The 108,934-nt window shown below is 72.3% G+C and carries 115 protein-coding genes, 1 tRNA gene and 1 pseudogene (2 of these 117 cut by a window edge); 54 read left to right on the top strand and 63 right to left on the bottom strand.

Going from position 1 to position 108,934, the window contains the following annotated elements; genetic code table 11:
- Both ACS5RC_RS13705 and ACS5RC_RS13710 read right to left on the bottom strand, forming a co-directional pair.
- Window positions 1-716: the 5' portion of an alpha/beta hydrolase gene (locus tag ACS5RC_RS13705; RefSeq protein WP_478344427.1), read on the bottom strand. It extends 109 nt beyond the left edge of the window; only the first 716 of its 825 coding nucleotides appear in the window; it begins with the start codon at window positions 714-716; its stop codon lies beyond the left edge, outside the window.
- Complete coding sequence (locus tag ACS5RC_RS13710) at window positions 716-961, bottom strand: hypothetical protein (protein ID WP_478344428.1); 246 nt, start codon at window positions 959-961, stop codon at window positions 716-718. The genes ACS5RC_RS13705 and ACS5RC_RS13710 overlap by 1 nt, the downstream gene beginning before the upstream one ends.
- A gap of 71 nt (window positions 962-1,032) precedes the next feature.
- Here ACS5RC_RS13710 and ACS5RC_RS13715 point away from each other — a divergent pair, with 71 nt between their 5' ends.
- Window positions 1,033-1,215 (top strand): hypothetical protein, encoded by a 183-nt coding sequence (locus ACS5RC_RS13715; RefSeq protein ID WP_478344429.1) that lies wholly within the window; start codon window positions 1,033-1,035, stop codon window positions 1,213-1,215.
- Window positions 1,216-1,219: 4 nt separating this feature from the next.
- Here ACS5RC_RS13715 and ACS5RC_RS13720 read toward each other — a convergent pair whose 3' ends face one another.
- The 3 genes from ACS5RC_RS13720 to ACS5RC_RS13730 all read right to left on the bottom strand — a co-directional run bounded on the left by ACS5RC_RS13720 (window position 1,220) and on the right by ACS5RC_RS13730 (window position 3,591).
- Window positions 1,220-2,650: a protein adenylyltransferase SelO family protein gene (locus tag ACS5RC_RS13720; RefSeq protein WP_478344430.1), complete on the bottom strand. Its 1,431-nt coding sequence runs from the start codon at window positions 2,648-2,650 to the stop codon at window positions 1,220-1,222.
- 95 nt (window positions 2,651-2,745) lie between these two features.
- The gene (locus ACS5RC_RS13725) at window positions 2,746-2,985 is read right to left on the bottom strand and encodes a hypothetical protein (protein ID WP_478344431.1); all 240 of its coding nucleotides are present in this window, start codon (window positions 2,983-2,985) and stop codon (window positions 2,746-2,748) included.
- A gap of 144 nt (window positions 2,986-3,129) precedes the next feature.
- The gene (locus ACS5RC_RS13730; protein ID WP_478344432.1) at window positions 3,130-3,591 is read right to left on the bottom strand and encodes a tRNA (cytidine(34)-2'-O)-methyltransferase; all 462 of its coding nucleotides are present in this window, start codon (window positions 3,589-3,591) and stop codon (window positions 3,130-3,132) included.
- A gap of 104 nt (window positions 3,592-3,695) precedes the next feature.
- Here ACS5RC_RS13730 and ACS5RC_RS13735 point away from each other — a divergent pair, with 104 nt between their 5' ends.
- The 12 genes from ACS5RC_RS13735 (at window position 3,696) to hisF (ending at window position 15,179) form a co-directional block, all read left to right on the top strand.
- Complete coding sequence (locus tag ACS5RC_RS13735) at window positions 3,696-5,594, top strand: ABC transporter ATP-binding protein (RefSeq protein WP_478344433.1); 1,899 nt, start codon at window positions 3,696-3,698, stop codon at window positions 5,592-5,594.
- 75 nt (window positions 5,595-5,669) lie between these two features.
- Complete coding sequence (locus ACS5RC_RS13740) at window positions 5,670-7,115, top strand: MATE family efflux transporter (protein ID WP_478344434.1); 1,446 nt, start codon at window positions 5,670-5,672, stop codon at window positions 7,113-7,115.
- Between the two features lie 176 nt (window positions 7,116-7,291).
- On the top strand, window positions 7,292-7,867 hold the full coding sequence (gene petA / locus ACS5RC_RS13745) for a ubiquinol-cytochrome c reductase iron-sulfur subunit (protein WP_478344435.1): 576 nt from the start codon (window positions 7,292-7,294) through the stop codon (window positions 7,865-7,867).
- Between the two features lie 22 nt (window positions 7,868-7,889).
- Window positions 7,890-9,176: a cytochrome b gene (locus tag ACS5RC_RS13750; RefSeq protein ID WP_478344436.1), complete on the top strand. Its 1,287-nt coding sequence runs from the start codon at window positions 7,890-7,892 to the stop codon at window positions 9,174-9,176.
- A gap of 14 nt (window positions 9,177-9,190) precedes the next feature.
- The gene (locus tag ACS5RC_RS13755) at window positions 9,191-10,090 is read left to right on the top strand and encodes a cytochrome c1 (protein WP_478344437.1); all 900 of its coding nucleotides are present in this window, start codon (window positions 9,191-9,193) and stop codon (window positions 10,088-10,090) included.
- Window positions 10,091-10,227: 137 nt separating this feature from the next.
- A complete protein-coding gene (locus ACS5RC_RS13760) occupies window positions 10,228-11,103 on the top strand; it encodes an S-methyl-5'-thioadenosine phosphorylase (protein WP_478344438.1) in 876 nt (291 codons plus the stop codon).
- 203 nt (window positions 11,104-11,306) lie between these two features.
- On the top strand, window positions 11,307-11,894 hold the full coding sequence (gene hisB, locus ACS5RC_RS13765; RefSeq protein WP_478344439.1) for an imidazoleglycerol-phosphate dehydratase HisB: 588 nt from the start codon (window positions 11,307-11,309) through the stop codon (window positions 11,892-11,894).
- A gap of 57 nt (window positions 11,895-11,951) precedes the next feature.
- Window positions 11,952-12,434, top strand: coding sequence for a DUF2628 domain-containing protein (locus ACS5RC_RS13770; RefSeq protein ID WP_478344440.1), 483 nt, complete (start codon window positions 11,952-11,954; stop codon window positions 12,432-12,434).
- On the top strand, window positions 12,431-13,090 hold the full coding sequence (gene hisH, locus ACS5RC_RS13775) for an imidazole glycerol phosphate synthase subunit HisH (protein WP_478344441.1): 660 nt from the start codon (window positions 12,431-12,433) through the stop codon (window positions 13,088-13,090). Before ACS5RC_RS13770 ends, hisH begins: the two co-directional genes overlap by 4 nt.
- A gap of 37 nt (window positions 13,091-13,127) precedes the next feature.
- Window positions 13,128-13,871, top strand: coding sequence for a 1-(5-phosphoribosyl)-5-[(5-phosphoribosylamino)methylideneamino]imidazole-4-carboxamide isomerase (gene hisA, locus ACS5RC_RS13780; protein WP_478344442.1), 744 nt, complete (start codon window positions 13,128-13,130; stop codon window positions 13,869-13,871).
- Between the two features lie 37 nt (window positions 13,872-13,908).
- Window positions 13,909-14,394: a DUF29 domain-containing protein gene (locus tag ACS5RC_RS13785; RefSeq protein ID WP_478344443.1), complete on the top strand. Its 486-nt coding sequence runs from the start codon at window positions 13,909-13,911 to the stop codon at window positions 14,392-14,394.
- An 8-nt stretch (window positions 14,395-14,402) separates the two neighbouring features.
- Window positions 14,403-15,179, top strand: a complete 777-nt coding sequence (hisF, locus tag ACS5RC_RS13790; protein WP_478344444.1) for an imidazole glycerol phosphate synthase subunit HisF — start codon at window positions 14,403-14,405, stop codon at window positions 15,177-15,179.
- A 15-nt stretch (window positions 15,180-15,194) separates the two neighbouring features.
- Here the strand turns inward: hisF and ACS5RC_RS13795 are convergent, their stop codons facing one another.
- On the bottom strand, window positions 15,195-15,725 hold the full coding sequence (locus tag ACS5RC_RS13795) for a hypothetical protein (protein ID WP_478344445.1): 531 nt from the start codon (window positions 15,723-15,725) through the stop codon (window positions 15,195-15,197).
- A 38-nt stretch (window positions 15,726-15,763) separates the two neighbouring features.
- Window positions 15,764-16,177: a hypothetical protein gene (locus ACS5RC_RS13800; protein WP_478344446.1), complete on the bottom strand. Its 414-nt coding sequence runs from the start codon at window positions 16,175-16,177 to the stop codon at window positions 15,764-15,766.
- Between the two features lie 295 nt (window positions 16,178-16,472).
- Between ACS5RC_RS13800 and ACS5RC_RS13805 the strand changes: the two genes are divergently transcribed.
- Together ACS5RC_RS13805 and coaA are read left to right on the top strand one after the other, a co-directional pair.
- Complete coding sequence (locus ACS5RC_RS13805; RefSeq protein WP_478344447.1) at window positions 16,473-16,796, top strand: phosphoribosyl-ATP diphosphatase; 324 nt, start codon at window positions 16,473-16,475, stop codon at window positions 16,794-16,796.
- Complete coding sequence (gene coaA, locus ACS5RC_RS13810; protein ID WP_478344448.1) at window positions 16,793-17,788, top strand: type I pantothenate kinase; 996 nt, start codon at window positions 16,793-16,795, stop codon at window positions 17,786-17,788. The genes ACS5RC_RS13805 and coaA overlap by 4 nt, the downstream gene beginning before the upstream one ends.
- Before the next feature lie 44 nt (window positions 17,789-17,832).
- Here the strand turns inward: coaA and thpR are convergent, their stop codons facing one another.
- Window positions 17,833-18,372 (bottom strand): RNA 2',3'-cyclic phosphodiesterase, encoded by a 540-nt coding sequence (gene thpR, locus ACS5RC_RS13815; protein ID WP_478344449.1) that lies wholly within the window; start codon window positions 18,370-18,372, stop codon window positions 17,833-17,835.
- A 5-nt stretch (window positions 18,373-18,377) separates the two neighbouring features.
- Complete coding sequence (locus tag ACS5RC_RS13820; RefSeq protein WP_478344740.1) at window positions 18,378-18,983, bottom strand: arylesterase; 606 nt, start codon at window positions 18,981-18,983, stop codon at window positions 18,378-18,380.
- Window positions 18,984-19,223: 240 nt separating this feature from the next.
- On the opposite strand from ACS5RC_RS13820, the gene ACS5RC_RS13825 reads away from it, so the two are divergent.
- From ACS5RC_RS13825 to ACS5RC_RS13840, 4 genes are all read left to right on the top strand, one after another.
- On the top strand, window positions 19,224-19,937 hold the full coding sequence (locus ACS5RC_RS13825) for an ABC transporter ATP-binding protein (RefSeq protein WP_478344450.1): 714 nt from the start codon (window positions 19,224-19,226) through the stop codon (window positions 19,935-19,937).
- Window positions 19,937-22,522 (top strand): ABC transporter permease, encoded by a 2,586-nt coding sequence (locus ACS5RC_RS13830; RefSeq protein WP_478344451.1) that lies wholly within the window; start codon window positions 19,937-19,939, stop codon window positions 22,520-22,522. The genes ACS5RC_RS13825 and ACS5RC_RS13830 overlap by 1 nt, the downstream gene beginning before the upstream one ends.
- Before the next feature lie 235 nt (window positions 22,523-22,757).
- The gene (locus ACS5RC_RS13835) at window positions 22,758-23,543 is read left to right on the top strand and encodes a Bax inhibitor-1/YccA family protein (protein WP_478344452.1); all 786 of its coding nucleotides are present in this window, start codon (window positions 22,758-22,760) and stop codon (window positions 23,541-23,543) included.
- Window positions 23,544-23,689: 146 nt separating this feature from the next.
- Window positions 23,690-24,133 (top strand): DMT family transporter, encoded by a 444-nt coding sequence (locus ACS5RC_RS13840; protein WP_478344453.1) that lies wholly within the window; start codon window positions 23,690-23,692, stop codon window positions 24,131-24,133.
- A 4-nt stretch (window positions 24,134-24,137) separates the two neighbouring features.
- On the opposite strand, the gene ACS5RC_RS13845 is transcribed toward ACS5RC_RS13840, so the two are convergent.
- The 3 genes from ACS5RC_RS13845 to ACS5RC_RS13855 all read right to left on the bottom strand — a co-directional run bounded on the left by ACS5RC_RS13845 (window position 24,138) and on the right by ACS5RC_RS13855 (window position 28,366).
- The gene (locus tag ACS5RC_RS13845) at window positions 24,138-24,497 is read right to left on the bottom strand and encodes a DUF2794 domain-containing protein (protein ID WP_478344454.1); all 360 of its coding nucleotides are present in this window, start codon (window positions 24,495-24,497) and stop codon (window positions 24,138-24,140) included.
- A gap of 376 nt (window positions 24,498-24,873) precedes the next feature.
- Window positions 24,874-26,694: an adenine deaminase C-terminal domain-containing protein gene (locus tag ACS5RC_RS13850; protein ID WP_478344455.1), complete on the bottom strand. Its 1,821-nt coding sequence runs from the start codon at window positions 26,692-26,694 to the stop codon at window positions 24,874-24,876.
- Between the two features lie 181 nt (window positions 26,695-26,875).
- Window positions 26,876-28,366 (bottom strand): P-loop ATPase, Sll1717 family, encoded by a 1,491-nt coding sequence (locus tag ACS5RC_RS13855; RefSeq protein WP_478344456.1) that lies wholly within the window; start codon window positions 28,364-28,366, stop codon window positions 26,876-26,878.
- Window positions 28,367-28,807: 441 nt separating this feature from the next.
- On the opposite strand from ACS5RC_RS13855, the gene ACS5RC_RS13860 reads away from it, so the two are divergent.
- On the top strand, window positions 28,808-29,473 hold the full coding sequence (locus tag ACS5RC_RS13860) for a L,D-transpeptidase (protein WP_478344457.1): 666 nt from the start codon (window positions 28,808-28,810) through the stop codon (window positions 29,471-29,473).
- 78 nt (window positions 29,474-29,551) lie between these two features.
- On the opposite strand, the gene ACS5RC_RS13865 is transcribed toward ACS5RC_RS13860, so the two are convergent.
- The 3 genes from ACS5RC_RS13865 to ACS5RC_RS13875 form a co-directional block, all read right to left on the bottom strand.
- Entirely contained in the window at window positions 29,552-29,776 is a 225-nt protein-coding gene (locus ACS5RC_RS13865; RefSeq protein ID WP_478344458.1) for a hypothetical protein, read from the bottom strand.
- 44 nt (window positions 29,777-29,820) lie between these two features.
- A complete protein-coding gene (locus tag ACS5RC_RS13870; protein ID WP_478344459.1) occupies window positions 29,821-30,831 on the bottom strand; it encodes an EthD domain-containing protein in 1,011 nt (336 codons plus the stop codon).
- A 167-nt stretch (window positions 30,832-30,998) separates the two neighbouring features.
- Window positions 30,999-32,072, bottom strand: coding sequence for an SDR family oxidoreductase (locus ACS5RC_RS13875; protein ID WP_478344460.1), 1,074 nt, complete (start codon window positions 32,070-32,072; stop codon window positions 30,999-31,001).
- Window positions 32,073-32,175: 103 nt separating this feature from the next.
- Between ACS5RC_RS13875 and ACS5RC_RS13880 the strand changes: the two genes are divergently transcribed.
- Complete coding sequence (locus tag ACS5RC_RS13880) at window positions 32,176-32,640, top strand: winged helix-turn-helix transcriptional regulator (protein WP_478344461.1); 465 nt, start codon at window positions 32,176-32,178, stop codon at window positions 32,638-32,640.
- 21 nt (window positions 32,641-32,661) lie between these two features.
- Here ACS5RC_RS13880 and ACS5RC_RS13885 read toward each other — a convergent pair whose 3' ends face one another.
- The 5 genes from ACS5RC_RS13885 to ACS5RC_RS13905 form a co-directional block, all read right to left on the bottom strand.
- The gene (locus ACS5RC_RS13885) at window positions 32,662-33,177 is read right to left on the bottom strand and encodes a L,D-transpeptidase (protein WP_478344462.1); all 516 of its coding nucleotides are present in this window, start codon (window positions 33,175-33,177) and stop codon (window positions 32,662-32,664) included.
- A 188-nt stretch (window positions 33,178-33,365) separates the two neighbouring features.
- The gene (bluB, locus tag ACS5RC_RS13890; RefSeq protein ID WP_478344463.1) at window positions 33,366-34,010 is read right to left on the bottom strand and encodes a 5,6-dimethylbenzimidazole synthase; all 645 of its coding nucleotides are present in this window, start codon (window positions 34,008-34,010) and stop codon (window positions 33,366-33,368) included.
- 126 nt (window positions 34,011-34,136) lie between these two features.
- Entirely contained in the window at window positions 34,137-36,101 is a 1,965-nt protein-coding gene (locus ACS5RC_RS13895) for a peptidoglycan DD-metalloendopeptidase family protein (protein WP_478344464.1), read from the bottom strand.
- A gap of 84 nt (window positions 36,102-36,185) precedes the next feature.
- Entirely contained in the window at window positions 36,186-36,593 is a 408-nt protein-coding gene (locus ACS5RC_RS13900) for a globin family protein (protein ID WP_478344465.1), read from the bottom strand.
- Between the two features lie 66 nt (window positions 36,594-36,659).
- The gene (locus ACS5RC_RS13905; protein WP_478344466.1) at window positions 36,660-37,772 is read right to left on the bottom strand and encodes a helix-turn-helix transcriptional regulator; all 1,113 of its coding nucleotides are present in this window, start codon (window positions 37,770-37,772) and stop codon (window positions 36,660-36,662) included.
- Between the two features lie 293 nt (window positions 37,773-38,065).
- On the opposite strand from ACS5RC_RS13905, the gene ACS5RC_RS13910 reads away from it, so the two are divergent.
- Window positions 38,066-38,233, top strand: a complete 168-nt coding sequence (locus ACS5RC_RS13910; RefSeq protein WP_478344467.1) for a hypothetical protein — start codon at window positions 38,066-38,068, stop codon at window positions 38,231-38,233.
- A 177-nt stretch (window positions 38,234-38,410) separates the two neighbouring features.
- The gene (locus tag ACS5RC_RS13915) at window positions 38,411-38,635 is read left to right on the top strand and encodes a hypothetical protein (RefSeq protein WP_478344468.1); all 225 of its coding nucleotides are present in this window, start codon (window positions 38,411-38,413) and stop codon (window positions 38,633-38,635) included.
- Between the two features lie 184 nt (window positions 38,636-38,819).
- On the opposite strand, the gene ACS5RC_RS13920 is transcribed toward ACS5RC_RS13915, so the two are convergent.
- The 6 genes and pseudogenes from ACS5RC_RS13920 to ACS5RC_RS13945 all read right to left on the bottom strand — a co-directional run bounded on the left by ACS5RC_RS13920 (window position 38,820) and on the right by ACS5RC_RS13945 (window position 44,303).
- Window positions 38,820-39,998 (bottom strand): MSMEG_0565 family glycosyltransferase, encoded by a 1,179-nt coding sequence (locus ACS5RC_RS13920; RefSeq protein WP_478344469.1) that lies wholly within the window; start codon window positions 39,996-39,998, stop codon window positions 38,820-38,822.
- Between the two features lies 1 nt (window position 39,999).
- Entirely contained in the window at window positions 40,000-40,995 is a 996-nt protein-coding gene (locus tag ACS5RC_RS13925) for a sll0787 family AIR synthase-like protein (RefSeq protein ID WP_478344470.1), read from the bottom strand.
- Window positions 40,995-41,534 carry an MSMEG_0567/Sll0786 family nitrogen starvation N-acetyltransferase gene (locus ACS5RC_RS13930; RefSeq protein WP_478344471.1) on the bottom strand — a complete coding sequence of 180 codons (540 nt, stop codon included), beginning with the start codon at window positions 41,532-41,534 and terminating at the stop codon, window positions 40,995-40,997. Before ACS5RC_RS13930 ends, ACS5RC_RS13925 begins: the two co-directional genes overlap by 1 nt.
- 59 nt (window positions 41,535-41,593) lie before the next feature.
- A pseudogene (locus ACS5RC_RS13935) lies at window positions 41,594-42,676 on the bottom strand (MSMEG_0568 family radical SAM protein); the annotation flags it as partial.
- Window positions 42,677-42,729: 53 nt separating this feature from the next.
- Window positions 42,730-43,752 (bottom strand): Nit6803 family nitrilase, encoded by a 1,023-nt coding sequence (locus tag ACS5RC_RS13940; RefSeq protein WP_478344472.1) that lies wholly within the window; start codon window positions 43,750-43,752, stop codon window positions 42,730-42,732.
- 68 nt (window positions 43,753-43,820) lie between these two features.
- The gene (locus tag ACS5RC_RS13945) at window positions 43,821-44,303 is read right to left on the bottom strand and encodes an MSMEG_0572/Sll0783 family nitrogen starvation response protein (RefSeq protein ID WP_478344473.1); all 483 of its coding nucleotides are present in this window, start codon (window positions 44,301-44,303) and stop codon (window positions 43,821-43,823) included.
- 448 nt (window positions 44,304-44,751) lie between these two features.
- On the opposite strand from ACS5RC_RS13945, the gene ACS5RC_RS13950 reads away from it, so the two are divergent.
- The 4 genes from ACS5RC_RS13950 (at window position 44,752) to ACS5RC_RS13965 (ending at window position 47,248) form a co-directional block, all read left to right on the top strand.
- Window positions 44,752-45,525: an endonuclease/exonuclease/phosphatase family protein gene (locus ACS5RC_RS13950; RefSeq protein ID WP_478344474.1), complete on the top strand. Its 774-nt coding sequence runs from the start codon at window positions 44,752-44,754 to the stop codon at window positions 45,523-45,525.
- A 107-nt stretch (window positions 45,526-45,632) separates the two neighbouring features.
- Complete coding sequence (locus tag ACS5RC_RS13955) at window positions 45,633-45,869, top strand: hypothetical protein (protein ID WP_478344475.1); 237 nt, start codon at window positions 45,633-45,635, stop codon at window positions 45,867-45,869.
- Between the two features lie 6 nt (window positions 45,870-45,875).
- Entirely contained in the window at window positions 45,876-46,223 is a 348-nt protein-coding gene (locus tag ACS5RC_RS13960; protein ID WP_478344476.1) for an MmcQ/YjbR family DNA-binding protein, read from the top strand.
- A gap of 119 nt (window positions 46,224-46,342) precedes the next feature.
- Complete coding sequence (locus tag ACS5RC_RS13965) at window positions 46,343-47,248, top strand: inositol monophosphatase family protein (protein WP_478344477.1); 906 nt, start codon at window positions 46,343-46,345, stop codon at window positions 47,246-47,248.
- Window positions 47,249-47,368: 120 nt separating this feature from the next.
- Here ACS5RC_RS13965 and ACS5RC_RS13970 read toward each other — a convergent pair whose 3' ends face one another.
- Window positions 47,369-48,931 carry a phospholipase D-like domain-containing protein gene (locus ACS5RC_RS13970; RefSeq protein WP_478344478.1) on the bottom strand — a complete coding sequence of 521 codons (1,563 nt, stop codon included), beginning with the start codon at window positions 48,929-48,931 and terminating at the stop codon, window positions 47,369-47,371.
- Window positions 48,928-49,596 (bottom strand): TVP38/TMEM64 family protein, encoded by a 669-nt coding sequence (locus tag ACS5RC_RS13975; RefSeq protein WP_478344479.1) that lies wholly within the window; start codon window positions 49,594-49,596, stop codon window positions 48,928-48,930. The genes ACS5RC_RS13970 and ACS5RC_RS13975 overlap by 4 nt, the downstream gene beginning before the upstream one ends.
- Before the next feature lie 422 nt (window positions 49,597-50,018).
- On the opposite strand from ACS5RC_RS13975, the gene ACS5RC_RS13980 reads away from it, so the two are divergent.
- Window positions 50,019-52,118, top strand: coding sequence for a carbohydrate porin (locus ACS5RC_RS13980; protein ID WP_478344741.1), 2,100 nt, complete (start codon window positions 50,019-50,021; stop codon window positions 52,116-52,118).
- Window positions 52,119-52,199: 81 nt separating this feature from the next.
- Here ACS5RC_RS13980 and ACS5RC_RS13985 read toward each other — a convergent pair whose 3' ends face one another.
- Together ACS5RC_RS13985 and lipB are read right to left on the bottom strand one after the other, a co-directional pair.
- Window positions 52,200-53,453 (bottom strand): GGDEF domain-containing protein, encoded by a 1,254-nt coding sequence (locus ACS5RC_RS13985; RefSeq protein ID WP_478344480.1) that lies wholly within the window; start codon window positions 53,451-53,453, stop codon window positions 52,200-52,202.
- Between the two features lie 270 nt (window positions 53,454-53,723).
- Window positions 53,724-54,449: a lipoyl(octanoyl) transferase LipB gene (gene lipB, locus ACS5RC_RS13990; RefSeq protein WP_478344481.1), complete on the bottom strand. Its 726-nt coding sequence runs from the start codon at window positions 54,447-54,449 to the stop codon at window positions 53,724-53,726.
- Between the two features lie 92 nt (window positions 54,450-54,541).
- On the opposite strand from lipB, the gene ACS5RC_RS13995 reads away from it, so the two are divergent.
- From ACS5RC_RS13995 to fcl, 3 genes are all read left to right on the top strand, one after another.
- A complete protein-coding gene (locus ACS5RC_RS13995; RefSeq protein WP_478344482.1) occupies window positions 54,542-54,847 on the top strand; it encodes a FliM/FliN family flagellar motor switch protein in 306 nt (101 codons plus the stop codon).
- A gap of 153 nt (window positions 54,848-55,000) precedes the next feature.
- Window positions 55,001-55,085 (top strand) — tRNA-Leu (locus tag ACS5RC_RS14000).
- A 1,224-nt stretch (window positions 55,086-56,309) separates the two neighbouring features.
- On the top strand, window positions 56,310-57,254 hold the full coding sequence (gene fcl, locus ACS5RC_RS14005; RefSeq protein ID WP_478344483.1) for a GDP-L-fucose synthase: 945 nt from the start codon (window positions 56,310-56,312) through the stop codon (window positions 57,252-57,254).
- 30 nt (window positions 57,255-57,284) lie between these two features.
- Here the strand turns inward: fcl and arsH are convergent, their stop codons facing one another.
- The gene (arsH, locus tag ACS5RC_RS14010) at window positions 57,285-58,031 is read right to left on the bottom strand and encodes an arsenical resistance protein ArsH (protein ID WP_478344742.1); all 747 of its coding nucleotides are present in this window, start codon (window positions 58,029-58,031) and stop codon (window positions 57,285-57,287) included.
- A 68-nt stretch (window positions 58,032-58,099) separates the two neighbouring features.
- Here arsH and ACS5RC_RS14015 point away from each other — a divergent pair, with 68 nt between their 5' ends.
- The 7 genes from ACS5RC_RS14015 (at window position 58,100) to ACS5RC_RS14045 (ending at window position 63,950) form a co-directional block, all read left to right on the top strand.
- Window positions 58,100-58,495: an ArsR/SmtB family transcription factor gene (locus ACS5RC_RS14015; RefSeq protein ID WP_478344484.1), complete on the top strand. Its 396-nt coding sequence runs from the start codon at window positions 58,100-58,102 to the stop codon at window positions 58,493-58,495.
- Window positions 58,496-58,534: 39 nt separating this feature from the next.
- Window positions 58,535-58,960, top strand: coding sequence for an arsenate reductase (glutaredoxin) (gene arsC / locus ACS5RC_RS14020; protein WP_478344485.1), 426 nt, complete (start codon window positions 58,535-58,537; stop codon window positions 58,958-58,960).
- Between the two features lie 67 nt (window positions 58,961-59,027).
- Window positions 59,028-60,323, top strand: a complete 1,296-nt coding sequence (locus ACS5RC_RS14025; protein WP_478344486.1) for an arsenic transporter — start codon at window positions 59,028-59,030, stop codon at window positions 60,321-60,323.
- Window positions 60,324-60,372: 49 nt separating this feature from the next.
- Entirely contained in the window at window positions 60,373-61,524 is a 1,152-nt protein-coding gene (locus ACS5RC_RS14030) for an MFS transporter (protein ID WP_478344487.1), read from the top strand.
- Between the two features lie 235 nt (window positions 61,525-61,759).
- The gene (locus ACS5RC_RS14035; RefSeq protein WP_478344488.1) at window positions 61,760-62,761 is read left to right on the top strand and encodes an asparaginase; all 1,002 of its coding nucleotides are present in this window, start codon (window positions 61,760-61,762) and stop codon (window positions 62,759-62,761) included.
- A 308-nt stretch (window positions 62,762-63,069) separates the two neighbouring features.
- Window positions 63,070-63,618, top strand: coding sequence for a PAS domain-containing protein (locus tag ACS5RC_RS14040; protein ID WP_478344489.1), 549 nt, complete (start codon window positions 63,070-63,072; stop codon window positions 63,616-63,618).
- A gap of 83 nt (window positions 63,619-63,701) precedes the next feature.
- The gene (locus ACS5RC_RS14045; protein WP_478344490.1) at window positions 63,702-63,950 is read left to right on the top strand and encodes a hypothetical protein; all 249 of its coding nucleotides are present in this window, start codon (window positions 63,702-63,704) and stop codon (window positions 63,948-63,950) included.
- A gap of 12 nt (window positions 63,951-63,962) precedes the next feature.
- On the opposite strand, the gene ACS5RC_RS14050 is transcribed toward ACS5RC_RS14045, so the two are convergent.
- Window positions 63,963-64,202 (bottom strand): hypothetical protein, encoded by a 240-nt coding sequence (locus ACS5RC_RS14050; RefSeq protein ID WP_478344491.1) that lies wholly within the window; start codon window positions 64,200-64,202, stop codon window positions 63,963-63,965.
- A gap of 679 nt (window positions 64,203-64,881) precedes the next feature.
- Here ACS5RC_RS14050 and ACS5RC_RS14055 point away from each other — a divergent pair.
- Complete coding sequence (locus ACS5RC_RS14055; protein ID WP_478344492.1) at window positions 64,882-65,100, top strand: hypothetical protein; 219 nt, start codon at window positions 64,882-64,884, stop codon at window positions 65,098-65,100.
- Between the two features lie 82 nt (window positions 65,101-65,182).
- On the top strand, window positions 65,183-66,091 hold the full coding sequence (locus tag ACS5RC_RS14060; RefSeq protein WP_478344743.1) for a DUF6925 family protein: 909 nt from the start codon (window positions 65,183-65,185) through the stop codon (window positions 66,089-66,091).
- A gap of 565 nt (window positions 66,092-66,656) precedes the next feature.
- Here the strand turns inward: ACS5RC_RS14060 and ACS5RC_RS14065 are convergent.
- The 4 genes from ACS5RC_RS14065 to ACS5RC_RS14080 form a co-directional block, all read right to left on the bottom strand.
- On the bottom strand, window positions 66,657-66,869 hold the full coding sequence (locus ACS5RC_RS14065; RefSeq protein ID WP_478344493.1) for a hypothetical protein: 213 nt from the start codon (window positions 66,867-66,869) through the stop codon (window positions 66,657-66,659).
- 63 nt (window positions 66,870-66,932) lie between these two features.
- On the bottom strand, window positions 66,933-67,301 hold the full coding sequence (locus ACS5RC_RS14070) for a DUF6481 family protein (protein WP_478344494.1): 369 nt from the start codon (window positions 67,299-67,301) through the stop codon (window positions 66,933-66,935).
- 95 nt (window positions 67,302-67,396) lie between these two features.
- Complete coding sequence (locus ACS5RC_RS14075) at window positions 67,397-67,606, bottom strand: cold-shock protein (protein WP_478344495.1); 210 nt, start codon at window positions 67,604-67,606, stop codon at window positions 67,397-67,399.
- 339 nt (window positions 67,607-67,945) lie between these two features.
- Window positions 67,946-68,233 (bottom strand): hypothetical protein, encoded by a 288-nt coding sequence (locus tag ACS5RC_RS14080; RefSeq protein ID WP_478344496.1) that lies wholly within the window; start codon window positions 68,231-68,233, stop codon window positions 67,946-67,948.
- A gap of 294 nt (window positions 68,234-68,527) precedes the next feature.
- Here ACS5RC_RS14080 and ACS5RC_RS14085 point away from each other — a divergent pair, with 294 nt between their 5' ends.
- On the top strand, window positions 68,528-68,770 hold the full coding sequence (locus ACS5RC_RS14085) for a hypothetical protein (protein WP_478344497.1): 243 nt from the start codon (window positions 68,528-68,530) through the stop codon (window positions 68,768-68,770).
- 122 nt (window positions 68,771-68,892) lie between these two features.
- Here ACS5RC_RS14085 and ACS5RC_RS14090 read toward each other — a convergent pair whose 3' ends face one another.
- The 5 genes from ACS5RC_RS14090 to ACS5RC_RS14110 all read right to left on the bottom strand — a co-directional run bounded on the left by ACS5RC_RS14090 (window position 68,893) and on the right by ACS5RC_RS14110 (window position 76,494).
- Window positions 68,893-70,626, bottom strand: coding sequence for an MFS transporter (locus ACS5RC_RS14090; protein ID WP_478344498.1), 1,734 nt, complete (start codon window positions 70,624-70,626; stop codon window positions 68,893-68,895).
- Window positions 70,627-70,911: 285 nt separating this feature from the next.
- Window positions 70,912-72,591, bottom strand: a complete 1,680-nt coding sequence (locus ACS5RC_RS14095) for a cation acetate symporter (protein WP_478344499.1) — start codon at window positions 72,589-72,591, stop codon at window positions 70,912-70,914.
- Window positions 72,588-72,959 carry a DUF485 domain-containing protein gene (locus ACS5RC_RS14100; protein ID WP_478344500.1) on the bottom strand — a complete coding sequence of 124 codons (372 nt, stop codon included), beginning with the start codon at window positions 72,957-72,959 and terminating at the stop codon, window positions 72,588-72,590. Before ACS5RC_RS14100 ends, ACS5RC_RS14095 begins: the two co-directional genes overlap by 4 nt.
- A 231-nt stretch (window positions 72,960-73,190) precedes the next feature.
- A complete protein-coding gene (acs, locus tag ACS5RC_RS14105; protein ID WP_478344501.1) occupies window positions 73,191-75,140 on the bottom strand; it encodes an acetate--CoA ligase in 1,950 nt (649 codons plus the stop codon).
- A 319-nt stretch (window positions 75,141-75,459) separates the two neighbouring features.
- Complete coding sequence (locus ACS5RC_RS14110; RefSeq protein WP_478344502.1) at window positions 75,460-76,494, bottom strand: P1 family peptidase; 1,035 nt, start codon at window positions 76,492-76,494, stop codon at window positions 75,460-75,462.
- Window positions 76,495-76,665: 171 nt separating this feature from the next.
- Here ACS5RC_RS14110 and ACS5RC_RS14115 point away from each other — a divergent pair, with 171 nt between their 5' ends.
- Window positions 76,666-78,195 (top strand): helicase HerA domain-containing protein, encoded by a 1,530-nt coding sequence (locus ACS5RC_RS14115; RefSeq protein ID WP_478344744.1) that lies wholly within the window; start codon window positions 76,666-76,668, stop codon window positions 78,193-78,195.
- Between the two features lie 55 nt (window positions 78,196-78,250).
- On the opposite strand, the gene cysC is transcribed toward ACS5RC_RS14115, so the two are convergent.
- From cysC to miaB, 7 genes are all read right to left on the bottom strand, one after another.
- Window positions 78,251-78,886, bottom strand: coding sequence for an adenylyl-sulfate kinase (gene cysC / locus ACS5RC_RS14120; protein ID WP_478344503.1), 636 nt, complete (start codon window positions 78,884-78,886; stop codon window positions 78,251-78,253).
- A 175-nt stretch (window positions 78,887-79,061) separates the two neighbouring features.
- Entirely contained in the window at window positions 79,062-80,330 is a 1,269-nt protein-coding gene (locus ACS5RC_RS14125) for an MFS transporter (protein WP_478344504.1), read from the bottom strand.
- Window positions 80,327-82,000 carry an apolipoprotein N-acyltransferase gene (gene lnt, locus ACS5RC_RS14130; protein WP_478344505.1) on the bottom strand — a complete coding sequence of 558 codons (1,674 nt, stop codon included), beginning with the start codon at window positions 81,998-82,000 and terminating at the stop codon, window positions 80,327-80,329. Before lnt ends, ACS5RC_RS14125 begins: the two co-directional genes overlap by 4 nt.
- Window positions 81,997-83,133 (bottom strand): CBS domain-containing protein, encoded by a 1,137-nt coding sequence (locus ACS5RC_RS14135; RefSeq protein WP_478344506.1) that lies wholly within the window; start codon window positions 83,131-83,133, stop codon window positions 81,997-81,999. Before ACS5RC_RS14135 ends, lnt begins: the two co-directional genes overlap by 4 nt.
- 33 nt (window positions 83,134-83,166) lie before the next feature.
- Window positions 83,167-83,676 carry an rRNA maturation RNase YbeY gene (gene ybeY / locus ACS5RC_RS14140; protein WP_478344507.1) on the bottom strand — a complete coding sequence of 170 codons (510 nt, stop codon included), beginning with the start codon at window positions 83,674-83,676 and terminating at the stop codon, window positions 83,167-83,169.
- Window position 83,677: 1 nt separating this feature from the next.
- Complete coding sequence (locus tag ACS5RC_RS14145) at window positions 83,678-84,802, bottom strand: PhoH family protein (protein WP_478344508.1); 1,125 nt, start codon at window positions 84,800-84,802, stop codon at window positions 83,678-83,680.
- A gap of 49 nt (window positions 84,803-84,851) precedes the next feature.
- Window positions 84,852-86,189, bottom strand: coding sequence for a tRNA (N6-isopentenyl adenosine(37)-C2)-methylthiotransferase MiaB (miaB, locus tag ACS5RC_RS14150; RefSeq protein ID WP_478344509.1), 1,338 nt, complete (start codon window positions 86,187-86,189; stop codon window positions 84,852-84,854).
- Window positions 86,190-87,057: 868 nt separating this feature from the next.
- Between miaB and ACS5RC_RS14155 the strand changes: the two genes are divergently transcribed.
- Window positions 87,058-87,771: an SIMPL domain-containing protein gene (locus ACS5RC_RS14155; RefSeq protein ID WP_478344510.1), complete on the top strand. Its 714-nt coding sequence runs from the start codon at window positions 87,058-87,060 to the stop codon at window positions 87,769-87,771.
- Between the two features lie 29 nt (window positions 87,772-87,800).
- On the opposite strand, the gene ACS5RC_RS14160 is transcribed toward ACS5RC_RS14155, so the two are convergent.
- The 4 genes from ACS5RC_RS14160 to ACS5RC_RS14175 all read right to left on the bottom strand — a co-directional run bounded on the left by ACS5RC_RS14160 (window position 87,801) and on the right by ACS5RC_RS14175 (window position 91,195).
- Complete coding sequence (locus ACS5RC_RS14160; protein WP_478344511.1) at window positions 87,801-88,661, bottom strand: lysophospholipid acyltransferase family protein; 861 nt, start codon at window positions 88,659-88,661, stop codon at window positions 87,801-87,803.
- A gap of 70 nt (window positions 88,662-88,731) precedes the next feature.
- Window positions 88,732-89,253: a GNAT family N-acetyltransferase gene (locus ACS5RC_RS14165; protein WP_478344512.1), complete on the bottom strand. Its 522-nt coding sequence runs from the start codon at window positions 89,251-89,253 to the stop codon at window positions 88,732-88,734.
- Window positions 89,250-89,933: a tRNA (adenosine(37)-N6)-threonylcarbamoyltransferase complex dimerization subunit type 1 TsaB gene (gene tsaB, locus ACS5RC_RS14170; protein WP_478344513.1), complete on the bottom strand. Its 684-nt coding sequence runs from the start codon at window positions 89,931-89,933 to the stop codon at window positions 89,250-89,252. The genes ACS5RC_RS14165 and tsaB overlap by 4 nt, the downstream gene beginning before the upstream one ends.
- A 695-nt stretch (window positions 89,934-90,628) precedes the next feature.
- The gene (locus ACS5RC_RS14175; protein ID WP_478344514.1) at window positions 90,629-91,195 is read right to left on the bottom strand and encodes a NifU family protein; all 567 of its coding nucleotides are present in this window, start codon (window positions 91,193-91,195) and stop codon (window positions 90,629-90,631) included.
- A 262-nt stretch (window positions 91,196-91,457) separates the two neighbouring features.
- On the opposite strand from ACS5RC_RS14175, the gene rplS reads away from it, so the two are divergent.
- Window positions 91,458-91,856: a 50S ribosomal protein L19 gene (rplS, locus tag ACS5RC_RS14180; RefSeq protein WP_478344515.1), complete on the top strand. Its 399-nt coding sequence runs from the start codon at window positions 91,458-91,460 to the stop codon at window positions 91,854-91,856.
- 634 nt (window positions 91,857-92,490) lie between these two features.
- Window positions 92,491-92,760 carry a hypothetical protein gene (locus tag ACS5RC_RS14185; protein ID WP_478344516.1) on the top strand — a complete coding sequence of 90 codons (270 nt, stop codon included), beginning with the start codon at window positions 92,491-92,493 and terminating at the stop codon, window positions 92,758-92,760.
- A 31-nt stretch (window positions 92,761-92,791) separates the two neighbouring features.
- Here ACS5RC_RS14185 and ACS5RC_RS14190 read toward each other — a convergent pair whose 3' ends face one another.
- Window positions 92,792-93,175, bottom strand: a complete 384-nt coding sequence (locus tag ACS5RC_RS14190; RefSeq protein ID WP_478344517.1) for a RidA family protein — start codon at window positions 93,173-93,175, stop codon at window positions 92,792-92,794.
- Window positions 93,176-93,182: 7 nt separating this feature from the next.
- Window positions 93,183-94,364: a lytic murein transglycosylase gene (locus ACS5RC_RS14195; RefSeq protein WP_478344518.1), complete on the bottom strand. Its 1,182-nt coding sequence runs from the start codon at window positions 94,362-94,364 to the stop codon at window positions 93,183-93,185.
- A 213-nt stretch (window positions 94,365-94,577) separates the two neighbouring features.
- Between ACS5RC_RS14195 and ACS5RC_RS14200 the strand changes: the two genes are divergently transcribed.
- Window positions 94,578-95,624, top strand: a complete 1,047-nt coding sequence (locus ACS5RC_RS14200; protein ID WP_478344519.1) for a hypothetical protein — start codon at window positions 94,578-94,580, stop codon at window positions 95,622-95,624.
- A gap of 49 nt (window positions 95,625-95,673) precedes the next feature.
- Here the strand turns inward: ACS5RC_RS14200 and leuD are convergent, their stop codons facing one another.
- Both leuD and ACS5RC_RS14210 read right to left on the bottom strand, forming a co-directional pair.
- The gene (gene leuD / locus ACS5RC_RS14205) at window positions 95,674-96,276 is read right to left on the bottom strand and encodes a 3-isopropylmalate dehydratase small subunit (RefSeq protein ID WP_478344520.1); all 603 of its coding nucleotides are present in this window, start codon (window positions 96,274-96,276) and stop codon (window positions 95,674-95,676) included.
- 96 nt (window positions 96,277-96,372) lie between these two features.
- The gene (locus ACS5RC_RS14210; protein WP_478344521.1) at window positions 96,373-97,080 is read right to left on the bottom strand and encodes a HisA/HisF-related TIM barrel protein; all 708 of its coding nucleotides are present in this window, start codon (window positions 97,078-97,080) and stop codon (window positions 96,373-96,375) included.
- 20 nt (window positions 97,081-97,100) lie between these two features.
- Here ACS5RC_RS14210 and ACS5RC_RS14215 point away from each other — a divergent pair, with 20 nt between their 5' ends.
- Both ACS5RC_RS14215 and ACS5RC_RS14220 read left to right on the top strand, forming a co-directional pair.
- Entirely contained in the window at window positions 97,101-98,177 is a 1,077-nt protein-coding gene (locus tag ACS5RC_RS14215; RefSeq protein ID WP_478344522.1) for a hydantoinase/oxoprolinase family protein, read from the top strand.
- Window positions 98,178-98,187: 10 nt separating this feature from the next.
- On the top strand, window positions 98,188-98,388 hold the full coding sequence (locus ACS5RC_RS14220) for a hypothetical protein (RefSeq protein WP_478344523.1): 201 nt from the start codon (window positions 98,188-98,190) through the stop codon (window positions 98,386-98,388).
- Between the two features lie 326 nt (window positions 98,389-98,714).
- On the opposite strand, the gene ACS5RC_RS14225 is transcribed toward ACS5RC_RS14220, so the two are convergent.
- From ACS5RC_RS14225 to ACS5RC_RS14255, 7 genes are all read right to left on the bottom strand, one after another.
- Window positions 98,715-99,707, bottom strand: a complete 993-nt coding sequence (locus tag ACS5RC_RS14225; RefSeq protein ID WP_478344745.1) for a YncE family protein — start codon at window positions 99,705-99,707, stop codon at window positions 98,715-98,717.
- A gap of 5 nt (window positions 99,708-99,712) precedes the next feature.
- Complete coding sequence (locus ACS5RC_RS14230) at window positions 99,713-100,243, bottom strand: SRPBCC family protein (protein ID WP_478344524.1); 531 nt, start codon at window positions 100,241-100,243, stop codon at window positions 99,713-99,715.
- Window positions 100,244-100,255: 12 nt separating this feature from the next.
- Window positions 100,256-100,864 carry a DUF447 domain-containing protein gene (locus ACS5RC_RS14235; protein WP_478344525.1) on the bottom strand — a complete coding sequence of 203 codons (609 nt, stop codon included), beginning with the start codon at window positions 100,862-100,864 and terminating at the stop codon, window positions 100,256-100,258.
- A complete protein-coding gene (locus ACS5RC_RS14240; protein WP_478344526.1) occupies window positions 100,865-102,421 on the bottom strand; it encodes a DUF6513 domain-containing protein in 1,557 nt (518 codons plus the stop codon).
- Window positions 102,418-102,987, bottom strand: coding sequence for an amino acid kinase family protein (locus ACS5RC_RS14245; protein WP_478344527.1), 570 nt, complete (start codon window positions 102,985-102,987; stop codon window positions 102,418-102,420). Before ACS5RC_RS14245 ends, ACS5RC_RS14240 begins: the two co-directional genes overlap by 4 nt.
- Entirely contained in the window at window positions 102,984-103,727 is a 744-nt protein-coding gene (locus ACS5RC_RS14250) for a (5-formylfuran-3-yl)methyl phosphate synthase (RefSeq protein WP_478344528.1), read from the bottom strand. Before ACS5RC_RS14250 ends, ACS5RC_RS14245 begins: the two co-directional genes overlap by 4 nt.
- Window positions 103,728-103,797: 70 nt before the next feature.
- Complete coding sequence (locus ACS5RC_RS14255; RefSeq protein ID WP_478344529.1) at window positions 103,798-104,340, bottom strand: DUF3280 domain-containing protein; 543 nt, start codon at window positions 104,338-104,340, stop codon at window positions 103,798-103,800.
- A 263-nt stretch (window positions 104,341-104,603) separates the two neighbouring features.
- On the opposite strand from ACS5RC_RS14255, the gene ACS5RC_RS14260 reads away from it, so the two are divergent.
- From ACS5RC_RS14260 to ACS5RC_RS14285, 6 genes are all read left to right on the top strand, one after another.
- Window positions 104,604-105,038, top strand: a complete 435-nt coding sequence (locus ACS5RC_RS14260; protein WP_478344530.1) for a DUF3291 domain-containing protein — start codon at window positions 104,604-104,606, stop codon at window positions 105,036-105,038.
- A gap of 126 nt (window positions 105,039-105,164) precedes the next feature.
- On the top strand, window positions 105,165-106,424 hold the full coding sequence (locus ACS5RC_RS14265; RefSeq protein ID WP_478344531.1) for an ABC transporter substrate-binding protein: 1,260 nt from the start codon (window positions 105,165-105,167) through the stop codon (window positions 106,422-106,424).
- A gap of 107 nt (window positions 106,425-106,531) precedes the next feature.
- Window positions 106,532-107,515 carry a YVTN family beta-propeller repeat protein gene (locus tag ACS5RC_RS14270; RefSeq protein ID WP_478344532.1) on the top strand — a complete coding sequence of 328 codons (984 nt, stop codon included), beginning with the start codon at window positions 106,532-106,534 and terminating at the stop codon, window positions 107,513-107,515.
- A gap of 29 nt (window positions 107,516-107,544) precedes the next feature.
- The gene (locus tag ACS5RC_RS14275; protein ID WP_478344533.1) at window positions 107,545-107,994 is read left to right on the top strand and encodes a cupredoxin domain-containing protein; all 450 of its coding nucleotides are present in this window, start codon (window positions 107,545-107,547) and stop codon (window positions 107,992-107,994) included.
- Entirely contained in the window at window positions 107,994-108,284 is a 291-nt protein-coding gene (locus tag ACS5RC_RS14280) for a hypothetical protein (RefSeq protein ID WP_478344534.1), read from the top strand. Before ACS5RC_RS14275 ends, ACS5RC_RS14280 begins: the two co-directional genes overlap by 1 nt.
- On the top strand, window positions 108,281-108,934 hold the 5' portion of the coding sequence (locus tag ACS5RC_RS14285) for an ABC transporter ATP-binding protein (RefSeq protein ID WP_478344535.1). Its footprint extends 90 nt past the window's final position; only the first 654 of its 744 coding nucleotides appear in the window; the start codon lies at window positions 108,281-108,283; its stop codon lies off the right edge, out of view. Before ACS5RC_RS14280 ends, ACS5RC_RS14285 begins: the two co-directional genes overlap by 4 nt.

A 108,934-nucleotide genomic window follows, 5' to 3' on the forward strand; every position in this document is an offset into this window, starting at 1 on the left:
CAGCCGTAATAGGCGCCCGTGCGCCAGACCTCGTCGGCGGGCACGAAGCGGTCGTCGGCCCCGCCGAGGACGAAGCGCGGCGGGGCCTGCCAGGGGAAGGGCGCGAAGGGCGGCCAGCCCTGAAGCTGGGGGCCGATCCGGGGCGATTCCGCGCCGACGCGGGCCAGGAAGCGGGCGAAGGCCGCCTCGGAGACGTCGGGCGAGAACAGGCCGCGGCGCATCACCGCCGGGTCGGCGTAGCGGGCGCCGCGGGTGCTCATGGTCAGGACCTCGCGGAACAGGTCCGGCTCGGTCAGGCCCATGCGCAGGGCCGAGGGCGCGAGGCCCCAGGGCGGCACCGAGGCCAGCAGAGCCATGCCGGCGGCCCGGCCGCCCGCGCGGATCCAGCTCTGGACGACGGCGCCGCCCAGCGAATGGCCGATCACCACGACCGGGCCGCCGATGCGGGCGACGGCCCCCGCCACGTCCTCGGCATAGTCCGACAGGCCCCAGCGGCCGAGATCCGCGTGGCCGCCGCTGCCGCCGTGGCCGCGCAGGCTCAGCGCATGGGCCGCGAAGCCCGCCTCGGCGAAGTAGGGCAGGAACGTTTCCTCCCAGATCCAGGCGCCGACCGAGATGCCGTGGACGAAGAGCAGCCGCGGGAGGCCGTTGGGCCGGCGCGGACGCCGCTCGACGATCTCGATCCTGGGGCCCGAAGCGGGTCGGCCGGGCGCCATCAGGCGCCCGCGTCGAAGCGGCTGCGGAAGAACACCACCCGGCCGGCCCCGTCGATCACCCGCACGGCCTCGGCGGGCTCGCCCTTGCGCTGGGGCACCCGGGCGCGGGCGAACAGGCGCAGGGCCCGCTCCTCGGCCGCGTCGAGATCGGGCACGCGCACGGAGACGCGACTGAGGACAGGGTCCGGATCCGGTCCGGGCTCGGGTCCCAGGATCTCGATGTGGAAGGTCTCGCGTGCGCTCAACGGGGCTGCCGGTTCGTCACAAGGGCGCCGGAAGGGTTTCCGGAGCGGGCCGCATCAGATAGGCGCGAGGCATGAACCTGCTCAAGGCCGGCCTCGTCGTTCTCGTCTGCCTGATCCTGTTCTGGCTCGGCCTGCGCATGGTCCGCCGCATGATCGATCTCACCATCGCGGCCGGCTACGAATCCGAGCGGCGTCGGCAGGAGGAGGAGGCGCGGGCGGCCCGCCGCGACGCGACGGACGAGGCGCCCCGCTGACGCCTCACGCGGGGGCCGGGGCGGTGCCGTAGGCGTCGGCCATTCGGGCGATCGCCGCGAGCTTGCCCGCGAAGGCCGACCAGTCGTCCCGCTCCGCGATCGGCGCCCAGAGCGCCTCGACCTCGTCGACCAGCAGGGTGCAGGGCTCCCCCGCGAAGTACGGGTGGTCGAGGGCGGCGCCCGGGGCGGGCGCGAGGGCGTCGAGGGCCGCGCGCACCGGCGCGAAGGCCGCGCCCGCGTAGGCGTCGGCGATCGGGCTCGCGGCGGCGCGGGCGGCCGAGGCCGGGCCGCCGTACCAGTCGAAGAACACCCGCTCGAACGGCGCGCGGCTGTCGCCGAGGAAGCGCCAGAAGGCCGCAACAAAGCGGTTGGTCTCGGCCTCGGCGGCCGGCGCGAGGCCGAGCCGGGCGAACAGCGCCGCCGCGAAGGCGTCCTGCAGGGCCGGCCCGAAGGCCTGGAGCGCCGGCTCCAGCCGCTCCTTCGGGGCGAGCGGCAGCAGGCAGTCGGCGAGCCGGCAGAGGTTCCAGAACAGGGCCTCGGGCTGGCGGCCGAAGCTGTAGAGGCCGCTCGTGTCGAAATAGGCCGCGGTGAAATCCGGGTCGAAGGCGGGCAGGAAGCGCCAGGGTCCGTAATCGAAGCTCTCGCCCGTGATGTTGATGTTGTCGGTGTTGAGCACCCCGTGCACGAAGCCGGCCGCCGCCCATTGCGCGCCCATGCGGGCGACCCGGGCGGTCACCGCCGCCAGGAAGGCCGCGGCCCGCTCGGCCGGGTCGTCCCGCCAGAGATCCGGCATGTGGGTGCGGATGCTGTGGTCGAGCAGGCGCGCGATGTTGTGCGGCTCGTCATGGGCGAGGAAGCGCTGGAAGCTGCCGATGCGGATATGGCTGTGGGAGAGCCGCACCAGCACCGAGGAGCGGGTGGGGGAGGGCTCGTCGCCGCGCTCCAGCGCCTCGCCGGTCTCGATCAGGCTGAAGCTCTTCGAGGTGTAGACGCCCTGGGCCTCGAGCAGCGCGGTGGCGAGCACCTCGCGCACGCCCCCCTTCAGGGTCAGACGCCCGTCGGCGGTGCGCGACCACGGCGTGGTGCCGCTGCCCTTGGTGCCGAGATCGAGCAGGCGCCCGTCCGCGCGGTCGTGCATCTGCGCGAACAGGAAGCCGCGCCCGTCGCCGAGATCGGGGTTGTACGAGCGGAACTGGTGGCCGTGGTAGCGCAGGGCGAGCGGCTCGGGAAAGCTGCCGGGCAGGGGCTCGAACCGGCCGAAATGCGCGATCCACGCCGCGTCCGAGAGCCCGCCGAGGCCGACGCGCTCCGCCCAGGCCTGGTTGCGGTAGCGCAGGATCGTCTGGGGGAAGCGGGCCGCCGCGACGGGGTCGAAGAAGTCCGGGCCGAGATCGGCGTGGCAGGTCGAGGGACGGAAGGCGGAGAGGTCGGTCACGCGGGATCCCGGACAGGCGCCCGTCTGCGGGCTCGACCCCTCATATAAGCCCGCCTGCGGCCGAGACGTTTCCGCGGCCCCGGCCGAACGCCCCGTCAGGGCTGGCCGGCGGTCCGCACCGGCCGCTCGGCGGCCTCCATCACGGCGCGGCAGCCGGGGCTCAGCCGCGGGCGCTCGCGGCGGAGGCAGCCCTTGATCGCCCCGACATTCGGGATCTGGGCGGCGCAGAGGCGCATCACGTCGGGGGTGCAGGCGGCGCGCTGGTCGCCGGTCGCCTGCGCCAGGGCCGGCCCGGCGAGCAGCGCGGACGAGAGCACGGCGGCGAGCATCTTCATGACCGGGACCTTGGGCTGGGAGAACGCGACGGACGGCCTTTCTCGCCGGCCAATCGTTAAGCGGCGGTGGCCCGGAGACCGGCCGGCCGGTCCCGCGATGGGCGGGGCGGTCCCGCGATGGGCGGGCCGGCGCCGCGACCAATCTCAGCCCGGGAACCCGCCGGTCTGCCGCAGGGCCTCGCCCATCACCATCGCGGCGCAGACCGCGACGTTGAGGGAGCGCAGCCCCGGACGGATCGGCACCACGATCCGCGCGTCGGCGGCGGCGTGCACGCCCTCGGGGACGCCGGCCGATTCCCGGCCCATCAGCACGCAGTCGCCGTCCCGGAAGGCGAAATCCGCGTAGGGCAGGGCGCCCGCGGTGGTGGCGAGCACGAGGCGGATGCTGGCCGCGCGGCGCCAGGCCTCGAACGCGGCCCAGGAGCGGTGCCGGGTGATCGCGACGTGGTCGAGATAGTCGAGGCCCGAGCGGCGCAGGTGCCGGTCCGAGACGTCGAAGCCCGCAGGCTCGACGATCTCGACGGCGAGCCCGAGGCAGGCCGCCATGCGCAGCAGCGTGCCGGCGTTCTGGGGGATGTCCGGCTGGTAGAGGGCGAGGCGGAGCATGGGGATGCAGGGCAGGGTTGAGCCGCTGCGGCATCGCCCCCCGCTTGGCCGGGCGTCAAGGGCGCTTATCTCAGAGAGCCCTCTCCCGAACCCTTCCGGCCATCATGTTCCTCGACTGGCTCGAGCGCCGCATCGACCCGTTCGCGCCCTTCGACGAAGCGCGCATGCCGCCCAGGACCGTGCTGGGCTTCGCGGGCTTCTACCTGCGGCCGATCCGCTGGGCGCTGGCCTGCCTGTTCGTGATCGCGATCGTCGCGGGCACGGTCGAGGCCTCGCTCTACCTCGTGATGCGCTGGTTCGTGGACCTGCTGTCCGGCGCCGACCGCGCCACGGTGCTGCAGGACCACGCGCTGGGCATCGGGCTGGCACTGGGCCTGGTCGCCGTGGTGCGGCCGGTCTCGATCTGGCTGCACGAGGTGCTGTCGAACCAGCTCGTGGTGCCGCAATCGACCAACCAGATCCGCTGGCGCGCCCATCTCTACACGCTGGGCCACTCGCTCTCCTACTTCCAGGGGGATTTCGCCGGCCGCCTCGCCAACCGGGTCGTGCAGGTCGGGCCGGCGGTGCGCGAGCTCGCCGTCGTGTTCATCGACACGCTGCTCTACGTGGCGATCTACGCCGTGACGGCGATCGGCCTGTTCGGCTCGATCTCGCTGTGGCTCGCCCTGCCGGTGGTGGTCTGGGTTGTGGCCTACGGCTTCCTGACGGCGTGGTTCGTGCCCCGCGCCCGCGCCCGCTCGCACCGCACCGCCGACACCCGCTCGGCCCTGATCGGCCGGGTGGTCGACAGCTACACCAACATCCTCACCGTGAAGCTCTTCGCCCGCGACCGCGAGGAGCGCGCCGCGGTGCGCGACGCGGTGGACGTCCACACCACGGCCTACCTGCACCAGTTCCGGCTGGTGACGCTGACGACGACGGGTCTCGGCGTGCTCAACAGCGCCCTGCTGATCGCCACGGCCGGCGCCTCCCTGCTGCTCTGGCAGCGCGGCGGCATGAGCACCGGCGAGGCCTCGGCCGGCCTCGCCCTGGTGCTGCGCCTCATCGCCATGTCGGGCTGGGTGATGCAGACGGTGCGCGGCGTGTTCGAGAACGTGGGGGTGATCCAGGAGAGCATGCAGACGATCAGCCGGCCGCACGGGCTGGTCGACGCGCCGGGCGCCGCCACCCTCCGGGTCGCGGGCGGCGGCATCCGCTTCGAGGGGGTCGGCTTCCATTACGGGCGCGGCGACGCCAACGTGATCGAGGATCTCTCGCTGACGATCCGGCCGGGCGAGAAGGTCGGCCTCGTCGGCGTCTCGGGGGCGGGCAAGAGCACCATCGCCTCGCTGCTGCTGCGCCTGCACGACGTCGAGAGCGGGTGCATCCGGGTCGACGGGCAGGACATCGCCGGGGTGACGCAGGAATCCCTGCGCGGCGCCATCGCGATGGTCAGCCAGGACACCTCGCTGCTGCACCGCTCGATCCGCGACAACATCGCGTATGGCCGGCCCGACGCGACGCAGGCGGAGGTCGAGCGCGCGGCCCGCCTCGCCCACGCGGACGGCTTCATCGCCGACCTCGTCGACCACAAGGGCCGGCGCGGCTACGACGCGCAGGTGGGCGAGCGCGGAGTGAAGCTCTCGGGCGGCCAGCGCCAGCGCGTGGCCATCGCCCGCGTCATCCTGAAGGACGCCCCGATCCTGATCCTCGACGAGGCCACCTCGGCCCTCGACAGCCAGGTCGAGGCCGCGATCCAGGATGCCCTCGACACCCTGATGCAGGGCAAGACGGTGCTGGCCATCGCCCACCGGCTCTCGACCATCGCGGCCCTCGACCGGCTGATCGTGATCGACAAGGGCCGCATCGTGGAGGAGGGCACGCATGCCGAGCTCGTCCGGCGCGGCGGCCTCTACGCCCGGCTCTGGGAGCGCCAGTCCGGCGGCTTCCTGCCGGACGCGGCGCCCCCCGAGCCTGGGAGCGCGGCGCCCGCCCGACACGTTTCCGACGCGGTGCGCGGATAGAGAGCCCACCGAGACCCAGCCGCGGCCCGCACCGCCCGTGCCGCCGCGGCCCCGTCACCTGAAGAAAGACATGCCATGCCGGCACTCGACCTCGCGGCCTCGCCCGCGCGGGACAGGGCCCCGTTCCGCCGTCCCTGGCTCGGCGAGATGCGCGCGACCCTCGCGCTCTCCGGGCCCCTCGTCCTGATCAACCTCGCCCAGCACGGCCTGATCATGGCCGACGTGGTGATGCTCGGCCGCCTCGGCGCCGAGCACCTCGCGGCGGCCACGCTCGCCAACGGGCTCTACTTCATCCTGTTCATCGGCGGCCTCGGCCTCACCGCCACGGTCGCCCCGCTGATCGCCGAGGCGCTCGGGCGCGACCGCGCCGCGACGGACGAGGTCCGCCGCACCGTGCGGGCGGGGCTCTGGGCCGCGACGCTCGTGGCGGTGCCGATCATGCTGACGCTCTGGCACACCGGCGCGCTGCTCGCGGCGATCGGCGAGCCGCCGGAGCTCGCGGCGGCGGCGGGCCGCTACATGCGCGCGCTGCAATGGGCGATGTGGCCGGCGCTGCTGTTCATGGCCCTGCGCGGCGCGCTCTCGGCGCTGGAGCGGCCGGGCTGGGCCCTCGCCGCGAGCCTCGCCGGGCTGCCGGTCAATGTCGGGCTCGGGCTGGTGCTCGCCTTCGAGGGGCCGGGCCGGCTCGGGCTCGGCCCGGTCGGCATCGGCGCGGCGACCGCCTGCGCCAGCCTCGCGAGCCTCCTCGTCCTCTGCGCCGTGGTCCTGTGCGACCCGGCGCTGCGGCGCTACCGGCTGTTCCACCGCCTGTGGCGCTTCGACCCGCCCCGCCTCGCCCGGGCCTTCCGCCTCGGCCTGCCGATGGTGGCCACCGGCCTCGCCGAGGCGGGCCTGTTCGAGGCGGCGGCGCTCGGCATGGGGCTGTTCGGCGCGAGCCAGCTCGCCGCTCACGCGGTGGCGATCCAGGTCGCGGCCTTCTGCTTCATGGTGCCCAACGGCGTCGCCCAGGCCGCCACCGTGCGGGTCGGCCTCGCCTTCGGCCGCCGGGACGCGGGGGGCGTGCGGCGGGCCGGCACCGTGGCGCTTCTGCTCGGCCTCGGCTTCATGAGCCTGTGCGCGCTGGTGCAGCTCGCCGCCCCGACCTGGCTGATCGGCCTGTTCCTCGATCTCGCCGAGCCGGGCAACGCGGCCGTGCTGCCGATCGCGGTGGCGTTCCTGGGCTTCGCGGCCCTGTTCGCCGTGGCCGACGGGATCCAGTCGGTGGCCCTCGGCATGCTGCGCGGCCTGCAGGACACCCAGGTGCCGATGCTCGTCGCGGTCGCCGGCTACTGGGGCCTCGGCGTGCCGGTCGGGGCCGGGCTCGCCTGGGGCGCAGGGTACGAGGGCACCGGCATCTGGCTCGGCTTCTGCGCCGGCCTGTTCGTGGTGGCGGCCCTGCTGGTGGCGCGCTGGCGCGGCCTCGTCCGGCGCCTCGGCGCGCCCCGCCGCGATGCGGCCGCGCTACAGCCGGGGATCGCCTGACGCCGTCGGCGCCGAGCTTGGCCGTCGCCGGCTTGACTTCCGGCGACCCCCGGTCGCATTGCACGACTTGGAACGATGATGCTCTGGTCCGCTCGGGACCGGCGGCCGCGCGCGCTCTTGCGCCGTGCCGAGCGTCGCCGTCCTGCTGGTTTGCACGCTCTCGGAGTCACCCCACCTTGGCGAACACCACCGCCGCCGCGCCCGCAGGCGCCGCCCCGCAGGAGGGCACCCGCCGCGACTTCCTGTTCCTGGCGACAGGAGCGGGGCTCGCCGTCGGCGTCGGGGCCGTCGCATGGCCCTTCGTCGCGTCGATGTCGCCCGACGCCGCCACCATCGCGGCCGGCGCGCCGATCGAGGTCGATCTCTCGCCGATCACCGACGGCCAGATCATCAACGTGTTCTGGCGCGGCAAGCTGATCTTCGTCCGCAAGCTCACCGAGAAGGAGGTCACGGACATGAAGGCCGTGCCCGTCTCGCAGCTCTCGGACCCCGCCCCCTTCACCACCCGGGTGAAGAACGGCCACGACCAGTGGCTCGTGGTCTACGGCAACTGCACCCATCTGGGCTGCGTGCCGATCGGCCACCAGGGCAATTTCGAGGGCTGGGCCTGCCCCTGCCACGGCTCCCAGTTCGACGCCGTCGGCCGCGTGCGCCGCGGCCCCGCCCCGATCAATCTGCCGATCCCCCCCTACGCCTTCCAGACGGATTCCAAGATCCGGATCGGCGAAGAGGGCGGCAAGGCCGCGGCCTGACGAGAAGAGGAGGGGCAAGCCCATGAGCGCCCACGCCAACACCTACGTCCCGAAGAGCCGCCTCGCCAAATGGTTCGAGTCGCGGCTGCCGCTCGTCGGCCTCGTGCACTCGTCGTTCGTGGCCTTCCCGGTGCCGCGCAACCTCACCTATTTCTGGACCTTCGGGGCGATCCTGATCGCCTTCCTGGGCATCCAGATCGTCACCGGCGTCTGGCTGGCGATGCATTACGAGCCCTCGGCCAACGAGGCGTTCAACTCCGTCGAGCACATCATGCGCGACGTGAACTACGGCTGGCTGCTGCGCTACGCCCACGCCAACGGCGCCTCGATGTTCTTCGTGGCGGTCTACGCGCACATCTTCCGCAACCTCTACTACGGCTCCTACAAGGCCCCGCGCGAGGTGCTCTACATCCTCGGCGTGATCATCTACCTGCTGATGATGGCCACCGCCTTCCTGGGCTACACCCTGCCGTGGGGCCAGATGAGCTTCTGGGGCGCCACCGTCATCACCAACATCCTGGCGGCGATCCCGGTGGTGGGCGACACCATCCAGAGCCTGCTCTGGGGCGGCTACTCCGTCGGCAACCCGACGATCAACCGCTTCTTCTCGCTGCACTTCCTGCTGCCCTGGATGATCGCTGGCGTCGTGGTGCTCCACGTCTGGGCGCTGCACGTCACCGGCCAGAACAACCCGACGGGCATCCCGATCAAGTCCTCCAAGGACGCGGTGCCCTTCACCCCCTACGCCACGGTCAAGGACGTGTTCGCCACGGTGGTGTTCATGATCCTGTTCGCGTGGTTCATCTTCTACCAGCCGAACTATCTCGGCCACGCCGACAACTACGTCCCGGCCAACCCCGCCGTGACCCCGGCCCACATCGTGCCCGAATGGTACTTCCTGCCCTTCTACGCGATCCTGCGGGCCGTGCCCTCCAAGCTCGGCGGCGTGATCCTGATGTTCTCGGCGGTGCTGATCCTGGCGCTGGCGCCCTGGCTCGACACCTCCCGCGTGCGCTCCTGCAACTACCGCCCGATCTACCGGCAGTTCTTCTGGGTGTTCGTGGCGGTGTGCGTGATCCTGGGCTGGCTCGGCGCCAAGCCGCCCGAGGGCGGCTACGTCATCGCCTCGCAGATCTGCACGGCCTACTACTTCGCGCACTTCCTCGTGGTGATGCCGCTGGTGGGCCTGATCGAGACGCCGCGGCAGCTCCCGGGCTCGATCCTGGAGAGCGTGATGGGTCCGGGCAAGCAGGTGAGCGGGTCGGGCATGCCGACCGGCGCCGCCGCCGCCCCGACGACGAAGGGCTGAGGGACAGACACGCGATGAGAACCCCTATCGTCCTCGCCGCGGCCCTGGTCGCGGCCGCCCTCGGGCTGTCCGGCGCCCGCGCCGAGGATGCCCACGCGACGCCCCACCCGCCCCGGGAGAAGTGGAGCTTCGCCGGCGTGTTCGGCCGCTTCGACGAGGCCCAGCTCCAGCGCGGCTTCCAGGTCTACAAGGAGGTCTGCTCGGCCTGCCACAGCATGAAGCTGGTGGCGTTCCGCAACCTCGCGGAGGAGGGCGGTCCGTCCTTCTCGGCGAGTCAGGTCAAGGCCCTCGCGGCGACCTACCAGGTCAAGGACGGCCCGAACGACGCGGGCGACATGTTCGACCGGCCCGGCCGGCCGGCCGACCGCTTCCCGCCGCCCTTCCCGAACGATCAGGCCGCCGCCGCGGCCAACGGCGGCAAGGCGCCGCCGGACTTCTCGGTGCTCGCCAAGGCCCGCACCTACGAGCGCGGCTTCCCGTGGTTCATCTTCGACGCGATGCCCTTCGTGGGCTTCTCGGAGCAGGGCGTCGACTACATCCACGCGCTGATCAACGGCTACGCGGAGCCCCCGAAGGGCTTCGAAGTGCCCGATGGCGGCCATTACAACACCTATTATCCGGGCCACGTCATCGCGATGCCCCCGCCGATCAGCGACGGGCAGGTGACCTACCCGAAGGGCGACAACGGCCAGCCCGTGGTGCCCGAGACGGTGGACCAGTACGGCAAGGACGTCGCGGCCTTCATGGCCTGGGCGGCCGAGCCCCACATGATGGCCCGCAAGGCGCTCGGGCTGCGGGTGATCCTGTTCCTGATCATTCTGGCGGGGCTGCTCTACTACGTGAAGAAGCGGATCTGGGCGGATGTCGGGGGCGAGACCCACGGCCTCCAGCCGGAGCTGCACAAGACCTTCTGAGGCGGCTGCCGCCGCCGCACGACCCGTGGTACGGGCCCCGCGAGGGGCCCGTTTCCTTTTGGTGCGACAGCGGCTGTATCGATGGCGACGCGATCGACCGCGACCCTGTCGACAGCGATCTGGGCTGAGGATTTCCGATGACGGCAGCGGTGCTCGGCGTGATGGGCGGATCCGGCGTCTACGACCTGCCGGGGCTGGAGGACGTGCGCGAGGAGCGGGTCTCCTCCCCCTGGGGCGAGCCCTCGGACGCGCTGCGCATCGGCCGGATCGGCACGACCAAAGTGGTCTTCCTGGCCCGGCACGGGCGCGGCCACCGGCTCTCGCCGTCGGGCATCGACTACCGGGCCAACATCGACGCGCTGAAGCGGGCCGGGGTCACCGACCTCGTCTCGCTCTCGGCCTGCGGCTCGTTCCGCAACGAGCTGCATCCGGGCCTGTTCGTGCTGGTCGACCAGTTCGTCGACCGCACGCACGGGCGGGTCTCCTCGTTCTTCGGCAACGGCTGCGTCGCCCACGTCTCGATGGCCCACCCGGTCGGGCCGGGGCTGCAGGCGCGCATCGCCGCCGCCGCCGAGGCGGAGGCGATCCACATCCATCGCGGCGGAACCTACGTCTGCATGGAGGGGCCGCAATTCTCCTCGCTCGCCGAATCGAAGGCCTACAAGGCGCAGGGCTTCGACGTGATCGGGATGACCAACATGCCCGAGGCCAAGCTCGCCCGCGAGGCCGAGATCACCTACGCGACGATCGCGATGGTGACGGATTTCGATTGCTGGCACCCGGGCCACGACGCGGTGGACGTGGCGGCGGTGATCGCCGTGGCGCGCGCCAACGCCGACAAGGCGGCCCGCCTCGTGGCGCGGCTGGCCCGCGACTTCCCGGCCGAGCGGGCGGAATGCCCGGCCGGCTCGCACCGGGCGCTGGACGGCGCGATCATGACCGCGCCGGCCCAGCGCGATCCGGCGCTGGTCGCCAAGCTCGACGCAGTGGCCGGGCGGGTGCTCGCCGGCTGACGGACCGCGCGGCGCGGATATCCGGGGCGAGGCGCGCCCGCGGCGGCGAGACGCGAGGCCCCCGCCGGGCGCGGGCCGATCGCGGCCGGCGACGGCGGCACGCGCCCGCTTCCCTCCGCACCCGAAACCGCACTAGAAGGCCAGGACTTGACCGGCCGGCTCCCGCGCCGGCCCCTCCTCCTTCGCGAATGCCAAGACGACCCATGCGCAGCGCCAGCATCAGCCGTAAGACGGCGGAGACCGATGTCGCCGTCTCGATCGGCCTCGACGGCAGCGGCCGGGCCGCGGTCGCGACCGGCATCGGATTCCTCGACCACATGCTGGAGCTGTTCGCCCGGCACGGCCTGTTCGACGTCGAGGTCAAGGTGGCGGGCGACCTGCACGTCGACCAGCACCACTCGGCCGAGGATTGCGGCATCGCGCTGGGGCAGGCCTTCGCGAAGGCGCTCGGCGACAAGCGCGGCATCGCCCGCTACGCCGACATCCACCTGCCCATGGACGAGGCATTGACGCGGATCTGCATCGACATCTCGGGGCGGCCGTTCCTGGTGTTCCGCACCGCGTTCCGGGTGGAGAAGATCGGCCAGTTCGACACCGAGCTGGTGCGCGAGTGGTTCCAGGCCTTCGCGATGAACGCCGGCATCGCCCTCCATGTCGAGACGCTCTACGGCGACAACGCGCATCACATCGCCGAGAGCTGCTTCAAGGGTCTGGCCCGCGCCTTGCGGATCGCGGTGTCGCTCGATCCGCGGGAAGAGGGCCGCGTGCCCTCGACCAAGGGTTCTTTGTAGGGACGAACGCTTCGTCGGACGAGCGCGCGGGACGATCGCGCGGGAAGGGCAGACGCCATGAGGACGCGCAGCTACACCCTCCACCTGCCGCCGGAATCGCGCGCGGGCGAGGCCTACGGGCTCGACCGCGCCGTGCTGGTGCCGGACGGCTTCTCCTGGGCGGCCTTCGCCTTCTCGGTGGCGTGGTTCCTGTTCCACCGGCTCTGGCTGGCGGCGCTCGCGGTCGCGGCCGGGCTCGTCCTCGTGGCCCTGGGCGGGCGGCTCATCGGCCTGTCGCCGCTCGCCGGCGCGCTGATCAGCCTGCTCGTCTCGATCCTGATCGGGCTCGAGGCCTCGAGCCTGCGGCGCTGGACCCTGGCGCGCCGGGGCTGGCCGGCGCGGGACGCGGTCCTGGCCGGCAGCGCCGTCGAGGCCGAGACCCGCGCGATGGCCCGCTGGCTCGACCCGCAGACCCTGCCGCCGGCGCCGCAGCGGCCGGGCTTCGCCCGCGAGCGCGAGCCGGTGATCGGCCTGTTCCCGAGCCACGAGGGAACGCGGTGAGCGAGACCGTCGCCCTCGTCGATTACGGCTCCGGCAACCTCCACTCGGCTGCCAAGGCCTTCGAGCGGGCCGCCCGCGAGGCCGGGCTCGACGGCACCCGGATCGTCGTCACGGGCGATCCCGGGATGGTGGCCGCCGCCGACCGGGTGGTGCTGCCCGGGGTCGGGGCCTACGCCGATTGCCGCCGCGGCCTCGACGCGGTGCCGGGCCTGATCGAGGCGATGACCGGGACCGCGCTGGCGGCCGGCCGGCCCTTCCTCGGGATCTGCGTCGGCATGCAGCTCATGGCGACGCGGGGCCTCGAGTACGAGACCACGCCGGGCCTCGGCTGGATCGCGGGCGATGTCGGGCCGATCCGGCCCGCCGATCCCGCCCTCAAGATCCCCCATATGGGCTGGAACACCCTGACGGCCGAGCGGGATCACCCGCTGCTCGCCGGCATCCCCACCGGCGCCGACGGGTTGCACGCCTATTTCGTGCACAGCTACGCCCTCCGGGCCGACCGGCCCGGCGAGGTCGTGGCCCATGCCGAGTATGGCGGGCCCATCACCGCGATGGTCGCCCGCGACAACCTCGCCGGCACGCAGTTCCACCCGGAGAAGAGCCAGCGCCTCGGCCTCGCCCTCCTCGCCAACTTTCTGAGGTGGCGGCCCTGACGCCGCCCTGTCTGGTTCAGACGAGAGGACCCCGCGCGTGATCCTGTACCCGGCGATCGATCTCAAGGAGGGGCGCTGCGTCCGCCTCGTCCAGGGCGACATGTCCCAGGCGGTGGTGTTCAGCGACGATCCGGCGGCCCAGGCCGCCACCTTCGCCGAGCAGGGCTTCTCCTGGCTGCACGTGGTCGATCTCGACGGCGCCTTCGCGGGCGCGCCGATGAACGCGGAGGCGGTCGACGCGATTCTCGCCCGGATCGACCTGCCGGTGCAGCTCGGCGGCGGCATCCGCGAGATGAAGACGCTGGAGGCGTGGCTCTCCAAGGGCGTCGCCCGCGTCATCATCGGCACGGCCGCCGTGCGCGACCCGGCCTTCGTGCACGAGGCGGCGCGGCGCCATCCCGGCAAGATCGCGGTCGGCATCGACGCCAAGGACGGGCGCGTGGCGGTCGAGGGCTGGGCGCAGACCTCCAGCATGACCGCCGAGGAGCTCGGGCGCCGCTTCGAGGATGCCGGCGTCGCGGCCATCATCTACACCGACATCGCCCGCGACGGCATCCTGAAGGGCCTCAACGTCGAGATGACGCTGGCGCTGGCCGAGGCCGTGCGCATCCCGGTAATCGCGTCCGGCGGCCTCGCCTCGATCGAGGACGTGCATCGTCTGCTCCAGCCCGACTGCGCGCTGATCGCCGGCGCCATCACGGGCCGGGCCCTCTACGACGGGCGCATCGACCCGCGCGCGGCCCTCGCGGCGATCCGGGAGGCGCGCGCGGCGCGGGCGTGATAGGATCGCCCCGCTGCAGGCGAGTGCGGAGGCCGGAATGACGGCGCTGAAGGCTGCGGCCCGGCCCGGAACGGCAGGGACCGCGTACGCGGACGATTTCTACACCTGGACCCAGGAGCAGGGCGCGCGCCTCCGGGCTGGCGACCTGACGGCGCTCGATCTCGAGAACCTGGCCGAGGAGATCGAGAGCTTGGGCCGGAGCGAGTTCAACAGCCTAGTGAGCGCGTGGCGGGTGGTCCTGCTGCACATGCTCAAGGTCGACCATCAGCCGGCGCGGCGGACGCGGAGCTGGATGATCTCGATCGCGACGCAGCGGGCCGAGGCGGAATTCGTCCTGAAGGACAATCCGGGCCTGAAGCGCCGTCTCGACGAGGCCCTGGCGCGCGCTTACCGCGGAGCCCGTCTCGAGGCCGCCAGTGAGACCGGCCTGCCGCTCAGGACCTTTCCGCTGGACTGCCCCTACACCCACGACGCGATGCTGACGCGGCCCTTCCCGATCGACCCCGACGACCCCACTGCCTGAGAGCCCCCGTGCTGAAGACCCGCATCATCCCCTGCCTCGACGTCAAGGACGGCCGCGTCGTCAAGGGCGTGCGCTTCCTCGAGCTGCGCGACGCGGGCGATCCGGTCGAGGCGGCCAAGGCCTACGACGCGGCCGGCGCCGACGAGCTCTGCTTCCTCGACATCACGGCGAGCCACGAGGCCCGCGGCACGCTCCTCGACGTGGTGAGCCGCACCGCGGAGGCCTGCTTCATGCCGCTGACCGTCGGCGGCGGCGTGCGGGCCGTGGCGGACGTGCGCGCGCTCCTGCTCGCGGGCGCCGACAAGGTCGCGATCAACACCGCCGCGGTGAAGGATCCCGACCTCGTGGCCCGCGCCGCGGAGAAGTTCGGGGCCCAGTGCATCGTGGTGGCGATCGATGCCAAGCGCGTCTCGGCCCCGGGCGCGCCCGGCGCCTGGGAGATCTTCACCCATGGCGGGCGCGAGCCCACCGGCATCGACGCGGTCGCCTTCGCCCGCACCGTCGCCGCCAAGGGGGCGGGCGAGCTCCTCGTCACCTCGATGGACCGGGACGGCACGCGCTCGGGCTACGACCTCGGGCTGACCCGCGCCATCGCCGACGCGGTGCCGGTGCCGGTGATCGCCTCGGGGGGCGTCGGCGGGCTGGACGACCTCGTGGCGGGCGTGGCCCAGGGCGGCGCCAGCGCCGTGCTCGCCGCCTCGATCTTCCATTTCGGGCAGCACAGCGTCGCCGAGGCCAAGGCCCACATGGCCGCCGCCGGGCTGGCGATGCGGCTCGACGCCTGACGGCGCCTCAGCGCGCTATCGCCGCGCGCCGATCCCATCGAGTTCGCGTGACATGACGGCGTGGGCCGACTCGATCGCGGGTGGGGTTGCGCGGTATGGCCACCGCTCTTCGTGAGTGAGAAAATCTCGGTATGCAATGATATCCCAAAGATCGCGTCTCGGGTCCTTTGCACTGGCTGATGTCGTCGCAAGGATCCGCTTATAGCCGCCGAGATTGAAAAAATCGTCGGCCGTCCGCGCCAGCTCCTCGCGGCAGACGAAAAGCGGATACGAACGATCGTAATGCTGATTCAAAACATGCTTTACCTTGCTTGAAGCACTGCCAATCTCCTTGAAGAGATCCTTCTCGAACGCCGAAACCAGATCGATGAAAGCTTGGCGTCGAATCTGCCGGCCGACTTCCTCGAATCGTTCGAGAATCTTGGTTCGACGGTTCCTGGCCATCTCACCGACGAGGTCGGAGAGGCCAAGCGCTTCCAGCGCCTGGGCGGTCGCCGTTGGCAGGATCGCGGATCGCCTCGCGTGCTCGTGGGCGCCGATCTGCATGCGGTACCCGGCATAGGACGCATCGATCCGACGTCCCGTCAAAAGCCGGGCTCCGGATCGGAGCCGTATTCCGCCAGCATCGCGTCGAGCGTCGCTTCAAAATTCTCGTTCGTGAGGGGCTTCAGGACTTTTCTGTTCGCAGGATCGACAAGCTTCCAGTCCGTCCGATCGTCGGGGCCGGTCAGGACGAGCAGCACCGGATCGCCACTTCCGAGACGGGACATATCGATGCGTCCGCGCGCGCCGATGACGACCGTGGCCCGCGGATCCAGCCGGACGATCTCATCCCCGACCTCGATGTCCAGCCGGTCGATCTCGTACTCCCCGGTCGCCTCCTCGTAGGCCGCCTTGGGCGTTCGTTGCAGGACGACTTTTCCGTCAGAGCTGTAGGGCCGCAGCCACTCGGCGATTTGATCGTAGAGCGCAGACACGGCCGCCTGCCAGGCTGCCACCCGTTCCTGGGGTGCAGGCAGCACGTCTCGGGACGCTTGCAGCCGCTCGATCGTATCCCGCAAAGCCACGTCGGACCCACCCCATGTTCGGCAATGACGCGAGGCGATGGTAGCGAGGCCCACGGGAATCGCCAGTCCGCCATGGAGCCGGTTTGCGCAGCCGACGCGGCAAGCCCTGTGCACGGCATGAGGCGCCGTGCCATCTGTCAGGCGCGCGGCTTGCCCGGCGGCGGGGGGTGACGCATTTTGCCGCCGAACGTGGCGCCGTCGCAGGCTCCTGGATGCACGGTGTTGCATGACCGATTACACGCTGAACGACCTCGCGCGGCTGGTGGCGAGCCGGGCGGGCACGAGCCCGGACCAGTCCTACACGGCCAAGCTCCTGGCGGGCGGCCCGGCCAAGGCCGCCAAGAAGCTCGGCGAGGAGGCGGTCGAGGCCGCGATCGCCGCGGTGCAGGGCGACCGGGCCGGGCTGACGGCGGAGGCGGCCGACGTGCTCTACCACCTCGTCGTTCTGCTGCGCGCCAGCGACGTCGAGCTCGACGCGGTGATGGCCGAGCTGGAGCGCCGCACCGCCCAGAGCGGGATCGCCGAGAAGGCCGCGAGGCGCCACACATGAACCTCGCGCCGGCGCCCGCGGGCGGACAGGATCCGGTGACCGGCGAGGGGCCGGACGGGCTCTCGCCCTATCGCCGCTTCAGCCGGGACGAGTGGGCGCGGCTGCGCGCCGACGCGCCGCTGACCCTGAACGCCGAGGACATCGCCCGGCTGCAATCGATCAACGACCCGATCTCGGTCGAGGAGGTGGTGGCGATCTACCTGCCGCTGTCGCGCCTGCTCTCGCTCTACGTCGCGGCCACGCAGGGCCTGTTCAAGGCCACGCAGCGCTTCCTCATCGCCGAGCGCGAGCGCAAGGTGCCCTACATCATCGGGCTCGCCGGCTCGGTCGCGGTCGGCAAGTCGACCACGGCCCGCATCCTGGCGGCGCTGCTCGCGCGCTGGCCGAACACGCCGAAGGTCGATCTCGTCACCACCGACGGCTTCCTGCTCCCGAACGCCGAGCTCGCGGCCGGCGGCATCATGGAGCGCAAGGGCTTCCCCGAGAGCTACGACACCGCCGCGCTGCTGCGCTTCCTGCACGACGTGAAGGCGGGCCACCCGCGGGTGACGGCGCCGCTCTACTCCCACCTCGTCTACGACCGGGTCCCGGGCGAGGAGCGCGTGGTCGAGAGCCCCGACATCCTGATCGTCGAGGGCCTGAACGTGCTGCAGCCGGCCCGCCTCCCGCGGGACGGCACGGCGATCCCGTTCGTGTCCGATTTCTTCGACTTCTCGATCTACCTCGACGGCCACGAGGACGACCTGCACCGCTGGTACGTCCTGCGCTTCATGAAGCTGCGCGAGACCGCGTTCCGCGATCCGCGTTCCTATTTCCGCAAATATGCCGAGGTGCCCGAGGCCGAGGCGCTCGCCATCGCGGACCGGCTCTGGACCACGATCAACCTGCCGAACCTGCGCGAGAACATCCTGCCGACGCGCCAGCGCGCCAGCCTGATCCTGTCGAAGGGCGCGAGCCACCGCATCGAGAGCGTGGCGCTGCGGCGCCTCTGACCCGAGATCCGGGCGCTCCCCGCGGCCGGGCGGACGAGACCCGGTCAGGCGAAGGGGAGCGCCGCCTCCACGAGGTAGGGGCCGCCGCCGGTCGATTCGCGCGCGGAGAACACGCTGACCTGCGTGGCTTCGAAACGCAGCGGCTCGAACAGGCCGGACGCGGCCACGTACATCGCCACCGCCTCCGGGCTCGCCTCGCGCCTGAGCCGCGCCAGGGTGACGTGGGGCGTGAACTTGCGCCGCTCCGGCGGCACCCCCGCGCGGCGCACCAGCCGCTCCTGCTCGGCCTGCAGGTCCATCAGCGCCGGATCCTGGGCAATCGCGGCGTAGAGCGCCCGCGGCCGGTCGCCGCCGAAGATGCCGAGCGCCTCGAGGGTGACCGGGACCGGATCCCGGGCCCGCTGGGCGCCGAGCGCCTCGAGCACGTCCTCGGCCATAGCCGCGTCGATGTCGCCGAGGAAGCGCAGGGTGACGTGGTAATCGCCGGGCTCGATCCAGCGGGCGCCCGGCAGGCCGCCGCGGTAGCGGGCGAGGCGCTCGCCGATCCCGGGCGGCACGGCGAGCCCCGTGAACAGGCGCGGCATCGGCGTCAGTGCGCCGGCCTGCCCAGCCGGCCGAGGAAGCTCTCGACGGTGGGCAGGATCCCCGCCACCACGGCCTCCACGCCCTTCGGGTTCGGGTGCATGCCGTCGTCGAGGTTCAGGCCGCGCTCGCCCGCGATGCCGGCGAGGAAGAACGGGTAGAGCGCCAGACCGTATTGCCGGGCGAGATCGGGATAGATCGCGTCGAAGCGGGCGATGTAGTCCGGACCGAGATTGGTGGAGGCCCGCATCCCGGCGAGCAGCACCGGGATGCCGCGCTGCTTCAGGCGCGCCACGATGGCGTCGAGGGCCTTCCGGGTCACCGCCGGATCGGTGCCGCGCAGCATGTCGTTGGCGCCGAGTTCGAGGATGACGCCGTCGGTCCCGTCCGGCACCGACCAATCGACCCGGTCGAGGCCGCCGGTGGCGGTGTCGCCCGAGACGCCCGCGTTCTGGACGCTGACGGCGTGGCCGCGCTTGGCCAGCTCGCGCTGGAGCACGGCCGGGAAGGCCGCGTCCGCGGGCAGGCGGTAGCCGGCGGTCAGGCTGTCGCCGAGCGCCACGATGCTCAGCGGCCGGCCGGGTTCGGCGCGCGCGGGCAGGGCGCCGGGCATCAGGGCCGCCAGGGCGAGGAGGAGCGCCGCAGCCAGGCGCGGCAGGGGCCCGGGCCGGCCATGATGGCGCACCCGCCGCGCCCGCCCTTGGCGGCGGGACCCCGCAGGGCCCATATCGCTGCCGCCCCGCGCCGCGGCGCCACCCCGTGCCGCGTCGCACGGAACCGCACGCGGCCACATCCGAGCCTCATCCGTCATGCATCCCGCCATCGACCTCATCGCGCACAGATCGGCCTCCGCGTGACCCCAGACAAGGCCCAGACGCCCGCTCCCTCCGTGAGCCTCCGCGACATCGATCTCAGCCTCGGGCGGGGGCCGGCCCGCGTCCACGTGCTGCGCGGCATCTCCCTCGACGTGGCGCGGGGCGAGGCGGTCGGCCTCGTCGGGCCCTCGGGATCGGGCAAGTCGACGCTGCTGATGGTGATGGCCGGGCTGGAGCGGCCCGATTCCGGCTCGATCCGGATCGAGGACACCGACCTGATCGGCCTCGACGAGGACGCGCTCGCCCGCTTCCGCGGCCGGCGCATCGGCATCGTGTTCCAGGCCTTCCACCTCGTGCCGACCATGACGGCGCTGGAGAACGTGGCGCTGCCCCTGGAGCTCGCCGACCGGCCCGAGGCGCATGCCCGGGCCCGGGCCGAGCTTGAGGCGGTCGGCCTCGGCCACCGCCTGAGCCACTACCCGGCCCAGCTCTCGGGCGGCGAGCAGCAGCGCGTCGCCATCGCCCGGGCGCTCGCGCCGGACCCGGCGATCCTGGTGGCCGACGAGCCCACCGGCAATCTCGACGAGGCCACGGGCCGGCAGATCGTCGACCTGCTGTTCGGGCTGAAGCGGACCCGCGGCGCCACCCTGGTCCTCGTCACCCACGATCCGGGGCTGGCGCGCCTGTGCGACCGCACGATCCGCCTGCGCTCGGGCCGCGTCGAGGCGCCCGAGGCGGAGACGGTCGCCTGATGCACGGCACCCTTCCCGCGACCGATCCCGGCCGCCGCGCGCGCCGCCTGCCGCTGACGCTGCGGCTGGCCGTGCGCGAGCTGCGCGGCGGCCTCTCGGGCTTCGCCGTCTTCCTCGCCTGCATTGCCCTCGGGGTCGCGGCGATCGCGGGCGTCGCCTCGATCTCGCGCTCGCTCTCGGACGGGCTCGGGCGCGAGGGCCGGCGCATCCTCGGCGGCGACCTCAGCTACAGCCTGATCAACCGCGCGGCGACGGAGCCGGAGCTGGCGGCGCTGCGGAGCGAGGGCCGCGTCGGCACCGTGGCCTCGCTGCGCGCCATGGCGGTGGCGGGCCAAGGCGCCGGAGGGGGCGCCGCCCTGGTCGAGCTGAAGGCCGTGGACGACAGCTACCCGATGGCGGGCGTGCTGGTGACCGAGCCGCACGCGCCGCTTTCCGACCTGCTCGCCCCCCGCGACGGCGTGCCGGGCGCGGTCGCCGACCCGGCCCTGCTCACCCGCCTCGACCTGAAGATCGGCGACCGGGTCACCCTCGCCGGGCACCCGTTCGAGATCCGCGCCACGGTCGCGAGCGAGCCCGACAAGGTCGCCAACGGCATCGGTTTCGGCCCGCGCCTCATCATCGACCAGGGGGCCCTGCGGGCCACCGGCCTCGTCCAGCCGGGCAGCCTCAACCGCTGGAGCTACCGGATCCAGATTCCGGACGCGGACGGCGCGGCCCTGGACGCCGCCGCGGCCCGGATCGCGGCCGCGGCGCCGGAGGCCGGCTGGGAGATGCGCGCGCGCACCAACGCCGACCCGCGCTTCGCCAAGAGCATCGAGCGCTTCACCCAGTTCCTGACGCTCGTCGGGCTCACCGCCCTCATCGTCGGCGGCGTCGGCGTGGCCAACGCCGTCCACGCCTTCGTCGAGCGCAAGCGCGGCTCGATCGCGACGCTCAAGAGCGTCGGCGCCCCGGGCACCCGCGTCGTCGGGCTCTACCTGACCCAGGTGATGCTGATCGCGGGCCTCGGCACGGCGGTGGGCCTGGCGGTCGGGGCGAGCCTGCCCTTCCTCCTCGACGCCCTGTTCGCCGACGCGCTGCCCCTGCCGCTGAACCCGACGCTGGCGCCGGGCGAGCTCGCCCTCGCCGCAGCCTACGGGCTGCTCACCGCCTTCGCCTTCGCGATCACGCCGCTCGGCCGCGCCCACGACGTGCCGGTCTCCGGCCTGTTCCGCGACACGGTCGATCCGTCCGCGGCCAAGACGCGCTGGCGCTACCGGCTGATGCTGGCCGTCGCCATCGCCGCCCTGGTGACCCTCGCGGTGACCACCGCCTTCGACCGGCGCGTCGCCCTGATCTTCATCGCCGCGGCGGGCATCGCCTTCGGGCTGCTGCGCCTCGTGGCGCTCGGCCTGATGGCGGCGGCCCGGCGCGCGCCCCATCCGCGCCGCGCCGCGCCCCGGATGGCCCTGGCCAACCTCCACCGGCCGGGGGCGCTGACGCCCGCGATCGTGCTCTCGCTGGGCCTCGGCGTGACGCTCCTCGTCACCCTGAGCCTGATCGACGCCAATGTCCGGCGCACGATCTCCGCCACGCTGCCCGCGCGCGCGCCGAACCTGTTCTTCCTCGACATCCCGTCCGCGGACGCCGCCGCGTTCAACGACTTCCTGGCCCAATCCGCGCCCACGGGCCGGATCGAGCGGGTGCCGATGATGCGCGGGCGCATCGTCGCCCTCGACGGGGTGCCGGCGGGGAAGATCCGGCCCCCGGAGGACGCCGCCTGGGTGCTCGACGGGGATCGCGGCATCACCTACGCGGCCGACCAGCCGGACGGGTCGAGCCTGACGGCCGGCACGTGGTGGAATGCGGAGGAGGGGGCCAAGCCCCTCGTCTCCTTCGAGGCCGATCTCGCCCGCAGCCTCGGCCTCAGGGTCGGCGGCGAGGTCACCGTCAACGTGCTCGGGCGCAACATCACCGCGCGGATCGCCAACCTCCGCAAGGTCGAGTGGCGCAATCTCGGGATCAACTTCGTGATGGTGTTCTCGCCCGGCACCTTCCGGGGGGCGCCGCATTCCGATCTCGCCACCCTGTCGCTCCCCGGCGGGACCGACGCGCCGGCCGAGAACCGCATCCTGCGCGACGCCGCCCACCGCTTTCCGTCGGTGACCAGCGTGCGGGTCAAGGACGCCCTCGACGCGGTCGGCGACCTCGTGGGCAAGCTCGTCCTGGCGATCCGGGGCGCCAGCGCGATCGCGGTGCTTGCGAGCCTGCTCGTCCTGGCGGGCGCGGTCGCGGCCGGTCACCGGGCGCGGCTCTACGACGCCGTGGTGCTGAAGGTGCTGGGCGCGAGCCGCGGGCGGCTGCTCGCCGCCTACGGCCTCGAATACGGGGCGCTGGGCCTCGCCACCGCCCTGTTCGGCCTCGCGGCCGGCACCCTCGCCGGCTGGGTCATCGTCACGCGGGTGATGCGCCTCGACTTCGTGCTCGACCTCTCGGGCGCGCTCGTCGCGGCCGGGCTCGCGGTCGTCCTGGCGATCGGGCTGGGCTTGGCCGGGACGTGGCGGATCCTCGGCCAGAAGCCGGCGCCGTACTTGCGGCAATTCTGAGCGGCGATGCAGTCGAGACGTGTGTAGCCGCGAACGTAACGATTTTTAATCCCGCGCAAGACCAACAAAAATCCGCGCGCGGAGCGGCGAAAACCGCGCCTGCAAGCTCGGCGGGGCTCTTGTGCGGCGCGAGCCAAACCAACATATTCCCGGTCGAGGCGCTCATCGGCGCCAGAGGTCCCGCGTGGGCCTCGTTTCGAACACCACGCTGAGAGAGCACCCCAGGGGAACTCCCATGGCATTCGACAACAGCCCCTTCCGGTACGGCGCCCAGGCGCCGGGATACGCCGGCACGCAGGTCGAGGTCGACCAGGGCCTGCGCAGCTTCATGCTCGGCGTCTACAACAACATGGTCGTCGGCCTCGGGATCTCGGGCCTCGTCGCGCTCGGCCTCAACAAACTGGCCGTCGCGACGACCCAGGCAGACGCCGTGGCGCGCATTGGCTCCGTTCCACTGACTCAGTACGGTGCCTTGTTCTACAACAGCCCCCTCAAGTGGGTGCTGATGTTCGCCCCCCTCGTGTTCATCTTCGTCTTCTCGATGCGGATGGACCGGATGTCGGCCTCGTCCGCCCGGACGATGTTCTTCGCCTTCGCGGCGGTGATGGGCGCGTCGATGTCGTCGCTGCTCCTCGTCTTCACCGGCGCGAGCGTGGTCAGGGTGTTCTTCATCACCGCGGCGACCTTCGGCGGCCTGAGCCTCTACGGCTACACCACGAAGCGCAGCCTCTCGGGGATGGGCTCGTTCCTGATCATGGGCCTGATCGGCCTGATCATCGCCTCGCTGGTCAACATCTTCTTCGCCTCGAGCGCGCTGCAATTCGCGATCTCGGTGCTCGGCGTGCTGATCTTCGCGGGCCTGACCGCCTACGACACGCAGAAGCTGAAGGAGATGTACCTCTACAGCGGCTTCGACGGCGAGGGCGCGGCCAAGATGTCGGTGAACGGCGCGCTGACGCTGTACCTCGACTTCATCAACATGTTCCAGTTCCTGCTCTCGTTGATGGGCGACCGTCGCTAACAGACGCAGGACCGGACCACACGGAGGAAGCCCCGGCGCGAGCCGGGGCTTTTTTCGTGCGCCGTCCTCCGCGGACTCGGGGTCGTGCCGAAGCGCCGCAGGCCGCCGGCGGAAACTGGGCCGCACCGCGGCCCCGTTGAGCGACCATGTGGTACATCTACGGACTGACGATCCTCGCGGGTCTCGCCAACGCGATCCAGCCGGGACAGAACGCGACGCTGTCGAAATCCATCGGCCTGCCGGTGACGGCGGCCCTGCTGACGCTCCTCGTCAGCACCGCCGCGCTGCTCGTGGGCGGCCTCGCCTCGGGCAAGCTCGACATGCCGAGCGCGCAGCAATTCGGGCAGGTGCCGTGGTGGGCCTGGGCCGGCGGCCTGCTCAGCGTGCTCCTGATCCTGGCGCAGCTCTACGCCTCGCCCGCGATCGGCGCGGCGAGCTTCCTCGGCATCATCGTGACGGTGGGCGTGGTCGCCTCGATCGTGCTCGACAATTACGGCTGGGTCGGCTTCGCGGTGCACCCGGCGAGCCTGTGGCGCATCCTCGGGGCCGTGCTGATGATCGCGGGCGTCGGGCTGGTGGCGGCGTTCTAGGGGCTCACACCGCACGCAGCGGCTTCTCGAGCACGGCGAGGACCCGGGCGAGATCGGAGCCGCGCTTCATCACGAGACCGCCGGCTGCGACCACCGCGTAGGCGCCCTGGCGCCGGGCGAACTTCGGGTCCTTCTCGATGCGGTAGAGGGGCATCTCGGAGGTGCGGCGATAGATCGAGAACACCGCCTTGTCGCGCCGGAAATCGAGGGCGTAGTCGCGCCACTCGCCCTCGGCGACGCGGCGCCCGTAGAGATTGAAGATCGTCCGGAGCTCGTGGCGGTCGAAGGCGATCTGCGGGGTGCTCGCGGGGGCCGGGAACGGGACCACCCGCGCGCTCGAATCGTCGCCCACCCGCTCGCTCATTCTCGCTCCGTCGTGTTCCGCGGCATCCTTGGCCGGAATGATGGGCGCCCGCGAGCCGGCCCGCAAGGGCCCAGGCGCCGGCCCGCAGGGGGCCCAGGGCCGGCCCGCAGGGGCTTGGGGCTGTGCCGTCCCGGCAACGCGGAAGAGATGAATCTCCACGATTTCGCCCCGATCGCGCCTTTCGCGGGCCTTGTTGCGGGGCGACAACAGATCCTGAAATCTCGTCGGGCCCGTGCCCGGCCGGGCGTCCGAAACCCGAGCTCCCCAGCCCTCGGACGTCCGATCGGATCCACGGACCGACACTCCAGAGGTTTCGAGACCCAAGGACTTCAGGCCGCCTCCCCAGGCGGCCTTTTTTTGCGCCGCGGCGCCCCCGTCAGGCTGCCTCGAACAGGGGCACCTGCCGCATCTCCGGCACCAGGACGAGGCCCTTGTCGGTGATGCGGATCTGCGGGATCACCGAGAGCGGGATCAGGTTGAAGCCCATGTAGGGGATGGCGCAGCCCGCCCGCTCCCAGGCGGCCTTCAGCGCCCGGACCTCCTCGGCCACGACGCCGACGCGCTTGTCCGAGATCAGCCCCGCCACCGGCAGGGGCACCATCGCGATGACGCGGCCGTCCGCGACGACGCAGACGCCGCCCTGGATCGCCGCCACCGCCTCCACCGCGACGCGCATGTCGGCCTCGCTCAGCCCCGCCACGATGATGTTGTGCGAATCGTGGCCCACGCTCGAGGCCACCGCGCCGCCCTTGAGCCCGAAGGCGCTGAGCAGCCCGTGCGCGACGCCGCCTGCCGCCCCGCCCGAGGCGGGCCCGGAGAGGCCGTGCCGCTCGATCACCGCCACGTGGCAGAGATCGTGCGCCGCGAGCGTCCCGGCCCAGTCGGCCGCGGGCGTCAGCGCCACGCGCTCGTGGACCAGCTCGATCCCCGGCAGGGTGGTGCGGATGGCGTTGACGGTGCAGGGGGCGGCGGGCAGCGGCGGCACCAGGGCGGGCAGCGGATCGGGCAGGCGCACCGTGCGGTAGGCGCGCTCGGGGTAGCGGTAGGGCGCGGACAGGGCCGCCTCCAGGCGCGGCGTGACCCTGCGGTCCTCGACCACCAACTCGCCCCCGTACCATGTGGCCTGGGGCACCAGATCGTCGTTCAGGAGCACCAGATCGGCCCGGCGCCCGCCGCCAAGGCCGCCGATCTCGCCGTCGAGGCCGTAGCGGGTCGCCGGGTGGAGCGAGCCCATCGCCCAGGCGGCGGGCTCGGGGATGCCGCGGGCGACCGCCTCGCGCACCACCCAGTCGAGCCCGTAGGCGAGGAGGTCGTCGGCGTCGCGGTCGTCCGTGCAGGCGCAGACCCGCTTCCAGGCGGCGCCGTACTCGGTCACCGTGCCGATGGCCTTGGGCAGCGAGTGCCAGGGCGTGGTCGGCGGCCCCCCGCGCAGGAAGATCCAGACGCCGGCCTCCAGGAGGTCGTCGGCGATCTCGGCATCGACCGCCTCGTGCGTGTCGGTGACGCCGCTCGCGGCGTAGGGCGCCACGAAGGCCCGGCCGTAGATGTGGCCCGAGACCGGGCGCCCGCGCTCCAGCGCCGCCGCGATGATGGCGTGCGCCCGCGGATCGCCCTCGGCCACCGCCACGAAATCCATCTTCTCGCCGAGGCCCAGCGCCTCGGGCCACGCGTCGAACAGGGCGGCGATCTTCTCCGGCGTGAGGTCGCCGCCCGCCGTCTCGATCGCCGGGGTGGTGGCCGGCACCGTGCTCGGCACCGTGAGGTAGATGTTGAGGGGCGCGGCGCGCGCATCCTCCAGCATCCAGGCGACGCCGTCGGCATCCAGCACGTTGCCGATCTCGTGGCTGTCGCAGACGATGGTCGTCGTGCCGTTGACGAGGGCGGCCTCCGCGTAGGCGCAGGCCGTGATCATGCTGCTCTCGATGTGCAGGTGCGGATCGACGAGCCCGGGCGCGATCAGCCCGCCGCGCGCGTCGTAGCGCCGCCCGCCCTTCGCGGTCCCGGCGGGCTGCACCGCGGCGATGCGCCCGCCCGCGATCCAGATCTCGCGATCGGGCAGGATCCGCTCCGAGTAGGTCGAGAGCACGCGGGCGCCCGTGATCACGAGATCGGGCTCGGCGCGGCCCGCGGCCACGGCGGCGAGGCGGCGCGTCATCGTGGCGAGGGGGGCGACGGAGAAGCGGGTCAGGGTGCTCATCGGGGCCTTCCACCGGGTGCGGGGGAGAGGGACGGGCATGGAGTGTGCCATGGACCGTTTGGGATATGCGGCTCCGCTATGACGACGAGCAACACAGCCAGTCGCCCGACCAACGCGGCTTCCGGCTCCTTGCGATCCTTCCAGCTCCAAAGTAATTTCAACTTACTCCGCTTATCATCAACTAATTACTTCGGGCAATTTCCAAGTTGTTTTTTAAGGCGTGAACCACCTTTGGATCGCGAATACGAAATGTCGCACTTCCGCCGGTCTGCCCACTTTTTTCGACCAATCCCATGCTTTCCATGGCTGCAACATAATTTTGGGTCGAGCTCCCTGTTCCTGCTCGATCGTTCAACTGATTTTTTGTGAATTCTGGGCTTTGAAGTCTCAGAAGATGCTTTATATAGGCATATATATCCATCGAATTTGCTCTAGCATTCGACTTTCTCGGGTAATATTCATAAAAATTGAACTGGCAAACAAAATCATTGATACCTTGGCTAATTGCCTCAGCTGAGATAGCTTTTGCAGAGGGGTCTATTTTGTATTGCGCACGGAAACTTCTGTCCAAAAGATGCCATAGATCGCGAGGGTTTTTATTGGCTAAATTCAAAAGCTCTGAAAAACCGTCAGTTTTTGATCCTTCAGAGAATAGACTTGCTACAGATTTAATTCTTTGCTCCGAGAATACAGACACACGCCGATCTGCGGCTGAAACCAGATCAGAATTACCCCAGCTTACTCCAGGACAATATATTTTCTGCGTTCGAACGCGATCTTTTAGCATGTTGTACGGAATAACCCATATTGAGAAAATTACTTGAAACTCTTCGGCGGTGAGAAATCTTACATCTGTCACGATAGGTTCGACAAACTCTTCTATCTCTTCGGCAGAGTTACTCAGGCGCGCGTCCTCATCGACTTTATCAAACACAAGTATTATTTTCTGATAGCCAATTTTTTTCGCGAGAATCGTTAATTTCTTAAGCATGTCTAATGAAAACTCAGCATCAGCAAAACTCTCATCAACACTCCCTAGATGCTCGCGAAAATAATCTTTCCATTCTCCTTGCTGCTTCGGAGTCCCTGACGCTTGTGCTATGAGATCAGATAGAAAAGCTACGGTAGCATTTGCGCCTATATTAAGAGGAATTCTAGCTACAGAGTACAAAATGCGACCAAATTTTGCTTTCCAGCCTGTTTGCAAAGATACTATTTTTCTATGCAAATCATCCTTACTCGCTTGCTTAACAAATTTTGCAAGAAAGTAAGACAACAAGACTTTATCGGAAGCACTGAGCCCAGATCCGTGCTTCCTATCATCTGCCATCTTCACAAAAAGTCGCTCACTCAATTGAGAGATAACAAATCTATAGAATTCTGTAGAATCGAAAGGTTTAGGCAGATCAGAGTAATCACTTATATTTACAACTAGTGAATTTTTATCAATTCTGCGACAAAAATCATAAATGATAGCAGTCTTGCCAGTACCCCGATCTCCGGATAGCAACATCGTGCGGCCGCTAACAAAGCCTTCTATAATGGGACTATACATGGAAAAATCAACGAATAAATCTTTTCCGTGATCTCTCTCGTTCTCTGATGTGAAAACAGAGAACGGATACGACGAGAAACCAAAATTTTTATAGAAATCCCCGAATCCAATTGTCATTTATATTTCTTTCAACTGCGCTCTATAGCGTCCCTTTTGATGATACGATATGATATCTGATCGTAGCCAGATTTGTCGAGGTAGGCGTAAGCTTGATATGCAACATCTTATGGCCTCCAACTGTGGCAAAATCCGACGTATGTAAAAGCTTTAGGCTGACCTAGCGCAGAAATTTACTTTTCGAGAATATTTTATTATCTTTCGATTTATGGAAACAAACTAGTGATTATCGACAATTCATACGTTATTTTTGTTTGTAATCTCAAAAATAGAGATGTTATTGTCGAGTGGTTTCAAAAAATATTATCGCAGAACTGCCGTTCAGCCTTTCGAGTGTGAAGCTGGAGCACCACCATCCTCACCTATTCCTGGAACCCCCGCCCCCCACCAGAGTAATTTCGTAGGATAGAACCGCCCCGCTTCCTCCTGCTCGAGGCCCTCATGCGCCCGTTGACTGCGCTCCTTCTCGCCCTTCCCTTCCTCGCCGCAACGCTCGCGCCGGCCCGCGCCGACGTCCTGATCCGGATCGACAAGGACACGCAGCGCATGTCCGTCGCGGTGAACGGGCAGCCGCGCTATTCCTGGCCGGTCTCGACGGGGGCGGCCGGCTACGACACGCCGAACGGCTCCTACCGGCCGCAGCGCATGGCCCGCACCCATTTCTCGCGGGAATGGGACGACGCACCGATGCCCTACGCGATCTTCTTCACCGGCATGGGCCACGCCATCCACGGCACCGGCCACGTCTCGGCCCTCGGGCGCCCCGCCTCGCACGGCTGCGTCCGCCTCGCCACCGGCAAGGCCGCCTCGCTGTTCCGGCTGGTCAAGACCGAGGGGATGGGCGCCACCCGCATCGTGGTCGAGGGCGCGAGCACCGGCGTCGCGCGGGGCTCCTCCCGCAGCCGGGTCGCGCGCGGCTACGAGGGCGGCGGGGTGATGTCGGCGGGCATGCAGATGGGCCGCGGCCAGATGGACCGGGGCCTCGACGACGGCTACGCACCGGTGCGGCGCCGCGCCCGCGGGCCGGCCGGGTACGGGCCCGACGACAGCGCCTACGCGCCGATCTACTACCGGGCCGCGCCGATCTACGGCGACGGCTACGAGTAGGGGGCCGGGCTCGCCGGACACGGATGGCGGCCGGCCTCCGCGGGCGGGGAGACAGGCGCGGATCGGCCCGGGCTTCGCTCAGGCCTCGATCGCGGTCAGCTCGGCCTGATAGGCGGCCAGATAGGCATCGAGGCGGGCCCGGACGCCCGCATTCCCGCACTGGACCCAGACCGGGACGGGGAGCACCGTCCGGTCGAGTTCGAGCAGCACGGTCTCTGCCATCCGGGCGGCGTCCCGCTCCGTCGCGGCCGCCATCAGGCGGGTGCCGGCGGGCGTGCCGATCATGATGGCGATGCTGACCATGCGATTCCTAACGGACGGAAGGCCCCGCGCGTTGCGTCCCGGGCTCAGCGCTCGGTCGCCCGTTCCGGGTCGAGGCGGTTGATCACACTGTAGTTCACCGCCGTCCAGAATTCCGAGCCCTCCGGATCGGTCAGCCCGGCCTCGTGCGCCTCGATCGCCGCGTAGCCGGGGGTGACGAGGTAATCCTCGACGTCGTTGAGCGAGGCGAAGGACAGGACGGAGATGCCGTCGATCTTCGAGCCCTCCGGATCGTCCTGGGTCGCGCCGAACGGGTGCAGCTGCGCGTAGCGGCGCACCAGGGCGGCGGTCTCCGCCTCCGCCAGCACCCGCGCGGCGTGCTCGTGCAGCCATGCCCGCTGGAACGCCTCCCGGGAGAGGTCCGGGCGGCGGCGATGGATCTTCACGAGGCTCACCGGATCGCGGTGGCGCGGGCTCGGGATCAGGATGTACTCGCGGGCCACCTCGCGCGTCACCATGCGGAAGGCCGTGCGCTCGTCGGCGATGATGCGCGCGGCGTATTGGGGCTGATCGAGCGTCCGGGCGATGTCGTCGGTCTCCGCGTAGGCGATGTAGGCGAAGCCGTCCCAGAGCGGGGGCCGGTAGGGCGGCACCCGCGCGGCCGGGTCCGCCGCCAGCCGGCCCGACGCGTCCACCATCGCCCGGTAGGGCGGGCGCGCGTCCGAGGACGGGCCGGAGGCGAGGCGGTGGACCTGATCGTAGCGCAGCACCCGCGCGTTCGAGGCGCCGGGCTCCGCGTAGGCGAATTTCGGCCCGTGCACCTTCCGCCAATAGGCGTCCCAGTGCTCGAAGGCGCGATTGGGATCGGGCTCCAGGGCGAGCGCCTCCGGGTGCCGGTCGGGATGGGCGACCGCCCGGCCGTCCCGGCCCGTGGCGGAGCCCGGATCGTGCGGGCGCTCGGACCAGGGAGTGGCGTCGCTGCGCGAGACGAAGGTCGGCGTGACGATCAGGGGCTTCGTGGTGGAGATCGTCGCCGCGCCGTGGGGCGGGCGCTGGAGCATGTCCGAGCGGGCGAGGTCGGGGGCGTCGTGGCTCATGCGGGCTCCTGGTGTCTCGTGCCTCCGGCGACCGGCCACGCGCCCGGTCCCGACCCTCCCGGCGGGAGGGCGGATCCGGGCTACGCCCGGGCGCCGATCCGGGTTTGGCCGATGCGGTCTCCGGTTCGATCGACCGGAGACCGCATCCGGGGATGATCAGGGGATGATCAGGGGATGATCCGGGCCGCGCGCAGGCGCGCGAACAGGTCGAAGAAGGCCTCGTCCGTCGCCTGGTAGTCGAGGAAGCCGAGGCGGCGGCTCTTGCTCATGTCGGTGACGACCTCGATCGGCCGTCCGAGATCGGCATCGGTGTGCCAAGCGGAGGCGACGCGCCCGAGATCGGGCTCGGCGAGGCCGTGGCGCCGGGCGATCTCCGCCCAGAGGCCGGCGTCGCCCGCCATCTGCGCCTCGAGGGGGCGCACCGTGCCGTCGAACGGGGCGGGCTCCAGGCCGAACCACTCCGCGATGCGGCCCCACATCCAGCTCCAGCGGAAGACGTCGCCGTTGACCACGTTGAAGGCCTGGTCGCGCGCGGCCGGGGTGGTGGCGGCCCAGGCGAGATGGCGGGCGAGGATCCGCGCGTCCGTCATGTCGGTGAGCCCGTTCCACTGGGCGGCCGAGCCGGGGAAGCGGAAGGGGCGCCCGCTCTCGCGGCAGAGGGTGGCGTAGGCCGCGAGCGTCACGCCCATGTTCATGGCGTTGCCGATGGCGTAGCCGATGATGGTGTGGGGCCGATGCACGCTCCAGCCGAATCCGTCCCGCGCGGCGGCGGCGAAGATCTCGTCCTCCTGCGCGTAGTAGAAATTCTCGACGGGCAGCCGCGGCTGCGTCTCGCGGAAGGGCGTGGCCGGGAGCGTGCCCTTCCCGTAGGCCTCGAACGGGCCGAGATAGTGCTTCAGCCCCGTCACCAGGGCGACGTGGGAGAGGCTGCCGGCCGGGCGCAGGGCGTCGAGGAGGTTCCGCACCATCGCGGCGTTGACCCGGATGTTCTCGGCCTCGGTCGGCTGGCGCATCCAGGTGGCGAGGAAGACGTGGCTCGGGCGCAGATCCGCCAGGGCCGTCGCGAGCCCCTCGGGGTCGAGGAGGTCGGCCGCGACCGGGCGCAGGCCCGGCACGTCGGCGGCGGGCCTGCGCGCCAGACCGCTCACCGCCCAGCCCTCCCCCGCGAGGTGGCGCGCCAGCGTGTTGCCGACGATCCCGCTCGATCCCACCACGAGGGCCGTGCGCGTCGCATCCGTCATGTCCGCCTCCTTGCCGTCCGTCGATCCGGACCCGGCAGGTAGGCGCGGGCCGCGCCGGCGGCTAGAAGGCACCCGGAGGGGACATAGTCACCCGAAGGTGCCCATGGCGGCCAGGATCGCATACGACGCCACGACCGGACACGACGCGACGACCGGACGGGACGAGACGGGGGACGGGCCGGATCCGCGGGCCGAGACCACCCATGCGGAGGATTGCGCGCCGCGCCGCGTGCTGGAGCTGTTCAGCAGCAAATGGACCAGCATGGTGCTGCACGCCCTCCACACCCTGCACGGGGGCACCGGCCGCACCGGGGCGCTCCAGCGCAGCCTGCCCGGCATCAGCAAGAAGATGCTGACCCAGACGCTGCGCGAGATGGAGCGCGACGGCCTCGTGAGCCGCCGCGTCTTCGAGGTGGTGCCGCCGCGGGTGGAGTACAGCCTGACGCCGCTCGGCCGCGAGTTCCTCGAGCCGATCCAGATGCTCTACGACTGGGGCCGCGCGCATGCGGGGGCCCTCGACCGGCTCGGCGCCCGTCGGCGGTCCGGGCGGTCGCCGGAGCGCGACTAGCGCCGTCCCGAGGGCCCGGGCTCAGCGCACCATCGTCACCGGCGTGCCGACATCGACGCGACCGTAGAGATCCACCACGTCCTGGTTGAACATGCGGATGCAGCCGTAGGAGGCCCAGGTGCCGATGGAGCTCGGCCGGTTGGTGCCGTGGATGGCGTATTGCCCGCCCGAGAGCGTCAGGGCCGCCGCGCCCATCGGGTTGCCGGGCGAGCCGCCCGCGATCAGGTTGGGCAGGCGCGGGTTGTCGCGCTTGACCTCCGAGGGCGGCGACCAGGCCGGGCGGACGTACTTGCCGTCGATCGCCGCGGTGCCGAGCCATTGCTTGCCGGGCTTGCCCACCGCCACGGGGTAGCGGATCGCGGTGCCGTCGCCGTTGACGAGGTAGAGCTTGCGCTCGGAGATGCTGACCACGACCGTGCCCGGCGCGGCCGAGTAGGGGAAGGCCACCACCTCGCGCGCGGCCACCGGCGCGGGTGCCCCGAGACCCGCGAGCGCGAGACCGGCCAGCGCAGATAGACCCCAGGACCGAACCGACATCGACCGTCATCCTCGACAAGCGTGAGCGTTGTGCGAAAGTAATCCACGGCCCCGCTTCGCGTTCCAGAAAACTCGTGGTTTACGAAGGCGTTGCGCACGCAAATCCCGCCGCAGGGTAAAGGGCGCGCCGGCGCCGCCCGGCGGATGCGGGGCATCGCGGAGAGGATCCGTTCAGGGGTCGCTGCGGCTCAGCGCTCGGTGAGGATGGCGCCGCGCGGGTCGCGCGCCTGCCAGCCGTGGCGGACGAGCTCGGGGTCGGCATGCTCCTCCGCCGGCCAGCCGAGGCAGAGATAGGCCACGAGCCGCCAGTCCGGCGGCAGGTCGAGGAGCGCCGTCACCGCCGCCGGCTCCAGGATCGAGACCCAGCCGAGGCCGAGGCCGCGGGCGCGGGCGGCGAGCCAGAGCGTCTGCACCGCGCCGACCACGGAGTAGCGCAGCATCTCCGGCATGGTGGCGCGCCCGAGGCCGTGGCCGGCCTGGGTGCCCTCGTCGCAGAACACCGCGAGATGGACCGGCGCCTCGCGCAGGCCCGCGAGCTTGAGGCTGCGGTAGAGCGCCCCGCGCTCCCCCGCATAGGCCTCGGCGGCCAGCGCGTTGCAGCGGGCGAAGCTCTCGATCACCGCCGCGCGGCGGGCCGGATCGGCCACCCGCACGAAGCGCCAGGGCTGGCTGTTGCCGACCGAGGGGCTGAGGCAGGCCTCCTCCAGGCAGGCCCGCAGCAGGTCCTCGGCCACCGGCTCGGCCCGGAAGCGGCGCACGTCGCGGCGCCACGCGAACAGGTCGCGCAGGCTCCGGCGGAAGGCGGCGTCGAAGGTGGGCGGGTGGTCCGGCATCGGGACGGGCGGCTGGCCTCGGCGGCGAGAGGATCCGGCGCGGCTCCGCGCGGATCGCACAGCCCTCTACACCCGCGATCCGCGGGCGCCCAGCGGGAGCCTCCGCCGGCCCACGGGACGCCCGCGCTACAGGCCCGAGACCGTCGCGGTCGCGGCCGGCGGGTGGCGCAGCCGGTCCGCCTCCTCCTTGCGGTGCAGGAAGGCGGTGAGGACCGGGCCCTGGAGGGCGTGCCCGTCGGGCAGGCGGATCTTCATCGGATCGACGAAGCGGCCGTTGATGGTCACCTCGTAATGCACGTGCGGGCCGGTGGAGAGCCCGGTCGAGCCGACATAGCCGATCACCTGTCCCTGGTGGACGGCGGCGTTCGGGACGATGCCGCGGGCGACGCGCAGCAGGTGGTTGTAGGCGCTGGCATAGCCGTTGGCGTGCTGCACCTCGATGCGGTTGCCGTAGGTGCCGTGGGCCCCGGCGGCGAGCACGGTGCCGTCGCCGGTGGCCAGGACCGGCGTGCCCGCCGCGCTCGCCCAGTCGACGCCGTTGTGGAAGCGGCCGTAGCCCAGCACCGGGTGGATCCGCGTCCCGAAGGGCGAGGTCAGCCGCCCCTCGGCGATCGGCTTGCGCAGCAGGAAGCGGCGCAGGCTCCCGCCCTGGCCGGTGAAGTAGTCGACGCCGTCCGGCCCCTCGTACCGGTAGGCCTCGTGCGTCTCGGAGCCGAGCGTCAGCGCGGCGAAGACGAGCTCGGGCCGCTCGGCATGGCCCTCGGCCGGGCTGTAGAGCAGCTCGATCCGGTCGCCCGCGCCGACGGGGTGCTGCAGGTCGACGCCGTAGCCGAAGACCCGCACGAGATCCTCGGCGAGGCCGCGGGGCAGGCCGTTGGCGAGCACGGTCTGGTAGAGGCTGGCGTAGAGATGCGCGCCCGCCTCCGCGTCGGGCTCGGCCGGCCGGGGCCCGGGCGGGGCCGCGGCGGGCGGGGCGAGGGCGACGACCCGGCCGTCGTCGGCCTCCGCCGCCGCCGCCTCGATGCCGGCCGTGCCGTACAGGGTGACGCGCCGGATCCGCGCCGCGCCGTCGGGCCCCGGCGCGAGGAGGAGGCGCAGGTGCTGCCCCTCGCCGGCGGCCCGGGCCTGCGGGCCGAGCGCCGCGCCGACGCGGCGGATCAGGTCCGCGTCGGCGCCGTTGGCGCGCAGCGCGGCCGCCAGGCCCTCGTCCGCCGTGAGGACGAGATCGCGGGTCTCGCCGCCGGGGCCGTGCGGGTCGTGCTCGCGCCGGGCGATCCGGGTGACGTTCTCGGGGACGATGCGCACGTCGAGATCCCGGAACGGGCCGGGCTCGGCTGCGTCCGGATCCTGCAGCCGCGCCGCGGTCAGCACGTGGGAGAGCAGGCCCTCGGACCCGCGCCGGAGCGGGTCGGCCAGCGCCGCCTCCTCCGCCACCAGGACCGCGACCTCCGCATCGTCGAGGGCGGCCGCATCCTCCGGCAGGGCGGCGGCGCCGGGGTCGCGGGCGAGGTCGCGGCTGAGCAGGGTGACGTCGGCATCCGCGGCGCCGCCGGGGGCCGCCTCCGGCGGGTCCGGCTCGTCGGAACGCTGCGCGAAGAGCCGGACCGGATCGTAGGCCGGGATCCCGGCCGGGTCCGCGACGGTGGCGAGATGCGTCGCCAGATGGACGAAGGGGCGGGCCCGCAGCACCTCGCGATCCCCGATCCGGCGGCTGATGCGGGCGGTGAAGGCCTGCCGGTCGGCGGCGACGGGCTCGTCCCGCACGAGGCGGTCGCCGCGGTGGGGGAGGGGCTCGGCGGCGTCCGCGGCCGGACGCCGGGGGCCCGGTCCGGCCCCGTGCGGGCCGGGCGGAGCGGGGACGGGCCCCTCGGTCGAGAGTTCGAGGGCCGCCGAGAGCAGGCCGGCCCCGGCCAACCCGCAGAGGACGCTGGCGCAGAGCCAGCGCAGGCTGACCTGCCGCGCCGTCTCCGGCGCGTTCCAGGCCCGGCGCGGCCGGCCCGGCGGCCCCCAGCCCTGGCGCCCGCGCCGCGGCGCGGGCGGGCGATCGGATTCGGGAGCGTCCGTCAGGGCGGGACGACGGGATGGCGGCATCGCGGTTCGGGCTGCCTACGGCTGAGCTTGCCCGCTTCCCTCCGGAGTGCGGCCAGAGTGAGGCCCGGGCGGGGGCAGGGGGCCTCAGCCCCGCGCGGCCTCGCGCATCAGGCCGGCGACGAGACCGTAGGTCTCGGTCCAGGCCGCGCGGAGATCGGGCGTGAAATCGGCCCCGAGCCCCTGTTCCAGGGTCCAGAGCAGCGCCTCGCCGACCGGCGCGTAATGCGCCTCCTCGACGCCGTAGGCGACGTGGCGGCGCCCGAGATCCTGCACGGCCGGGACCACGGTCTCGGGCCGGTTGAGGTTCGACACGGCGAGCCCCAGCATGCTCATCAGCTTCTTCTTCTGCTCGGTCATGTCCTCGGGAAACATCCGGCGGACGTCGGGAGCGATCTCGAAGAGACGGCCGTAGAACAGATCGGCGGCCGTGTCGGCGATCGGCCGGACCTTGGTGAAGCTGTCCTGGACGAGTTGCACCTGCTCCGGTGTCATCGTGGCGTTCCTGAACGGTTGCGGGGCCGCCGGCATACCACGGCCGCGCCCGGCCCGTCGCTCGGCTCACGGCCCCCGGGCGAGGCGCGCCAGCAGCGCCGCGAGCTGGGCCTGCCGGTGCGTCCCGGTCTTGGCGAACACGGCCTTGACCTGCGTGCGCGCCGTGCTCACCGCGACGCCGAGGCCCTGGGCCGCCTCGGCGAGGTCGCGCCCGTCCGCGAGGGCGGCGACGAGGCGCGCCTCGGCCGCGGTGAGCCCGTAGGCCTGGCGCAGCAGGGCCTCTCCCGGCGCCGTCCCGTCGGCCGGGTCGATGAGGAGCAGGACGGCCCGCGCGCGCTGGAACACGTCGCCGGCGGCGCCCGGAAGGGGCACGCCATGCACCACCAGGGGCGGGCCGGAGCGCCGCCGCACGGCCACCGGGCCGGGCGGGCCGCGCTCCGGATCGGATCCGCCGCGCAGGACCTCGCCGATCAGCCGGCCCAGCGCCGCGTTGCTCGCCCCGTGCTGGGCGACGAGGACGTTCTGGACCAAGGCGAGGCCGTCGCCCGTCAGGGCGCGGGCGCGGGCGTTCATCCGCACCACGCCCCCGGCGCCGTCGAGCAGCACGCCGCCGCAGCGCAGGAGGTCGAACGCCGCGAGCCCGGCCTCGGCGCGGGCCTCCGCCAGACGCAGGGCGAGGCGCCCCGCGCGCTGGAGATGGGGGACGAGCCGGCCGATCCGCTCGATCTCGCGCCCGCCGTAGGCCTCGCGCGTGCCCCGGCGCTCCAGCGAGAGGAAGACGCTGTTCCGGCCCTCGGGAACGAGGCGGAACGCGGCGAAGGAGCGGTAGCCGACGCGGTTGACGAACTCGGCGTTGAAGGGGATGTGATCGAGCTCGCGCGGCGTGAAGAGGTGCTGCTCGGTCACGATCTGTGCGGGATCCCGCAGGACCGCGACGCCGCGCTGCAGGCGCGGGTTCCGGGAGAACCAGCCCTCGCGCACGCCCAGCGCGACCGCCTCGTCGAGGGTGGCGCTGCACCCCGGGGCCAGGGCGGAATCGGGCCCCGGCACCAGCAGCGCGCCGTCGGCCCCGAGCGTGCCGGCGCATTCGGCCAAGGCCTCGCGCCACTGCCCCGGTACCGCCGCCGCCTCGTAGATCCGGTCGATCAGCGCCCCGAACCCGGCCTCCCGCACCTCCATGACGCCCTGCGCTCCCCTGCCTGTCGCGGTCGCGCCGCGTCAGGGCGGGAGCGTACGTCACAGCGATCCGAATCAGCGTACCTCAGATGGGACATGAAAGATGCCAAGCTTTGTTATTGAACAGGTTCGAAGAAGACCTTCCGCCGCCAAACACCCCCGCGCGGCATGACTGGACACTGCCGCCGCGGCACCTTGATCGGGGCCGCCGGCGGCCCGAACCGGCCCCGACCGACGACGGGCCGACCAAGACGTCGACGTCCGCGCGGTTCGCGGCGAGACCCGAAGGGAACACCGTGACCGGAGCGATCCCAGCCCTCTCCCTCCTCGGCCTCTCGGTCGTCGTCCTCGCGAGCGGAGAGCGGACGGGGCCGGGCCCGCACGAGCGGCGCGAGCGCGCGGGCGGCCTCCTGCTCGTCGCCGGGCTCGCCCTGATCGGGTTCGGCCTGCCGCTGTTCCGCTAGAGCCGCGTCCCGAACGGTGGCCCCCCTCTCTCGCAACCGGATGCGGCGGACAGGCGAGCCGGGAGCGCCGCGCCGGGCCCGGGCCGCGCGCGGATCCGGGAGCCCGCGATCCAAGAGCCTGCGATCCGAGACCCTGCGATCCGAGACCCTGCGATCCGAGAGCCTGCGGGAGCCCCGATGAGCGTCAGCCTGACTGCCCCGGCCGCGCAGGTCCTCGCCTTCGCGCTCGGCTGCGCCCTGATCCATGCCGCGCGCCGGCATGCCGAGGCGCTCTCGATCCTGCTGATGGCCGTCGCGGCCATCGCCGGCCTGCTGCTCGTCCTCTCCGCCTCGGTGGAGACGGCACCCGCGCCGGACATGGCCCAGGATGCCTACACGGCCTTCGGCGGGGAGGGGCTGTAAGGCGCTCTGACGGGCACCCCGGACGGCCCGGTCGCGAAAAGGCCCGCCGCGACACGGGGTCGGGCGGGCCAGGATCTCGCGTCTTGGGAACCCCATGCGTAGCGGCCACGGTGCGGCGCCACATCCCCCAGATTAGGTAGACGCGTCGAAACGACTCACGATTGTATCCAGCGGCGCGGCCCGCTCAGGCGACCACCGGCTCCGGCGGCCGGGCCAGGGCGGCGTAGGCCGGCAGGTGGCGCTCGGCGCAGGCGGCCCAGCCATGGGCGCGGGCGACGGCGAGCCCGGCCGGGACGAGGCGGCCCCGGACGGTCGGATCGCACGCGGCCCGCATCGCCGCGGCGATCGCCTCGGTGTCCAGGGGATCGACGAAGAGGGCGTCGCCCGGCGCGAGATACTCGGTGAAGGGCGCGCCGTCGGCCACGATGGCGGGGGTGCCGCAGGCCATCGCCTCCAGCACGCAGAGGCCGAATCCCTCCTTCAGCGACGGGAAGACCAGGGCCGCGGCGATCCGGTAGAGCCCCGCCATCGCCGCCTGCGGCACCGGGCCGGTGCGCAGGACCGGCTCGCCCGGCCCGCAGCCGAGATCCGCGCGCGCCAGCGCCTCGCGGCAGGCGCCCTCGTAGGCGGCGTGGTCGAGCAGCGAGGCGCCGCCGACCACGAGGAGGCGCGCCTGCGGCCAGTCCCGCCGGATCCGCCCGAAGGCCGCGATGGTGCGCAGCGCGTTCTTGCGCGCCTCGAAGCCGCCGACGCAGAGGAAGACCGGCCCGGTCCCGAGGCCGTAGCGCGCGCGCAGGGCCGCGTCCTCCGGCGCGGGCTCCGGGGCGTAGGCCGCGAGATCGACGCCGTTGCCCACCACCGTCGCCGGGACGGCGTAGTCGCGGTCGAGCGCCCGCGCCCAGGTCCGGCTGACGCAGAGCACCTGCCGGGCGTCGAGGATCGCCCGGTCGTGCCACTGCGCCAGCAGCGGGTCGGCGAACTGATCGAGATGGTGGACGGTGCGCAGGAAGCCCGGGATCAGGCGGCGCCGGGTCAGGGTCGCGAGGGCGTTGCCGCCGATGCCGCACTGGGCGTGGAACACGTCGAAGTCGCAGGCGGCCGGCGTCGCGAAATGGCGCAGGTAATCGGCGATGCGGGCGCGCACCAGCTCCACCGTGCCGCCGGGCGCGGGCGCCGCCGCCACCGAGACCACCGGGCAGGCGGCCCGGCGGTAGAAGCCCGCGCCGCTCGGGTCGGGGGCGTGCACCACCGCGTCGTGGCCCCGCGCGCACAGGGCCTCGGCGAGGGCCAGCGCGTGCGCCACCCCGCCCCGCGGGTTGGTCGAATGGGCGAGGATCGCGATGCGCAGGCGGCGCTCGGTCATCTCAGGCCGGCCCGGATCCGATCTGGCCGCAGCCGATCAGCGGCTCGGCCTGGAAGTCCCAGACCACCGCCTCGGCCGCCTCATCCCCAGGCCCCTCCCGCACCCGGGCGACCCGGCTCGCGTCGAGGCCGCCGATCCGCGCGGCGGCGATCCCGCGCGCGGCGAACCGCGCCGCGATCTCCCCGGCCCGGCTCTCCGGCGCGGCGACGAGGTAGCCGTAGCTCGGGAAGGCGGAGAGCCACGGCTCCAGGGCGACGCCCTCGGGCCGGGGCACCGCGTCGAGGTCGATGGCGCCGCCGACGCGGGAGCATTCCATCAGCATCAGGGCGGTGCCGACGAGGCCCGCCATGCTGATGTCCTTGGCCGCGCGGGCGAGCCCGTCCTCGGCGAGTCCCGGCAGGATCGCGAGGTCGCCGCGCAGGCGCTCCGCGGGCGCCCCGGTCGCCGCGTCCCAGTAGGGGTGGGGCTCGCGGAAGCGCCCGCGCAGGTCGATCGCCGCGATCAGGGCGTCGCCCGGGGCCGCGTCGAAGCTGGTGAGCAGGCGCGGCCCGGCCCGGCCGAGGATCGCGACCGCGAGGTGCTCGCCCCCGGCGCGGGTGTTGGTGTGGCCGCCGACCACCGGCACCCCGAAGGTCTCGGCGCCCGCGCGCAGGCCCGCCAGCACCGGGTCCCCCGCCGGCCCACGGCTCCAGAGGGCGTCGACCACCGCGAGGGGGCGCCCGCCCATCGCCGCGATGTCGCTGACGTTGACCATCACGCCGCAGAAGCCCGCGAAATGGGGATCGTCGGCGACGAAGCCGTCGAGGAAGCCCTCGATGGCGAGCAGGAGGTGGCCGTCCCCGTCGGGGATCGCCGCGCAATCGTCGCCCGCCGGCACCGCGGCGTCGCGGGCGCCGAGGCCGAGGCGCGCGATCACCGCGTCGATGTCGCGCTTGTGGGCGAGCCCGCGGGCGTTGCGCAGGTCCTCGGCGATCCGGGCGATGCGGGGGAGCCCCATCAGGCCGCCCGCCGCAGGGTGACGAGGCCGCGCTCGGGATCCGGCATCGGCGGGTAATGGGCGAGGTCGGCCGCCATCAGGTGGTGCGGGCGCCCGTGCAGGGCGAGGCGCCCGAGGCTGTCCCAGCGCAGCGCCTCGAACAGGGGCACGTTGGCTTCCTGGACATGGGCGAGGAAGCGGGTGCAGCCGCGCGCACGGGCCGTGGAGACCGCGACCCGGATCAGCCCGGCGCCGAGGGCGCCCACCCGGCGGAACTCCCGCGCCACCGCGAGGCGCGAGCCCCACCACTCGCCGGGCCGCTCCGCCGCGTGGATCCGCACGGTGCCGACCACCGCGTCCGGGTCGCCGGCGAGGGTCGAGAGCGCGCAGATCGGCAGGGCCACGGCATCCACCGCGTCGCCGTCGTCGCCCGCGAAGAGGGCCTGCTCGGCACAGAAGACCTGGCGGCGCAGAGCCGCGCAGGCCCGCCGCTCCCAGGGGGCGCTCGCGACCTTCACCCGGAACAGGCTCGGCCGGTAGGGGGCGACGGGGTCGAACATCGGGGGGCCGCCTCTCCGCCCGTAACCTCTCCGCCCGCGGCCTCTCCGCGCGCGGCGATCTCGTAGGTGGAGAGGGCCGAGCAGGCGCCGCAGCGCCCGCATCCGGCCTTGATCCGGTCCGCCCCGAGCCCGCCCCGCGCGATGATCCGGGCGAGGGGCCCGAGCAGCGCGTGCATGAACGCGGCGTCCGGCGCCGGGTGGCTCTCCAGCGGCGTGCCGGAGATCGGCACGAAGGGCACCACGAAGGGGTAGACGCCGAGGCCGACGAGGCGCTCGGCCACGCCCAGGATGGCCTCGGGCGCGTCGCCGAGCCCCGCCAGGATGTAGGTCGAGACCTGCCCGCGCCCGAAGACCGGGACGGCCGCCGCGAAGGCGTCGTAGTAGCGCTCCAGCGGCACGCTCGCCTTGCCGGGCATGATCGCGGCGCGGATCTCGGGCGTGACGGCCTCGAGATGCATGCCGAGGGTGTCGATGCCCGACGCCCTCATCCGCTCGAACCAGCGGTCGTCGTCGGGGGGCTCGCACTGGGCCTGGATCGGCAGGTCGACGGCCGCCTTCACCGCGAAGGCGCTCTCGCACAGGATCGCGGCGCCCCGGTCGGTGGCGTTCGGCGTGCCCGTCGTCATCACCATGTGGCGCACGCCGTCGAGCAGCACCGCGGCGCGGGCGACCTCGGCGAGCTGCTCCGGGCTCTTGCGGGCGACGGTCCGCCCGGCCGCGAGCGACTGGCCGATGGCGCAGAACCGGCACGTCCGGGTCCGGCTCTGGTAGCGGATGCAGGTCTGCAGCACCGTGGTGGCCAGCACGTCGCGCCCGTGCAGCGCGGCGATCTTGGAATAGGGCACCCCGTCGAAGGTGGTGAGCGCGTAGAAGCGGGGCTTGCCCGGGAAGGTGGCGCGCCCGACCACGACGCCCGCGTGCTCGATCTCGGCGACGCCGTCCGGGTCGGGCGCGCGCACCAGGAAGGGCGAGTCGAAGGCCGCCTCGGTGTGGACCGGCACCATCACGGTGCGGCCCGCGATGGTGATCGCCTTGTGGTCGGAGGGGCCCGCGCCGCCGCGGCGGCTGGCGACCCCGGCCCGGGTGTCGGCGAGGCGGACGCCGTGCGATTGCAGGGCGTTGATCAGCCGCTCCGTCGGCATGCCGGCCGCGGGCGGGCGGGGGGCGGAGAGGTCGGATCGGGAGGCTGTCGCGCTCATGGTCGGGGCTCCAGGCCGCAGGTCCGCGCGTCGCCCGGTGCCGCGGCGGCCTCGGTCTCGGCGGGGAGCCCGTCGGGGGCGGGATCGAGGCTGCGCCGGACGGGCAGCGCCGGGCGGTTGTCGTGGCGGAGGCTGAGCAGCTCGGGCCTCGCGTAATGGCCGACCGAATCCATCATGCGCTTGCGCTTGGTCACCAGCGCCAGGTCCATGTCGGCGACGAGGATGCCCTCGCCGGCGGTGAGCGGCGGGGCGAGGTGGCGCCCCTCGGGGCTGACGATCGCCGTGCAGCAGCCGCCCCGGCAGGCGCCGCGCAGGCGCTCGTCCGGGCAGAGGGCCTCCACCTGCGCCTCGCTGAGCCAGCCGGTGGCGTTGACCACGAAGCTCGCCGCCTCCAGGGCATGGTGGCGGATCGTCACCTCCATCTGGTCGGCGAAGATCTGGCCCACCAGCGAGCCCGGGAACTGGGCCGCGTGGATCTCCTCGTGGGCCGCCATCAGGGCGTAGCGGGCGAGCGGGTTGTAATGCTCCCAGCAGGCGAGCGCCCCGACGCGGCCCACCGCGGTCTCGACCACGGCGAGGCCGGCCCCGTCGCCCTGCCCCCAGATCATGCGCTCGTGGTAGGTCGGGGTGATCTTGCGGCGCTTGAGCCTCAGGGCGCCGTCCGCGTCGAAGATCAGCTGCGCATTGTAGAGCGAGCCGTGGTCGCGCTCGTTGACGCCGAGCACCACCACCGCGCCGTGGCGGCGGGCCGCCGCCGACACCGCCGCGGTGACGGGCCCGGGCACGGCCACCGCGTGCTCGTAGAGGCGCAGGTGCTCCGGCCCCTGGAGGGCCGGCGGCTGGATGAAGGAGAAGTAGGGGTAGTAGGGCACGAAGGTCTCGGGGAAGACCACGAAGCGCGCGCCCTTGCCCGCCGCCTCGTCGAGGGCGTTCAGCACGCGCGCCAGCGTGTTCTCCGGCCGCTCGAGATCGGGCGCGATCTGGACCGCCGCCGCCCGCACCACGCGTGCCTCTGACATCCTGCGACCTCCGGGGGCGGGAACGGGGAGGGGGCGGCCGGTTGCGCCGGCCGCCGCCCGGGACGGGCTCAGAGCGTCCAGGTGTCGAGGATCACCGCGTTGTCGCGCTTGTGCAGCAGCACGAGGTCGAGCACGTCGGTCGGGGCGATCGGGCGGATGCCCTCGATCAGCGAGGGCTCGCCGTGGCCGTAGAGGGCCTGCAGGGCGAAGCGGCAGGCGTAGACCTTGCCGCCCTCGCTGAGGAACTTGGCGATCTGGTTGTTGAAGTTCTGGTGGCCCGGGAAGGCCTCGTCGCCGAGCGTCGGGAAGCCGCGCTGGACGCCGAGCGTCACGCCGGGGCCGTAGAGCAGCACCGAGGTGTCGAAGCCCTTGCGCTGGAGCCGGGTCGCCTGGAGCAGGTTCACGAACCCGATCGAGCCCTCGAAGGCGACCGTATGGAAGGTGACGAGCGCCTTCTGGCCGGGCTCGGCCTTGACGTCCTCGAAGACCTTCTCCTCGTAATCGACGAAGTAATCGCCCTTCTTGTGATGGTCCTTGCTCACCGCGGGCATCGCGTGCCTCCCTGCTCGTGATCGGGTCGCAGACCCGAGACGTCTGTCGAATGGCTGTCCGCCGGCCGGCCGCCCGGTGGTGGGGGAGGTTTGGCAAAGCGCATGCCAGCGACGGCGCCCGCACCGGTCCAGGCAATATCGCGCCCCTGAATGCGATCAATCCTGCATGCATTCGGCGCCACGTTGCTGTCCGGACGGTGCGGACGTCGCGGTCAGATCGTGCGCAACGACTGCCCGCTACTGCGGCAAGATCCGCCCGTGACGAAGCAATAGTTGAATGGATTGATCGGATCGATCCGGCCCGGCGCGGGCCGATCGCGCGCCGGGCGGATCCGGATCGCGTCGGAAATCCATGCAATCCCCGCCTGATCGGATCGGCCTGCGGGCCGGGGGAGCCGGCGCGCGGGCGCGCCCTATCTTCAGGGGCCCGCCCCTTGCCCGAGACACCGTGATCCGGCTCGTCACCTACAACATCCGCCACGCCCGCGGCCGCGACGGCGCGGTCTCGCCCGAGCGCATCGCGGCGGTGCTCGCCGCCTGCCGTCCGGACGTGGCGGCGCTGCAGGAGGTCGATTCCGGCCGCTCGCGCACGGGCGGGCAGGACCAGGCGGCCCTGATCGCCGGGCGGCTCGGGATGGCGCACCATTTCCACCCGGCCCTCGAGGTCGAGGGCGGGCGCTACGGCGACGCGATCCTCACGCGCGGACCGTCGCGTCTGGTGCGGGCGGGGCCGCTGCCGGGCCATCCGCGCCGGCTCGGCCTGGAGCCGCGCGGGGCGCTCTGGGTCGAGGTCGCGCTCGGGGCGACGCGCCTGCAGGTGCTCAACACCCATCTGGGCCTGTCGGGCGGCGAGCGCGTGGCGCAGGCCGAGGCCCTGCTCGGGCCGGACTGGCTCGGCGCTCCCGGCTGCCGCGATCCGGTCGTGCTGATGGGCGACCTCAACGCCACGCCGTGGTCGCGCGCCTACCGGCGGCTCGCCGCGCGCCTCGCCGACCTGCGCCGCGCGCCCGGAAACGCGGGGCGGGGCGCCACCTTCCCGGCCCGCGCGCCGCTGCTGCGCCTCGACCACATCCTGGTGGGCGCGGGGATCGCCGGGCGGATCGCCGTGGTGCGCACGCCGCTCGCGCGCATCGCCTCGGACCACCTGCCGCTCCTGGCCGAGATCGTGCTCGCGCGGCCCGAAGCCGCGCGGGTCCGGCAGGCGGCGACCGACGACGCGTGAGCCCGAGGCCGGCGGCGGCGCGTTGTCGGACCGGGGGACCTCAAACCCGCAGGGCTTCCAGACCCGCAGGGCTTCCAGGCCCCGGGGCTTCCCGAGAGGACGACGACATGACCAAGCTCTTCATCGCCCGCCTGGACGGACCCGACCGGCCCCTGGTGACGGTTCGGGCCGCCGCCGAGGGCGAGGCGCGGCTGTTCCTGGAGGCCGCCTACCCGGAGGACGCGATCGCCGAGATCGCCGAGCCCGGCGAATGGGTCAGCGACGCGGATACGGGCGCCAAGGCCGGCGACGTGCGCGAGCATCCGGGCGTCGCCTGGCAGGCGCCGTCGAGCCACGCGGGCTGATCCCCGGTGCTGCCCGAGGACGTGCGGGCGCTGGCGCGGCTCCTGCCCGAGGTGGTCGAGGGCGCCCACCAGGGCCACCCGGATTTCCGCGTTGGCGGCCGGATCTTCGCCACGCTCTGGACCGAGGAGGAGCGGGTGGTGGTGCGCCTCACGCCCGATCTCCAGGCGGAGTTGGCGGAGGCCGATCCCGACGTCTTCGCGCCGGTGCCGGGGGGCTGGGGCGCGCGCGGCTGGACCAGCCTCGAGCTCGCCTATGCCGAGGAGGAGGCCCTGCGCGCCGCCCTGCTGGCCGCCTGGCGGACCGTCGCCCCGCCGGCCCTGGTCGCGGCCTACGCGCCGCACGCGCTGCCCTAGCGCGCAGGGCCCCGTCGCCGCCCATGCGCGGCACGCGCGCGGGCAGCGCGTGCGGCGTGTAGGCGGCGCCGGCTTGGCCGTGCAGGATGGCCGTCCCGTCGCTTCCCCGAGATGCGCCCGTGATCGATCCCGACGCAACGCTGGCCGACGTGATGGCGGCCATGCTGGACTTCGCCGAGGAGGCCGGGGCGCTGGCGCTCGCCCTGCGCGCGGCGGGCCTCGGCATCTCCCACAAGGGCGGCGATCTGGGCCAGGCGCTCACCGAGGCGGATCTCGCGATCAGCCGGATGCTGCATGCCCGCTTCGGGCCCCGCCTCGTGGAGGAGGAGACCGCCGGGGCGCTCGGCCGTGCGGGCGCGGCGGCGCTGCTGGCCGAGCCCGGCTGGAGCTTCGTCGGCGACCCGATCGACGGCACCAAGCCCTACGCGGGCGGGCTCGCGGGCTGGGGCACGATGGTCGCGGCCTGCCGGGACGGCGCGCCGGAGGCCAGCGTCTGCCTGCTGCCGGCCTGGGGCGAGAGCCACGCGGATCCGGGCGCCGCACTGCCCCCGGAGGCGCAGGCCGGCCTGATGCTCGCGGCCTTCGCGGGCCGGGCCTGGTGGGCGCCGACGCGGGGCGGGCGGCGCACCGCCGCCCTGCGCCCCCTGGCACCGTCCGAGGGGCGCAGCTTCCATGTCGGCTGGCTCTGCAACGCGGCCAAGCGCTTCACCCTGGATTACGAGCGCGGCTTCTTCCCCTGGTGCGAGAGCGGCGCCATCGCCGACACCGCGCTGCTGGCCACCGGCCGGCTCGACGCCACGGTGACGAACCACATGCTGTGGGACCTCGCCCCGGCGCTGCCGCTGTTCCGCGCCCTCGGGTTCGATCTGTATCGCTGGCCCGACCTCGCTCCGGCCCCGCGGGCGATCGTCGCGCTGTTCGACGACGCCCTCTCCGCCCACGACGACCTCTGGCTCGTCTGCCGCAGCCATGCCCAGGCGGCCGACCTCGCCGCGGCGATCGTGCGCGCCGACGGGCGGGGCTGACCTGAGACCGGAGCGCGACGAGCCCGGCTCATCGCGGTCGGCCCGCGCGACGGCGCTGCGGCGGGCGTCCGCCGGACCGCGCTGACCTCGACCACGGGTCGCGGTCGGCGAGACTGGGCATCACGGGCCGAGCTTCTCCCGCGCCGCGCGGGCGAGCAGGCGGGGGCGGCGCCAGGGGCGCCACGCGTCGGCCGGCCCGTCCGGGTCGCCGAGATGCCACGCCTCGATCAGCCGGGCGAGGGGGCCGCGGGGCGAGGCGACCAGGGGACGGAGCCGGTGCGGCGCGACGAGGTCCGGGTCGTCGAGGGCGGCGCGCAGGCTGCCCCGGGCGGCGACCGCCCGCGCGAAGACCTCGGGCGGGCAGCCCGCATGATGGGCGACGAGCCGGTCGCGCGCCCGGGCGATCCCGGCGCGCAGACCCGCGTGCCCGGGGCCCCCCTCCGCCTCGACGGCGAGATCGCACTCGGTGTCGTAGCCGAAGGAGCGGTTGTTGAGGTTGGTCGAGCCGACCCGCAGCAGCCGGTCGTCGAAGACCGCGACCTTGGAATGGACCAGGATCGGCTGCCCGCCCTCGGTGTGGGGCGCCAGGATGCGCAGGCGTCCGTGGGGATCCTGCGCCCGCAGCCGGGCGATCAGGCCGCGGCGTGCGGAATCCATGGTGAGCCGGTCGAAGCCGTTGGGGCTGCAGGCGGCCATCACCACGACGATTTCCGGCCCGTCGGGCTCGGCGAGGCGGGCGGCGAGCGCCCGGGCGATGAGCGGCGCGGTGAAGTACTGGTTCTCCAGGTAGATCGCCCGCCGCGCCCCCGCGATCGCCCGGAGGTAGAGCGCCTCGGTCTCGCGCGCGGCCCCGGGCAGCGTGCGCGCGACGGCCGTCGGCGCCGCGGTGAAATCGGGGGCGACCGGCTCGGGCCAGGGATCGTGCGCGGCGTCGCCCGCATCCGTCTCGGGCAGCGCCTCGCCGGTGGCGGCCTGCCAGCGGGCGCGGGCCACCGCGGCGAGCCCGCGCGCCGCCGCCCCGTCCACCAGCATCATCACGTCGTGGCGCGGCGGGTAGGCCTCGCCGGTGGGCAGGCGGCGGCGGGCGTCGCGGTCGCGGTGGGCGGGGGTGTCCCAGCGGTTGGCCTCGAAGTCGCAGCCGCCGCAGAAGGCGACGCGGTCGTCGATCACCAGGATCTTCTGATGCTGGCAGGCGCCGAACGGGAGGGTGGCGTCGGTGCGGTAGTCGATGCCGGGGCCGAGCTGCGCCCGGATCGCCGCCGGCTTCAGGGCATCGGGCCCGGAGATCGGACGCGGCATGTCCCAGATCAGCAGCCGGATGGCGAGGTCGGGCCGCGCGGCCTTGAGGCGGCGCAGCAGCGCGGCCATCGTCTCGCCGTCCGGGCTGCCCGGGCGGAAGCGCATGCGCGGGTCGAAGCTCCAGCCGATCAGCAGGATCGAGCGCCGCGCCGCCGCGAGCGCCGCATGGGCGGCGGCGAAATAGGCCGCCCCGTCGTGCAGCAGGGCGACGCGCGGCGCCGTCTCCCGCCGCCAGCAGGTCTCGCCGGGCCGGAGGGCCGAGCCGCCGGACGGACGGGCGGCGCCGGGGGCGGCGGTTCGGGCGGGATCGCGGAGGCGCGCCTCGGGAGCGGGGACTTCGGGAGCGCGGTCTTCGGGCGCGCGGGTTTCGGGGTCGAGGCTCATGCGCTCCGTGTCCTGAGCTTGGCCCGCACCCGCTGCCGGGTCAGGGCCACGAGGGCGACCGTCGCGGCGAGGCCGAGGCCGAGGGAGAGCCAGTGGACCGGCCCCTCCTGCCCCGCCGCCCGCCCGATCGCCCCGAGATAGATGCACACCACCGTGCCGGGCAGCATGCCCAGCCCCGTCGAGACCAGGAAGGCGGGGACGCTCACGTCGGTGAGGCCGAGGGCGTAGTTCTGGGCGTTGAAGGGCACGAAGGGGCTGAGCCGCATCAGCACGAGCAGCCGCCAGTCACCCTCACCCACCGCCTCGGCGGTGGCCTTCCAGGCGGGGCGCCGGTCGATGATCCGGCGCACGCGGGCCTGCAGCACGCTGCGGGCGGCGAGGAACGCCAGGAGCGAGCCCGCCGTCGCGGCGGCGAGCACGATCGGCAGCGCCCACCAGCCGAAGGCGAGGGCGCCCGCGATGGTCAGCGGCGTGCAGGGGATCACCAAGAGCGTGGCGGCCAGGAAGATCGCCCCGAAAGCGAGGGGGCCGTAGACCCCGAGCCCGGCGGCCCAGGCCCCGAAATCGCGCAGCCACGCGCCGACCGGCAGGAGCATCCAGACCCCGACGGTCGCCGCGACGGCTGCCGCCACCAGCACGATGTCCCGCAACCCCGCCCGACGCACGCCGTCCCGTTCCTCCGACACAGATCCCCGCCGGGCGCGGGCGGGACCAGCGGTCCCGGGGCGCGCCGTCCGGTCGGAAAGCACAATGGGTGTGACCGCCGGATGTTTCCGTCGGCGCCGCGTGCCCGACCCCGCGGCCCGGCTTTCGCGGCCCGGCTTTCGCGGCGCGTCATCGCCCCGTCACGCAGGACGCGGCAAATCTGCCACGGTCGCGGTCGCACGGGCGGGCGGCCCGGCGAACCGGCGGCTGGGCGGTTGCGGCCATTATAGCACTTGCTATACCGCCTGTGTTCCAAGTCGAGGCCGCTGGCCGGGAGGAGATCGCGGTGCCGAGCGTGCGGGTCAGCGGGAGCAGGGGACGCCGGGCGGGCCGGAGCGGCGCGCCGGCCGGGACGCGCCGCGTCCCCGGTCTTCCCGCGGCCCTGCTCACGGCTTCGCTCACCGCCCTTCTCGCGCCCGCGGCGCGTGCGGCGGACCTCGCCGCCCCGCGCCCCGTCTCGGCGCAAGCCGGGGCACCCGCCTTCGTGGACTGGTCGGGCGGCTATCTCGGCCTCCAGGGCAGCGCGGGGGCCTCCTTCGGCGCCCTCGGCTTCGGGCCGACGACTTTGGGCGGCCGCACCATTCCGGCCTTCCGCACCGGCGACGCCACCGGACGCTCCGACCGCGGGCGCGAGGCGACGACGGCGGTGGGCGGCATCTTCGGCGGCTGGAACTGGCAGCGCGGGCCCTGGCTCGCCGGCCTCGAGGCCGACGTCTCGGGCGCGAACCTGAAGCGGCCGGTGGGCTCGGACGCCGCCGCTCTCGGCTTCGAGGGCCTCGATCCGGTCTTCGACGCGGTCCGGGCCAAGACCGATCTCTACGGCCTCCTGCGCGCCCGGCTGGGCTACAGCTTCGACCGCGCCCTGGTCTACGCGAGCTTCGGCCTCGCCGGGGCGACGACGCGGATCCTCGCCACCTATCCGGACCTCGCGGGCGGTCCGACGGCGACCGCCCGGCGCGACCTCTCGTATCTCGGCTTCACCCTCGGAGCGGGCGTGCAATACGCGATCAGCGCGCACCTCGCCCTCGGCCTCGACTACCGCTACATCGATCTCGGCTCGAGCGGGCGCTTCGACCTCGGCGCCGTGCCGGGCCCGTTCGGCGGCCCGGTCACGACGCGCGCCGCCTTCACCTCGAACCAGATGCTGGCGCGGCTGTCGTGGTTTCCCGAGGGCCTGCGCCTGCCGCCGGAGGCGGAGGCGGCGGCCCCCCACGATCCCGATACCGGCTTCAGCGACCGGATCTCGCTCCACGGCCAGACCACCTTCGTCAATCAGGGCGTGCCGGGCTTCCGCTCGCCCTACCGCGGCGAGCAGAGCCTCGTGCCGCACCAGGCGCAGGCGACGACGACGGCCACCGCCTTCATCGGGCTCAAGCTCGCGGAGGGGACGGAGGTCTACTACAACCCGGAATTCAGCCAGGGCTTCGGCCTGTCGCGCACGCTCGGCATCGCGGGCTTCGTCAACGGCGAGGCGCAGAAGGCCGGCGCGCCGTTCCCGAAGCTGCGCTCGAACCGCTACTTCGTGCGCCAGACCTTCGGCCTCGGCGGCGAGACCGAGGACGTGCCGGACGGTCCGAACCAGGTGGCGACCCGCCGCGACGTCGAGCGCATCACGGTGGTGGCCGGCAAGTTCGCGCTCGGCGATTTCTTCGACGGCAACGTCTACGCCCACGACCCGCGCGTGGACTTCATGAACTGGTCGCTCTGGGCGGCCTCCGCCTGGGACTTCCCGGCCAACCTCCCGGGTTTCACGCAGGGCCTCTACGTCGAGTACAACACCCGGGATTTCGCGGTCCGGGCGGCCTACACCCAGGTGCCGAAGCAGCCCTCCAGCGACGTGCTCGACCCGCGGGTGTTCGAGCGGGCGGGCGCCGTGATCGAGCTGGAGACCCGCCACGTCCTGCCGGTGCTGGGGCAGCCCGGCCGGGTCCGCCTCGGCGCCTTCACCAACGTGGGCAACACCGCCAATTACCGCGCTTCGGTGGGGCTGACCCAGGCGGGCCTCTTCGCGGACGTGAACGACGCGGCGGCGGCCGACCGCCGCCCGCGCCGCAAGAGCGGCGTCTACGCCAATCTCGAGCAGGCGGTGACCGACGATCTCGGCATCTTCGCCCGCGCCAGCCTCAACGACGGGCGCAACGAGAGCCTGTCCTTCACCGACATCGACGCCAGCCTCTCGGGGGGCGTCTCGCTCAAGGGCGCGGCCTGGGACCGGCCCCTCGACACGGTGGGCCTCGGCGCCACCCTGAACGCGATCTCGCCCGCGCACCGGGCCTATTTCGCCGCGGGCGGCCTCGGCCTCCTCATCGGCGACGGGCGCCTCGCCTACGCGCCGGAGCGGGCCTTCGAGGCCTATTACGCCCTGAACCTGACGCGGTTCGTCACCCTGACGCTGGATTACCAGCTCGTGAGCAGCCCGGCCTACAACCAGGATCGCGGCCCGGTCCACGTCTTCGGCACGCGCCTGCACGCGGATTTCTGAGGGGCGCGTGTCCGCCGGGCCGGTGAAATCGGGGCGGGCGAGGCCGGAGCGGGGCGGGCGCCCCCGGCGCCGGAAGGGGCCCTAGGTCAGGCCCGACCGCGCCTCGCCGAGGCGCGGGACCCCGTCGAGGCCGCGGGCCTGCGCCGTCGCGTCGGTGCGTGGGGCGGATGCCGGCTCCCGGGGCGCCGCGCGCACCTGGTTCCGGCCGCCCTGCTTGGCGGCGTAGAGAGCGAGATCCGCCCGCGCGATGGCCGCCTCGATCGTCGCCTCGTCGGCCTCGACCGGCGAGACCCCGATGCTGGCCGTGACCGGCACGGCCGCGGAGCCGATCCGGAAGGGCTCGGCGGCCATGCTCGCGCGCAGCCGTTCGGCGACGGCCAGAGCCTCCGCGAGCCCGGCGCGATCCAGCACGATCACGAACTCCTCGCCGCCCCAGCGCGCCACGACGTCGTGGCTCCTGAGCACGCTCTGCACCCGGTCCACGAAGACGGTCAGGACGGCGTCGCCGCCATCGTGCCCGTAGGCGTCGTTGATCGCCTTGAAGCGGTCGATGTCGGCGATGAGGACCGCGACGGTCTGGGCGCGCGCCCGCCCGAGGAGCGCCGGGCGGGCGCGGCGGCCCAGCGCGGCGAACAGGCCGCGCCGGTTCAGGAGGCCCGTCAGCGGGTCGGTCCCGGCGAGGCGGACGAAGCGCAGGGTCGCGCGCTCGCTGGCCATCGCGAGGTAGCCGACCTGGATGAGGACGCCGCACCATTGATCGATGAGGACGGCGTAGACGCCGCTCTCCGGCGACGCCATCCGCTCGCTCGCGAACTGGGCGATCCCGATCGACAGCAGGAAGACGGCGCCGTAGCAGGCGAACCCCGAGGCGACGATGTACTGCGTCCAGAGCCGCCCATCGGGCGACGGCCAGACGACCTCGGCGAAGTTCAGCCCGGCGCCGACGACCATGCCGGCGAACACGCAGGTGAGGGCCCAGGCCGCCGACGCGCCGGCGCCGACGAGGAGCCCGTAGCCCAGGCCCGGGACCAGCGACAGCAGGACGGGCAGGGCGGCGCCGACCGGCCGGGCATGGAACAGGCGCAGGCCCACCCAGGCGATCGCGAGACTGCCGGAATACAGGCTGTAGACGCCCATGCCCTTGGCCGCCGTCAGCGGGACGGAGGGGGCATCGCCCAGCAGGAGGACGGAGGCCGCGAGCGAGAGCAGGAGCGCGGTGGCCCAGCACGCGAAGTAGCTTTCCGAGCGGTGCCGCATCAGGGCGATGAGGAAGACGAGCACGAAGGCGATGCGCGAGACGACGCTGGCGGCCATGAGCGTGTTGAGATCGAGCATGGCCGCCGCGCCTCCTTCCCTCAGGGCCGCGGCGGAACGCCGTGCAGGGCGCCTGCACGGACGTCGACGGCCCTGGGCCGGCAGCCCAAAGCATCGGGCGCCGCCTTCGATGTCCACCGGAAGAGCCGCATGCCTGTGAAGCGCTCTCGATCCGACGTCAGCTTAAGCGCCAACACCTAATAGTGTCTTAGGATCGCCGATGAGAACTATTAAATTGCATTGTCTCTGTATTCAATTCGAGATTGTATCGATGCGCGCCGCCGGAGGGGATCAGACCGCCTCGGAGTCCGCCGTCTCGCCGAAGATCGGCTCGAACGTGGCGCGCAGCTGCATGTCGACCTCGGGCAGGCCGACGATCCGGCCCAGATCGGCGAGGCTCGTCACCCCGTGCTCGCGCACGCCGCAGGGCACGATGCCGGAGAAATGGGCGAGATCCGGCTCGACGTTCAGGCTGAGCCCGTGGAAGCTCACCCAGCGCCGCACCCGGATGCCGATCGCCGCGATCTTGTCCTCGGCGCCCGGGCCCTTCTCGGGCCGGCGCACCCAGACCCCGACCCGGTCCTCGCGCCGCTCGGCCCGCACGGTGAAGGCCTCGAGCGTCGCGATGAGCCACGCCTCCAGGCTCGCCACGTAGGCGCGCAGGTCCGTGCGGCGGCGGTTGAGGTCGAGCATCACGTAGGCCACGCGCTGGCCGGGCCCGTGATAGGTGTACTGGCCGCCCCGCCCGGCGGCGTGGACGGGGAAGCGCCCGGGATCGACGAGATCGGCCGGCCGCGCCGAGGTGCCGGCGGTGTAGAGGGGCGGGTGCTCCAGCAGCCAGACGCATTCGTCGGCCTCGCCCCGCGCGATGGCGGCGGCGCGCGCCTCCATCCAGGCCACCGCCTCCGCGTAGCCGACCAGTCCCTCGCTGATCCGCCACGCCACCGGCGGGCTGCCCGGAAGCGGCAGGAAGGATTCGGGCCTGACGATCAGCCGGGATCCGGGCGCGTTTACCAAGGCTTCACCATGTTGCGTGGAAGGTCTCCCTGAGCACCGGGCGGCGCGCAAGGCAAGCGCCGCGCCCGGCTTCCTCGGCGAGAGCGTCACGCGTGTCGGTTCTGGAAGGCCTGAAGGTCGACGTCACGGTGGTGCTGGGGCGCTGCCGCATGCCGCTGCACATGCTGCTGCGCATGGGCCGCGGCGCGGTGATCGAGTTGGAGGCGACGGAATCCGACATGGTCGAGATCCTGGCCAACGACCATCCGATCGCCCGCGGCCAGATCGTGGTGACGGGCAACCGCATCTCGGTCGAGGTGACGGAGTTGATCCGCAAGGCCGAGTCCCTGCGCACGCCCGGCGTCACCATCGGCGACGGCGCGGTGCCCCTGTTCGACACCGCGGGCGACTTCCCCTAGCCGCCGGCGCGGCCCCGGACCGGACCGGCGCGGCAAAGATCTGCGCCGGGGCGCTTGTCGGGGCCGAACCGATCTGTTATCCGCTGCGCCGCTCACCCGAGCCGCGCAGCGGCGACATCCGGGGAGCGAACGGAACCCGGATCGGGTGCCGATGCGGCCATGGCGGAATTGGTAGACGCGCTAGCTTGAGGTGCTAGTCCCGCGAGGGGTGGAGGTTCGAGTCCTCTTGGCCGCACCACAATTTTTGTGTTGGTGTTTTCCCTCAGATCGACCGGATCGGCGCCGTGAGCCGGCCGGGTTTCCTGAACATCCTTGGCTAGCTTATGTCACCGCGCATTCCAGCGGTGGGCATCGAGCGTCGCGAGCGTGCTCTGCGCGAGCCTCCTCTTCTGCACGATACGTCCGGGATCCTGTGAACGCTCGCCAGCCTGTGCCGGTGAGGGGTGCGATTTCCATGGCGGATGCAGCCCGCTCACAAAACGGCATGGCAACAACGCGGGAGCCATAAGGCCACGCAGGCCGAGCACGCGTCGCGCCGGCACATACCGGAACCGCGCTCCGATCTCATGGGCGACTGGGTGGATCCGCTCAAGGCCGGCACCGGGAGGCGCCCGGAGCAGATGCATTCCGATCTCGACTGCCCCCTCCGACCGGGCGCAGGTTCCTGGCTCGTCCGCCGGATCGATCCCGCGACTCCGCCGTCGCGGCGGCCCGAAATGGACCTCCACCATACGCGCCACCCTGAGGGACCCGGAGACTGACGGGCTCGGCGCATGAATCCCCATCCCGCCGGGAGCGTCGCCGCCGGGCGCGTCCATGCCAACGGCGCGCGGTGTCCGGCATCATGCCCATATCGTACCCAAATCGGCACGGACCTGTCGTCAGTGTGGGGCTACCCGGAAGATCGGTCGCGTCACGGCCTGCCTATGGCGTGACGCGCGATCCTGCCGCCGATGCGGATGCGGCACGAGCGCTAGGAGGTGACGGCCGATCCCGCGGCGCGGCGGCACCCATGCCCGCACATCGCCGGTCTGGCGGGGCCGTCCCGGCTTGCGGTCGACGGCCCGAGACGTCCGCCGCGCCGGCACGGCGCGCCCGCCGTAGAAGCTGTGCGCGCGGCGCACAGGACAATCTCAGCGGGCAGACACGGCACTCAAATTCTCGACCCGTCCCAGTTTTACCTGGAAAATCTTCGTCTCCGGGCCTATTTGTCGATCGTTCCGGCGTCGAACCCTCGGCGTATGGATCGATGCCGGGGAGCGGATCAGGCTAAACCGGGTTCTCCGCGTGGCGGAATCAAGAATAATTCAGACGCGAAATGATGATCTCGGACGCTGTGCAGTATGGACGATCCGATCTGCAATATGTCTCTCTGCAATGTCGTCGATCGATTGAACCCTGGCCCCTCGGCCGCGCCTCGGATGGATGCCGGTGCAGCACGAGCCTCTCGAGATGATACGTCATGGTGCGGTCGATGGGACGTCGGATCTGGGTCGCGGGCCATGGCGGGATGGTCGGTTCGGCCATCGTCCGGCAGCTTGAGCGCAGCGACGCGGAGATCCTGAGGGTCGACCGGGCGAGCCTCGACCTGCGCGATCAATCGGCGGTCTACGACTGGGTCGCGGACAATCGGCCCGACATCGTGATCTTCGCCGCCGCGAAGGTCGGCGGCATTCTGGCTAATGCCAGCTTTCCGGCCGATTTCATCTTCGACAATCTCACGATCCAGAACAACATCATCCACGGCTCGCACCGCGCGGGTGTCGAGCGCCTCGTCTTCCTCGGCTCCTCCTGCATCTACCCGAAATTCGCCGCCCAGCCGATCCGCGAGGAGTCCCTGCTGACCGGGCCGCTGGAGCCGACGAACGAGTGGTACGCCGTCGCGAAGATCGCCGGCATCAAGATGTGCCAGGCCTACCGGAAGCAATACGGCCGGGACTACATCTCGCTCATGCCCTGCAACCTCTACGGGCCGAACGACAATTTCGACCTCGATTCGAGCCACGTGATCCCCGCCCTGATGCGGAAGCTGCACGAGGGCAAGGCCGCGCGCGCCGACCGGGTCGTGGTCTGGGGCACCGGGACGCCGCTGCGCGAATTCCTGCACGTCGACGATCTGGCCCGGGCGGTGCTGTTCTGCCTGGATGCGGTCCACGGCGAGGAGCACATCAATTGCGGGGCCGGGTTCGATATCCAGATCCGGGAGCTCGCGGAAACCCTGCGGGAGGTCGTCGGGTTCGCGGGCGAGCTGGTCTTCGATCCCACCAAGCCGGACGGGACGCCCCGGAAGCTGATGGATTCCGCCCGCCTGATGTCCCTGGGCTGGAAGCCCGAGGTCCGGCTCCGCGCGGGCTTGGCGGAGACCTATGCGTGGTTCCTGGCCAACGTCGTCCCGCGCGCGACCTGAGCCGCCCGGCCCCGCGCGGCGCACGCCGCGCTAGGGCTTGGCGAAGCCGATATCGGCGGCCACGGCCGTGAGCCGCTCGGGCGCGCGCTCCTTGCGCTCGCTGTAGCGGTCCACGAGGCGTTCGGCCCGCTCCCGCGTCAGCAGCGTGAACTTCATCAGCTCCTCGCACACGTCCACCACGCGGTCGTAGAGCGGCCCCGGATTCATCCGGCCCTCCGCGTCGAACTCCCGGTAGGCCATCGGCACGGAGGACTGGTTCGGGATGGTGATCATCCGCATCCAGCGCCCGAGCACCCGCAGGGCGTTGACCGCGTTGAAGCTCTGCGAGCCGCCCGAGACCTGCATCACCGCGAGGGTCCGCCCCTGGGTCGGGCGCACCGAGCCCTCGCTCAGCGGCAGCCAGTCGATCTGGCTCTTCATCACGCCCGTCAGGGTGCCGTGCCGCTCGGGGCTGACCCAGACCTGGCCCTCGGACCAGAGCGAGAGCTGCCGGAGCTCCTGCACCTTGGGATGGTCGGCGAGGGTGTCGTCGGGCAGGGGCAGGCCGTGCGCGTCGTAGATCCGGACCTCGCCGCCCATCGCCTCGAGCAGGCGCGCGGCCTCCTGGGCCAGGAAGCGGCTGAAGGAGCGCGCGCGCAGGGAGCCGTACAGGATCAGGAAGCGCGGCGCGTGCGCGAAGGGCCGGGCCGGGTCGAGGCGGTCGAGGGTCGGCACCTCGAAATGCGCCGGGCTGAGGTTGGGCAGGCCGTCGGCGAAGGGCTGCACCGGCTTGTCCAGGGGCTGCACGGGCTTGTCCAAGGCGGATCCGTCCTCTACACTTCAATGATGGTTGAGATATTGCACCGATGACGGCGGAGCAGCAAGCCGTCGCCGCCTTCGCGGCGCTCGGCCAGGAGCACCGGCTGCGCATCGTGCGCGCCCTCGTCATCGCCGGACCGGAGGGTCTCGCCGCCGGCGTCCTGGCCGGCGCGGTCGGCGTGTCGGGCACCAACCTGTCGTTCCACGTCAAGGAGCTGAGCCGGGCCGGGCTGATCATGTCGCGGCGCGAGGGGCGCTCGATCCTCTACAGCGCCGCCTATCCGGCCCTGTCCGGGCTGATCGCGTTCCTGATGCGCGATTGCTGCCAGGGCCGGCCGGAGGTCTGCGCCCCGGCCGTCGAGGCCCTGGGGGAGATGGGCATGGCCGACGCGGACCCGTCCGCGCGCTGCTGCGTCCCCGAAGGAGACCGGGACCATGCCTGAGCGCGCCGCGCCCGAAACCGGCGAGCGGGAGACCGCCTGATGGACGTCGTGATCTATCACAACCCCGCCTGCGGCACCTCGCGCAACGTGCTGGCGCTGATCCGGAACGCCGGCATCGAGCCGCACGTGATCGAGTACCTGAAGACGCACCCGGCTCCCGCGCTGATCCGGCAGCTCGCGGCCCGCGCCGGCCTCTCCCTGCGCGACCTGCTCCGCCAGAAGGGCACCCCCTACGCCGCGCTGGGCCTCGACGACCCCGCGCTCGGCGACGACCGGATCCTCGCGGCGATCGCGGCGCACCCGATCCTGCTGAACCGGCCGCTGGTCGTCGCCCCCGCGGGCGTGCGCCTGTGCCGGCCCTCCGAGACCGTGCTGGACCTGCTGCCCGCCCAGCGGGGCGCGTTCGCCAAGGAGGACGGCGCGCCGGTCGTCGACGCACAGGGCCGCCGCGTCGACACCGCCTGAGCCCCCGGCTGAGCCCCCGCCCGCATCACGCCCGCATCACGCCCACTGCCAGGAAGACGCCGTCCCGATGCTCGCGCTCGCCATCTTCGTCGCCACCCTCGTGCTCGTCATCTGGCAGCCCGGGGGCTTCGGGATCGGCTGGAGCGCCCTGATCGGGGCGGGCGTGGCCCTCGCCACGGGCGTGATCCAGCCGGGCGACGTCCCGGTGGTCTGGGGGATCGTCTGGGACGCGACCTTCACCTTCGTGGCGCTGATCGTGATCTCGCTGCTGCTCGACGAGGCCGGGTTCTTCCACTGGGCGGCGCTGCACGTCGCCCGCTGGGGCGGCGGCCGGGGCCGCCGGCTGTTTCCCCTGGTGATCCTGCTGGGCGCGGCCATCGCGGCGGTGTTCGCCAATGACGGCGCCGCCCTGCTGCTGACCCCGATCGTGCTGGCGATCCTGCTGCGGCTCGATGTCGGGCCGGCGGCGGCCCTGGCCTTCATCGTCGCCTGCGGCTTCGTGGCCGACTCGACCTCCCTGCCGCTGGTGATCTCCAACCTCGTGAACATCGTCAGCGCCAATTACTTCGGCGTGCCGTTCGGGCGCTACGCGGCGGTGATGGTGCCGGTCAATCTCGTCTCGCTCGCCGCGACCCTCGCGGTGCTGTGGGCCTTCTACCGGCGCGACGTGCCGGCGACCTACCCGGTGGGCGCGCTGGAGCCGCCCCGCGACGCGATCCGCGATCCGGCGGTGTTCCGGGCCGCGTTCCCGCTGCTCGGTGCGCTGCTGCTCGCCTACCTGGTCACCGCACCCCTCGGCGTGCCGGTCTCGGTCGTCACCTGCGCGGGCGCGGTGCTGCTGCTGGGGCTCGCCCGGCGCGGCGGGGTGATCCCGGTGCGGGCGGTGCTGTCGGGCGCGCCCTGGCAGATCGTGCTGTTCAGCCTGGGCATGTACCTCGTCGTCTACGGCCTGCGGAACGCCGGGCTGACCGACGCCCTGGCCGGCGGCCTCGTCCGCCTCGCCGCCCACGGGCCGTGGGTCGCCACCGTCGGCACGGGCTTCGCCGCCGCGCTCCTCTCCTCGGTGATGAACAACATGCCGAGCGTGCTGGTCGGGGCGCTCGCGATCCAGCAGGCGCCGGACCTCCCGCCGCAGACGCGCGAGCTGATGGTGTACGCCAACGTGATCGGCTGCGACCTCGGACCGAAATTCACGCCGATCGGCAGCCTCGCCACGCTGCTCTGGCTGCACGTGCTGGCGAGCAAGGGCCAGCGCATCACCTGGGGGCAGTACATGCGGGTCGGCCTCGCGATCACCCCGCCGGTGCTGCTGCTCACCCTGCTGGCGCTGGCGGCGTGGCTGCCCGTGCTCGGCGCGCGGTAGCCGGTCCGTGGGCGAGGCCCGGCCCGGGAGCCGCGACAGGCGCTGGCCGGTGATCTCCGCCCTCGGCGTGGTGCAGATCCTGGCCTGGGGCTCCTCGTTCTACCTGCCGGCGGTGCTCGCCGGCCCCATCGCGGCCGATACCGGCTGGCCGCTGGCCTGGGTGGTCGGCGGCCTGTCGCTCGGCCTGCTGGCGGCAGCCGCCGCCTCGCCGCGGGTCGGCGCCGCGATCCACCGGCACGGCGGACGCCCCGTCCTGGCGCTCGCCGCCCTGCTGCTGGCGCTCGGCCTCGCGCTGCTCGCCCTGGCGCCCGCGCTGCCGGTCTACCTCGCCGGCTGGCTCGTGCTCGGCCTCGGCATGGGCTGCGGCCTGTACGACCCGGCCTTCGCGACCCTCGGCCGCCTCTACGGCGGGGAGGCGCGGCCGGCGATCGCCACCCTCACCCTGTGGGGCGGGTTCGCCAGCACGGTGTGCTGGCCGCTCTCGGCCGTCCTGGTGGCCGGGATCGGCTGGCGGGGGACCTGCCTCGCCTATGCGGGCCTGCACCTCGCCGTCACGCTGCCGCTGGTGCTGCTGCTGATCCCGCGGAGCGCGGCCTTGCCCGCGGCGGACGCCCGGCCGGGGGAGGGTGGCGCGGTCTCCCGCCGCGACCGCCGGCTGCTGGGGCTGCTGGCCGGGGTGCTCATCCTCGGCGGGGCGATCATGGCGACGGTCTCGGTCCACCTGATCGCGCTGCTCCAGGCGCGCGGCGTGGCACTCGCCTCGGCCGTCTCCTACGGGGCGCTGATCGGGCCGGCCCAGGTGGGGGCGCGCGTGGTCGAGATGGCCCTCAAGGGGCGCCATCACCCGCTCTGGACGCTGACCGCGGCGTTCGCGCTCGTGGCGGCGGGGCTCGGGTTCCTGGCCTGCGGCCTGCCCGGCGTCGGGATCTGGCTCGTGCTCTACGGCGGCGGCAACGGGATCTACTCCATCGCGCGCGGGACGGTGCCGCTCGCCCTGTTCGGCCCCCTGCGCTACCCGCTGCTGGTCGGCCGCCTCGCCCGGCCGGGACTGGCGGCGCAGGCCCTCGCGCCGCCGGCCGCGGCCGTCGTGCTGACCCGGGCCGGCCCGGATGCCCTGTGGTGGCTGCTCCTCGTCCTGGCGCTCGCCGTGCTCGGCCTCGTCGCGGCGCTGTGGCGCGCCCGCGGGACGCCCGCCGCGTGACCCCGCCCCGGGGGGCGGCTGGCGCCCCCGGGGCCCCGTGCGGCTCCGGCGGAGGCCCCCCGGCCGCGGGAGGGGCGCGCCAAGGCGGCCGCAGGGATTCCGGGTGCAGGGATCTCGAGCGCAGGGATCTCGGGCGCGAAAATCCCGGGCCGTCCCGGCTTGATCGCGGCGCCCATCCGATGGACAAGCCCGGCCGGCGGCCGCCTCTCCGCGCGCCGCGCGGAAGGGACCCGGCATGGCGCGCTTGCCGAAACTGGCATTCATCGGGACCGGCGGCACGATCTCGTCGGTCGGCCGGGGGCCCCTCGATCTGCTCGACTACACGGCCACGGGGGAGCGCCTCTCGCCCGACGCCATCCTCGAGCGCGTGCCCGAGGCGCGCGCCGTCGCCGACATCGTGACGGTCCCGTTCCGGGCCGTGCCGAGCCCGGGCATCGGCTTCGCGGAGTGGCGCGATCTCGTCGTGCTCTGCGCGCAGCTCGCCGAGGCCCATCCCGACCTCGCCGGCATCGTGATCGGGCACGGCACCGCCACCCTCGAGGAGACGGCCTACGCCCTCAGCCTCACCCTCACGGTCGCCTGCCCGGTGGTGCTGGTGGGCGCGCAGCGCCCGATCAGCGCCCTGTCGAGCGATGCGGGCCTGAACCTCGTCGCGGCCCTGCGCACGGCGGCGGCGCCGGAATCGCGCGGGCGCGGCGTGCTCGTGGTGCTCAACGACGAGATCCAGGCCGCCCGCGAGGTGACCAAGACCTCGGTGGCGCGCCTGCAGACCTTCCGCACCCCGGATTTCGGCGTGCTCGGCCATGTCGACGGCGACGCGGTGCGCTACTACCGGCGCGCCGAGCGCCGGCACGCGCCCGGCACGCCCTTCGACATCCGCGACCGCTCCGCCCTGCCGCGGGTCGACGTCTCCTACGCCTACGCGGATGCGGACGGGACGGCGGTGCGGGCCTTCGCGGCGGCCGGGGCCCAGGGCCTCGTCTCGGCGGGACTCGCGCCCGGCATGACGCCGCCCGCGGAGGCCGCCGCCCTGGGCGAGGCGGTCGCGGCCGGCCTCGTGGTGGTGCAATCGACCCGGGCCGGCAGCGGCATCGTTCCGGCGACGACGCGGCTCGCCGAACTCGGGATCCTGAGCGCCGACAATCTCACCCCGCAGAAGGCCCGGATCCTGCTCGCCCTGGCGCTCACGGTGACGCGCGATCCGGCGGCGATCGCCGAGATCTTCGCGACCTACTGAGGTCCGGCCCGAGGTCCGGAGCCGGCGGGCGCGGCCGGGCGGCGGCTCCCACAGGGCCGCACAGGGCCCGCGCATCCCCCACCCGGCGCCCACCCGGCGCGCGCATGCCCCACAAGAGCGCACCCGTTTTCGTTGCGATTATCGATCGAATACACGTATTGGTTGGGTGATCGTCCCGACCGGGGAGGCGTGCCCTCCGTCGGGGCGAAGACGCGCGCCCTGCGGCGCGCGCCGGCCACGGCCCGGCGCCTCCCGGCGGGCGGGGCGGAATCCGGGGCGACGGCGCGAACGAGGATTTCAGGACGGACATGATCTGGGTCACGGATCACACCGGACAGACGACCTACCTGTGCCCCGAATGGTTCGCCTTCACCGGCCAGCCCGTGTCGGACGGTCTCGGGATGGGCTGGGTGGAGGCCATCCATCCCGAGGACCGCTCCGCCATCCGGGGGGCGTTCCTGGACGCCAACCGGCGCCGGGTGTCGTTCGTCCTGCACTATCGCCTGCGCCGGCACGACGGCACCTATGCCTGGGTGGTCGATGCGGCGGCGCCCTCCTTCAACCCGCAGACCTCGGAGTTCCTCGGCTATCTCGGCTCCATCGGCGGGGTCGATCCCGCCCACGCGCCGGAGGGGCCCGCGGCAGAGCTGGGAAGCCTCGACGCCCCGGTGGCGCAGGGGGAGTTCGCCGCCATGACGGATCTCGACCGGGCCGCCGAACTCCTCATCAGCGCCCGCAGCGCCGCGGCCGGCGCGAGCGACGATCTCGTCCGGCTGATCGATGCCGCCCTGTTCACCGCGGCGCGGGCGATCGTCCTGCGCGCGACGCGGCGGGAAGGGTCGGACAGCGTCCATTGAGGCCTGAGGCGGCCCGCTGGCCGCCGATCTGGATTGTGCACAATCGAGTTGTCTGCCGCTCGGTGCTCCTGTAGGAATCCGGAATGAGCCACGAGGATATGCGCGCCCCGGCCGCGCCGATCGCCATCTCCGCCGGTCCGGCCACGACCCTGGCGCGGATCGCCGCGACGCTGGACTGCCCGGTTCGGGCCTTCACCGATCAGGCGGGCGCCGACCGGGAGCTTGCCGACACGGTCGAGCTGCTCCGGCTCTGGCTGGCCCTGCCCGACGCCGTGGCGCGCGACGAGGTCCTGAGCCGCGTCCGGGAGCTGGTGGAACGGCCGGCGCCCTGACGGCGCCGTCGGTCAGGGCCCGCGCTCGTCCTCCCGGCCGATCACGACCACGTCCTGCAGGTCGGGCGCGTCGTCGCGCCGGAGCCGCATCACGCCGACGGCCTTGAAGCCCTGCTTGGGCCTGCGCTCGCGCCGGCCGATCTCGGCGTTGATCGCGCTGGCGACGAACTCCTCGGCGCTCTCTCCCAGGCGAAGCGCGGACCTCAGGGCCGCAGCCTCGGCCGGCGTGAGCCTGACCCTGCAAGGATCCATCTGTCCGAACCCCCCGGCGCCGCGCGACGGCGCGTCTCCGGCTCTTCAGGTCCGGATAGGCCCCGATGGTATCAGGTGCTCGAACGGCCGCAAACGCGATTCCCGGGATCTCGGCGACAGACCGGCACCGGCCGACAGGTCGAACTGCGTAATCCGGCGCCGCCGCGCCGGCGCATAGGGTGTTCGCGCAGGGGTCTCCGGGCCACCGGCGCCGCGCCGCGCGCCGGGGAGAGGGCCACGCGACACGGCCGCGGGCCGCGTCCGCAAGCCGCCGCGCCGTCGCGCACAGGGGTTCGGCGCGGCGGCGCGCAGGGTTCGGCGGAAGGGTTCGGCGGAGGGGTTGGCCGGCCTCGCCGGCAGGATGTTGCAGAATCGTGACTCGTCCGGAATCTCCCGCGCCTCAGCACCTTGCCGCATCATCGCCGGGGCCGGGAAATGCTATGTCGGACTCCGTTCCCCGGTGCTCCTGCTGACCGCCCCCCGCCATGTCCTCCGCAGCCGAAAACCTGATCCTTCAGCACCGCGAAGTCGTGGCGGTGGCCGCCACCTCGGGTGTCTTCTTCGCCGGCTTCCTGTTCGTCGCCTGGTTGATGGCCTGATCTGGCCACCGCCGTGACGGGTGTGGCAGAACGGAGAGGCCCGTCGGGCGTTGTCGCCTCGGCACTCCGGAGGACTTGCAATGCTCGGTCGGCTGATGTCGTTGCCGCTGCGGTTGAGAAACCGGCCCGAGGACGCGCCCGGGCCGGACACGGGCGGGGCGCGCCTCGCGCCGGATCCGCTGCCGGACTTCCCGCCGATGCGCCCGCTCCAGCCGCCGCAGGCCCGGAACGACGACGTGCTGCAACCCGTGCACGCGGCCGTCGAGGCGGCGCTGCGGGACGCGGGGTATCTCGGCTAGCGTGCCGTCCACCGCACGGGAAGCGGGCGCACGGGATGCGTGGCGGCCGCCCCGCACGCGGTCGGAGCCGTTGACGGCCGAGATCCGGGCGGCGGCGGAGGCCGAGGACGTCGCGGCGCTCCTGCGCGCGGCGCTCGCCGACGCGGAGACGGGCTGGAGCCTCGGCAGTTTCGGCGCGGTCGCCCTGTTCTGGCGCGACCCGGACGAGCCGGTCCGCGCCCTGCCCGATGCGCGCCTCGGCTACGCCACGGCCCGCGGCGCCCTCGCGCTCGCCCCCGTGCCGGGTCTCAGGCCCTTCGCCTACGAGACGGCGCTCGGCGACGGCTGGAACCACGCGCTGGCCCTGTGCCTGCCCGCTGAGGCCTGCGCGATGGGCCGGCGCGGCGTGGTGACGGAGCTCGGGCCCGACCGGATGGCGGCGCGCGCCGAGGAGGCCGAGGACCGGCTGTTCGATCTGGGCCTGGGCCTCGCGGCGGTCGATGCCTGCGTGCGGACCCGCGATCCGGATCTGCTGGCCGCCCTGCGGGCGGGCGCGGGCCGTCCGCTCTTCGCGCCCGGCAACCCGCTGCCGGCGCTGCTCGCGGCGCGGAGCCCGCACCGGGTGTTCCAGGCCCGCTTCGGGCGCATCGAGGTCTACGTGCCGCTCGCGCGTCCCGGCGAGGCCGTTGCGCAGGGTCCGCGCACACATGTCCTGCCCAAGCTCCTGCGCCACAACCGCACGCACGCGGCGACGACGCCGATTCCGCCCAACCAGATCCCCTGCGCCACCCTCCACCCGCCCCATCCCTGCAAGGACCGATTGGGGCAGCCCACCGCCTTCGATATGACGCGCCACACGGCCTTCCAGGCGAATCTCCTCCGATGGGGCGACCCGGACCTGCTGGCCGTCAAGCGCGGCGAACCGAGGAACAGCGTCGCGCCGCGGCACGCCCGGAACGTCCGGCTGGTCGGCCTGCTTCAGGCTGGTTGCCAGAAGCGGGCGGAGATCTGATTCGACTCAAGCGCCCCTTGAGGTGCCGGCTTCGTCGAACCGGAGACCTTTGCGATTACGGTAGATCCGAGCCATGATTGATGGCGCTCGTCATGCGGCGCAACTGGCTTCCAGGCAACAAATCCAGTCTCCCGCCCGCCGCGATTCAGCCTTTGGCCGCCGAACCTTGGCGTTGGACGCCCCGTTTTCAGGGGCGCTGCCGCGATTTGGATCCTGACCGGGGAAGTGCTTGGCCTGCCGCAATTCGGTGGCGAAGTTGCACCCGGCCTCGGAAGACGCTCGCGGCTGCCTGATCACGATTCACCCCGCGTCGGGGCCCAGGGTCGCATCCGCGCGATGATGTCTTGAGTGTTTGGGAGCGGGCCGCCGTCGTGAGCCGGGATGTAATACCGAGGGTGGACACCAGATCCACCCACCTGCACAGAGAATGAGTTCAAAGGAGCGAATGCGGTGTGTTAGCCAGCGAAATTACGGCTTTACATGCAACAATGAGACAAGCTTCGCGCGCCTCGTCATCAACCCATCGCGCATCCCTGCAACGCCGGGGGCAGTCCGGAGATTGGGATCAGGCCGGAAGGCCAATCCCCGGCTCGGAACGAGCCATGGGCGCCAGCTCGCTCTCACGAACGGCGCGCTCACCCGCGTCCGTGCGGATCCGATAGGACGGCTCGCCGCCGCGCTCCTCAGGCATCAGCCGGAGGATCTCGACAAGCTCAGCGGCGCCGTGCGCCCCGAGAGATCGCCGCACCCGCTGACCAATCTTGAACTTGTGGGACATCAATACTTCCTCGGTTCCACGGATGTCCCGCGCCGGGACCGGCGCGTGGGACCGCCGATCGTATCAGCGGCGCTTCTGCGCCTTGGCCTTGCGCGCCAGGTAGCGGGCGTCCCGCTGCAGTTTCTGCTCGGCAAGCCGCTCGCGAGCTCGCTCGGCCTCCTCGGCCTGGGCCTGTGCCTTGCGCTCCGCCTCTGCCTCTGCCTGAGCAGCTGCCTCCGCGGCCAAGCGCGCGGCTTCTGCCTCACGCTGAGCTTGCCGCTGCGCGGCGCGCTCGTCACGGGCTTCGGCGATCGCGCGCCGCGTGGCCTGCTGCGCCTGCACGGCCGGGCTGTCCGACGAGGGCCGGGCACGGAAACGAGCGAGCATCTCGCGGCGGGCTTCCGCCGAGGATTCGAGACGGCCGGTGACGGTCTGGGTATTGCGAAAGCTCACGAACTCTCCTGGTAGTGGTGGCTGCGAGCTGGATGCAGCCCGAAATGAAGAAGCCGCCTCAGGTGAGGCGGCTTCGATCAGGGTACGCGAAGCGCTTAGGCGCTCTGGAGCTGGCCGGCGGACTGCTTGCCGCTGCGCCGATCGGTTTCCATCTCGTAGGAAACCTTCTGACCTTCCGTCAGGCTGCGCATGCCGGCTCGCTCGACGGCGGAGATGTGGACGAACACGTCCTTGCCGCCGTCATCCGGCTGAATGAAGCCGAAGCCCTTCTGGTCGTTGAACCACTTCACGGTGCCGATGCTCATAGGATATCCTTAGACGTCTTCGCAGGCGAATGCCCGGTGCCGCGCGCGTCGAGGCGCGCCGCGGATTGCTCAATCGATAGGGAAAGAAGGTAAGAACCGCCCTGCGAAGGCGTTACGGCCCAGATGATCCGGCCACATATCGATGGTCTAGATCTACGACTCGGTGGGCAATTTTGCAAGCTACGACGAAAAATTGATCGTCCGGACAAGATTGAGCGCACGGGCATCGTGCAGACACGGAACACCGCAAGGGTGCCGTTGGGTACGATCTGACCTGGGCAACACCCGATCCGCTTCACGTTCCTCGGGGACGACCGCTTCGGCCCAGGCCCTCCGCCGTCAACCTCGCGCGGATGCGAGTCCTTCCAATGTCCGCCCTGCGACCTGCGCGATCGCTTTGAGCAACGTCCGCATTTCGGAGCCGGCGAGAGCGTCGTAATCGTCGCTCTCGGCGAGCTTGAGGACGGCCTTGAGCGCCTCTTCCGCCGTCAAGGGGGCAGTCGGCATCACATCAGAGACTGGCATTCGGTCTCCCCATCCCTCAAGCATCACCGTATCGCCGATTTCTCTGGAACCGCACTCACTTTCCCGTGCGCCCGCAGCGTCCGCCAAGGTCGGCGCTTCCACTTACCCTCACAGACGTACTCGGCGATGGCGCGAGCGAGACGGTCGGCCTGCGGTGGGGTCCTGCTCCAGGATCCGGGGCTCCGTGAACACGGGCTAGATCTGAGTCCCACGAGTACGCCTTCCTGCCCGGGAAAGCCGGTCTCGCGGCCTCGTTCCGATGTGTCGGGACGAGGCCGCGAAACGGCGTCATTTTGTTGTCCTGCCGCTGGAACACGCATTGCCAACCACCTGAGAAGGCCCCAACTTCTGTTCCATTGTGGAGCAGGCACTGGCCAACCGGTCAGGATCGATATCATGCTGACGCTCACCGCCCCGGAATCGACCCAGCGCGGCCCTTTCGCCGAACGGCGGGCCGTTGCCATCGCCAACGCGAACTGGTTCCGCACCATGGCGTGGCGGGCCTTGCGCGACGGGCAGCCGAATGGGGCACTTCGTGCCGCCAATGCGCGGGCCGCCGCCCGGATCGTCCTGAGGCAGGCGAAGCGTGATGCGCGGGTGAGCGCGATGGCCAACGCGGCCCTGGCCCTCGATTCTTAGCCGCCCCTCCACACACCGCAGACCGGAACCGGAAGGCCCCAGGAATCCAGAATCGAGAACGGCGCCCGATCGGATGGGATCGGGCGCCGCTTGATGACCTTCAGACCGTACTAGGCTCCGGCTTACGCCAGAATGTCGCGGTCCTTGGTCTCCGGGATGAAGATAAGGCCCACCACGAAGGTGAAGAGCGCGATCACGATCGGGTACCAGAGGCCGAAATAGATGTCGCCGGTCTGGGCCACCATCGCGAAGGCGGTGGCGGGCAACAGCCCGCCAAACCAGCCGTTGCCGATATGGTAGGGCAGGGACATCGAGGTGTAGCGGATTCGGGTCGGGAACAGCTCCACCAGCGCCGCCGCGATCGGGCCGTAGACCATCGTCACGTAGATGACGAGGATCGTCAGGATGCCGATGACGGCGAGCTTCTGGTTCGTGAAGATATCGATCGGGTTGGCGGCCTTGACCACGCTCGGGTTCGAGGCCGCCGGGTAGCCGGCCTCGGTGAGCGCGGCGGGCACGGCCTTCGCGAAGGCGGGGTCCGCCACCGGGAAGTCACGGCCGTTCACGCTGACCACCGTCGGCGAGCCGGCGGGGAGTTGCTCGGTCTTGTAGGCGACGGCGCTGCGGGCCAGGAGCGCCTTGGCGATGTCGCACTCCTTGGTGAATTTGGCCGTGCCGACCGGGTTGAACTGGAACGAGCATTCGGCCGTGTTCGTCTTCACCACAACCGGCACGTTCGCCTGCGCCGCGTAGAGCGCCGGGTTGGCGTTCGCCGTGAGCATGTTGAACAGCGGGAAGTAAGTCAGCGCCGCGATCAGGCAGCCGCCGAGGATGATCGGCTTGCGGCCGATCTTGTCAGAGAGGCTGCCGAAGATCAGGAAGCCGCCGGTGCCGAGGATGAGCGACCAGGCGATCATCACGTTTGCGGTGAACTGATCGACCTTCAGGATGCTCTGGAGGAAGAACAGCGCGTAGAACTGCCCCGTGTACCAGACCACCGCCTGGCCCGCGGTAAGGCCGAGCAGCGCCAGCAGCGCCCACTTGGCGTTCTTCCATTGGCCGAAGGCCTCGGAGAGCGGCGCCTTGGAATGGGTGCCCTCCTCTTTCATCTTCTGGAAGGCCGGGCTCTCCTGCATCTGCAGACGGATCCAGACCGAGATCGCGAGCAAGGCGACCGAGACCAGGAACGGGATGCGCCAGCCCCAGACCTGGAAGGCCGTGAGGGTCGTGGTGGTGCCGTCGGCGTTGGTCACCGTGGTGCTTGGGAAGGCGCTGTTCACGTAGCCCTGCGTCGACAGGATGATGATCAGCGAAAGCAGCAGGCCCAGTGTCGCGGTGGTCTGGATGAAGGCGGTGTAGAAGCCGCGCCGGCCCATCGGGGCGTGCTCGGCCACGTAGACCGCGGCGCCGCCGTACTCGCCGCCGAGCGCGAGGCCCTGGAGCATGCGCAGCGCCAGCAGCGTCACGGGGGCGACCCAGCCGATGCCGTAGGCGTTGAGCGTGGTGTAGGAAGGCAGCAGGCCGACCGCGAAGGTCGAGATGCCCATGATCAGGATGGTGACGAGGAAGGTGTACTTGCGCCCGACCATGTCGCCGAGCCGGCCGAACACCAGCGCACCGAACGGGCGCACGAGGAAGCCCGCCGCGAACGCGAGCAGTGCGAAGATGTTGCGCGTCGCCTCCGGGTAGGCCGAGAAGAACTGCGCGCCGATGATCGCCGCCAGCGATCCGTAGAGATAGAAGTCGTACCACTCGAAGACGGTCCCCAGCGAGGAGGCCAGAATGACCTTCTTCTCGCCGGCACTCATCGGCCTAGCCGCGTCTCCGGGCCGCGCCATTGCGGTTGCCCCAGCCATCCTGTCGATCCTCCGGGTTGTTGGTCCTTGGGCGTCCGCTTCTGCGGATCCTGTTCGCACGCCTGTTGCGGCGGCACACAGAACGGTTATCGCATGCCGCAATCGGGCCCAATAGGTAATGCACCGCCGCCCGGCAGGTTATCGACTATTTTGAAGCCCAAATCCGGCCGACAACACAGACCCCAAAAACAAAGAGGGGCGCGGGATTAAACCGCGCCCCTCTTCGTAATCAGACTTCGACTATGAGCGGCCCGGCCGGACGACGAGCCCGGCCGGACCGCGCCGTCAGTGCGCGTGCGCGCCGGCGGCGCCGATGCCGGTCTCGGAGCGCACGTACTGGGCCTCGAAGGCGGCGCGCTCGCGTTGGGCCCGCCGCGACTTGTCGAGGCTCGACACGATCCAGATCGTGGCGAAGGCCAGCGGCATCGAGAACAAGGCGGGGTTGTCGTAGGGGAAGAGCGCCACCGGATGGCCGAGGGTGGCCACCCAAACGGCCTTCGACAGAACCACCATGACGACCGCTGCGACGAGCCCGACGAGGCCGCCGACGAGCGCCCCCCAGGTCGTGGTCCCGCGCCACAGGATCGACATGGCCAGCACCGGGAAGTTGCAGCTTGCCGCCACCGAGAAGGCGAGGCCGACCATGAAGGCGACGTTCTGGTTCTCGAAGATGTAGCCCAGCACGATCGCGACGATGCCGATCACCACGGCCGAGATCTTCGAGAGGTTGACCTCGTGCGCCTCGGTGGTGCGCCCGCGGGCGATCACCTGAGCGTAGAGGTCGTGGCTCACCGCGGAGGCGCCGGCCAGCGTCAGGCCCGCCACCACGGCGAGGATCGTGGCGAAGGCGACCGCCGAGATGAACCCCAGGAAGTACGGGCCACCCACCGCGTTGGCGAGGTTCACCGCCACCATGTTGGTGCCGCCGATCATGTCCTTCAGCTTGTCGAAGGCGCCGGCCGGGCCGAGCTTGAAGTAGCTCGGATCGGACATCAGCAGGGCGATGCCGCCGAAGCCGATGATGAAGGTGAGGATGTAGAAGTAGCCGATCAGACCGGTGGCGTAGAACACCGACTTGCGGGCCGCCTGGGCGTCCGACACCGTGAAGAAGCGCATCAGGATGTGGGGCAGTCCGGCGGTGCCGAACATCAGGCCGACGCCGAGCGAGATCGCCTCGACCGGGTTCGACACGAGACCGCCGGGCGCCATGATGGCCTCGCCCTTCGGATGGACCGAGACGGCCGAGCCGAAGAGCTTCTCGGGATTGAAGCCGTATTGATAGAGCACGGCGCCCGCCATGAAGGTGGCGCCGCCGAGCAGAAGGCAGGCCTTGATCACCTGCACCCAGGTGGTGGCCTTCATGCCGCCGAAGGCGACGTAGACGATCATCAGCACGCCGACGATGACGACGGCGTAGAGGTAGGGCAGGCCGAACAGGAGCTGGATCAGCTTACCCGCGCCGACCATCTGAGCGATCAGGTAGAAGGCGACCACCACGAGGGTTCCGACCGCCGAGATGATGCGGATCGAGGTCTGATCGAGGCGGAAGCTCGCCACGTCCGCGAAGGTGAACTTGCCAAGGTTGCGCAGGCGCTCGGCGATCAGGAACAGCACGATCGGCCAGCCGACCAGGAAGCCCGTCGAGTAGATCAGGCCGTCGAAGCCCGAGGTGTAGACGAGGCCCGAGATGCCCAGGAACGAGGCCGCCGACATGTAGTCGCCCGCGATCGCCAGGGCGTTCGTGCCGGCCGAGATCCCGCCGCCGGCGGCGTAGAAATCGGCGGCCGATTTCGTGCCCTTGGCGGCCTTGTAGGTGATGCCCAGGGTGAACAACACGAAGAACAAGAACATGCCGATGGCCGGCCAGTTCGTCGCGGATTGCTGCACGGCGCCGAGATCGGGACCGGCCGCGAGGGCGGGGCCGGCCGCGGCGGTCGCGGCGAGGGCGAGGAGGATCCGGATCATTGGCCGAGGCTCCGCTTCAGCTCGGCGCTGAGGGCGTCGTAGCGGGTGTTGGCGCGGGCGACGTAGAGGCCCGTGAGCAGGAAGGCGAACAGGATGACGCCGACGCCGAGCAGGAGCCCCAGCGAGCTCGTGGTGCCGATCTTCACGGCGAGGAGCGACTTGTCGAAGGCGATGAGCCCGATGAAGCCGAAGTAGACGACCAGCATCGCGATGGTCAGGGTCCAGCCGAACCGCGTGCGCTCGGCCACGAGTTGCTGGAATTGTGGGTTCTGCACGATGCGGTCGATCGATGTCGCGGCCCCAACGGGGGCTGTGCGCGGCGGAGCCGCGGATCGAGGGTTGAGACTGCTCACTGTCGTACCGGTCATGGGGCGTGTTCCTCCGCCGGGCGCGCTCCTCGCGAGCGCCGCCCGGTCGATGCGTGGGCGAAAGGCTTTTTCTTGTTGTCCAGGTCCGCGTGCCCCGGTGTCGACGGTCGGTATCGTTCTCGTCCAGATTGTATCCGGCAGGAAAGATCAAACGCGGGATTATGCCTCGATCTTCTGTGACGGCGCGTCATCGGCGGAGATGCGGCCGTGCCGCCTCTCCGCCGAGGCCGCTCAGCGCGGCCGGTTCTGACGATTCTCGATCAGGTCCTCGACCACGGCCGGGTCGGCCAGGGTCGAGGTGTCGCCGAGGGTCGAGAAGTCGTCCTCGGCGATCTTGCGCAGGATGCGGCGCATGATCTTGCCCGACCGGGTCTTCGGCAGGCCGGGTGCGAACTGGATCAGGTCCGGCGAGGCGATCGGGCCGATATCCTTGCGGACCCAGGTGACGAGCTCCTTGCGCAGCGCGTCGTCGCCTTCCTCGCCCTCGTTGAGGGTGACGTAGGCGTAGATGCCCTGGCCCTTGAGGTTGTGGGGATAGCCCACCACCGCGGCCTCGGCGACCTTGGCATGCGCGACGAGGGAGGATTCGACCTCGGCCGTGCCCATGCGGTGCCCGGAGACGTTGATCACGTCGTCGACCCGACCGGTGATCCAGTAATAGCCGTCCGCGTCGCGGCGGGCGCCGTCCCCGGTGAAGTAGAGGCCCTTGTAGGTCGAGAAGTAGGTCTGCTCGAAGCGCTCGTGGTCGCCGTAGACGGTGCGCATCTGCCCCGGCCAGCTGTCCTTGATGCAGAGGTTGCCCTCGCAGGGACCATCGAGCTCACGTCCTTCCGCATCGACCATCACCGGCTGGACGCCGAAGAACGGCCGCGTCGCCGAGCCGGGCTTCAGCGCGGTGGCGCCCGGCAGCGGGGTGATCAGGATGCCGCCGGTCTCGGTCTGCCACCACGTGTCGACGATGGGGCAGCGCGAGTCGCCCACCACCTTGTAGTACCAGTCCCAGGCCTCGGGATTGATCGGCTCGCCGACGGAGCCGAGCACGCGCAGCGAGGCGCGCGAGGTCTTCTTCACCGGGCCCTCGCCGCCGCCCATCAGCGAGCGGATCGCGGTCGGCGCCGTGTAGAAGATGTTGACCTTGTGCTTGTCGACGACGTCCCAGAACCGGGAGTTCGACGGGTAGGTCGGGATGCCCTCGAACATCAGTGTCGTCGCGCCGTTGGCGAGCGGCCCGTACACGATGTAGCTGTGGCCCGTGACCCAGCCGACGTCGGCGGTGCACCAATAGACCTCGCCCTCGCGGTAGTCGAAGACGTATTGGTGGGTCATCGACGCGTAGACGAGGTAGCCGCCGGTGGTGTGCACCACACCCTTGGGCTGGCCGGTCGAGCCCGAAGTGTAGAGGATGAAGAGCGGGTGCTCGGCATCGACGGCCGTCGCCGGACACTCGTCGGTCACCTGATCGGCGGCCTCGTGGTAGTAGACGTCGCGGCCGGGCTCCATCGCGATCTGCGAGCCGGTGCGCCGCACCACGATCACGTGCTCGACGAGATCGTTTCCGAGCCGGTCGATGGCGGCGTCCACGTTGGCCTTCAGCGGCACCTTGCGGCCGCCGCGCAGGCCCTCGTCGGCGGTGATCACCACCTTGGCGTCGCAGCCCTGGATGCGCGAGGCCAGGCTGTCCGGCGAGAAGCCGCCGAACACGATCGAGTGAATGGCGCCCAGCCGCGCGCAGGCCAGCATGGCGTAGGCGGCCTCCGGGATCATCGGCAGGTAGATCGTCACCCGATCGCCCAGGCCGACCCCGCGGTTGCGCAGGACGTTGGCCATCCGGCACACCTGCGCGTGCAGCTCACGGTAGGTGATGTGCTTCGACTCGCCCGGGTCATCGCCCTCCCAGATGATCGCGGTCTGATCGCCGCGGGTCTCGAGATGACGGTCGATGCAGTTGTAGGCGACGTTGGTCTTGCCGTCCTCGAACCACTTGATCGAAATATTACCGGGTTCGAAGCTGGTCTCCTTGACCTTGGAGAATGGTGTCATCCAGTCGATGCGCTTGCCGTGCTCGGCCCAGAAGGCATCCGGGTTGGAGACCGACGCCTTGTACATCGCCTGGTATTTAGCGTCGTCCACATGAGCGCCCTCGCGCCACGCGTCCTGAACAGCGACGACCTTCTCGTCCATAACGCTTCATCCCTGATTGATGTCCGATCTGAGCACGGTCCATCCGCGCGCGCCGGGCTTTGTCGATTGTCATGCCTCGCCGGCCGACCTGCCGCAAGCGTCCTGCAACGGCGCGTTTCGATCGAGCCCAATACAAACCGCTCGTCATGTCTCGGTTTCGGTGTGTCAAGCTACCGAAAGGTAGCATCCACTTCGTGCACCTGAAGAAATCAGATCCGGCAAGCCTGACGGGACGTCCGCCCGCCGCGAGAACCGCGGCCCGCGGCGTGGGCGGACAGGCCAGAGAGGCCGAACTTCCGGGCCCATCCGGTCCCCACCCCTATCCGGCCTCGTCGCGATCGCCGCCGAACCTTTCCCGCCAAGCCGGCGGCAGCCCGACACCCGGCAGGCCCGGCACCGGGGCGATGCCCGGCAGGCTCGCGGCCGCGTGCACGCCGGTCGCGACCGCGCGGGCGAGCACCTGGGCCGCCGCGTCGCCGAGGCGCGCGAGATCGGCGATGGGGTCGGCGAGGGCCACGGCCCCGGTGGCGGCAGCGAAGACCACGTCGCCGTCCAGCGGCGTGTGCACCGGCTGGATCGCCCGGGCGAGGCCGTCCTGCGCGGCCACTGCGAGGCGGCGCGCCTGGGCCTTGGTGAGGCGGGCATCGGTCGCCACCACCGCGAGCGTCGTGGCGCCGCCGGGCAGCCCGCGGGCCGGGAAGGCGAGGGCGTCCGCGGGCATCGAAGCCGGCCAGCCGAGGCCGCCGAACTCGATGCCCCGCTCGTAGGGCGCCGCCCAGAAATGCGGTCCGTCGCCGATCGTGACCCGCCCGAAAGCGTTCACCGCCGCGAGCGCGCCGACGCGCAAGCCCGTACCGGGGACCGGGCTCGAGGCCGAGCCGATCCCGCCCTTGAGGTTGCCGGTGCGCGCCCCCGTGCCCGCCCCGACCGATCCGAGGGCGAAGTCGACCGCCGCTGCCCGCGCCGCCGCGTAGCCGAGGTCGCGGTAGGGCGGGTAGCGGCCCCAGGCCTTGTCGCCGCCGTTCAGGAGGTCGAACAGGACGGCGCCCGGCACGATCGGCACCCGCATCCCCCCGACCGGGAAGCCGCGCCCGGCCTCCGCGAGCCACGCCACCACGCCCGCGGCCGCGTCGAGCCCGAAGGCCGAGCCGCCGGACAGAACCAGGGCGTCGATGCCCTCGACGGTGCGCTCGGGCTCGAGCAGGTCGGTCTCGCGGGTGCCCGGCCCGCCGCCGCGCACGTCGACCGCGGCCACGCAGGGCCGGTCGAACAGGAGCACCGTGACGCCGCTGGCAAGACGCAGGTCCGTGGCGTGGCCGACCCGCAGGCCGGGGATGTCGGTGATGCGGCTCATCGGCCCAGAATGACACGCTGGGCCGCGCCGTCCACAGGGGGCGCCAACCCTGTGGACGGGCGGCGCGCCGACGGCACTCCGGCCGGCCCGCCCGTGTTAGCCAGAGCGCCGCACTTTGCGAGGCGGCAAACCGGAGCGGGGATGGCGTTCGGCGGCGACGGCACGATCGAGATGGGGGTCGGCCTCGACGGGGCGGGGCAGGGGCGGCCGGTCGGCCTCGACCTCGAGGAGCTCCTCGCGACCCGTCTTCTCGTCCAGGGCAATTCCGGCTCGGGCAAGTCGCACCTGCTGCGGCGGCTGCTGGAACAGAGCGGCGCCCTGGTGCAGCAGGTGGTGATCGACCCCGAGGGCGATTTCGTCACCCTGGCGGAGGCGCACGACCATCTCGTGGTCGACGGGGCGCACGGGGAGGACGATCTCCAGGCCATCGCCGCGCGGGTCCGGGCGCACCGCGTCTCCGTGGTGCTGAACCTCGAGAGCCTCGACATGGAGGCGCAGATGCGCGCCGCCGCCGCCTTCCTGGGCGGGCTGTTCGAGGCCGAGCGCGCGCACTGGTTCCCCTGTCTCGTGGTGGTCGACGAGGCGCAGATCTTCGCGCCGGCCGCCGCGGGCGACGTCTCGGACGAGGCCCGCAAGATCGCGCTGGGGGCGATGACCAACCTGATGTGCCGCGGGCGCAAGCGGGGCTTGGCCGGCATCATCGCCACGCAGCGGCTCGCCAAGCTCGCCAAGAACGTCGCGGCGGAGGCCACCAACTTCCTGATGGGCCGCACCTTCCTCGACATCGACATGGCGCGGGCCGCCGACCTGCTCGGTCTCGACCGGCGCGGGGCTGAGCGCTTCCGCGATCTCGGCCGGGGCGAGTTCGTGGCGCTCGGCCCCGCCCTGAGCCGGCGCCCGGTGGCCCTGCGCATCGGCCCGGTGACGACGGGCTCGCGCGCCGCCGCGCCCGGCCTGATCCCGTTGCCGCAGGCCGCCGACGAGGATCTGCGCGCCCGCATCCTGGCGCCCGCCGAGGAGGGCTTCGTCCTGCCGGGCCGCGGGCCCCGCACGCCGGCGACGCCGCGCGTCACCCCAGCCGATCTCATGCGCGCGCTCGCCGCCCACCGGCCCGAGCCCGCCCCGGCCGCGCCGGCCCTCGACCCGGCCGAGAACCGCGCGGGCTGCGAGGCGGTGCTGCAGAGCCTCGTCGCCGACGCCGACGCGGCGCGCCAATCCGTGGCGGTGGTCTATCAGGATTTCCTGGTGCGCTGTCGGATGCGCGGGCTCGACGGCGAGAGCCTCGGCCTGCCGGCCTTCCGGCGCGCGCTCAGCGTCGCCCGGGCCGGGATCGCGGCCCCCTCCGAGGAGAGCCCCGAGGAGGGCGGGCGCTGGGCCGAGGCCAACGCCATCGGGGCGACCATGCCCGAGGAGGTGCAGGGCCTGTTCCTGCTGCTCGCCCGCGCCGCCCTCGCGGGCGAGCCATGCCCCGGCGACGGCGCCCTCGCCAAGGCGATCGGCAGCCGCTCGCCGGGCCGGGCGCGGCGGCTGCTCGGCTACATGGAGAGCCGCGGCGCCGTGGTCTGCCGCACGGATTTCCGCGGCAACCGGGTGATCGCCGTGCCGGCGCTCGCCTGCGAGACCGCGCCGGGCGACCCGAAGGGCGAGGCCGTGTCGGCGCCGGAGACGGCCGGCACGGATTGGCTCTTCGCCGCCGAGTGAGGGGGGTGCCCCGCCAGCCTTCGGGCGGGTTCGCCCGAGACGCAATCCGCTTCGGTCAGGGGGGCGCCGTCAGGCCCAGCAGGCGCGCCACCAGGCGATCGGCCGAGACCTCGACGCTGACGTCCTGCGTGCCGATGACGAGGTCGGGGGCCAACGGCGCCTCGTAGGGCGCCGAGATCCCGGTGAAGTCCGGGATCTTGCCGGCCCGCGCCCGGTCGTAGAGGCCCTTCGGGTCGCGCGCCTCGCAGACCGCGAGCGGCGTGTCGATGAAGACCTCGAGGAACGGGATGTCGCCCGCGATCCGGCGCGCCTCGGCCCGCTCCGCGCGGAAGGGCGAGATCAGCGAGACGATGACCACGAGGCCGGCCTCGGCCATGAGCCGGGCCGTCTCGGCGGCGCGCCGGATGTTCTCGGCCCGGTCCGCGGCGGTGAAGCCGAGATCGCGGTTGAGCCCGTGGCGCAGGTTGTCCCCGTCGAGCACCATGCAGTGCCGCCCCTGCCGGGTCAGCGCCCGGTCGACGGCGTTGGCGATCGACGACTTGCCCGCGCCCGAGAGCCCGGTGAACCACGCGATCGCCGGGCGCTGCCCCAGGCTCGCCCAACGGGCCTCCCGCGGCTGGAGATCCTGCCACGTCAGATTCCGGGAGCGGGGCGACGTCTCGGGGAGCGCACAGAGCGGGGGCTTCGACAAGCGGACGCTTCTCCTCGCTGGATCCGGACCGCGGGAGGATATCAGGTCCGGCATGGCTCCCGGGGCGCGGCACAGCATCGGCCCCACTCGGCGGACGGCATTCTCGCGCCCTCACGTTGCGCCACCGTGTCCGGAAGGCGGGCGACGCGATTCCCGACGCCGCGCCCCCTGATCCCTAACGGGGAGCGCCGTCTCCTCGCGGGGAGGCCGGCTCTAGCGGGGGGGCGCCGACCTGGCGGTCCTGTCCGGCGCCGAGGGCGAACAGGGCGGCGCCGAGGCTGATCGCGCAGAACAGCACGGAGGGAAGCGCCCAGCCGTTCGCGGCTCCGACGAATCCGCCGGGCGCGGCAAGCGCCGCCTCGTGGGCGATGCCGAAGCCGAGGGGGCCCAGCGAGGCGATGGTGTAGCCGACACCCTGCGACATGGCCGAGAGGGCGGCGGCCGAATCGGTGTCGCGGGCGCGCAGGACGATGATGGTGAGCCCGAGGCCGAAGCAGCCGCCCAGGCCGAAGCCGAGGCCGAGGGTCGCCGGAACGATCAGGCCGAGCGGGCCGGCGACGACGACGAGGTAGCAGCTGACGGTCAGGCCGACGATGCCGAGCGCCGCCCCGCGCTGGTCGCGCAGCCGCGCGGCGACGGTGGGCAGCAGGAGCGCCGCGGGGGCCTGCCCGACGCTCATCAGCGCCGCGACGAAGCCGGCATCGACGGGGCTGAGGCCCCGGCCCTGCAGGATCAGCGGCACCCACCCGAACAGGATGTAGGCCAGGGAGGATTGCAGCCCCATGAAGCCCGTCACCTGCCACGCCAGGGGCTCGCGCCAGATCGCCCGTGCGGGCCGGCCCGAACCGGGCCGGGCCGGGGCCGGGGCGGGCCGCGCGAAGGGGATCCAGGCGAGCGCCGCGAGGGCGGCGGGGAGCGCCCAGGCCGTCAGGGCCAGCGACCAGTTCCCGCCGAGCCGGGCCTGCAGCGGCACGGTCAGGCCGGCGCCCGCCGCCGCGCCGAGGCAGAGCGTCATGGTGTAAAGACCGGTCATCAGGCCGACCTGGCGCGGGAATTCGCGCTTGACGAGGCCCGGCATCAGCACGCCCGCGAGCCCGATGCCGAGGGAGGCGATGCAGGCGCCCGCGAACAGCGCCGGGAGCCCCCCGAAGGCGCGCAGGCCGAGACCGAAGGCGATGACCGCGGCGGCCAGCAGCACCCCGCGATCCGGTCCGAGCAGGCGGCTGACGCGGGGCCCGAGCACGCTCGCCACCCCGAGGAACAGGACCGGCAGGGTGGTGAGCACGGCCGCGCCCGTGGCGCCGAGGCCGGTGCCGTCACGGATGGCGGCGAGCAGGGGGCCGACCGTGGTCAGCGCCGGCCGCATGTTGAACGCCACCAGCATCAGGCCGCCGCCGAGGAGGAGCGGATTCGGGGCCGGGCGTGCGGGGACGGGCGCGCTCACGCCCGCATCCGGGCGCGCAGGGCCGCCGCGAGGCAGGCGCCGAGCATCAGCGCGAAGGCGCCGTCGCCGAAATGCCCGTAGAGGGTGCCGCCGAGGACGCGCACCGGCAGGTCGGCGTCGAGGATCGCCTCCTGGTCGAGGGGGAGGCGCGCCGTGATGCGCCCGTGCGCGTCGATCACCGCGGAGATCCCCGTATTGGCGTCGCGCACGAGCGGCAGGCCTTCCTCGACCGCCCGGAGCCGGGCCTGGGCGAGGTGCTGGCGCGGGCCCGGCGTGTCGCCGAACCACGCGTCGTTGGTGACGTTCAGGATCAGGCCCGGCGGCTCGCCCGCGGCTTCTGGGCCGGCCGGCGGCAGGAGGGCGCCCGGGAAGATCGCTTCGTAGCAGATCGTGCCGACGACGGGCGGCAGGCCGGGCACGGTCAGGATGCGCTGCGCGGCCCTTGTCCCCGCCGAGAAGCCCCCGGGAATCGCCACGAACTGGCGCAGGCCGAGCGCCCGCAAGGCCGCGTCGAGGGGGGCCGGCAGGTACTCGCCGAAGGGTACGAGGTGGACCTTGTCGTAGCTGTCGCTGATGCGCCCGCCCGGCTCGATCACCATGATGGCGTTGAAGTAGCGCAGGCGCTCGCCGGGCAGCGGCTCCTCGGCCCGGGCCGCGCCCGTGAGGAGATGCTGGCCGGCCTCGAGCCCGGCCCCGACCTGGGCGAGGGAGGCGGGATCGCGCTGGATCAGGAACGGGAAGGCGGATTCCGGCCAGACGATATGGGTCGGACCCGGGGTTCCGGGCTCAGGATCGCGCCGGCTCAGCTCGATGTAGCGGTCGACGATGTCCTGGCGGTTCTCGGGGCGGAACTTGGCGTCCTGGGGGAGGTTCGGCTGCACCAGCCTGAGCCGCACACCGGCCAGGACGGGGTCGGGCCCCGGTCCGATCCGGTCCCAGCCGTAGAGGCCGAGCGCGGCGAGCACGATCGCGGCGGCCGCGCTCGGCCCGAAGCGGCTGCGCGGGTTCGAGCCGGTGGCGAGCGTCGCCGGGGCCGCGGCGACCAGCACGGCGAGCACGGTGAGCCCGTAGAGGCCGATCACGCTCGCGGCCTGCATCAGCCAGAGGTTCTGGCCGAGCGCCATGCCGAGGGTGTTCCAGGGAAAGCCCGTGAACACGTGGCCGCGCAGCCACTCGGCACCGCCGATGCCGAAGGCGAGAGCGGCGATCCGCCCCGGGCCCCGGACCCAGAGCAGGCCGGCGGTGCCGAAGCCCGCGCCGTAGAAGAGCCCGAGCCCGAAGGGCAGGCCGATCACCCCGAGCGGCAGGGCCCAGGCGAACTCGTCGGCCTCGACCAGGAAGGCGGAGCCCAGCCACCACAATCCGGCGGTGAGGTAGCCGAAGCCCCAGGCCCAGCCGACGAGGAAGCAGGCCCAAGCCCGGCCGCGCGCGCTCCGGCCCTCCGCCGCCCCATCCGTCAGCCAGACCGCGAGGCAGAGCGAGAGGGCGAGGGCGGGCAAGAATCCGAAGGGCGGCATGGCGAGCGCGCCGAGGGCGCCGGCGAGCCAGGCGAGGCCGAGGCGCCGCCAGCCGGCGAGGCGCGCCACCGCGCCGAGGCTCAGTCGATGCGGCGCAAGCGGCTGCGCGCCCGGCGCCGCGGCGCGGGCGGGGGCGTCTGCCGTTGCGATCACGGGTGCGGGGTCTCGGCGGGCGGGTTCGCGGGCGGGGGCAGGGCGAGCGGCACGACGGTCTCGATGCGGGCCGGGCCGCGGCGGAAGCGCAGGCGCTTGAGACGGCGCGGGTCGGCGTCGAGCACCTCGAACTCGAGGTCGCCCGGGCCGGCGATCAGTTCGCCCCGCGAGGGCACGCGACCGGCGAGCGTCACGATCATGCCGCCGAGCGTGTCGATCTCCTCGGCCATCTCGCCGACCGCGGCCACGAGATCGACGCCGGTCGCCTCCGAGACCTCAGCCAGCGGCGCGCGGGCGTCGGCCACGAAGACCTCGGCCTCGCCGTCGACGCGCTGGACGAGGCGGCCCTCCGCCACGTCGTGCTCGTCCTCGATGTCGCCGACCACCATCTCGATCAGGTCCTCGATCGAGATCAGCCCGTCGGTGCCGCCGTACTCGTCGATGACGAGGGCCATGTGGGTGCGCGTCGCCTGCATCCGCACCAGCAGGTCGATCGCCGGCATGGAGGGCGGCACGAACAGGACCGGGCGCTGGATCCGGGTGGAGGCCAAGGTCGCCGAGAGGTCGACATTGCCGAGGTTGAGCGTGCGCAGCGCCCGCGCCGGGGCGCGCCGCGTCCGCGGGGCGGGCCGCTCGGTCTCCGCCTCGGACGCCTGGGGCGCCGAGGCCTGCGGTGCCGCCGGGCTCCGGCGCGTCGCGGCCTCGGCCCGGGCCGCGATGTGGTCCACGAAGTCGCGGATGTGGACCATGCCGCGCGGGTCGTCGAGGGTCTCGCCATAGACCGGCAGGCGGGAATGCCCGGCCGTGCGGAACAGCCGCAGCAGGTCGCCGAGGCTCGTCTCGATCGAGACGGCGACGATGTCGGCGCGGGGGATCATCACGTCGTCCACCCGCACCTTGTGCAGGCCCAGCACGGCCTTGAGCATGGCGCGCTCGAGGGGCGAGAAGGCGTTCTCGCCGGTATCGGGCTCGGCCAGCGCGTCCTCGATATCGTCCCGAAGGGAGTCGCGCGGCTTCAGGTGCAGCACCTGGAGCAGGCGGTCGTACCAGGGCTCGCGGCTCTGGCCCGATTCGCCCTCGGCGGGGAAACTGGGCGCGGCCTGGGCCGCGCCGCGACTTCGATCGTTGGTCATGTCGTCCGGATCTGGGGGGCTGTCGCCGTCCGCTCAGGGGCGGGGTGAGGCATCGGCGTAGGGGTCGGGCACGCCGAGGCGGGCGAGCGCCACGACCTCGAGCGCCTCCATGGCCTCGGCCTCGGCCTCGCCGGTCTCGTGGTCCTGGCCGAGGAGATGCAGGGTGCCATGAACAAGGAGGTGGGCGAGGTGGTGTTCGAAGGGCTTCGACTGCTCGGCACTCTCGCGCAGCATCGTGTCATACGCAAGAACGACGTCGCCGAGCGGCACCGCCACGCCCGCATGCCTCGGCTGCCGCGCGGCCGGGAACGACAGCACGTTGGTCGGCTTGTCCTGGCCGCGCCAGGTGCGGTTCAGCTCCCGCACGGTCGCGTCGTCGGCGAGCAGCACGCTGATTTCGACGGCGTGGCCGGGCGGCTCGGGCGCCACGGCGAGCCCGGCCGCCACCGCGCGGAGGACCAGCGCCTCGAGGTCGGGCACGGCCTCCCAGCGCGGGTCCTCGACCGCGACCTCGACCTCGGGAGGCTCGTCCTGGGCGCCCATTTCAGGCAAGCGGCCGGCGGCGCGGGTTCGGGTTGCGGTCGCCGTCCGCCTCGCCGTGGGCCGAGCGCTCGTAGGCGGTGACGATGCGGCGCACGAGGTCGTGGCGCACCACGTCCACGTCCCGGAAGGTGATGCGGCCGATGCCCTCGACGCCGTCGAGCACCTGGACCGCCTCGACGAGGCCCGACTTCTGGCCCGGCGGCAGATCGATCTGGCTCGGATCGCCGGTGACGATCATGCGCGAGTTCTCGCCGAGCCGGGTCAGGAACATCTTCATCTGCATCGAGGTGGTGTTCTGCGCCTCGTCGAGCAGCACCACGGCGTTGGTGAGGGTGCGCCCGCGCATGAAGGCCAGGGGCGCGATCTCGATGATGCCGGTCTGCAGGCCGCGATCGACGTGGCGCGCCTCCATGAAGTCGTAGAGGGCGTCGTAGATCGGCCGCAGATAGGGATCGACCTTCTCGCGCATGTCGCCCGGCAGGAACCCCAGGCGTTCGCCCGCCTCGACGGCGGGGCGCGACAGGATCAGCCGCTCGGCATGGCCCTGCTCGAGCAGCGAGACGGCGTGGCCCACCGCGAGCCAGGTCTTGCCGGTGCCCGCGGGCCCTTCCGCGAAGACCAGCTCGTTGGTGCGCAGCGCCTTGATGTAGGCGTCCTGCGCGGCGTTGCGGGCCCGCACCGCCCCGCGGCGGCGGGTGGCGATCTGCTCGAAATGCGGCCGGTCCGGCTCGGCCGCGATCTCCGCGGAGGGGAACAGGTTGCCCTGGACCGTGGCCTCCTGGATCGCGCCGTCGACCTCGCCGAGCGTCAGGGCGCCGCCGGCGCGGGCCCGGGCGTAGAGCTTCTCGAAGACGCGGCGGGCCATCTCGGCGGCGTCGGCCGGGCCCTTGACCACGAGGTGGTTGCCGAGGGCGGTCGCCGTGACCTCCAGCCGCCGCTCGATATGGGCGACGTTCTGGTCGTACTGGCCGAAGACGAGGCTCGCGAGCCGGTTGTCGTCGAAGGTGAGCGAGATCTCGGCGGTCTCGTCCAGGGCGCCCGGCCGGGCAGCCGGCCCTCTGCCGCGCAAGGGGTCGCGCCCCGCCGGTCCGTCCGCTGGCGTCACGGGGATGTCCTTCCCTGGCATAGCTTCGACACGCCCCGCCCTGCGGGGACGGCGGGGGCCGCTCGCCGCCTCACGCGGCCTCGGCCCGGGCCAGCGCCTCGCCGTAGAGGCTGTTGGCGCCGGCTTCGCGGATGCGCACCGGCACGAGGCTGCCGATGGCGGAGGCGGGGGCCTCGAAATGCACCGCCAGCATGTGGGGCGTCTTGCCCGCGACCTGGCCCGGATGGCGCCCGGCCTTCTCGACCAGCACCGCGAAGACCTGGCCCTCGGCGGCGCGCTGATAGGCGTGGCGCTGGTCGTCGAGCAGCGCCTGGAGGGCGGCGAGGCGCTCGGCCATCACCGCCTCGGGCACCGCGTCGGCCCGCTCGGCCGCGGGCGTGCCGGGACGGGGGCTGTACTTGAAGGAGAAGGCGCTCTCGAAGCCGATGTCCGCCACGAGCCGCATCGTGTCGGCGAAATCCGCGTCGGTCTCGCCGGGGAAGCCCACGATGAAGTCCGAGGAGAGCGCGATGTCGGGCCGGCTCGCCCGCACCCGGTCGATCAGCCTGCGGTACTGGTCGCCCGTGTGCTTGCGGTTCATCGCCTTCAGGACGCGGTCGGAGCCCGACTGCACCGGCAGGTGCAGGTAGGGCATCAGCGCCGGGATCTCGGCATGCGCCCGGATCAGGTCGTCGGCCATGTCGTTGGGGTGGCTCGTGGTGTAGCGGATCCGGGCGATGCCGGGAATCGCCGCCACCGCGCGCATCAGGTCGGGCAGGGTGGCGGCGGCGCCGTCCTCTCCGAGCCCGTGATAGGCGTTCACGTTCTGGCCGATCAGGGTGATCTCGCGCACGCCCTCGGCCGCGAGCCGGGCCGCCTCCGCCAGCACCGCCGCGACGGGGCGCGAGACCTCGGCCCCGCGGGTATAGGGCACCACGCAGAAGGCGCAGAACTTGTCGCAGCCCTCCTGCACGGTGAGGAAGGCCGAGACGCCGCGGTTGCGCCGGGCCGGCAGGTGGTCGAACTTGTCCTCGGCGGGGAACTCGGTGTCGACCACGCGGCGCGCGTGCGAGCGCGCCAGCAGGTCGGGCAGGCGGTGGTAGCTCTGGGGGCCGACCACCACGTCGACGGCCGGGGCCCGGGCCAGGATCTCGGAGCCCTCGGCCTGCGCCACGCAACCCGCCACGACGATCCGGGTGTCCCGGCCCGCCAGCTTGCGCTCGCCCTTGAGCACGCGCAGGCGCCCGAGCTCGGAATAGACCTTCTCGGCGGCCCTCTCGCGGATATGGCAGGTGTTGAGGATGACGACGTCGGCATCGGCGACGTCGTCCGTGGCCGCGTAGCCCTCGGCGCCCAGCACGTCCGCCATGCGGGCGGCGTCGTAGGCGTTCATCTGGCAGCCGTAGGATTTGACGAAGGCTTTCTTCAACGCGTCCCGTCCCGCTTGGTCCATCCGGCCCGCCGAACTCAGGATGCGCGGCCGGGCGGCGGGCTCTAGCACAGATTTCGCGGGTCGTCGCGGCGGGCACGGCGACGCGGCCCCGCGCGGGGTCCCGCCGGGAGCATGGCCGAAATCCGCCGATCGGGGTGACGCGGGACGCCGCGAAGCCCTGACGCAACGTTGCTGCAAAGCCGGCTCACCGGCGTCCCGCGGCAGAGGCTCGGGCGTGGTCCCCGAAGCGCCTGCCGTCTTGGCGTCGCGGTGTCTCCGACGCTGCCCGACTCCACACCGCCGCACTTCGGGTCGCCTGTGCCCCCGATTAGCTGACGGACGCCTATCCCGGCGCAAAGCCCGCCTCCTAGTGGGCGGGCCAGTGTCCCTGAGGCACCACCCAGATCCGGGTTCGGCTCCCCGCGCATTTCCTCGCGGGTCGCGCGCCCGGCCCGAGACGGGCCTGCGTCGGCAGCGCCGCCCGGGGCCCCGACGACCGAAGCCGGGGACGCGGGCACCGCCCCGCCGCCCGGACCGGCCCCGGTCGGTCTCCGGGGCCGGCCCCCGAGGCGGTCCGGCTCGCGCCGGCCCGCCGGGCAGCAGGTGCGAGACATTGAGCACAAAACAGGAACATTGTCAAGGCCAGAGTGACGGCGATCTGTTCGGGACGATCCGCCCGAACCACCGCACGATCGACGCCTGCGCGGCATCAGACATGAGCACATCCCACCCTCCCACAGCGGGCTTCCGGGCCCGGCAACGGTCAAGCTTTCGCCCGGGAGCGGACAGAATTGCGCCGCGATCTAAGATTTATATCCGTTCTTGGGGCAGTGGATCCCGAGCTGCCGGAATCTGGTCTCCTGCAATGCGCGCGCGCCTCCTGCTCACCCTGGTGCTGATCGGGAGCGCCGCTTCCGCCCGCGCCGAACCTCCGTCGATCCCGGGTTCGATCCTGACCGTACGCGGAACCGGCCGCTACGAGATCAAGCCCGAATTCGCAGGCTTCACTGCCATCGTCCGCACGCCGGGCCGAACCCTCGCCGAAGTGGCGGCGACCCACCCGGCCCGTGCGAGCGAGGCGCTGGCGCTGCTCAAGGGGCTTGAAGCGGACGGGGTGACGATCCAGTCGGGCAGCTACGGGATCGACGAGCAGAAGCGTCCGCCGTCAAGCTCCTATGCCGGCCGGCCGGAACCGGCCCCGATCGCGAAGCCCTTCACGGCGCGAACGAGCTTCGACCTCCGGTGCGCCAGCATCGACGGCCTGAACGCCGTCATCGGCCGGATCGCCGGCACGGGCCTGTTCGACGTCGGCGCGGTGACCTTCCGGGTGGAGCGGGAGCGGGCGGCCCTGATCGAGGCCCGCCGCGCCGCCGTCGCCGATGCCCGCGAGCAGGCCGCCGCCTACTCGGACGCGGCGGACCTGAAGCTCGTCGAGATCCTCAGCATCACGGATGGCGAGGCGAACCCGGAGCGTTTCGAGGCCGACATGCCGCGCTCCTACCGGGTCGCGGTCATCCCGCCGGCCCGCATCGGCTTCGACTCCGCCGTCACCATCACCTGGCGCATCGCCCCGCGCTGAGGGCGGGCGCGTCCCTCGGGCCGAGCCCCCTACACCGTCGCTCCCATCTCCGGCACGCCCGCGGGCGCTCCGGCCGGCAATGCGGGCGCCACCGCCTCCGGGGGCCGGGCACGCAGGCCGCGCAGGGCCGTGCGCACCGCGGCCTCGGCCTGGGCGGTGGCGGCCTTGCGGTCGGTCTTCGCCTCGAAGGGGATCGGCGCGCCCCAGACCACGTGGACGTCGAGGGGCCCCTCGCGCAGGAAGGCGCCGAGATGGGGGGCGAGGTCCATGTCGCCGTACCACGCCACGTCGGGCCGCTCGACGCGCGTCACCGGCAGGCCGTTGCGGCGCGGATAGGCGAGCGCCAGCGGCTGCAGACGGATCCGGTCGAGGCGGCCCTGCTCGGCCTCGATCGCCGTGCGGGCGGCGCCGACCAGGGAGGAGCGGAACGGCAGCAGGCGGGTGCCGTCGCCCGTGGTGCCCTCGGCGAACAGCACGATCAGCTCGCCCGCCGCGAGCCGCGCCCCGAGGGTGCGGTTGACCTCCGCGGTGGCCGCGCGCCGGGCCCGGTCGATGAAGATCGTCTGCTGCAGCACGGCGAACCAGCCGATCACCGGCCAGCCCGCGATCTCGGATTTCGCCACGAAGGAGAGGGGGCGGAGCGAGCCCAGCGCCACGATGTCGAGCCAGGAGACGTGGTTGGCGAGCACCAGGGCCGGCTCGCCGGGCGCGGGCGGCGTGCCGCTCTGCGTCACCCGCACCCCGAACAGGCGCAGGAACAGGCGGTGGAACAGCACCGGCGCGCGGCCGGAGGGGCGCCCGAGGCGCAGGCGCAGCCAGTGCGGCCCGGCGAGCAGGGCGAAGCCCAGGCCGAGCACGAGGAATCGGGCGGCGATGCCGAGCCGCGTCACGGCAGCCTCGTGGCGATGCTCAAGAACATCGCGCCGATGCTCAAGCGCATCGCGCCGACGCTCCGCGACCTCACGCGAGCTCGGCCCGCATGGTGAGCGCCGTGGCCCGGCTGCCGTCGGCCTTCGGGTAGTAGCCGGTGCGGGTGCCGACCTGCCGGAAGCCGTGGCGCGCGTAGAGCTTGAGGGCGGGGGCGTTGCCCTCGTCGACCTCGAGATGGACGTGCCGCACGCCCGCATGGGCGAGATGGGCGAGGTGCTCGCGCAGCAGCCGGTGGCTCAGGCCGCCGCCGCGCAACGCCGGCGCCAGCACCACCGTGAGGATCTCGGCCTCGTCGGCCACCTTGCGCGAGAGCACGAAGCCCTGGAGCGTGCCGGACCGCCAGAGGGCGTGGGCGTGGGTGCCGCGCTCGCACAGCATGCGCTCGAACTCGTGCGCGTCCCAGGGCCGCGCGAAGGCGGTGGCGTGCAGGCGGGCGAGCGCCCGGGCCTGCCCCGCATCGGTCAGCGGCGCGACGTAGGGCTCGGGTAGGAGCGTGTCCCACCACGCCATCCACCACTCGAAGGGCCAGAACGGCGAGACCGGGCGGCTCATCGGCGGGCGAGCCTCGCGTGATCCTGGGGTTGGGCATCCGGCCCGCGCAGATACATCGGGCGGGGCAGGGCCTGGGCCGGGTCCGCGACCTGCCCGAGCGAGGCGACGGAGACGATGTCGGGGCCGGCCGTGTCCGCGACGGTGGCGGGAACGCCCCGGGCCTGGAGCGCGGCGGCGAGCGCCGGGGCGCCCGAGCCCACCAGGGTGACGGGCCCCTGTCGGCTCCCCTGCCCGAGCCGCTCGGCCGCCGCCTCGACGGGCAGGTGGACGGGCGGCACCGCGACGCCCTCGCGGGCGTTCAGGGCCAGGATGTAGACGGCGCCGTGGCGCGCGTCGATCGCGGCCGCGATGGTCCCCGCATGGTTGGCGGCCAGATGCGGCGCCAGGAGCGCCGACAGGGTGGTGACACCCACCACCGGCCGGCCGGTGGCGAGGCCGAGCGCACGCGCCGCGGACAGGCCGACGCGCAGGCCCGTGTAGCTGCCGGGGCCGACCGTGACGGCGATGCGCTCCAGGCTCTCGAACCCGCCCTCGACCCGGGCCATCACCCGCTCGACCAGAGGCAGCAGCGCCTCGGCGTGGCCGCGGGCGAGCGGCAGGCTCTCCTGCGCCAGAACCGCGTCCTCGGCCACGCAGGCCGAGCAGAGTTCCAGCGCCGTGTCGATGGCCAGGATACGCACGCCCACTCCCGTTCGCCGGCCTCTCGCCGATCCTCCGCTTGGGCCGGTCTCGCGGCCGGCCCGGCTCCGGCCTTCAGCCTAGGCCAAAACCGCCGCCCCGTCAGGCGGAGCGGGCGCGATCGCCGCGCTTCGCCCCGCACTGTTGCGCGGGAGCGACGGGTTTCTTGTGGGCGTCGGATCCGACGCGGATCCGGCGCACGGGCGCGCTCGCCGCTGCGGGGGAGGGCGCCGTGAGACCGGGGCGCGGGCGCCTGCGGCTTGCGCGCGAACGTGCGCGCGGCACGGGGGCTCGTCCGGCGGGGCTTGGCAGGCTCACGCACCGCGGTTGGCGCGCATCCCCTCACTAAGCGCGCGGGAAACAAGCGAACCCCACACGTCGTGCGATCCCACTCCGGGTGTCTTGCACAAGCGCAGGTTCTTCCCTCCCCCCTCTGCGGGGGAGGGTGGGCCGCGAAGCGGGTCGGGAGAGGGGAGCGACGACGCAGGACAAAGCCCAATGTCGATGCCGAGCGCCGTCCTGAACCGTCGCTCCCCTCTCCCGCCTCACTGCGTTCGGCCCCCTCCCCCGCAGAGGGGGGAGGGAAACGCGCGGGCTTCATCCGTGATGTGGGACCATCGCAGGCGCAGGGAGAGGAGGGGCGCCACGCCGGAATCCCCCGATCCGCGGGCCCGCACCGAAGGAGGAGCGGGGCCGATCAGACCGCCTGGACCTCGCGCACCTCCGGCAGGAAGTGGCGGAACAGGTTCTGCACGCCGTGGCGGAGGGTGGCGGTGGAGGATGGGCAGCCCGAGCAGGCGCCCTTCATCTCCAGGTAGACCACGCCCTCCTTGTAGCCCCGGAAGGTGATGTCGCCGCCGTCGCCCGCCACCGCGGGGCGCACCCGGGTCTCGAGCAGGTCCTTGATCGTCACCACGGTGTCGTGGTCGGCCGCGTCGTAGAACTCCTCGGCCGCGTCCGCCTCCGCGTGGCTGCCCTCCTCGATCACGGGGGCGCCGGACTGGAAGTGCTCCATGATCGCGCCGAGCACGGCGGGCTTCACCTGGGGCCACTCGTTGCCGTCCTCGGCCTTGGTGACCGAGATGAAGTCGTGCCCGAAATACACGCCCGAGACACCCGGCACGTCGAACAGCCGGGCGGCGAGCGGCGAGCGCGCCGCGGATTCGGCGTCCTTCGCCTCGAAGGTCGATTCGGGGAGCACCACCCGGCCGGGCAGGAACTTCAGGGTGGCGGGATTCGGGGTCGCTTCGGTCTGGATGAACATCGGGGATTCCTCGTCCGCTGCGCCGGTTCAAGGCCGGCCGGGAGCGGCGCTCGCGCGCCCGCCTTCCATGTGGACCGCCGGGCGGGATTTCTCAACCGCAGCCCGGGCGCCCGGGGCGCGGGCGCCGCAGCGCGCACCGGGCGCGACCATCGACAAAGGCGTCACGATCCTGTAATGGCGCGGCCAACTCACAACAGGATCGCCGAAATCCTGGCGTACCGATCCCATCCGGGGAACGGGGCGCAACGGCTGGAGCATTGCCATGAACATCATCGAGCAGCTGGAGCGCGAGGAAGTCGCGCGCCTTGCCAAGACCATCCCGGATTTCGAGCCGGGCGACACCGTGATCGTCAACGTCCGCGTCAAGGAAGGCGAGCGCACCCGCGTCCAGGCCTACGAGGGCGTCTGCATCGCCCGCTCGGGCGGCGGCCTCAACGAGAGCTTCACGGTCCGCAAGATCTCCTACGGCGAGGGCGTCGAGCGCGTCTTCCCGGTGCACTCCCCGATGATCGACTCGATCAAGGTCGCCCGCCGCGGCAAGGTCCGCCGCGCCAAGCTCTACTACCTGCGCGACCGCCGCGGTAAGTCGGCCCGCATCGTCGAGCGCGTCGATCGGAACAAGGCGCCGAAGGCCGCCAAGGCCGCGCCCGCCGCGGAATAAGGACCGCGCCCGCCTCCCTCGGGCGGCGCGAGGCCGACGCGAAAAGCCCGTCCCGGACCGCCGGGGCGGGCTTTGCCGTTCGGGGGCCCTCTCGGCCCGCGCTGAATGCGGGGGCGCAGTTCGAGGGGGCCTCGCCCGGCAGACGCTCGACCGGTCCACGCCGTAGAGCCCGACTTGGGATCCGGTCGCCCGCGGCCGGCGCGGTCAGGTTCAGGATCCTCCGCAGCCGGACCGCGTTCGCGCGGGCGATGGCGGGACCGGGGCGCGGAGCCCTGCGCCGGGCGGGCTCCGCCGGTCCGGCCATCGCGGCCCGCTGTCCCGGTGACGGGCGGAGGGCGCCTTCGCGCGTGGGGCGGACGTCCGGAGCGGGAGCGGGTGGCGCCGGGCCCCGACGGCCGGCCCCGTGCGCGGGCGCACCCGACCCGCGGCCGGGAGGGCTTTTCGGCACGGAAACAGGGATTAAAAGTATTCCCGGCTATTACCGATCGTTTTTAGGAGATGAAAGCATATTTCATCGCGCCTTCGTGCGTTTGATCACATCAAAGCGCAGGAATGGGGCCTATATCCGTCTCATCGACACACCGGACGGGCCGTACCACAGGGCCCGCTTCCTCCGAGGAGACTCAAGATCATCATGAAGACCCGTATCGCCGCCGCGGCCGCCCTCCTGCTCGCCGCCGCCCCGCTCTCGTCGGCACTGGCCTTCGAGAGCCGCGGCCTCGACAGCCGCTGGACCGGCTACGACCCCTACGCGGTCGAGACCACCGGCTCGCTCGGCCTCGGCGTCCACGATGCGCCCTTCTACGAGGCCTGCCCGATGAGCTCGGCGGCCGAGGGCAACGCCAACCAGCAGACCCGGCCGGTCAAGCAGTACGGCCAGACCTCCGGCGGAAACCGCTGCTGATCCGGCGCTCCGAGGCGCGGCGCGCGGGCGCTCAGCCCACGCTCGCCGTCACCGCGATCTCGACCTTCATCTCGGGGCGCAACAGCCCGGCCACGATCACCAGGGTCGCGGCCGGGCGGATCTCGGCGAGCACCCGGCCGCAGACCCGCAAGACCGGCTCGGCATGGTCGGCATGGGTGACGTAGTAGGTGGCGCGCAGGCAGCGCTCCAGGCCGGAGCCCGCCTCCGCGAGCACCGCACGAATCGTGTCCCAGCAGGCCTCGGCCTGGGCGTCGGCCGCCTCCGGCATCGTCATCGCGGCATAGTCGTAGCCGGTGGTGCCCGAGACGTGGACGAGGCCGCCCTCCACGACGGCACGGGAATAGCCGTAGGCCGCCTCGAAGGGGGAGCCCGAGGAGATCAGGCGTCGGTCCATCCCGTCGTCACCCGCGCCGGAGCGCCTCCAGCACCTTCCCGCCGGGGCGGCCGGTCGCGGGCATGCCGAGGCCGCGCTCGATCTCCTTGATCGCGTCGCGGGTCTTCTGGCCGACCTTGCCGTCCGGCTCGCCGACGTCGTAGCCGCGGTTCGTCAGCCGCACCTGAAGGTCGCGGCGCTCGGCGCGCGACAGCGGCGGATCGTCGGTCGGCCATTCGGCCTGGACGCCGGCCCGGCCGCGCAGCCGGTCCGAGAGCACCGCGATGGCGAGGCCGTAGGATTCGGCGGCGTTGTAGGAGTAGATCGCGTCGAAGTTCGGCGTGACCAGGAAGGCCGGCCCGTCGATCCCGGCGGGCGCGATGATGCCGGCCGCGCCCTCGCCCGAGAGCGGGCGCCCGTCGACCCGCGTCACCCCCAGCGAGGCCCAGTGCGCGATCGCGCGCTTGTTGCGCCGGCCGGCCGCGCCGACGTTGAAGCCGCGCGGGAGCTTGACCTCGTAGCCCCAGGGATGCCCGTTCGACCACTTGGCGACGCGCAGGAAGTTGGCCGTCGAGCCCACCGCGTCGGCCACCGAATCGACGACGTCGCGGCGCCCGTCGCCGTCGAGGTCGACGGCGAGGCGCTGGTAGGTGGTGGGCATGAACTGGGTCTGCCCGAAGGCGCCGGCCCAGGAGCCGGTGAGGCGCTCGGGGGCGATGTCGCCCCGGTCGATGATCTTGAGGGTGGCGATCAGTTCGCCCCGGAAGAAGTCGCGCCGCCGGTTGCCCGAGCAGGCGAGGGTGGCGAGCGACTGCACCAGCGGCATCTTGCCGAGATTCTTGCCGAAATTCGACTCGACGCCCCAGACCGCCGCGATGGTGTAGCGGTCGACCCCGTAGCGCGCCTCGGCCCGGGCCAGGGCGTCGGCGTGCTGGCGCATGGCCGCGCGCCCGTCCTCGACGCGCTCGTCGTCGACGAGCGCCGCCATGTAGTCCCAGATCGGCGTCTTGAACTCGGGCTGGGCCTGGGAGAGCTCGATCACCTTGTCGTCGTAGGCGATCCCGGCCGTCGCGGCCCGGAAGGCCTGGGCCGAGACGCCCTGCGCCGCCGCCTGGGCCTGGATGCCGGCGAGGCACGAATCGAAATCCGCGCGCGCGGCGACGGGGAGGGCGGCCAGCACGGCCGCGGCGAGGAGGATCGGGCGTTGCATCGGGCGTGGCCTCTGGCGTGGGCGGGGATCGGCGCTCGTCCGGCGAATGGGCCTCGGATCTCAGAGATGAGTGGTTAACGCGGGCATAATGTGGGCATGGGCAGCCGGGTCCGCACCCCGCCAGCCACCCAGGGCGGTCCGAATATCTTTCAGGTTGCGTCGCCGCCCGTTGGGAAGAATAATTCGCCCTCGGAAGCGATTCGGGAGCGGCTCATGTTCGGTTCGTCAGTTCTCGACGTGGCGATCGGCGTCGCTCTGCTGTTTCTGCTCACAAGCCTGATCTGCTCTGCCTTGCGCGAGGCGATCGAGACTGTGCTCAAATCGCGCGCGATGGATCTCGAGCGCGGCATCCGTCAGATCCTGCAGGACGAGACCGGAACGGAGCTCGCAAAGAAGCTTTACGATCACCCCTTCGTCTACGCGCTCTACGCCGGAACCTACGATCCCGGCAAGCTCAGGCCGTGCGGGCTGCTTCCGGGTGCCGCGGGCACGACCGTGATGCCCTGGCGAGCGCGCGGAAACCTTCCGACCTACATCCCCTCCCGAACCTTCTCCGCAGCCCTGCTGGACCTGATGCGCGGCATGGCCGACCCGGGCGCGCCCCTCACCCTCGCGGCCCTGCGCCAGGGCGCGAGCCAGATCGCGAACGAGCCCTGCCGCATCGCGGTCCTGGCGGCCCTCGATGACGCGGGGACCGACCTCGACGCGGCGCGGCGGAACCTCGAGGCGTGGTACGACGCGGCGATGGACCGGGTGTCGGGCTGGTACAAGCGGCGCACGCAGATGATCCTGCTCGGCATCGGCCTCGCCGCCGCGATCCTGTTCAACCTGGACGCGGTCACCGTCGCCCGGCACCTCGCCACGGACAAGGCCTACCGCGATGCGGTGGTCGCCCGCGCCGCCGCCATGCCGAATCCCGGCACGCCTCCGAGCGCGGGCGGCACGGGCGATGTCCCGCAGACCCCTGGCCCGCAGGGCGACCTCAAGGCGGCGCTCGACCGGGCGGCCGCGTTGCACGCGGAGCTGGACGGGGCGGGCGTCGCCCTCGGCTGGCCGCCGCCGCAATGCGCCGCCTGGACCAAGGGCGGGTCCTGCACCGTCTGGGAGGCGGGCCAGATGGCCTTCGGCTGGCTCGTCACGGCGCTCGCCGTCAGCCTCGGCGCCCCGTTCTGGTTCGATCTCCTGAACAAGTTCATGGTCGTGCGCTCGACCGTGAAGCCGGCCGAGAAGAGCGGGGAAGAGGCCTCGAAGGACAGTTGATCGCACGGCGGCGGACGGCGGGGCAGCCGTCCCGCCCCGGGCGGCCCCGTCAGGCCCAGCCGCGCTCGGCGAGCTTGGCCTCGTAGGCGTCGATCGCGGGGGCGCGCTGCAGCGTCAGACCGATCTCGTCGAGGCCGTTGAGCAGGCTGTGCTTGCGCGCCGGCTCGATGTCGAAATGCAGGGTGCCGCCGTCGGGGCCGCGGATGGTCTGGGCCTCGAGGTCGATCGAGAGCGTCGCGTTGGCGCCGCGCTCGGCGTCCTCGAACAGCTTCTCCAGGTCCTCGGGGGAGACCACGATCGCCAGGAGGCCGTTCTTGGCGCAGTTGTTGAAGAAGATGTCCGCGAAGCTCGTGGAGATCACGCAGCGGATGCCGAAATCGGTCAGCGCCCAGGGCGCGTGCTCGCGCGAGGAGCCGCAGCCGAAATTGTCGCCGACCACGAGGACCTTGGCGTTGCGATAGGCCGGCTGGTTCAGCACGAAGTCCGGGTTCTCGGCGCCGTCGTCGGTGTAGCGCATCTCGGCGAACAGGCCCTTGCCGAGGCCGGTGCGCTTGATCGTCTTCAGGTACTGCTTCGGGATGATGCGGTCGGTGTCGATGTTGATGATCCGCATGGGCGCCGCGACGCCCTCCAGGGTGGTGAATTTGTCCATGACGTCGCGCACTCGTGCCGGGCGGGAGGCCGGCGACGCGCGTCCCGGCCCTCGATGGCCGGGATATAGCAGCGGGCGCGCGGCCCCGGAAGGACGTCAGGCCGGGCCGGCATGCTCCCGGCGCAGGAGCCCGTCGTGGATCGCGCTCGCCACCAGGGCACCGGCCGCGCCGGCCCGGCGCAGAGCCGCGAGATCCTCGGGGCCGCGCACGCCGCCGGCGGCGTGGATCCGGGCGGCGGGGACGCGGGCGCGCAGCGCCGCGATCCCGTCGAGGTCCGGCCCGGTGCCGGCCCCGACGCGGGCGAGCGTCATGGCGATCACCTCCGGGGGCCACAGCTCGGGCCGGGCGTGCAGCCCCGCCGGATCGAGCGCCTCCGCGCCGCGACTGTCCAGGGAGAGCACCGCGCGGGGGCCCAGCGCCGTCAGCAACGCGGCATCCCGCTGGCTCTCGCTGCCGATCACCGGGCGCCCCAGCCCGGCCGCCAGGAAGGCCTCGGCGCCCGCGATCTCGGCGAAGCCGGCATCGACCCAGAGCGCGGTCCCCGGGCAGGCGCGGGCGATCGCGGCGAGCGCCGCGCGGTCGGGGGCGCTGCCGTCGATGATCGCGTCGAGGTCGGCGACGTAGAGGATCGGTGCCGGGAAGGCGGCGAGGAGGCCGGCCGCGACCGCGCCGGGCTCCCAGCCCTTTGCCAAGGGCGTGACGATCGGGGCATAGGAGTCGCGCTCGCCCCGCCGCGCCCGCACCACCCGGCCGCCGCGCAGGTCGAGCACCGGGATCACCGCGAAGCCCACCGCATCAACCATCGTCAACCATCGAGAGACCCGTGCCCGCAGAGCCGCCAAACCGCACGACGATCGGGTGGGACCTCGGGGGGGTCCACGTCAAGGCGGCGCGCATCGTGGAGGGCCGCGTGCGCGACGTGGTGCAGGCGGCCTGCCCGCTCTGGCGCGGCCTGCCGGCGCTGGACAAGACCCTGGCCGAGCTGCCCGACTGGACGCGGGACGAGGCCGAGCACGCCGTCACCATGACGGGCGAGCTGACCGACTGCTTCGCCGACCGGGCCGACGGCGTGGCGCGGCTCTCGGGCTGGGCGGCGCAGACCCTGCCCGGCCGGGTGCGGATCTACGCCGGGCGCTCCGGCTTCCGGGAGCCCGGCGCGGCCGAGCCCGCCGACGTGGCCTCGGCGAACTGGCACGCCACCGCGGCGCTCCTCGGGCGGGAGATCCCGCACGCGCTCCTCGTCGATATCGGCTCGACCACCGCCGACCTGATCCCGATCGTCGCGGGCCGCCCGGCGGCGGCGGGCTACAGCGACGCCGAGCGCCTGGAGACGGGGGAGCTGGTCTACACGGGCGTGGTGCGGACGCCGCTCCTCGCGCTCGCCGACCACGCGCCCTTCGCCGGGCGGCGCACCCGGCTGATGGCCGAGACCTTCGCCAACGCCGCCGACGCCTACCGCCTCACCGGCGATCTGCCGGAGGGCGCCGATCAGCAGCACAGCCCCGACCTCAAGGGCAAGTCGATCCCCGAGACCGAGATCCGCCTCGCCCGGATGATCGGGCGCGACCGTCAGGAGGGCACCGCGCAGGACTGGGCGGCGCTGGCCCGCCACTTCGCCGAGGCGCAGTTGCGCCTGCTGCACGACGCGGCGGCCGTGCTGCTGTCGCGGCCCGACCTCGCCGGGGCGCCGGTCGTCGCCTGCGGGGCGGGGAGCTTCGTGGCCGAGCGCCTCGCCGCGCGCCTGGGCCGGCCGGCCCGCGCCTTCGCCGACGTGATCGCGCGCCATCTCGACGGGCGCCCCGACTGGGCCTCCACCTGCGGCCCCGCCGTGGCGGTGGGGCTCCTCGCCGCCACGGCGGGTCTTGCCGCCACGACGGATCTTGCCGCCGCCAACCCGTGAAGGACCCCCGATGACCGCCGTGAAGATCCTGGCCCGCATCCTCGCCACCCGCGTCGGCCCGCATATCGAGCTCGCCGTCGCCGCCGAGACCGGCGAGGTGATGAAGGTGCTGGCCACCCCCGACCAGATCGACATGCTGGTGGACGAACTGGAGGATCTCCTGAACTCGCCGGCCGGCCCGGGCGAGGACGGGCCGCCCGAGGCGGCGTGAGGGGGCCGAGAGGATCTCGGCAGCGGATCTCCATCGGGGGGTCTCTTCCAACCCGCGACCTCATCCTGAGGTGCGAGCCTTGCGAGCCTCGAAGGAGGGTTCCAGGGCCCACGGAGACGTCTGGAGCCCTCCTTCGAGGCTGCTGCGCAGCACCTCAGGATGAGGTCGTGAGGTGGATAGACTTCGGAACAGTCCGAAAGGGCTCCGAGATGTCGGCGTCGCTCCGAGGCGCCCTTGATGACGAATACCCCTCGACCACGATCCTGAGAGATCGGGGTGGCGTCGTTCGAGAGGATGCCCTCACATCCCATCGACCGGCGCGCGCCTCACCGCAGGAAATCCCCGAACGCCCGCGGCCCGTCCCCGGTCTTGATCGCCCGCACCACCGTCAGGGTGTCCGTGTCGATGACGCTCAGCGTGTTCGAGCCCCAGTTGGCGACGTAGACGTGGCGGCCGGCGGCGTCCGCGGCGATGCCCTCGGGGTGGTCGCCGACGTCGATCGTCCTGACGGGGGCGAGGGTGGCGAGGTCGAACACCGTCACGGTGTTGGAATCCTGGTCGGTGACGAAGCCGCGTCCGCCGGCGAGCGCCACCACGTAGGGGCGCTGCCCGGTCTTCACCCGGCCGATCTCGCGACCCTGCGCCACGTCGATCACCGAGACGTCGTCGCCCGTCACGTTGGCCGTGTAGGCGCGGTTGGTCGCCGGATCGAGGGCGATGCCGAAGGGGTGGTGACCGACGGGAACGACCGCCCGCTCGCGGCGGCTCGCGGCGTCCACGATCGAGACCGAGTTCGCCTCGCGGTTGGCGACGACGAGCGTGGCCCCGTCCGGACTCACGGCGATGCCGGACGGCGAGGCGCCGACCGCGATCTCCCCGTCGGGCACGAGGGTGCCGTCCTTGGGCAGCAGCACGAGGAGGCGCCGGCCGTACCAGTCGGCCACGTAGACGGCGCCGCTGCGCGGGTTCACCGCGATGCCGAGCGGGCCTCCGGGGAGCGGCACGGTGCCGGTGACGCGGCGGGCGTCGAGGTCGAGGATCGCGAGGCCGTGCCCCTCGGGGCGGGTGACGTAGGCATGCGCCCGGTCGGGGGCGAGCGCGATCCCGGCCGGCGACCCGTCGACGGGGATCGTGCGCACCACCGTGCCGGCGGCGAGGTCGATCACGTCGAGGGCGTTGTCGACCTGCGTAGTGACGTAGGCCTCTGCCGGCCGGGCCGCCGGCTCGGCCCCGGCCGGGCCGAGCAGGCCGGCCAGGCCGAGACAGGCGAGCGCGCCGCAGAGCGGGGCGAGGCCGGCGGGACGCCGGCCTCCGGTCATCGGGCTCACGAGCCCTTCTCGACCTTCGCCTTCAGGGCGTCGAGGCCGGTGCGGTAGAGCCCGCTCACCGCCTTCTTGGAGGCCTCGTCGTTGAGCTCGGGCGGCGGATCGTTGTTCATGTAGCCGCGGTAGAAGGCGCCGCGCCACGTGACTTTGGTCTTGTCGCCCTCGGGCTCGAGTTCCAGCCAGGACGAGTAGTCGTTGACCGGCAGCGTCTTCACGTCGACCTTGTCGATCCGGTACATGTACATCTTCTTGTCGGCATCGTACTTGCCGAGCTCCTCGACGACCTGGGCGCCGCCCTTGAGCGTCAGGGTCCGGGTCGCCTTCGGGGCGTTGCCGCCGGTGCCCTCGGTCTTCTCGACGGGGGGCAGCCAGCTCATGTCCTGGAAATTGCCCATCACCGACCAGACCTTGTCGGCCGGGGCGTTGATCTCGACCGTCTCGGAGACCTTCTGGCGGGTCGGCCCGTGGGCCTGGGCCGTGAACGACACCGTGGCGAGCGCCGCCACGGCCGCGAGCCTCATGAACTTCATGAACGTCTCTCCTTAGCGCGCCGTCTCGGGTGCGGCGCCGGGGTTTGCGAGGATGCGGTCGTCGCGGCCCAGTGCCTGCGCGACCTTGTCCTCGATCCAGTCCCAGGCCTCGCGCTCGCGGGGCCCGGCCGTCTTGGATATGGCGATGGCGAGGTATTGCATCTCCGCCAGGATCTTCTCGGGGGGCAGCATGTGCAGGCGCGTCGACAGGATCGCCGCCTCCAGCACCGCCCCTTGCGCCCGGTTGTAGCCGATGAAGGGCGCGTGCGCCGCCCGATGCACGAGGCGGCCGTGGTAGCGCGGGCGCGTCGCGTCGTCCTCGATCCGGGCCACCTCGAACTCGGCATGGCCGAAGCTGTCGGCCAGCCGCCGGCCCGCGATGACGTCGCAGGCGACCACCGGCCAGTCGCGCCGCCCGGTGACGGCGCCCGCGATCACCCGGACGTCGCGCGGGCTCGAGGCGGCGAAGACCGGGTTCGCCTCGAGGTTCAGGATCGTCGGCGAGGGCCGGAACGGCGCCAGCACGTAGCCGTCCCCCTCCTGGATCAGCCCGAAGGGTACGAGGTGTAGGCTGCCGTCGGCGCCTTGCGTGGTCACGATGGTCTCGAGGATCAGCGGCACTCAGGCCTCCGTCACCAGCTTGCCGCAGACGAGGCGCGTCCGCGGGCCGGCCTCGGCGGGGGCGAGCCCGGCGGCCGCGCTTCCGGCCTCCTCCACGGTCTCGGGCGGGGCGGCGTCGGCCTCGGGCGGGGCGAGGCGGGCGTCGCGGGTGCCCGGCGGCGGCGCGTCGGGGCCGGAATGCTTCGTGTGCCCGGCCTTCTTGAAGGCGGTCGTGTCCTCGGCCTCGGCGTCCGCGGCGACGCCCCAGTCGAGGGGCTCGTCCTGCACGTAGCGCTTGCCGAGCCGCCACGCGGTCTCGGCCTTGGCGAGCTCCGCCCCGAGATAGAAGGCGTGGGCGCCGTCGCTCGCGACGTCGAGGTCGGGGAAGAAGGCCATCGCGTCGGTGCCGACCCTGTGGATGTCGCGGTTGTAGACGTGGATGCCGTCCTCGGCGACGGCGATGCGGTAATTGGGGTCGCGCACCGCGGCGGCCAGCGCCGCGATCTCGTCGGGGGTCTGCACGTAGGGCCGCTTGTCGTGCAGCGCCAGGAGCGCCCGGCCGTAGCCCTTGGGCAGCGCCGCGTCGACTTTCGCCGCGTACATCACCCGGCGGGCGGCGTCGTGCTCCTCCACGGTGCGCCGGGTGTGGTTGGAGACCTGCACGATCAGCACGTTGCGGATGGCGAGCTCCGAGCACATGCCCGCGAGGAGCGCCGTGACGCCGAGGCTGTCGGCCTCGGTCAGCTCGGTGAGGTTGCCGGTGCCCATCATCATCTCGGCCCCGGGCCAGCGCGCGCGCAGGTCGCGGTAGCGGGCGATCGATTCCACGAAGCCGAAATGGATCGGCTCGAGGATCGGGTCGGCGAGGTAGGGCCGGCCGGCCCGCTCCATCCGCTCGATCGCCCGGTCGAGGGAGGCGGGATCGTCCGGCCGCATCGGCACGAGGACCGGGACCGCGTCGGTCTCGAAGGCGAGGTCGAGGGTCTCCTCGTTGAGGCTGAGCAGGAAGTCGGCCCCGGCCCGCGCCCCGCGGGTCAGCTCGTCGAGGGAGAAGGAATCGACGCTGACCCGCAGGCCCGCCGCCTTCATCAGCCGCACGCTCGCCTCGAGATGCGGGAAGGCGGTGTCGGGCAGGCCGCCGAGATCGATCACGTCGGCGCCGCGGCGGGCGAGGTCGAGGCCCTTGGCCAGGATCGCCTCAGGCGCCATCTTCGAGGCGTCGACGATCTCGGCGAAGATGCGCAGGTCGTGGCGCGAGAGGTCGAGCGTGCGTCCGGCCAGCCCGAGCCAGGCGGGCAGATCGACGATCTCGTCGGGTCCGCGCTCGACGGGCAGCCCGAAATGCCGCGCCAGCGCCTCCGGGTCCGCCCGGCAGCGCCCGGGCAGCACGATCCGGGTGGCGCCCTCTGGGATCCGCACCCGCCGCCGGATGATCTCCTCGGTCATCAGCGCGGCGACCTTCACGCCGGAATCGGCGATGCTCCAGGCGAAGCGCTCCGGCGGCAGTCCGGCCGCGACCTTCTCCAGCCGGGGACGCGCCAGCTTGCCGGTGACGAAGACGATGTGCTCGGGGCTCACGCGGCGATCCGCCGGCCGCCGCCGGGGCCCTCGATGCGGATGGGGCCGGGAAAACACGCGGCGAAGGCCGGGAAGGCCCGGTCGACGAGGCCGGTCCGGGCCCAGTCGGCCGGCCCGCTCCCGGCGGGCGCGGCGGCGGATTTCACCAGACGGCAGGCGGCGGCGCCGGTCTCGCGCGCGAGCCAGAGGGCGAGGCTGTCGGAACTGACGTCCCAGCTCTCGGGAATGTCGGGATGGCCGGCCCGCAGCGCCGCCGGATCCCAGATCCGGGCCTCCGCCCCGAACGGCGCGCCGAGCGGGTCCGCCGTCACCGGGAGCCGCGGCTCCAGGGCGCGGAACACCTCGGCCATCCGGCCCATCGCGTCGAGGGCGAGGCGGTGGGCGAGGGCGTCGTCGAAGCCGAGGGCGGCCTGGGCGATGCGGACCGCCTCGGCGAAGGGGCCGCCGCCCGGCACGATCAGGCAGGGCCCATCCGCTCCCGCCGCGAGGTCCGCCAGGCGGGCGCGCAGGCGCTGCGGATCGCCGAGCAGGCTGCCGCCGAGCTTGACCACGGTGAGCCCGCTCACGCCGCCTCTCCGCGCAGGCCGCCGGGGCCGCAGAGCGCGGCGAAGGCCTCGGCGAGGCGGGCGGGATCGAGGCCGAGGCGGCGGTCGCCCGCGCGGCAGAGCCCGCCGCGGAAACCGAGATAGCCCGGGCGATGGGCACCGAGCGGGGCGATGTCGGCGACGCCGAGCGACCCGGCCAGCCCCGAGAGCAGGCCGTGCGCCCGGCAGGCCGCGGTGAAGCCCGCGAGCGTCGCGGGATCGAGATGGTCGGTCAGGCGGCGCCCGTCCTTGCCCGCCGTATCGATCATCGCACCGGAGAAGCCCGCGGCCGCGAGCGCCGGAACCTCAGCGGGGCCGGGAGCGTCCTCGGCGAACAGCACGGCGATCAGCCGCCCGGGCGCCGCGGCGGCAGCCTCGGCGAGAATCGCCTCCGGGCACCCGGGCCGGACCGCGACCTTGACGTAGTCGACCCCGGTCGCGGCCATCGCCCGCACCGCGGCGACGAGGGTGAGCGGATCGGGCTCGCCCGCGACCGCGCTCGTGAGAGGATGGCCGGCGGCCCGGGCCGCGACGGCCCGCACCGTGCGGACGATGCCCCGCACGGTCTCGACCGGCAGCGCCCCGAGGGCGCCCCACTCGGGATCCTTGGCGTCGATCAGGGCGAAGCCCGCGCCGAGCGCGAGCGTCGCCTCGGCCGCGTCGCGGACGCTGACGAGGAGGCGGAGCGGGGGGGCATCGGTCTCGGTCAGGACGGGGGTCACGAAGGCTTGGCGCTCACAGGGCGGTCCGCGCAAGGCGATCCTTGCGGGGACGGTCACGGATCCGTCGGCGTCACGATTTCCCCGGCAGGGGCTCGGCGAGCAGGCGGTTCTTCACCACGGAGCGCATGGCGTGCGCCCAGGTGTCGTCGGTATCGGCCCGGATCACCACCTGCCCGCCCCGCACCACCTTGCCGGTCGCGGCCTCGGCGATGCTGACGTTCAGGATGAAGATCTGGCCCGATCCCTTCTCCACATAACCCGTCACCGCGAAGTCCGCACCCAGCGTCTTGGCGATGGGCGCCGCGCAGCCGTCGCACTTGTACAGGGGCGCCTGCTTGGCGATCTCGGCCGCCTGCGGCGCGGTGTCGACGGGCTCCAGCCCGCCCTGCTTCGTCAGGGCGTTGCGCAGCTCGTCGGTGACGAGGGCGAGCTTGCGGGTCTCGTCGGGCCGGGGCTTGCGCCCGCCGATCGCGGCGGGATCGAACAGCTCGACGGGAAAGATCGCGGCCTTGCCGGACGCCGCGGGCTGCTCCGCCGCGACCGCGGCTTGGCCGCCGGCGAGCGCCAGCGATCCGGCGAGGACGAGTGCGGACAGGGCGCGTCGCGCGGACATGGCGTGTCTCCCGGCAGGACGGCCGCGCACGCGACGGGCGGCTCGCACACGCATAGGTCGTGCACGGGGACGCTTTGGCAATCCCACCGGGCGGACGCGTAGCCGGACCGGCCACTCGGCCCGGGTGGGCCGCCCCGGGCGTCTTGCGCCTTGCGCCCTCGCCCGCGACGGCGACCTGCCGCAGGGTGACCGCCCACGGCCCGAATTGTGCGCCGCGCGTTTCCTGCCACACTCGCAGGGCGGACCAGCCGGGACACCTCGCCATGCCGTTCGTCAGCGTCACGCGCCTGAGGCTGCGCTCCATCCGGTTCCTGCCGGGCTTCGCCGTCCACACCCTGCGCTCGCTCGCGCAGGTGAAGCGCGCCGCGGGCTTCCGGGACGGCTCGCTCCTGTCCGATCGGAACCTGACCTTCTGGACGCTCACCGCCTGGGACGATGCGGCCAGCATGCGGGCCTACATGGCGGCCGGCGCCCACCAGCGGGCCATGCCCCATCTCCAGCACTGGTGCGACGAGGCCTCCGTGGTGAACTGGGAGCGGCCGGACCCGGGCCTGCCCACCTGGCCCGAGGCCGACAAGCGCATGCGCGACACCGGCCGGGCCGCGCGGGTGCGCCATCCCAGCCCGCAGCACCAGACGCTGAGCTACCAGCCGCCGCGGCTCACCGGCGGCGGGCCGATCCGTCCGGCGGCGCGCTGAGCGGGCAGGGGATCGCATCGCGGGTGCGGGATTACGCGGATGTGACGCCGTGGCGGCGGCCCGGCCGCCGGATCGTGCCGCCGGCCCGTTGAGTGCGGCGGGGGAATGCTGCTAGGTGCGGCCCGCATGCGTGATCCTGCAAGATCCTTCATCCCGGCCGCGCCCCGAGCCGCCGCCCTGACGCTCGCGGGCTGTCTGGCCCTCGGGCCCGCGCCGACGCGGGCGCAAGAGCCCGCGGCAGCGCCCGCGGCGCCCGCGCCGGCCGCCCAGCCCGCCGCCGAGACCCGGATCGGCCTGATCTACCGGCCGGAGCCCGCGCCCTCCTCCTACGACGCGGAGGCCGCCCCCGAGGACGAGGGCCTCGCCGGCGCCCGGATGGGCATCGCCGACAACAACACCACGGGCCGCTTCACGAAGCAGAGCTACGCCCTCGACGAGACGGCGCTCACCGCGGGCGGCCCGGGCGCCGTCGAGGCCGCGCAGGCGCTGGTGGCCAAGGGCACGCGCTTCATCGTCCTGGCGTTGCCCGCCGACGAGGTGCTGGCGGTCTCCGATGCGCTCAAGGACACGGGCGCGGTGCTGTTCAACGCCGCCGCTCCCGACGACCGCCTGCGCGGCGCGGATTGCCGGGCCAACGTCTTCCACGTCGTGCCCTCGCGGGCGATGGAGACCGATGCGCTGGCGCAATACTTCACCCTGATGCGCTGGCGGAAGCTGTTCCTGATCGTCGGCCCGAACGACGCGGACAAGCTCTACGCGGACGCGCTGCGCAACTCCGCCCGCAAGTTCGGCCTGAAGATCACCGCCGAGAAGCCCTGGACCTTCGGGCCGCTCGCCAAGGCGCGCGGCGACACGCCGACCCGGGCCGAGGCGATGGTGTTCACCCGCGGCCTCGACTACGACCTCGCGATCGTCGCCGACGAGGCGGGCGATTGGGGCGACTACGTCCCCTACCGCACCGTCGATCCGCGGCCCGTGGCGGGCACGCAGGGCCTCGTGGCCACGACCTGGGCGCCCGTGCTGGAGACCTGGGGCGCGGCGCAGGCGCAGAACCGCTTCCGCCGGCTCGCCGGCCGGCTGATGCGCCCCCTCGACTACCAGGTCTGGGCGGCGGTCCGCACGGTGGGCGACGCGGCGACCGCCCGGAAGGGGGCGGACCCGGCGGTGATCGGGCCCTACCTCACCGATCCGGCCTTCAGCCTGCCCGCCTACAAGGGCGTGTCGCTGAGCTACCGGCCCTGGGACCACCAGCTGCGCCAGCCGCTGATCGTGGTGCAGCCCAAGGCGGTGGTGGCGGTGGCGCCCGAGCAGGGCTTCCTGCACCAGCGCACGCCGCTCGACACGCTGGGCATCGACCTGCCGGAGACGACCTGCAAGCTCAAGTAGCCGCGCGATGCGGCGATGACGCGCCCTCGCAAGCCGCGGGGATCGCACTACAATCGGGACCACGACGGGATGCGGCGCCGCCAGAGCGCCGGAGGGGAGGGATCGGGATGAACCGCTGCGCGAAGGCAGTGCTGGGACCGGCCGCGCTTCTGGCGCTCGCCGGAGCGTCGGGGCCCGCCTCGGCCTACACGGTCTACGTCTCGAACGAGAAGGGCAACTCGGTCAGCGTCATCGACACCGCGACGATGGCCGTCACCGCCACCTGGAAGGTCGGGCGGCGCCCGCGCGGCATCACGGTGAGCCGGGACGGCAAGGAGGTCTTCGTCTGCGCCAGCGACGACGACCGCATCGACGTGCTCGACGCGTCGTCCGGCAAGGTGGTGCGCTCGCTCCGCTCCGGGCCGGATCCCGAGCAGTTCATCCTCGATCGCAGCGGCAACCCGCTCTACGTCGCCAACGAGGACGACAGCCAGGTCACGATCATCGACATCGAGAAGAACAAGGTCGTGGCCGAGATCCCGGTCGGGGTCGAGCCGGAGGGGATGGGCCTGTCGCCGGACGGGAAGGTCCTGGTCAACACCTCCGAGACCACCAACATGGCCCATTTCATCGACACCAAGACCTTCCAGGTGATCGACAACGTGCTGGTGGACGCGCGCCCGCGCTTCGCCGAGTTCACCGCCGACGGCAAGTTCCTCTGGGTCTCGGCCGAGGTCGGCGGCACGGTGAGCGTGATCGACGTCGCCGCGCGCCGCGTCGTGAAGAAGATCAGCTTCAAGATCCCGAGCGTGAACGACGAGGCGATCCAGCCGGTCGGCATCCGCATCACCCAGGACGGCACCAAGGCCTTCGTGGCGCTGGGCCCGGCCAACCGCATCGCGGTGATCGATGCCAAGAGCTACGAGGTGCAGAAGTACCTGCCCGTCGGCCAGCGCGTCTGGCAGCTCGCCTTCACACCGGACCAGAAGCTGCTGTTCTCGACGAACGGCACCTCGAACGACGTCTCGGTCGTCGACGTCGCGGCCGAGAAGGTGGTCAAGAGCATCCCGGTGGGGCTGCTCCCCTGGGGCGTCGCGGTGTCGCCGCAGTGAGGACCGGAACCGCGATGGGGATCTTCACGATGCGCGTTCGCCTGCGGCCGGCCCTCCTGCGTCCGGCAGCTCTGGGGCTGGCGGCCCTGCTGGCGGCGGCGCCGGCCTCCGCCCTCGACCTCACCAAGAAGCGCGAGAACCTGCCCGACCTCGTCCTCGGCAACGAGGAGGGCAACGATTTCGTGGTCGAGAACAAGGACATCACGCTGGAGGCCGGCAAGGCCTACCGCCTGCGGATCGTCGCCAAGGGCCGGCAGGAATACAAGTTCTACGCGCCCGAGTTCTTCCGCTACATCTGGCTCAACCAGATCGTGATCAACCACCTCGAGATCCACGGCGGCGGGCCGCCGGACCATTTCGAGTTCGACGATCCGGGCGAGATCGCCGTCGAGTTCGTGGCGATCAAGCCGGGCGAGTACGGCTGGTCGGCGCGCGGGCTGGAATCCCGGGGCATGACCGGCACGATTACGGTGAAGTGATGCGTATCGCCCTCCTGGCGCTGGCCGCGGTCCTCCTCGCCCCGCCCGCGCGCGCCGACGACAAGACCGCCTGCGCCGACGGTATCGCGATGATCCGCGACGCGCTCGCCAAGGCCCCGTCCGAGGCTGCGGCCAAGGCCCCGTCCGAGGTGTCGGCCAAGGCCCCGTCCGAGGCCGCGCAGCCCAAGCTGAAGAAGGCGCTGCGCGTGGCCGAGCGCGAGCAGGGCGAGGGCGAGTTCGACGAGTGCCTCGAGGCGGTCGGCGACGCCAAGAGGATCCTCGGCCGATGAGCGAGGCGCCCGCTCTCGCCGTCGCGAACGTGAGCCACCGCTTCGGGGCGCGGGCGGCGCTATCGGACGTCTCGATCACCGTCGAGCGCGGGCGCTTCATGGCGCTGCTCGGCCCGAACGGGGCCGGCAAGACCACGTTGTTCTCGGTGATCACCCGCCTCTACAACAACCAGGAGGGGCGGGTCGCGATCTTCGGGCACGGGCTCGACCGGGAGCCGTCCCGGGCGCTCGCCCGGCTCGGCGTGGTGTTCCAGGCCCGCACCCTCGACACCGATCTCAGCGTCGAGCAGAACCTCGCCTACCACGCGAGCCTGCACGGCATCGGCCGCGGCGCGGCGCGGGAGCGGATCGCCGTCCTGCTCGACCGGGTGGGCTTGGCCGACCGGCGGGCCGACAAGGTCCGCACCCTGTCGGGCGGCCAGTCGCGCCGCATCGAGATCGCCCGCTCGCTGATCCACCGCCCGAGCCTGCTGCTCCTCGACGAGCCCACCGTGGGGCTCGACCTCGAATCGCGGGCCGACATCGTCGGCATCGTGCGCGCCCTGGTGCGGGAGGAGGGGCTCTCGGTGCTCTGGGCCACCCACATCTTCGAGGAGATCGACCCGGGCGACGACGCCGTGGTGCTGCACCGCGGACGCATCGTGGCGCGG

The sequence above is a fragment of the Methylobacterium sp. HJ2 genome (genome assembly GCF_056431005.1).

Coding starts and splice junctions, on each gene's coding strand:
- ACS5RC_RS13715 (WP_478344429.1), top strand. CDS start 1,033: ATGAACCTGCTCAAGGCCGGCCTCGTCGTTCTCGTCTGCCTGATCCTG.
- ACS5RC_RS13725 (WP_478344431.1), bottom strand. CDS start 2,985: ATGAAGATGCTCGCCGCCGTGCTCTCGTCCGCGCTGCTCGCCGGGCCG.
- ACS5RC_RS13730 (WP_478344432.1), bottom strand. CDS start 3,591: ATGCTCCGCCTCGCCCTCTACCAGCCGGACATCCCCCAGAACGCCGGC.
- ACS5RC_RS13735 (WP_478344433.1), top strand. CDS start 3,696: ATGTTCCTCGACTGGCTCGAGCGCCGCATCGACCCGTTCGCGCCCTTC.
- ACS5RC_RS13740 (WP_478344434.1), top strand. CDS start 5,670: ATGCCGGCACTCGACCTCGCGGCCTCGCCCGCGCGGGACAGGGCCCCG.
- ACS5RC_RS13750 (WP_478344436.1), top strand. CDS start 7,890: ATGAGCGCCCACGCCAACACCTACGTCCCGAAGAGCCGCCTCGCCAAA.
- ACS5RC_RS13755 (WP_478344437.1), top strand. CDS start 9,191: ATGAGAACCCCTATCGTCCTCGCCGCGGCCCTGGTCGCGGCCGCCCTC.
- ACS5RC_RS13760 (WP_478344438.1), top strand. CDS start 10,228: ATGACGGCAGCGGTGCTCGGCGTGATGGGCGGATCCGGCGTCTACGAC.
- hisB (WP_478344439.1), top strand. CDS start 11,307: ATGCGCAGCGCCAGCATCAGCCGTAAGACGGCGGAGACCGATGTCGCC.
- ACS5RC_RS13770 (WP_478344440.1), top strand. CDS start 11,952: ATGAGGACGCGCAGCTACACCCTCCACCTGCCGCCGGAATCGCGCGCG.
- ACS5RC_RS13785 (WP_478344443.1), top strand. CDS start 13,909: ATGACGGCGCTGAAGGCTGCGGCCCGGCCCGGAACGGCAGGGACCGCG.
- ACS5RC_RS13795 (WP_478344445.1), bottom strand. CDS start 15,725: ATGCAGATCGGCGCCCACGAGCACGCGAGGCGATCCGCGATCCTGCCA.
- ACS5RC_RS13805 (WP_478344447.1), top strand. CDS start 16,473: ATGACCGATTACACGCTGAACGACCTCGCGCGGCTGGTGGCGAGCCGG.
- coaA (WP_478344448.1), top strand. CDS start 16,793: ATGAACCTCGCGCCGGCGCCCGCGGGCGGACAGGATCCGGTGACCGGC.
- thpR (WP_478344449.1), bottom strand. CDS start 18,372: ATGCCGCGCCTGTTCACGGGGCTCGCCGTGCCGCCCGGGATCGGCGAG.
- ACS5RC_RS13820 (WP_478344740.1), bottom strand. CDS start 18,983: ATGCCCGGCGCCCTGCCCGCGCGCGCCGAACCCGGCCGGCCGCTGAGC.
- ACS5RC_RS13830 (WP_478344451.1), top strand. CDS start 19,937: ATGCACGGCACCCTTCCCGCGACCGATCCCGGCCGCCGCGCGCGCCGC.
- ACS5RC_RS13835 (WP_478344452.1), top strand. CDS start 22,758: ATGGCATTCGACAACAGCCCCTTCCGGTACGGCGCCCAGGCGCCGGGA.
- ACS5RC_RS13840 (WP_478344453.1), top strand. CDS start 23,690: ATGTGGTACATCTACGGACTGACGATCCTCGCGGGTCTCGCCAACGCG.
- ACS5RC_RS13845 (WP_478344454.1), bottom strand. CDS start 24,497: ATGAGCGAGCGGGTGGGCGACGATTCGAGCGCGCGGGTGGTCCCGTTC.
- ACS5RC_RS13850 (WP_478344455.1), bottom strand. CDS start 26,694: ATGAGCACCCTGACCCGCTTCTCCGTCGCCCCCCTCGCCACGATGACG.
- ACS5RC_RS13855 (WP_478344456.1), bottom strand. CDS start 28,366: ATGACAATTGGATTCGGGGATTTCTATAAAAATTTTGGTTTCTCGTCG.
- ACS5RC_RS13860 (WP_478344457.1), top strand. CDS start 28,808: ATGCGCCCGTTGACTGCGCTCCTTCTCGCCCTTCCCTTCCTCGCCGCA.
- ACS5RC_RS13865 (WP_478344458.1), bottom strand. CDS start 29,776: ATGGTCAGCATCGCCATCATGATCGGCACGCCCGCCGGCACCCGCCTG.
- ACS5RC_RS13870 (WP_478344459.1), bottom strand. CDS start 30,831: ATGAGCCACGACGCCCCCGACCTCGCCCGCTCGGACATGCTCCAGCGC.
- ACS5RC_RS13875 (WP_478344460.1), bottom strand. CDS start 32,072: ATGACGGATGCGACGCGCACGGCCCTCGTGGTGGGATCGAGCGGGATC.
- ACS5RC_RS13880 (WP_478344461.1), top strand. CDS start 32,176: ATGGCGGCCAGGATCGCATACGACGCCACGACCGGACACGACGCGACG.
- ACS5RC_RS13885 (WP_478344462.1), bottom strand. CDS start 33,177: ATGTCGGTTCGGTCCTGGGGTCTATCTGCGCTGGCCGGTCTCGCGCTC.
- bluB (WP_478344463.1), bottom strand. CDS start 34,010: ATGCCGGACCACCCGCCCACCTTCGACGCCGCCTTCCGCCGGAGCCTG.
- ACS5RC_RS13895 (WP_478344464.1), bottom strand. CDS start 36,101: ATGCCGCCATCCCGTCGTCCCGCCCTGACGGACGCTCCCGAATCCGAT.
- ACS5RC_RS13900 (WP_478344465.1), bottom strand. CDS start 36,593: ATGACACCGGAGCAGGTGCAACTCGTCCAGGACAGCTTCACCAAGGTC.
- ACS5RC_RS13905 (WP_478344466.1), bottom strand. CDS start 37,772: ATGGAGGTGCGGGAGGCCGGGTTCGGGGCGCTGATCGACCGGATCTAC.
- ACS5RC_RS13915 (WP_478344468.1), top strand. CDS start 38,411: ATGAGCGTCAGCCTGACTGCCCCGGCCGCGCAGGTCCTCGCCTTCGCG.
- ACS5RC_RS13920 (WP_478344469.1), bottom strand. CDS start 39,998: ATGACCGAGCGCCGCCTGCGCATCGCGATCCTCGCCCATTCGACCAAC.
- ACS5RC_RS13925 (WP_478344470.1), bottom strand. CDS start 40,995: ATGGGGCTCCCCCGCATCGCCCGGATCGCCGAGGACCTGCGCAACGCC.
- ACS5RC_RS13930 (WP_478344471.1), bottom strand. CDS start 41,534: ATGTTCGACCCCGTCGCCCCCTACCGGCCGAGCCTGTTCCGGGTGAAG.
- ACS5RC_RS13940 (WP_478344472.1), bottom strand. CDS start 43,752: ATGTCAGAGGCACGCGTGGTGCGGGCGGCGGCGGTCCAGATCGCGCCC.
- ACS5RC_RS13945 (WP_478344473.1), bottom strand. CDS start 44,303: ATGCCCGCGGTGAGCAAGGACCATCACAAGAAGGGCGATTACTTCGTC.
- ACS5RC_RS13955 (WP_478344475.1), top strand. CDS start 45,633: ATGACCAAGCTCTTCATCGCCCGCCTGGACGGACCCGACCGGCCCCTG.
- ACS5RC_RS13970 (WP_478344478.1), bottom strand. CDS start 48,931: ATGAGCCTCGACCCCGAAACCCGCGCGCCCGAAGACCGCGCTCCCGAA.
- ACS5RC_RS13985 (WP_478344480.1), bottom strand. CDS start 53,453: ATGCTCGATCTCAACACGCTCATGGCCGCCAGCGTCGTCTCGCGCATC.
- fcl (WP_478344483.1), top strand. CDS start 56,310: ATGGTGCGGTCGATGGGACGTCGGATCTGGGTCGCGGGCCATGGCGGG.
- ACS5RC_RS14015 (WP_478344484.1), top strand. CDS start 58,100: ATGACGGCGGAGCAGCAAGCCGTCGCCGCCTTCGCGGCGCTCGGCCAG.
- arsC (WP_478344485.1), top strand. CDS start 58,535: ATGGACGTCGTGATCTATCACAACCCCGCCTGCGGCACCTCGCGCAAC.
- ACS5RC_RS14025 (WP_478344486.1), top strand. CDS start 59,028: ATGCTCGCGCTCGCCATCTTCGTCGCCACCCTCGTGCTCGTCATCTGG.
- ACS5RC_RS14035 (WP_478344488.1), top strand. CDS start 61,760: ATGGCGCGCTTGCCGAAACTGGCATTCATCGGGACCGGCGGCACGATC.
- ACS5RC_RS14040 (WP_478344489.1), top strand. CDS start 63,070: ATGATCTGGGTCACGGATCACACCGGACAGACGACCTACCTGTGCCCC.
- ACS5RC_RS14045 (WP_478344490.1), top strand. CDS start 63,702: ATGAGCCACGAGGATATGCGCGCCCCGGCCGCGCCGATCGCCATCTCC.
- ACS5RC_RS14050 (WP_478344491.1), bottom strand. CDS start 64,202: ATGGATCCTTGCAGGGTCAGGCTCACGCCGGCCGAGGCTGCGGCCCTG.
- ACS5RC_RS14055 (WP_478344492.1), top strand. CDS start 64,882: ATGCTCGGTCGGCTGATGTCGTTGCCGCTGCGGTTGAGAAACCGGCCC.
- ACS5RC_RS14065 (WP_478344493.1), bottom strand. CDS start 66,869: ATGTCCCACAAGTTCAAGATTGGTCAGCGGGTGCGGCGATCTCTCGGG.
- ACS5RC_RS14075 (WP_478344495.1), bottom strand. CDS start 67,606: ATGAGCATCGGCACCGTGAAGTGGTTCAACGACCAGAAGGGCTTCGGC.
- ACS5RC_RS14085 (WP_478344497.1), top strand. CDS start 68,528: ATGCTGACGCTCACCGCCCCGGAATCGACCCAGCGCGGCCCTTTCGCC.
- ACS5RC_RS14090 (WP_478344498.1), bottom strand. CDS start 70,626: ATGGCTGGGGCAACCGCAATGGCGCGGCCCGGAGACGCGGCTAGGCCG.
- ACS5RC_RS14095 (WP_478344499.1), bottom strand. CDS start 72,591: ATGATCCGGATCCTCCTCGCCCTCGCCGCGACCGCCGCGGCCGGCCCC.
- ACS5RC_RS14100 (WP_478344500.1), bottom strand. CDS start 72,959: ATGACCGGTACGACAGTGAGCAGTCTCAACCCTCGATCCGCGGCTCCG.
- acs (WP_478344501.1), bottom strand. CDS start 75,140: ATGGACGAGAAGGTCGTCGCTGTTCAGGACGCGTGGCGCGAGGGCGCT.
- ACS5RC_RS14110 (WP_478344502.1), bottom strand. CDS start 76,494: ATGAGCCGCATCACCGACATCCCCGGCCTGCGGGTCGGCCACGCCACG.
- ACS5RC_RS14115 (WP_478344744.1), top strand. CDS start 76,666: ATGGGGGTCGGCCTCGACGGGGCGGGGCAGGGGCGGCCGGTCGGCCTC.
- ACS5RC_RS14135 (WP_478344506.1), bottom strand. CDS start 83,133: ATGACCAACGATCGAAGTCGCGGCGCGGCCCAGGCCGCGCCCAGTTTC.
- ybeY (WP_478344507.1), bottom strand. CDS start 83,676: ATGGGCGCCCAGGACGAGCCTCCCGAGGTCGAGGTCGCGGTCGAGGAC.
- ACS5RC_RS14145 (WP_478344508.1), bottom strand. CDS start 84,802: ATGCCAGGGAAGGACATCCCCGTGACGCCAGCGGACGGACCGGCGGGG.
- ACS5RC_RS14155 (WP_478344510.1), top strand. CDS start 87,058: ATGCGCGCGCGCCTCCTGCTCACCCTGGTGCTGATCGGGAGCGCCGCT.
- ACS5RC_RS14165 (WP_478344512.1), bottom strand. CDS start 89,253: ATGAGCCGCCCGGTCTCGCCGTTCTGGCCCTTCGAGTGGTGGATGGCG.
- ACS5RC_RS14175 (WP_478344514.1), bottom strand. CDS start 91,195: ATGTTCATCCAGACCGAAGCGACCCCGAATCCCGCCACCCTGAAGTTC.
- rplS (WP_478344515.1), top strand. CDS start 91,458: ATGAACATCATCGAGCAGCTGGAGCGCGAGGAAGTCGCGCGCCTTGCC.
- ACS5RC_RS14185 (WP_478344516.1), top strand. CDS start 92,491: ATGAAGACCCGTATCGCCGCCGCGGCCGCCCTCCTGCTCGCCGCCGCC.
- ACS5RC_RS14190 (WP_478344517.1), bottom strand. CDS start 93,175: ATGGACCGACGCCTGATCTCCTCGGGCTCCCCCTTCGAGGCGGCCTAC.
- ACS5RC_RS14195 (WP_478344518.1), bottom strand. CDS start 94,364: ATGCAACGCCCGATCCTCCTCGCCGCGGCCGTGCTGGCCGCCCTCCCC.
- ACS5RC_RS14200 (WP_478344519.1), top strand. CDS start 94,578: ATGTTCGGTTCGTCAGTTCTCGACGTGGCGATCGGCGTCGCTCTGCTG.
- leuD (WP_478344520.1), bottom strand. CDS start 96,276: ATGGACAAATTCACCACCCTGGAGGGCGTCGCGGCGCCCATGCGGATC.
- ACS5RC_RS14210 (WP_478344521.1), bottom strand. CDS start 97,080: ATGGTTGATGCGGTGGGCTTCGCGGTGATCCCGGTGCTCGACCTGCGC.
- ACS5RC_RS14220 (WP_478344523.1), top strand. CDS start 98,188: ATGACCGCCGTGAAGATCCTGGCCCGCATCCTCGCCACCCGCGTCGGC.
- ACS5RC_RS14225 (WP_478344745.1), bottom strand. CDS start 99,707: ATGACCGGAGGCCGGCGTCCCGCCGGCCTCGCCCCGCTCTGCGGCGCG.
- ACS5RC_RS14230 (WP_478344524.1), bottom strand. CDS start 100,243: ATGAAGTTCATGAGGCTCGCGGCCGTGGCGGCGCTCGCCACGGTGTCG.
- ACS5RC_RS14255 (WP_478344529.1), bottom strand. CDS start 104,340: ATGTCCGCGCGACGCGCCCTGTCCGCACTCGTCCTCGCCGGATCGCTG.
- ACS5RC_RS14260 (WP_478344530.1), top strand. CDS start 104,604: ATGCCGTTCGTCAGCGTCACGCGCCTGAGGCTGCGCTCCATCCGGTTC.
- ACS5RC_RS14265 (WP_478344531.1), top strand. CDS start 105,165: ATGCGTGATCCTGCAAGATCCTTCATCCCGGCCGCGCCCCGAGCCGCC.
- ACS5RC_RS14270 (WP_478344532.1), top strand. CDS start 106,532: ATGAACCGCTGCGCGAAGGCAGTGCTGGGACCGGCCGCGCTTCTGGCG.
- ACS5RC_RS14275 (WP_478344533.1), top strand. CDS start 107,545: ATGCGCGTTCGCCTGCGGCCGGCCCTCCTGCGTCCGGCAGCTCTGGGG.
- ACS5RC_RS14280 (WP_478344534.1), top strand. CDS start 107,994: ATGCGTATCGCCCTCCTGGCGCTGGCCGCGGTCCTCCTCGCCCCGCCC.